Here is an 83,578-nt window from a genome sequence, read left to right on the forward strand (position 1 = left end):
GTAACAGATGAGCACCATTCACTCCCCCCTTCAACGTATGGTCGAGGCACACTTTAGGATGCTGGTTAGTTAAAGTAAACGGCTCTTTGACCTGCTTTGATTGGCTAGCAGCTGCCGATTGGCGGCGTCGAACAAATAGCGAAGCTGCTTCGCTGTAACAGATGAGCACCATTCACTCCCCCCTTCAACGTATGGTCGAGGCACACTTTAGGAGGCTGGTTATTAAAGTAAACGGCTCTTTGACCTGCTTCGATTGGCTAGCAGCTGCTGCTTGGCGGCGTCGAACAAATAGCGAAGCTGCTTCGCTGTAACAGATGAGCACCATTCACTCCCCCCTTCAACGTATGGTCGAGGTACACTTTAGGATGCTGGTTAGTTAAAGTAAACGGCTCTTTGACCTGCTTCGATTGGCTAGCAGCTGCTGCTTGGCGGCGTCGAACAAATAGCGAAGCTGCTTCGCTGTATTGCGAAGCCAAGTTCGCTGTTTGAGCTGGTTTGGAGCTGACTTCTGCGATTAACGAACCGAATTACGCTGTTCGTGAACCTCAGTTCGCTAATAGCGCAACTCGGTTCGTTGCTAGTTCGAATCACGAGTTTCGAGCCTCATTAGCGAAATTTCATTCGCTAATTTGCGAGGCTGCTTCGCTAAATCAAGTGAAAGGTATACGAAGAATCGAGATTCTTTTCTTTTCCCAAAGCATGTACAAAATCTAATTACTTCCATATGAATCTATGGTAATATAGGCGCAACACAATGCAAGGTACCGCTTAGGAGGCAACACAATGAAATTCATATTGCTTTTTGGACGGCAGGCAGTAGGTAAAATGACCGTAGGTCATGCGATAGAAGCACCGATTTAACTCCCGAAGAAGTGGCGCAAATGATTAAGGACAAGTTCGACCTGTAGACAAAATCAAAATAATGGAATGAGTTGAGCATCGTGCATGAGTTGTTCATCCGAGGCAAGAGAGGGAGTTTTTTTCGCGTTACATTTGATGAGATAATCGGATTTCCAAATGAGACAAGCATTTGGGGAGGCTATGATGTTAATGGAACCGTTGAAATTAAAAGCGGAAATTATTATGTTAAGGGTGAATTATGGTTTTCTACTGGCGAGATATACGAGTTCCATCAGCAGTTGATCCGATGCTGGTCTGAATTAAACGGTTCGGCATCATTTCGTCCATCAGCGGACCGCTGCTTGGAACTCATTGTTGTATTTAATAATCGCGGACAAGTTATCCTAGAGGGTACATACACAGAATTTGCAAGTGAACAAAATGAATTAAAATTTGAGTTCGAAAGCGATCAGGGTTTTTATGAAGAAACAAACGATATGTTGCTCACTATCACCAAACATTATGGCGGACTTAAAGGCGTACGCAAGGATTAACTCATAAACGGCAATATAAAAATGGCGTGCAAATTCTTCATCAATTTGCACGCCATTTTTATTGTTACTTCACAAATATAATTACCAGTGAAAACAACAATGAAAAGCCTAAACCAAATAGAAAAGCTATCCATTCTATTTTCAAGATTTTTTTCCATGCCGCCTTATGTCCCTCAGCCTTCGCTGTCTTTATATAGGTAATTAATTGCGGAATGCGAATAAGTAAAGTTATAAAAACAAATCCGCCCAGGCCTTCTGAAGAATCGCTATGTGTAGTGTTTGGAAGCAAACGGCCAACGATTAAAAAATAAATGCTTATGTAAAATGTTGAATATACCCATTCCCAGCGGCGGTGTTGACTCATAGTCAGCAATATGCATCCTTTCCATATAAAAACGAGAGCCAGATAACTGACTCTCGTTCGTCGTATTAGAACAGCTTTGTCTTGCTCAAAATCAGCCGCCAGTACGAGCGAGCTCTTTCATGCTTTCTTCGAAAGCGGCAAGCAATGCTTTATCGCCATTGAGGCCGGACTCTTCCGCTTTGCGGATGTGCTCCAGCATTTTCTTGTAATCCTTCGGAATGACTTTGACGAATTTGCCAATCGAACCTTCCCAATCGTTCAGGACACGGGAAGCAACGGCGCTCTCTGTATATTGCTGATGCTTCTCAAGCATGCCTTTCAACTCAGCGATGTCCGCTTCGTCTTCCATGCGCTCCAGCAATACCATTTCGATATTGCAGTTGTTGTAGAAGCTTCCGGATTCGTCGTAGATATAGGCGATACCGCCGGACATACCTGCCGCAAAGTTGCGGCCTGTAGCGCCCAGAACGACAACGCGTCCGCCTGTCATATACTCACAGCCATGGTCGCCTACGCCCTCAACAACAACCTTCACGCCGCTGTTACGGACAGCGAAACGTTCGCCGGCAATACCGCGGATGTAAGCTTCGCCGCTAGTACCGCCATACAGCGCCGTGTTGCCGATAATAACGTTCTCTTCGGCTACAAATGTCGCTTTCGGCGATGGAGCAACGATCAGCTTGCCGCCGGAAAGGCCTTTGCCGACATAGTCATTCGAGTCGCCTTCGAGCGAAAGCGTAATACCGTTCGGAACGAATGCGCCAAAGCTTTGGCCGGCAGTGCCGACAAAGTGGAACTGGATCGTATCCTCAGGAAGTCCTTTCGCTCCGTAACGAGTTGTAACCTCGCTGCCAAGCACAGTACCGACTACACGGTTTGTGTTCACGATCGGGAACGTGCCGCGAACGCGCTCGCCGCTTTCCAGCGCAGACTGTGCTGCCGGAACAAGCTGCTGTACGTCGAGCGAAAGCTCCAGGCCATGATTTTGCGATTGCACATTGTGGCGTGCAGCATCCTGCGGCACATCCGGCATATGAAGCAATGGCGCAAGATCAATACCTTTTGCCTTGTAATGGTTCAGAAGCTGTTTCGTTTCCAGAACGTCAACGCGTCCAACCATTTCTTCGATCGTACGGAAGCCAAGCTCAGCCATAATTTCACGAAGCTCTGTTGCAACGAACTTCAAGTAGTTTACAACATGGCTTGGATCGCCCATAAATTTCGCACGAAGCTCAGGGTTTTGCGTAGCTACGCCGACTGGACAAGTATCCAGCTGACAGACACGCATCATAACGCAACCGAGTACAACGAGCGGTGCTGTGGAGAAGCCGTATTCTTCAGCGCCGAGCAATACGGCGATTGCAACGTCGCGTCCGTTCATCATTTTGCCGTCTGTTTCAATAACGACGCGGTCGCGCAAGTTATTGATCATAAGCGTTTGATGCGTTTCCGCAAGGCCAAGCTCCCATGGCAGACCCGCGTGGCGAATCGAGTTCATTGGCGATGCGCCTGTACCGCCGTCATAACCGCTGACCATGATCACATCGGCGCGAGCTTTCGCAACGCCGGCTGCGATCGTGCCTACGCCAACCTCGGAAACGAGCTTAACGTTGATGCGAGCGCGCGGATTGGCGTTTTTCAAGTCATGGATCAGTTCCGCCAAATCCTCGATCGAATAAATATCGTGATGCGGAGGAGGCGAGATCAAGCCTACGCCAGGCGTAGAGCCGCGAACCTCGGCAACCCACGGATAAACTTTACGTCCAGGCAGCTGGCCGCCTTCGCCTGGTTTAGCGCCTTGCGCCATTTTAATTTGAATCTCGTCGGCATTAACCAAGTAGTTGCTCGTAACGCCGAAACGTCCCGAAGCGACCTGCTTGATCGCGCTGCGGCGGGAATCGCCGTTAGCGTCCGGAATAAAGCGCGCAGGATCTTCGCCGCCTTCGCCCGTATTCGACTTGCCGCCGATGCGGTTCATTGCGATCGCAAGGCTTTCATGCGCCTCTTTACTGATCGAACCGAACGACATTGCGCCCGTTTTGAACCGTTTCAGAATCGATTCAATCGACTCTACTTCTTCAACCGGCACGGATTGCAAACCGTCCTTGAATTTCAACAGCGAGCGAAGCATCGTATGCTTCTTGTCTTCGCCTTGAACGAGAGCGGAGAACTTTTTGTACAGCTTGTAATCGTTCGAACGGGAAGCCATTTGCAGCGTATGGATCGTCTGCGGGCTGAACAAATGCTCTTCGCCGTCTTTGCGCCATTGGTACTCGCCGCCGGAATCCAGCTCTTTCTCGCCGCCTTCTTGCTCAGCGTACGCTTTGTTGTGATATTTCAACGCTTCCTCGGCAACAACATCGAGACCGATGCCGCCGATCCGGGATGGCGTCCATGTGAAGTATTGATCGATCAGCTCTTCTTTCAAGCCGACAGCTTCAAAAATTTGTGCGCCGCGGTACGATTGGATCGTCGAAATGCCCATTTTGGACAATACTTTCGTTACGCCTTTCGTCGCTGCTTTAATATAGTTTTTGACCGCTTTCTCGTGCTTGATGTTGCGGAGCAAGCCTTGGCGGATCATATCGTCAAGCGTCTCGAACGCCAGGTACGGGTTAACCGCATTGACGCCGTAGCCAAGAAGCAGCGCGTAGTGATGCACTTCGCGCGGATCGCCGGATTCAAGCAGGATCGCGACTTTCGTACGCGTGCCTTGGCGAATCAAATGGTGATGAAGTCCCGATACGGCAAGCAGTGCCGGGATCGCCGCATTTTCTTTGTCGACGCCGCGGTCGGAAAGAATCAAGATGTTGTGGCCTTTTTCGATGACGCGGTCAGCCGCTTCGCACATCAGATCCATTGCGGAACGAAGTCCTTCTTCGCCTTCCGATGCATTGAAGAAGATCGGCAGCGTAATCGACTTGAAGCCAGGACGGCGCACATGGCGCAGCTTAGCGAATTGTTCATTCGAGAGAATGAATGTATCCAGCTTGATGTGGCGCGCGCTTTCCGGTTCCGGTTTGAGCAAGTTGCGCTCCGGACCGATCGTCGTCTCAACAGCCGTAATAATTTCCTCGCGAATCGCGTCGATCGGCGGGTTCGTTACTTGCGCAAACAATTGTTTAAAGTAGTTGTACAGACGCTGCGGACGCTCCGACAAAATCGCAAGCGGCGCATCGTAGCCCATCGACGAGATCGGCTCTTGACCGCTGCTCGCCATCGGCTCCAGCACTTTGCGCAAATCTTCGAACGTATAGCCGAATGCTTGCTGGCGCTGCTGCACGGTAGCATGATCCGGTTCCGGCAGCTCAGGCGCATCCGGCAAATCATCCAGACCGACAAGATGCTCGTTCAGCCACTCGCGGTAAGGATGCTCAGCCGCAACTTGCGCTTTGACTTCCTCATCCGGAATAATGCGGCCTTCTTCGGTATCGACAACGAGCATTTTGCCCGGTTTCAACCGGTCTTTATAAAGGATCTCTTCCGGCGGAAGCTCAACCGTGCCTGCTTCGGAACCGAGAATGATATGATCGTCTTTTGTCACATAGTAACGCGCAGGACGAAGACCGTTGCGGTCGAGGTACGCGCAAATTTTCGTTCCGTCCGTAATTGCCATCGCGGCCGGTCCGTCCCACGGCTCCATCAGCGTGCTGTGGTATTCGTAGAACGCTTTTTTCTCGTCATCCATGCTCTCGTCGTTTTGCCATGGCTCCGGCACCATCATCATCGCTACGTGCGGCAGCGAACGACCCGACAGGAACAAGAATTCAAGCGTGTTGTCCGTCATCGCCGTATCGGAACCGTCAGGGTTGATAACCGGCTTCACTTTTTCAATGTCTTCGCCGAACAATTCGGTTTCGAACAGTGTTTGACGGGCATGCATCCAGTTCACGTTGCCGCGCAGCGTATTGATTTCGCCGTTGTGGATCAAATAATGGAACGGATGCGCGCGCTCCCAGCTTGGGAACGTATTCGTACTGAAACGGGAGTGAACGAGTGCCATTGCAGAAACAACCGTCTCGTCATTGAGCTCAACATAGAACGATTTAACTTGCTCTGTCGTGAGCATCCCTTTATATACAATCTTTTTGCTCGACAAGCTTGGGAAGTAGAACATTTCTCCGCCTTCTTTGCCGGAGTAGCGAATCGCTATCTCCGCGCGTTTGCGGATCACGTAAAGCTTGCGCTCAAAAGAAAGAACATCTTTAAGCTCTGCATTTTTACCGATAAATACTTGGCGAACAAAAGGCTTAACGGAAAGCGCCGATTGACCGAGCTTGCTATCGTTCGTTTGAACGTCGCGCCAGCCGATTACGGATTGGCCTTCTTCTTTAATGATGCCTTCAAGCTCGCGTTCGAACGCCGCGCGAATTTGCGCGTTATGGGGCATAAACATCATGCCGACCGCATATTCTCCTTCTTGCGGAAGCTCGATTTCTTGTTTCTTCAATTCACGCGCAAAAAAGTCATGCGGAATTTGAAGCAAAATGCCCGCTCCGTCTCCCGTGTTTGGCTCGCTGCCTTGACCGCCGCGATGCTCCATATTCTCCAGAAGCGTCAGCGCTTGGCGAATGACGGTATGCGATTTTCTACCCTTGATGTTTGCAACAAAACCCATGCCGCATGCGTCTTTCTCAAATCGCGGATCATAAAGTCCTTGCTTCGGCGGTAATCCAAAAATTTTCTCTTTCATCCTGTGCTACCTCTCTTACAGAAGATTTTTGGGCAAGCATTGTAAAACCAAGCCATTTCAACAAGCGAACGGTGCGCTTATAAAGGACCACAGATCCTCATGTAATGGACTTCTTACAGTCATTGCATGTAACGCCGCAAGCGAGGCGCATCGGCCAGCCGCAGGCGTTACCAGTTGTCCTTGGCGATATCGCACAAATTTCACAATTCTGCCGCGAATCCAAACTTTCTGACTGGATACAAAGGAAATTGTTCGTATCGCGTTGAATTGATGTATTTATGCGGTTGTCGACGAAGGTTGACCTTTTCCCGAGCGGTATCATGCCATTTCGGCTTACGATTTATATTAACATCATGCCAAAACGGAAGCAATTTAATATTTTTTATGATCCCGATAAAGATTCGTTTCGCGTGGTATTGTTCGGTTATTGACCTTCTTCTTCAACTATTTTAACAAAAGGAAGTGTACGCAGTGTATAGAAATTACAGGAAAAACAAGACTCGGATCGCTGTTCTTCTGCTTACGGCAACAATTACCGTTACCTCGCTTTGGACAAGCGGCTCCGGATCCCGTCCTGCTCATGCAGCCGGCGAACAACAAACTGCAAAAACGGAAGAAAACTACCAAATTGTTGCTCTTGGCGATTCGCTGACCGCTGGTTACGAACTCGGATTTTCCGAACAATCCGTCCCATACGGTTATGTAGAACACGTTTTTGAACAAGCGCTTTTCCATGGAGAGCGCGCATCCTACGTCAACTACGGAATTATCGGCTTAAAGAGCGCCGGGTTGCACAAGCTCGTACAGGCTGCGGCCGACGGAAATACCGTACATGCAAGCGACGTGCAGGAGCAGCTGCCCGATCCGCGCGCCGAACGAATTGTCGCCCAAACGAAAGAGATCAAAGCCTCGATTGCAGATGCCGACCTCATTGTAATGACAATGGGCGGCAATGACCTGTTGTCGATGATGAACGTGCTGGCTAAAGATACTCCGCTCACAGAAGCTACCGAAATACTTAACGAATTGCTTGATAGTTACGAGCAAGAGCTGAAAGCTGCCCTGCAGACAATCGTCAAGCTTAACCCGAAGGCTCGCATTGCGATTGCCGATCAATATTTGCCCGTCCCGGCGCCAATCAAGGTAGGCTCGGCCACCATTGAATGGTACCCTGAGGACGACAGACAGTTTCTGCTAGGCGGAAGCGACCAGCTTCGCAATCGTTTAAACGGCATCGTTGCCGAGCTGAACAAAAACGGCGGCGACGCGCTTGCCGTTAACATCAGCACCGCTTTTCTCGGCAATGAAACTACGTATACAACGATTGCAAAAGGCGATATCCATCCCAACTATCTTGGATATGCCGCTATGGGCCGCGCATACGCGGAAGCGATCTGGGGCGATTACCGCACTGTTCGCCAGCGCGCAGCCGGAATACCAATCTCGGTCGTCGTAGAAGGCAATGAATTGCCTGCCTCGGCAGCGCCTCCTGTGCTTCGCAGCAACCGCACGTTCGTCGCTATGCGCGACATTACCGATGCGGTCGGCGCAAAGATCAGCTGGAGCACCGCTAAACAGACAGCAACGGTCGTCTACGGCGGACACCAAGTCGAAATTACAATTGGCTCCGAGTATTACGTTATTGACGGCCAGAAGAAGAAACTAAGCAGTCCTCCGGCATTTTTGCTCGGGAAGAAGACCAAAACCTATTTACCGCTTGCCGCTTTATCCGAAGCGTTGGGACTTCAGGTTACTTATCGCCAGCCACTGCAAACTGTCTTTATCAATAAGTAGTTCCCATTTACCATCGCCATTCGAATGTTTTAACCACCATTATGCAAAAATCGACAGCAAGAGTCCATGCACGATTTGGCGGTATATTTGCACCAATTTCATATTAAACAGAAAAAACGTCTGGAGTTAACATACACTCCAGACGTTTTTTATACTCATGCGGACGCTAATTGTCCCTCTTGCGCTTGCTTGCGATGCGCAATAACAAAGTAAGCGAGCGTCAATACGCTAAAGACGGCAAAGAATACGAGCAATATGCCGGCGTTTGACCAAAGAGCTGACGTGTCCCCGCTGGAAATCACGTCTTTAAAGCCAGAAACCGAGTAGCTCATCGGCAGCCAAGCGTTAAACGACTGCATCCAGTTCGGGATCAGCTCAAGCGGGAACGTGCCCGCCGATGTTGTCAACTGGAAGATCAGCACAACAATAGCGATAAATCGTCCCGGCTGATCAAACACCGTTACTAGAAATTGAATCAAGCTCATAAAAGTGATGCTTGTAATGAAGCTAAACAAGAAAAACTGTCCGACATTGGTCACTTCCATATTCAGACCGAGCAGCAGCACTGCATCAACGATAACGGTCTGAATAAGTCCTACCGCGATAAGAACGAGCAGCTTGCTTATAAACCAGCTCCAGCCGTTCGCGGGCTGCACGGCAGGTTCCCGTACGGAAAATACGATAGTGAGCAGGAGCGCGCCTACAAACAAGCCTAGCGAGACAAAATACGGCGCAAAGCCTGTGCCGTAGTTCGGCACGGAGTTGGCAACGACCGTTTCGACATCAATCGGGCTTGCGAACATATCGAAGAGCTCATCTCCCGCATTCAACGATGATGTCGCATCCGCAGCTTCGCTCAGCTTGCTGGACAGCTCGCCCGTACCGTCTGTCAGCTGCGCCAAACCGCTGCTCAACTGATCGGCTCCTGTTGCCAATTGGCTGGAACCATCCGCTACTGTTGCCGCGCCGGCAGACAGCTTGTTTAATCCTCCATGCAGATCAGTCGCTCCCTTCTCAAGCGAACCGGCGCCGACAACCAGCTTCTGACCGCCATCAGACGCTTCATTTAGTTTCGTTCCAAATGTAGTCAGTCCTGTGCTGAGCGAGTCCAAGCCGTTGTTTAAAGTTGCTGCACCAGCTTTTAGCTTTTGCTGGCCGTCAGCCGAAGCTTTGGCGCCAGCCGCAACTTGCTTGCTCGCTGCAATCAGCTTCTTAAAGTTTTCATCATCAGCCAAACCTGGCACCGCCGCCGCATATTGCTCAAGCGAATCCGACAGCTGCTCCGCGCCAGTCGCAACTTGCGAAGAGCCCGCAGCCGCTTGCTTCAAGCCTTCCTCCAGCTGTTTTGCGCCTTGGCCTGCTTGATCGGCGCCGTCTTGAAGCTGCCCTTCAGCAACGGTCAGCTGCTTTAAGCCGGCAGCCAGCGAGCCCATTCCGTCGTTCAGCTCCCCCGCTCCCTTCTCAAGCTTGGCGCTTCCCGCTGTCAATTGGCTTACGCCGTCCTTCATCGTCGCCGAGCCTTCGCTCAGCTTAGCCAGATTGCTTGCGATCGTTGCAGCGCCGTCATTGGCGGTTACGGTTCCGTCATTGATTTTCGAAGCTCCGTCGCTTGCATCCCCTAGACCGTCGGCCAGTTCGGTCACCTGATCAAAAATCGTTCTTGCGTATTCCTTCGTTACTTCCTTATTTAATTGTGCCTTCATCGTCTCCACGGCCGTATTCCCGATTTGCGCGGACAAAAAGTTCAAGCTTTCATTCGGCAAATAACGGATAACAGCTGGCGAGGGATGATCAGACGTGAGCGTTGTCGCCTGCTGAGAGAAATTTTCCGGAATTTCAATCGCCATGTAGTAACGATTCTCTTCTAGACCTTGCTCCGCCGTTTCCTTATCGACGAAATCCCATTTGAATTTCGGATTATCCTTCAGCTTCTGAATGAACTCTTCACCGATTGCCAACTGCTTGCCTTCCATTTCTGCACCGGCGTCGGAATTGACGACTGCTACGGGCAGCTCATCCATTTTGCCGTACGGGTCCCAGAACGCTCCCAGGAACAATCCGCTGTAAAGCACCGGCACCATTAAAATAGCGATAACCGGTATGAGCACCTTTCGGTTTTTTACGATAGCAGCAAGCTCGCTGCCGAATTGGCGTAATCCTTTCATCTATGAAGCACTCCCTTTTAACTTTATGACCATTATAGTCATTTGGTCAATTCATTCGAAAAATAAAACCGTCATCCGCTGTTGCAAGCGTAAACGGTCTCTTTCCTATGCAACACCCCATACGATCGGCTCCTCAATCATGCTCGCTCAATCCGAATCGGAACAAATTCGTCATATGCTCGCTGATCGTATCCTTGCTTAGCGGCTCGCGCGTTCTGCTCCATTCCACAGCCATCGCGATATACGTCCGGAACAGCAGATAAGCCGTCAGCTCAGGATTGTCGCTCCGCAGCTCGCCTTGCTCAATCCCGCTTCTCACTTCATGCTCGATAAAGCTGACTACCGCTCTCTCAATTTGGGCCAAGCCGTCCTGCACCGTCGGAGTGCGTACGTCCCATAGCTCCTGATTCAGCTTCACGAACAGCTCATGCTGCTCCCGGAACTGCAACACGCCGTGAAGGACGCTGTTCAAATTTTCGAAAAACGGCTTTTCCCGATCAATGCAAGAATTCGCTACCGCTTTTAGCTCGGCTACCATCTGCCGGACGATCTCATCAAACAAATCTTCCTTCGTGGCAAAAAAGGTGTAAATCGTACCTTTGCCAACGCCGGCCTGCTTAGCGACCAGCTCCATCGTCGTCGCCTTGTAACCAAACGTAGCGAAAGATTTCGAAGCCGCCTCGATAATTTGCCTGCGTCTGTCGATTGGTTTGCGTTCTGCCATTCCGCCCCTCCTGTGACCAAAAAACCAATTTGGTCATTTGTTCATATCGCCACTATATCACTTCTTATAATCGGTTTCAAGCTCTTTCAAAATTTCGATGCTTTTTTCAATCCAGCGGCGAAGCCGGTAAAGTTCTTCCAGTCCTTGAGCCGTTGCTGAAAGCAGCGTTTCCTTATAAGGAGGTATTTCGGCGCGACGATACGGAGACAAAGCGCGCAGCAGCACCGTCGTTTTCTCTGTAAAGCTTAACGCCCTCCGTTCATGGAACATCGCCACATCCGGATTGTACGGCTGATGCAAATCGCCCTGCTCGGGATGCTTGAGCACCGCTACGATTTTCACAAGCGCACGCGGCCCGTTAATCTCCATAATTTCCGCTATGTATCGACCCGAGCGCACTTCCGCCTCAACGATCATCCCTGCTTCAAATCGATCTTGTTCTTGATTCATCGCCCAATTCACCTGTTCCTTCCAAATGTGTTAGAATATAAAAGCCACGTCAAACGCTATCGGACATTTCGAGGATGTTCGACCGCTTTTAAGCGTAATTTATTATCGCCAATCTGTATAATCTCCTTTACATTTTATCGCTGTCAAGCGCTTAAGCATTTTGTAGTTATAAGTGAACTGATAAGGCTTTATTATTTAAAATAAACTGCCGCCGCGAGGCAAGCTAGTCTTAAAATGCTGTTTTTACTAATAAAATAAATACAAGCGCATGCAGAGTCTTATCTAATAACTTGTGTAAAGCTCACTTGCATCGTAATATGGAATTAGAAAAGTAGGTGACATTATGCGTAAGAAAAGAGTGCTCCTGCTCTCCGAAGGATTTGGATCAGGACACACGCAAGCCGCTTATGCGTTAGCGGTAGGCCTGCGCCAGTTGGACCACAATATACAGACGAAGGTCATAGAGCTGGGCAGTTTTCTTAATCCGATATTAGGCCCGCTGATCATCTCCGCTTATCGCAAGACGGTTAGCAAACAGCCCAAAGTAGTTGGAATGATGTATCGCAGCAATTATAAAAAATCGCTTAACCGCTTCGCACAGCTTGCGCTTCACCGCATGTTTTATACCCACACTGCGCAGGTCATTACGCAATTAAAACCCGATTTAATCGTATGTACCCACCCGGTTCCAAATGCCGTCGTCAGCCGGATCAAGCGGCTCGGCCTTGATATGAAAATATGTACCGTCATTACCGACTACGATGCGCACGGTTCCTGGGTTAATCAAGAAGTGAATAAATACCTCGTATCTACGTCCGTCGTAAAGAAGAAGTTGACCGATCGCGGCGTTGCGGCAAGCCGGGTTGAAGTAACAGGCATCCCTGTTCATCCGAATTTCTGGACAACCTACGACAAGGAAGAAATCCGCGAGCAGTTTCAATTGAAGCCGCTGCCGACCGTTCTTATTATGGGGGGCGGCTGGGGACTTATTGAAGATCATCTGCTTGAGTACATGACCAAGTGGCGCGAGACAGTTCAACTGCTGTTCTGCGTAGGCAACAACGAGAAAGCGCGGGACAAAATGCTTGCCCATCCCATGTTCCAGCACGAGAACATTCGAGTGCTTGGCTTCACGAAAGAAATCAGCAAGCTGATGGATGTTGCCGACGTTCTCGTCACCAAGCCAGGCGGGATGACATGCACGGAAGGAATGAGCAAAGGCATCCCGATGCTGTTCTACGAACCGATTCCAGGCCAAGAGGAAGAAAACTGCGAATATTTCATCCAGAACGGATTTGGCGAAATGCTCGATTCGACCAAGGTCGTCGAGAAATGGTTCACTCTTATCCAACAGCCGTTCGAATCGGGAAAATATCGCAACGAATTGCTTACAAAGCGTTATCAGCAATATGATCCGACCGATTGCCCAAACGCCGTACTGCGACTTATGCAGTAACGGCGTTTTTTCTATAATATAAACCCATGCGCGGACAGCCTTGGCCGATTAACCTTGGCGAATAGAGTTCACCTTTATAGGTTATATATAGTTAGAACGATATTCGCAGTGTTCTTTGCTTTGAAACTTGCGCAAGGGAGCGATTCGCAAATGTTGGAACGAAGCATGGATGGCAAAACGCTCATTCTTCGGCTGGAGATCGACACGAATCAGGCTCAATTCGGCAAAGCGGCCACGGCAATCGAGCTGACCGGAGGCGACATTATTGCCATTGACGTCATCCATACCGATAAAAACTACAGCGTTCGGGACTTGACGGTCAAAATAAAGGCCGGCGGCTCGGCGGATCAGCTTACTGTCGCGCTGCAAGCGGTGCCGGGAGTCAAGCTGATTCACACCTCCGACCGTACCTTCTTGCTCCATCTCGGGGGCAAAATTACGATTCAACCGAAAACGCCGATTCAAAACCGCGACGATCTGTCGCGTGTCTATACGCCGGAAGTTGCCCGCGTATGCGAAGCCATCCACTCCGATCCGTCCAAAGCCTACACGCTGACGATCAAGCGCAATACGGTAGCGGTCATATCTGACGGCAGCGCGGTGCTCGGGCTCGGCAACATCGGCCCTTATGCGGCTATGCCGGTAATGGAAGGAAAAGCGATGCTGTTCAAGCAATTCGCCGACGTGGATGCCTTCCCGATCTGCCTTGACACGCAGGACACCGAACAAATCATTACGGCGGTCAAACAGCTCGCCCCCGGCTTCGGCGGCATCAATCTCGAAGACATTTCCGCACCGCGTTGTTTCGAAATCGAAAGCCGTTTGCGCAACGAGCTCGACATACCGGTATTCCATGACGATCAGCATGGCACGGCCGTCGTGTTGTACGCAGGCTTGCTCAACGCATTAAAATTGACAGCCCGCAACATTGAGGACGCTCGCATCGTCATATGTGGCATAGGGGCTGCGGGAACCGCCTGCACCAAAATGCTGCTGGCCGGCGGCGCCAAGCATATCGTCGGCGTCGACCGCGACGGTATCTTGACGGCGGATCGCACATACAGCAACCCGGTGTGGCAATGGTATGCGGAGCATACGAATGCGGAGCGCAAAAGCGGCGGTCTGGCCGAGGCGCTTAAGGATGCCGACGTCTTTATCGGCGTATCGGCAGGCGGCATTTTGACGAGGGCGCATATCGAAACAATGGCGGCTGATCCGATTGTGTTTGCTATGGCTAATCCGGAGCCGGAAATTCGCCCCGAGCTTGCCGAAGATATTGTGGCGGTGTTCGCGACCGGAAGATCGGATTACCCGAATCAGATCAACAACGTGCTTTGCTTCCCCGGCATTTTTCGCGGCGCGCTGGACAGCAGGGCGACAACGATCAATGAAGAAATGAAGCTTGCCGCAGCCGAAGCAATCGCCTCGGTCATCGGCGAGGATGAGTTAAACCGCTTATATATTATTCCAAGCGTATTCAACAGCCGCGTTGTCGAAGAGGTTCGGCGCCGCGTCGTGCAAGCGGCTCGCGAGAGCGGCGTCGCGCGGCGCAAGCCCAGAGAATAGCGGAATTTATGCGCAAACAGCGGCCTCTCCGCATCCGAAGCGGATTCGAGGCCCTTTGCGCTTATTTGCCAGCTTAATACATATTGTGCCATAGAGGACGTTTATACTATAATGACTAAGTTGCTAGAGAAAAGCGGCTTTGCAGCATTAATCTGCTCTATATTTTTACAAATCGCAAAAAGAAGGTGTTAACGGCTAATGGCTACTGCCGCATTGCAAAAAAAGGAAAATATTCCTGAACTTCAGCTTGTCCGGGCAATGGCGATCATCGGTGTGCTTTCGGTCCATTCGACATCTTATGCCACGCTCGATATGGTCAATTCCAACTATTTTTTCCTGTATAACTTCTTTAATATTTTTATGAAGTTCGGCACGACAACGTTTATATTTCTCAGCAGCTTTGTTCTTTTCTACAACTATTATTCGCGCCCGCTTACGAAGGAGCTAGTAGGCGGTTTTTACAAAAAAAGATTGCTCTATATTATCGTTCCTTATGTCGTTTTTTCTATTTTCTACTTTGCTATCTTGCATGTGACGCATTACCAGGGACGCTCGCTGCCCGACACGCTGGCAAGCTTCTGGGACAAGCTATTGCACGGGAAAGCGTACACTCATCTTTACTTTGTTTATATCAGCATTCAATTCTATCTCATGTTCCCGCTGTTTCTGGCGCTGCTTAAGAAGTTTCCTAGCCTGGTTAAATGGACGATTCCTGCAGGCATCGCGATTCAATGGGCGTTTATTCTCATTAATAAGTACGGATTGGCTGAGCCGGTTCAAAACCGCGGCAGCTGGTCGCTATCTTATTTCTCGTACTATTTGCTTGGCGCCGCTCTAGGAATCTATTATCCGAAAATAAAAGAGTGGGTCATCATCGCCAAAGAAAATATTACAAAAGGACGGGCCGCCTCCTGGATTATTCTCTGGGCATGCTGGCTGGCTGCAGGTCTTGCCCACGTCAATTTGTATTATATGCAGCGCCAGAAGATCTATGTCGCCAACTCGACGATGTTTGACTTAATCTGGAACGTTCACGCGCTGTTAACGGCATTGGTGCTGCTGCAGCTCGCTCATTTGCTGTATCGCAAGCTCCCTTCTCTGCCCAATAAACTATTAGCTAGAATTGGAGCCTTATCATTCGGCATTTATTTGATTCATCCGTTCTTCCTTCTGTTCTATCGCGAATATCCGCCGCAAACCGGCACCGCATGGCTGCTCCACCTTTGGTATTTGGGAGGATTCCTGCTCGCGTTAGTCGCATCGTGGATTGTCGTTGCTTTAGTAGCACGCTTTATACCATTCTCTTGGGTCATTTTCGGCAATCTTCCAAAGCCGAAGAAAAAGCCGTCAACGCCGGTCGTGCCGGAAAGACAATTGGACGTTTAACCATTACACGATAGCGAGGGATCCCTTGTGAAATTGAAAGCTCTGGCCGCACTTCTCATTCTTGCGATCGCAGTCGTTTGGCCGGTATCGACCGCCGGCCATTTGACCGCTTCGTCCTATTACTACAAGAATAAAGTAATCGTCTTGATGTATCATCATATCGATTCGAAGGAAAGCGGCGCAACGATCTCGCCCGGTCGCTTCGGAACGCATATGAAGCTGTTGAAGGAACGCGGCTACAACGTAATCAGCGTCGAGCAATTCGCCGATTTCATGCTGAACAAAGGCACTGTTCCTGAGAATGCGGTCGTTATAACGTTCGATGACGGCTACGAGAGCTTCAATCAATATGCTGTCCCGATTATGAAAAAATATAATTTTGTCGGCACCCACTTCATCATCGGCGCCAGCAGCGACAAAAACAATGTTGCGACAAAGCACCTGACGTGGGAAACGATGCGAAAGCTGAAGCAAGAAGGTCATAGCTTTTATAGCCATACATATGACCTCCATAATTACGGTCCACTGAACAAAAGCGGCAGCAAAACTGGCCCTCTGCTTAGCAATCGCATTTATTTAAAGGATAAAAACCGGCTGGAAACGCAAGAAGAGTACGAGAAACGGGTAACTGACGATGCTATAAAAATGGAAGCCCGCTTGAAGGATGAGCTTGACAACGAGTATCAAATGATCGCCTTCCCGTTCGGCGCTTTCAATTCCACCGCCAAGCAGATCGAAAAGGATCAAGGCGTTTCGCTCTTCTTCACTACTCGCCCTGGCATTAATAAGGCTGGTTCCGACGAAGTATTCCGCCTCAATGCAGGCGCTCCGAAAGTGACGGCCAACAAGTTTGTTGAAATGCTGGAGAAATACCATTGATAGCATAAAGGGAAGCCTTCCGCCGAAGGCTTCCCTTTTGTTTGGCATTACAATGCGCTGCCGCCATACAGGAAACGATGCTCCCAATGCGTTCCCGCAATGCTTGTAATCTTCACCCCGCCGCTTTCTTTCGAGTAGGTATGCAATATTTTTCCGTCGCCCAAATAAATTCCGTCATGCGTAATCGTCGCTGTCGACTTATTGACGCCGGAATACGAGCTTGCGCTTGTCCCTTTGTAAGACATGAAAAACATCAGATCGCCGCGCTTCAATTGCCGCCAATCCGTCACCGCATTGCCTTTGTTCTTCACATATGTTCCTTGACCCCGCGAATCTGCCGGCAACGTTAAGCCGACCCCGTCGATAAACGATTGCCGAACGAAGTCCGAGCAATCGAATGTCGTCGTTGTGCTGCGGCTTGATCCATATTCATAAGGGGTTCCCAAATATTTCATGCCGGCCGCAATGACACTCTCTACCGAGCTGCTTGAAGGCTGCGTTGCAGCTCCGCTGCCGGAGGAACTTCCGGTCCCTGACGATGACGAGGAAGATGAGGATGAGGAGCCGCTAACTTTTACATATTCCGATTTCGAGCTAATATAGCCGACCGTTCCATTTGAATCCTTTACTTGATACCAATAGCTGTTCGGTTGGGATAGTATCGTAACCTGTTCGCCTTTTTTCAAATAACGTATTCGCGAAGCCGAGGTTGATGCAGCAGTACGGAAGGAAACCGACGATTGGATTGTACCGATAGTTGCTGTGCTTGCCGCTTCTGCCGTTTGAGCGTTCCAAAAAACAGGTGCAGGCACCGATGCCGCGCTAAACAGTATTGCAGTCGACAGCGCGGTCATCACAAGCTTGGTGCGAATCCTCTTGTTCATAGTTGACGCCTCCTATGTTTTTTAAAATAAAAGCTGCGGTCCATTCGAACCGCTGTCCTCATTGTAAAATCGCAGGAATCGACAGGCATCGACCGATACTCCTAATTGAACTGTTCATGAATATAGGCACATCGAATTAGCAGTCATTTCGCGGCAACGCAAAAAAGCGTTCCCTCGAGAGGAACGCTTTTTGCCGCAACCCTTGTCTCTGCTTTATTTTCACCCGTGTTTTGCCCATGCCGCACGCGCCTTCCCGCCGCGATTGGTTATATGCGCCTTTTGCACCAATTTATTGGCCAACAGGAAATCTTGCCAACATTTACATATGGATTATGTCATCCTTATTTAGAAATTTCATCTAGTTTTTCTAGACCGTGAGGCTCAACATGAACGTGCACGCTCATAATATTATGTTTGTGCTCCAGCTGTTTTTCGATATCATCACTGATCTGATGGCTTTCAATGAGCGTCAGCTCCGGGTCGACTCCGACAATAACATCGATCAGCACGTTGCTTCCATGAACGCGGGCTTTCATGTCTTTTATCGATTTTACTCCATTCGTCCGTTCCACGGTTGCCCGCAGCGTCGACAGCTCATTGGCGTCAAAGCCGTCCGTCAGCGCATGGGTGGAGCTGTAAAAAATGCTCCATGCCGTCTTGCATATAATGAGGCCAACGACAACCGCCGCAACCGGATCGAGCCACGGCATGCCGAACTGCGCGCCGATTATGCCGACTGCGGCGCCGATGCTGACGAGCGCGTCTGATAAATTGTCCTTAGCTGCCGCCATCAGCGCCTGGTTATTAATCCGGTTAGCGAGCCGGCGGTTATACATGTAGACGACTGCCATACAAGCAGCCGCAAACAAAGCCACCCATGCCGACGATAGCGATGGAGCATGTCTCTCGCTGGAGAACAGGCTGCCTCCTGCTGTAATCAATACTTGAATGCCTACCGTCGCCATAATAAAAGAAGCGATCAGGGCAGCGATCGTCTCCGCCCGAAAATGGCCATACGCGTGATCCTTATCCGGCGGCTTTTGCGAAATGCGCAAGCCGATCAATACGGCGGCCGAAGCAACGATGTCCGTCAAATTGTTGAAACCGTCAGCGACGAGCGCTCCTGAGGCAAACCAATACCCCGCGACAAGCTTTATGGCCGAAAGCGCCAAATAGGCGCCGATACTGACCCAGGCCCCTTTTTCGCCCTGCCTGATTTCTTCGTACTGATTCAGCGCGCGTCCCTCTCTCTCGTTTCATTTCCTATTAACGAAATTTATACTTTATTATATTTGACCAAATCCAAGTGAGTCTAGAGAAACAGTGTTTACCTCAGGCGCACTTTTATGCATACATGCAACAATTAATAATGGTATAATATGACTCACGGCCTAATTCGAGATTGATTTATAGATAATAAGGGGGATATTCGGCTTCATGTTCACGAACAGTTTGCTTGCAAGAATGTTTATCTTTTTCTCCAGCTTGCTGCTGGCGGGCGGCGCAGTACTTGGAATCACGATTTACAATTCGTCCTCAGCGCTCGTCGAAAGCTCAATGGGCATGCAAGCGAAAGCGGTTGCAGAGAACGCCCTCAGCCTTATCGACCTTGAAGACTACTCCAGTTTAAACGCAAACTCCGGCGAAACCGAATATTATAGCAAGCTGCGCGAGCAGCTCAATTCCATTCGCGAAGCAAACGGTTTGAAGTATTTGTATACGCTCAGCCATTCGGATGAGCTTGGCTACTACTATGTTGTAGACGGCGCTCCGCAGGACGTTGCAGAGGATGATTTCTCGCCGATCGGCACAGTCGAAGACAATGCCTACCCCGGCATGATTAAAGCGTTTGCCGAAGGCTCTTCGCAAGTAGGCGAGCTTTCTAAGGATGAATACGGCGCGACGATCACGGCCTATGTTCCCATTGTTGCGAAAGACGGCAAGCTGCTCGGCGTCATCGGAGCAGATTTGGACGCAACAGCCGTCTACGAGCTGATGAGCTCGAACCGCATTACGATGATTTGGACGGCGCTGGCTATTTTCCTGATCAGCTTGCTGCTCATTTATTTGCTCGCCCGCTATTTGACCCATCCGTTGAAAAAGCTGAAAACGCAGGTCGCCAAAGTCGGCGAAGGCGATATGACCGTTGCAGTGGAACTCAAACGCGGCGACGAAGTAGGACAGCTAGCAGACGCGTTCCGCAAGCTGGTAGCTGATACGCGCGAGGTCATCCAAGGCATCCGCGACAGCTCCGACAAGCTGTTGACAGCAGCCGAGGGCGTGTCCTTAAATGCGCGCAGCACGGCTGCCGAAAGCACCTCGATCTCCGGAGGCATCCAGGAGGCAGCGCAAGGCGCAAGCGCGCAAGTGATGCGCTCCTCGGAAGTTGCCGCGGCAATGGAGGAAGTAACGATTAGCATGCAGCATATCGCGCAATCGACTTCGATCGTTGCCAACGTATCCCAGCAAACGGCAGATAATGCCGTTCAAGGATCGGCAGCCATTGATGCAGCCGTAGCGCGGATGGAAGCGATTCAGACGTCCTCTTCACGCGTTGCAGCAGCTGCATATTCGCTTGAAAACTATTCGGAGCAGATCGGCGGAATCGTCTCCATGATGGCTGATATCGCGACGCAAACGAATCTGCTTGCATTAAACGCAGGCATAGAGGCTGCCAGAGCCGGCGAGAACGGGCGAGGCTTCGCTGTCGTCGCGAGCGAAGTTCGGAAGCTCGCTACACAGTCGCAGCAGTCGTCGCAGCAAGTGAGCGAGCTTATTGAAGCGATCGTCCGTCAGACAGCCGAGCTAACAGAAACGATGTCGGCGAGTACCCGTGATATTGAATCCGGCATGGTTACGGTTAAAGAAGCCGGCCAAGCCTTCGCTATTATCCGCCAAGGCTTGGAGAAAATTAACGAGCGGCTGCATGACGTATCCGCCGCTTCCGAGCAGCTGTCAGCCGGTTCGGAGGAAGTATCGGCCTCCGTCGAAGATATGGATTCCATCTCGCGCAAATTCGCCGAACGGTTCGAGCAGATCGCTCACTCCTCCAACACGCAGCTTGCTGCGATGAATGAGGTGAGCGCATCCTCCGAATCCATACGGCTCATGTCCGGCCACTTGAATACGCTGATCGGCCGCTTTAAAGTGTAATGTTAAGCTATTGGGAACGGGAACAGGTAATCGTTCATTTCCCGAAATAGCGAAGCAGGTTCGCTGAATAACGAACACAATTTCGCTATATAGCGAGTTTAACTGCAGTTAGAGTAGAATAAGGAACCGATCTGCGCTATTTGCGAACGAACGTTCACGAATAGCGTAGATCGGTTCTCTATCTGTTTCAGGCAACTCCAACCTTGCTCCAATAGCGAACTTGGCTTCGCAATATAGCGAGTCAGATTCGCTGTATTTTCACAAATCAGTGCGAACCGGCAAAAACCATCCCTCAAAATAACGAAAGAGGCTGTCTCATCAAACGTTGAGACAGCCTCTTTCGTTATTTATTAAACCGCGTACATACGCTCGCGGAGCGCTTTAATTTCGTCGCTCTCCAGGTACTCGTCGTACGTCATCATCCGGTCGATCAGACCGTTTGGCGTAATTTCCATAATGCGGTTCGCGATCGTTTGTACGAACTGATGGTCATGCGACGTGAACAGAACCGTACAATCGGTATCCGTCAAACCGTTGTTGAGCGCTGTAATCGACTCGAGATCCAAGTGGTTGGTAGGCTCGTCGAGAATAAACGTATTCGCGCCGCTGAGCATAATTTTGGACAGCATGCAGCGAACTTTCTCGCCCCCGGACAATACGCTTGCTTTCTTCATCGCGTCGTCGCCGGAGAACAGCATGCGGCCGAGGAAACCGCGGATGAACGTTTCGTCCGGGTCCTTCGAATACTGACGCAGCCATTCAACAAGGTTCAGCTCAACGCCGTCGAAGTAAGGCGCGTTGTCTTTCGGGAAGTAGCCTTGAGTCGTCGTTACGCCCCATTGGTACGAGCCCGCATCCGGCTCCAGCTCGCCCATCAGCAGCTGGAACAGAACCGTTTTCGGCAGTCCGTTCGGTCCAACGAAAGCGATTTTGTCGCCTTTGTTGATCGTCAGCGTCAAGTTGTCGATCACTTTCTCGCCGTCGATCGATTTCGTCAGTCCTTCTACGAGCAGCAGCGATTTGCCGGCTTCACGCTCGCCTTTGAACAGAATAAACGGATATTTACGGTTCGACGGACGAATGTCGTCAAGCGTAATTTTGTCGAGGAGCTTCTTACGGGAAGTTGCTTGCTTCGACTTTGATTTGTTGGCGCTGAAACGTTGAATAAACGCTTGCAGCTCCTTGATTTTGTCTTCCTTCTTCTTGTTCTCGCCGCGCTGCAACGCGAGCGCCAGCTGGCTCGACTCGTACCAGAAGTCGTAGTTGCCGACGTACATCTGGATTTTGCCGAAGTCGATATCCGCGATATGCGTACATACCGTATTCAAGAAGTGCCGGTCATGGCTGACAACGACGACAGTGCCTTCGTAACGGGACAAGAAATCTTCCAGCCAGCGGATCGATTCGATGTCCAAATGGTTGGTAGGCTCATCGAGGAGCAGAATGTTCGGATCGCCGAACAACGCTTGCGCCAGCAGGACGCGGACTTTCTCGTTGCCGCCCAGCTCCGACATTTTCTTATCGTGCAAATCTGGCGTAATGCCAAGGCCGTTCAGCATCTCAGCCGCTTGCGACTCCGCTTCCCAGCCGTTCATTTCAGCGAATTCCGCTTCCAGCTCGCCTGCGCGCATGCCGTCCTCGTCGGTAAAGTCCGCTTTAGCGTAAAGCGTATCTTTCTCCTTCATGACGTCATACAGCTTCTTATGTCCCATGATGACCGTTTCCAATACAACGAAATCATCGTATTCGTAATGGTTCTGTTTCAGCACGGCAAGACGCTCGCCCGGAGTAATATGAACTTCGCCGTTCGTTTGCTCGACTTCGCCGGACAATATTTTTAGAAACGTCGATTTGCCGGCGCCGTTCGCGCCGATCAAGCCGTAGCAGTTGCCTGGCGTAAACTTAATATTTACATCTTCAAAAAGCGCGCGCTTCCCAAAGCGAAGCGTTATGCCACTTGTACTAATCATTGTTCGCAACCCGTCCTTCTCTTCCATACTCAAATATTCTCGCACTATTATATCACAGTCTTCACCGGAAACGAACGCCGTAATCCGCTTTTTAGGCGAAAAAGATCGCTTACGCTATTCCGGCGTGGCCGCCGATCCTGCCGAACGATCCGCTGAAGCATGCAGCCGGCTGCTTCGGCTCGCACGAAAAACAAGAACAGCGCTCACTCCATACAATAACGCGCTCGCATAAAACAAAGCGTTGATCGTCAGCCAGTCGATCAAATAGCCGCCGGCGATAACGGCAAAACCGGACGCAATCGTCGTCCAGAAATGATAAGAGCCGATTGCCGCGCCTCTTGATCCGGGCTCCGTATTGTCGGCTAACAGCAGCCGCTCGCTCATTTTTTGCATGGCGCCGCATGCGCCCATCAGCAGCTGCAAAGCTAATACAGCCACATAGGACAGCACCCACGGAAATACCAGCATCGATGCCATCATGCCAAACGAGCTTAGCAGCAAAATACGCGGGCTGTGCTTATCAAGCTTCGGCCCGAGCCATTGCGACGCGACAGCCGAACTAATCGTAAATACAGCAAAGGCCAGACCGTACTTCGAAAAGCTGTTGCCTAAGTTTTTAAGAAAAAGCAAGTAATAAGGATAGATCATGCCGACGGCTAACGTCACGATGCTCTGGGATCGAATCAGCCATTTCATATTCATCGGGCGAATTACCACCCTTGCCTTTTTTTAAGCGAAGTGATTTGCGCGATGTGATGGCGTCCGTGCCAAGCAAACCGCTGAAGCGCTTCATATAAAGTCATTGTTCCATATGAAGGACTAACGACCGTCTTGTCGAGCTCCGACAGGCTCAAGCTGCGAAATAACGCCGTTAACCTTCCGCGCAGCCCTTCCAGCATATGCAGCGAATGCTCGACCGGCATATTATAATCAGCCAGCTCCGCCCACAGATTTTCCCGATAACTGCTTGCCGTCGGCGCATCCTCAGTAAGGCCCCGCTTGAAACGAAGCGTCGCGTTCATATCGTTGTCGGCTAGATGATGCACAACCTGCCGGACGGTCCAGCCGCCCGGACGATACGGCGTATTCAATTGCTCCTCCGTAAGCCCCTTTATCGTGCTGCGCAGCACTTCCGGCATTTGCGCGATTTCCTCAATCCATTGCTTCCGATGCTCCGATGTAGGGTTAGCAACTGCTTCGAATTTTCCAAGCGGATAACGCAAATCTTCCATCTCTCATTCCTCCGTCTTTAGCAAATAGTTTTCATAAAAGTAGTTCATAAACAGTCCGTCCGGATCGTACAGCTCCTTCTTTTGCCGGAACAGCTCGTAGTTTGGATACGCCTGCTGAAACTGTTCTACGCTCGGATAGGCGAAACTTCCACGCCGCGCGCATCGCATTGTTTCGGGTAATTAGCTCCCCGGATTGTTCTGTAAAAAACCGCGTCTGCAAATCCCACATCATCGTTTTTCCCCAATCCGTCGAACGATTCAACTGGAACAACAGCTTGCCGGGCGCTACCCATGGTTCTCGCATAGACAATTTGTTATACGCTTGCAGTGATCCCTCTCCTTCTGCAAGGCCGTAGTTTTTCGCGAACATTTCAGTCAGGTAGCTGTCAGGGGCTACGGACAAACGAGCGATATGCATGCGGATCCCCGGATCGGCGGCCACTTTTTGCTGAAAATAGGCTTTATAGTCCTCCGTTGCCATCGTTTCTGTCGTCACGCTGTATAGCTCGTCATCCGTCAAAGACAGCGTCACGTCCAAAATAATGCCAAACAGCCCATAACCGCCAAGCGCCAACGGGAACAGCTCGGCGTTCTCCTCGCGGCTGACTGTTTTCACTTGTCCATCTGCCATAAGCAGTCTAAAGGATTCCACGCTTTTAATCATGGAGCCGTTACGAATATCCCGGCCGTGTGCGTTAATGCTGATCGAACCGCCTACCGTGAACGTATTTTGCGATTGCATCGTCTTCACCGCCAAGCCGTAGCGGTTGGCTTTATCTTGAATTTGCTCCCAGGTCACGCCGGACTGTACCGTAATCGTCTTCCGTTCCGTATCCAAATTGAGAATGCGGTTATAGGCGGTCATATCGACCACAATGCCGTCTTTGTAGTAAGTGTGTCCGCCCTGGCTGTGGCGCTGGCCGGCAATGGACACCGTCAGCCCCTTGTCCTTCGCTTCCTTCAGCAGCTTGACGAGCTGCGCTTCTTCTTTCCCCGCGACGACCCGCTCCACCTTGACCGGATGCAGCCGGCTATAATCGGTCACCAGATACGGGTCCTGGTCGACGGCTGATGTGCGGACGAAGCTGTAAATGCTTAGCGCCACCAACAGAAGCAGCGCCGCCGTTTTTTTCATCCCCGGCTTCAACGCCTTCTCAACTCCCACTGTTTCCGTACATACGCATCGTGTACCGCAAAATAACGGAACAAAGTTTAACAAAGTTCCGTTATTTCGCCAAATCCCTACCTTCGACACGGAATAGCGGAACAAAGTTAACAAAGTTCCGTTATTCCGCCCACCCCCGCAGCAGCAACGCCTGCTGTGGCCGTCCTTCGGCGGCAAAAAAGCTCCCAACAGGCATCGTCGATATCTTATACCTGATTGAGAGCTTCATCTCTTAACGCAATTCTATCTTTAGCTCGAAAAAGCCAACAGCTAGTCCCAGTTCAGCTTCACTTCATTGCCAGTACGGGACGATTCGTAAATGGCATCAAGAATGCGCATGTTCGTATAACCGGAAATAGCCGGCGCAATTGGCTGCTTGCCTTCCAGCACGCATTCGACGAAATGCTTGCTCAGCAGCACGCGATCCTCATCGCCTTCAAGCGGTTCTACATCCGATTGCACGACTTCATTGTCCGCATGCGTAACGAACGAACCTTTGTCGCCAACGAGCGACACGCCGCCGTCCGTACCCATCAGATGGATAAAAGGATCCTCGCTAACCGATGCGGAATGGGCCGCCCAGCTGACGTCAAGCGACAGCGTCGCGCCGTTGTCAAGCTTGATGAGCGCCGAGGCCAAATCCTCGACATCGTAGTAGCCTTCCCAGTTCGGCGTTCCCCAGTTGCCGATGCCTTCTTTTTTCGGGCCAAATTCGGCATAAGTCGAGCCGTAGACGGAAATCGGCTTCGGATTGCCCAGCAAGTAGAGCGAAAGGTCCAGCATATGGACGCCGATGTCGATGAGCGGACCGCCGCCGGATTGGTCGCTGCGCGTAAACCAGGAGCCCCAACCCGGAATGCCCTTTTTGCGCATCCAGCCCGTCTTCACATTATAGATGCGCCCCAGATCGCCATTGTCGATACGCGCTTTAATGGCGCGGCTTAGTCCGCTCCAGCGCATTTGATGAGCCATCATCAGCACTTTGCCGGATTGTTCCACAGCTTCAACGATAGTACGAGACGCTTCGGCGTCAATCGCCATCGGTTTTTCCAGCAGCACATGCTTCCCTTGCTTCAATGCTTCGATCGCTAGCGGCGCATGGAATTGGTTCGGCACGGCGATGATGACGGCGTCAAGCGACGCGTCCTCCAGCAGCGCTTGCGGATTTTCATGAACAACGGCGATGCCGTGCTCCTCCGCCCGCTGCTGCGCAAGCGGCAAGTATGCGTCGGTAACCGCCGCAATTTCAGCGTTATCCAATTTTGCAAACGTATTTAGGTGAACATTGGCAATGGCGCCTGCGCCGATAATGCCAAGACGAATCGATTTGCTCATTAGTACGGAATGCCTCCTTACAAGTAGGTGTACAAGTCAGGCTAAGTATATCGCTCATTAGAGCAGCTGTCATTTCTCGCATTTGGCGTCCCGTTGTACTCTTTTGTCATTTTAGGATCGGCCGAAAAGCTTCCATGTCTCGCCATGCGGCAGCACGACGATACGTTCCGACTCGATGCCGCGCTCAACGCGTCCTGCTTCGAGACGGCACAACGCCTCCCGCGGCGTATCGTCCGCCAGCTTGAATGCGCCGTAATGCATCGGCACAAACCACTTCGCCCCGGTATCTTCGAACGCTTGAAGCGCCTGCTCCGGCGTGACGTGCTGAGGACCCATGAACCATTCCGGCTCATAAGCGCCGATCGGCATCAGGGCGACATCAATGTCGAACCGGCTGCCGATTTCGCTAAATCCTTTGAAATAGCCGCTGTCGCCGGCGAAATATAGCGTCGGAGCCGGCGAGACGACAGGTCTGTACGTATTTCCCGAAGTCGCTTCGCCACACTCTGCTTGCCATGCAGCCGCGTCGGTATGCTTCTTAGGCTCGATAACCCAGCCTCCCCAATGGGAGCTGTTCATATCCCAAGGCGTGCGGCGGGTCCAATGCTGGGAAGGAACGAACGTAAACCGGGCACCGCCGATTTCAACCGATTCCCACCAATGAAGCTCGCGGACGTTGGCAAAGCCTTTCATCCGGAGCTTCGAGCTAAGACCTGCAGGAACAAGCAACTGCCGTTTACCCTTTAATTGGCGAAGCGTTTGGATGCTTAGATGGTCATAGTGCGAATGCGAGATTAGCACGATGTCGACAGGCGGCACTTCGGCTATCGGAATGCCCGGCGGCGCAAGTCTTTTTTGAAAAGCCATTTGCGAAGCCCACACCGGGTCTGTCATGATGCTTAATCCGTCCAATTGAATAAAAAAAGTAGAATGCCCTACCCATGTAATCGAAGGCTGCTTATGGCTCTGTCCGTTATGCAAATAATCGAGATCCGGCTGTACATTCGGCACCTTATAGGAAAAATCCTTATTTTTAAGCCTGCTCATCCGTTCCTGACGCCATCTGGTAAACTGCTTAAATGATTGTTGCTGTTTAACCGGCTCCGCGTTTTCGAATTTCTTAAGCCTCAATGCAGCATCCCTCGCTTTTCGAGTAAGTTGTGCGACGACTCTTGTTTTAAGATATCAAACTATGCGGGGAGGAAGCAACAAATGGAAGTTTGGAGTGAAAAATGGCATAAACTCGCGTCGAACTGTTATTTCATGTACACTAATTAGTGTATATTACCGCTTATTGAATGGAACGGAGGTATTCAGCGAATATGAAGCTGATTTCGATTGAACCGACACCAAGTCCAAATTCGATGAAGTTAAATGTTGACGAGCCGCTTGCCAAAGGCTTGCAGCAATCCTATACAACAAAGGAAGCGGAGTCCGCTCCTGAGCCTTTGCGCAGCCTCCTCGCCATTGAAGGGGTGCGCAGCGTTTTCCGCACCGCCGATTTTATCGCTCTTGACCGCATTGCGAATGCGGATTGGGCGCGTATTCTCGCCGACGTTCGCGCGCTGCTGTCCGGCGGCTCTTCCGTCGAGGCGAACGCGGAAGCGGTCCCTTCTGCGGAAGGATACGGCGAAGCGCACGCACTCGTGCAAATGTTCCGCGGCATCCCGATGCAGGTGCGCGTCAAAACCGGCGAGCGCGAAGTTCGATCCGCGCTGCCGCCGAAGTTTTTCGCCGCCGTATCCGATGCGGCCGGAGCGACTATGATCCGCGAGCGGAAGCTGGAGGATCTCGGCGTCCGTTACGGCGAGCTGGAGGAAATCGCCGCCGATATCGTAAAGGAGCTCGACGCGGCCTATACGGATGAGCGGCTTGGCGCTTTGATCGAAGCAGCGCGGGCGCTTGGCCCTGGCGACGAGCTTGCGCTGCCAGCCAGACTGGCGCCGCTGTCGCCGGAGGAGCTTGCGGAGCAGCTGGACTCGCCGGATTGGCAAGCCCGATATGCCGCGCTTGAACGGATCGGCTCCGCCGAGCCCGAGCTGCTGCCTTCGCTTGCGAAAGCGCTGGGCGACGACAATATGTCCGTCCGCAGGCTTGCCGTCGTCTATCTCGGCGATTTGCGCGATACGCCTGAGGCGATGCCTTATATGATTCAGGCGCTGCGCGATAAGTCTGCAGCTGTCCGGCGCACAGCCGGAGATACGCTCTCCGATTGGGGCAATCCGGCTGCGATCGGCCCAATGATCGAGGCGCTGCGCGATTCGAACAAGCTCGTTCGCTGGCGCGCAGCCCGCTTCTTGTATGAGATCGGCGACGAAAGCGCGATCGAAGCGCTGCGCGTCGCTGCGCAGGATGCCGAGTTCGAGATCAAGCTGCAAGCGCAAATGGCGCTCGAGCGAATCGAGCGCGGCGAAGAAGCCGCCGGCTCGGTCTGGCAGCAGATGACCGCAGCCCGCGCCCGCGAGCAGCAATAGCGCTGACGAAACAAGGCCGATTACAGCCTTGTTTGCCCCCGTCTCGCTCGCATACAAAAAGCACCGTCCTATCTCCATCTGGATAATAGGACGGTGCTTTTATCAAATTTAGCGGCTATAGCTCAGTTCGACCTTTACGAGTATCGAGCCGTCGGTGCCGTACGGCTCATAGGTGGCCGAATAGCCAACAGCTACGCCGGCTGCAGTGAATGCTTCCTTCAGATCCTCCGCCAAGCTGTCACCGCCTTCATATCGGAAGCCAAACTCCCCGCTTTTCTGCGACAGCTGTTTGCGCACAAATTGCGCAAGCTCTCTTTTATCAGCAACAGTACGATCCGCTTCGAGCCAACCAAGGCCAAGCTCTTCCTTCAACTGAGCAAACGCTTCTCGCGACTGTTCTCCGCCGCTGCTCCCGAGCATCTTCAACTCTTCCGCATAGCTCCGATCTGCCGCAGGATACGTTTTCACCCAGGTATGATCGGCTCTCAATTCATCGTCCGTCTTTAAATAGTAGCTGTACCGAATCGGCTGAAGCGCGGAAAATGATGCATTGCCGCCCTCGCTTTGGCTTGCGGTTTCAATAATCGGATCATCCCAAGTGAGATCCAGATGGTACCAGTTGCCGTCGAGCTGCACCATGTTCCACGCATGATCGCCTGATTTGACCGACCCTTCCGCGATCCGCACTGGAATGCCGGCTTGCTTCAGCATCGAATAACCTAACAATGAATAACCTTGGCAAACGGCTCGGCCTGTCGTCAAAGCTTCGTAAGCGGTGTAACGGGTAAGCGACTGGTCATATTCAAGGCGGCCCACAATCCAATCGTGAATCGCTTTTACTTTTTGATGATCGTTCATTGCCGGGGTAATAATGTCCGCCAGTGCTTGCCTGACAGTTTCCTCCACTTTAGCCGTCTGCTCTTGCGTCTCCCGGTACCTTGCTTCGATTTTGATCGACGACCTTCCGCCCCAGCTGCGAATCGTATACAAGTAAGAATCCAATACATAAGCAATATAATCGTCTTTGGCCAATGATCGGCGAATCGACGTCTGCAAATTGTCCGCAAGCTCCTGCTTATTGCCATCATACTGAATCGTGAAATGTTCAGCTCGCTCTAAAAAATGCTTCGACATTTCCTGCTCCAGCTGTTCCATTGTCGAGCTTTGGCCCGACTCCGCAAGAACAGGGAACAGGTCGAGCTTTATCTCCAAACTAAACGCGGCGATGACTACGACTGTCAAAGCCAGCAGCTTGCCAGCATGTTTGCGCATAAGGCCCTCCCTCTCCGTACCTTGCTCCCTATTGGAAAAGCTTTCTATTCATTTCTATTCTAACCGAATATTCGAGATGCTAACTAGAAGCCCAATAATAAAAAACAATTACCATTAATATTGCCGGCTAAGAGCATTAAAGAATGAAGACAATAGCCAAGTACTAAAATTCGCAACTTCGGAGGATGAACGGATGTACCAGCCTAACTTTTCAAGTCAGATTCATCAATGCGAGCAAATCGCTCAGCAAATGATGCAGCAAACTCAGCAAGCAACGCAAATGTATCAGCAGCTGCTGCAGCAGGAACAGCAAAACGCAAGAACGTTGGAGGATATTGCTCAAAAAGAGCAAAAAGCAGCTCATATTATACAAACTGCTTTGCACGGTCATCAAATGGCCATGCAGCAATTGCAACAAGTGACCAATATTTGCAGGCAATTGGAGCAATCCGCCCAAACGTTTACAATGACTGCTTTTAACCAGCAGCAGTTGCATCAGCCGCAAAATCATTTTAGCACACAAAACCATTTCCAATAAAAGAAGGGGTAAAAACCAAATGATCAAGAAAAAAGCTGGCTTGCTGCTAACTGCCGTTTGCCTGTCGCTTTCATTATCGTCTGCCGCCTATGCCAACCAAGGCGTTGCAAACCGAACGGAGCCGACACCTTTCGCAGATTCGCAATATCGTGGTACAGGAACGTATAACAACGGCACTTATTATAACGGAAACACGTATAATGGCACCTTTAGAGGCGCAGGAGCTCCCAATAATAATATGGGCATTCTCCCCACCGGCACTGATCGCACAACAAGAGACGGTTACGGAGCGCAAAGCTACAATAATCGCTCTGTCGGCTTGACAGATAAGGCAAATCGTTACCGGACGACCGCCGCAGACGATAATGATATGGATTGGGGCTGGCTCGGCCTTTTAGGATTAATCGGTTTAGCCGGACTCCGCAATCGCGGACGAGAGAGAACTTAACTTTATTTGCCGTTCGTCAGGCCGTTCGATAGAGCGGCCTGATTTTAAACGGTGTCATTGACGGAACTACATGATCTTTCCGAAATCTTTAAACTTTGAATTTCAGGTTGCAGCGGATCTTACTACCTTTGAAAAACCGAGCTGCGAACAACAAGCGTAGGCGGAATATACAAACGCAGCATCTCCCGATTACGATTCCCCTTCAAGGAAAGCAGCAGTTCAGCCGCAGCTTCGGACATTCGCTCTTTCTCCACGCGCATCGTCGTCATGCCGAGGCCGCTTTCTTCCTCATATTGAAGATCGTCAAAGCCAATGATCGAGATATCCTCCGGCACCTTCAGCTGCCGCCTACGCAGCTGTTTGGCAAGCAGAAAGGCGATTCGATCGTTCCCGCAAAAAAACGCGCTTGGCCATTCTTCCAACCGGTTCAAAAACTCATCAATTTCCCGCTCTGTATCGTGAAAGCCTCCGGAATACGTCAATACGCATTTCATATCTAATTGAAGCCTGTGCTCCTGTAATGCGCTCCAATAGCCAAGCCAGCGCTCTTCATGGCTGGTCGTCAAGTTGGCAGGGCCGATAAATCCGATGCTGCGATGTCCAGATTGAATAAGAGTTTTAACTGCCTCGCAGGCCCCTTCCGTGTTCGCTGAAGCGACAACCGGACAAGGCAGCTCGCGATGGTACGAGTCCAGCATAACGAGCGGCGCATCCAGCTCCCAGACAAGCCTTGCATAATTTTTCACCACAATCCCGAACAAAATAATGCCTTCATAGGAAAGCTCGGCACAATGTCTCGGCAGCTGAAGCGAGGCTTCCATTTCCTGATCTATCGGCGCAATAACGGCGTTTAGCCCTCTTTTTCGAACGCTCCTCTCCAGTCCCCAGATCATATCATGGTAGAAGCGGAAATGATCGTTATCCTGATAGCTCATAATTCGCTCAGGCACCAGCACGAGCACATTCCCGCTTGACGCCGTCTTATCCGCATATTGGCCATAACCGAGCTCCTTGGCTGTCTGCAAAATCCGGTATCGCATTTCATCGCTGACGCCTTTCTTATCTTGCAAGGCAAGCGATACGGCATTTTTCGAAATATGTAAATGGTCTGCAATATTCTGCATCGACACTTTCTTTTTGCTGCCCATTGTTCTTTTCAATCCCTTCGAAACATGATAAACTAAACCCAACTTTACTTTACTTATTATTATTTTGTCAAGTTTGTCAAGTGAAGCGGTATGAAGGAACAGGAGGGAACGGCTAGTGAAATATGCAGTCGGAATCGATATCGGCGGCACAAAAACAGCTCTTGGCCTCGTCACATCAGACGGGCAAGTGTTGTCCAAAGCATCACTTACTACAGATCTGTCGCTTGCGCCGTCTGATATGGTTGACAAAATAGCGGAAGCAGCCCATCGCCTGCTTTCTGAGAGCAGTCTGCAGCAGACTGACCTTCAAGGAATCGGCCTGGGCGCACCCGGCCCTCTGAACACGAAGCTTGGGCAAATCGCCGAGCCTCCCAATCTTCGCAGTTGGTGGAACTTCCCTGTCGTAGAATCGTTTAAGCGCCATTTTCAGGTGCCGATTGTACTGGAGAACGACGCGACTGCCGCAGCCTTGGCGGAAAAATGGATGGGAGCGGCCAAGTCGGCGGACCACTTCGTATACATCACGATCAGTACCGGCATCGGAGCGGGAATTTACAGCCACGGAAGACTCATTACCGGCGCGACCGGAAATGCTGGTGATATCGGGCATATGGTCGTTGATCCATCCGGCGGCGACTGTCCGTGCGGACAACGCGGGTGCTTCGAACATATCGCCTCAGGTACGGCGATTGCTAGAGAAGCCAGCTCGCTGTTACAGCGTCCGGTTACATCCAAAGAGGTTTTCGAGCTTGCCCTATCCGGTCAGAATACCGAAATGAAACAGCTCGTCGATCGCGTGTTCGGCAACATTGGCGTCGGTTGTGCAACGCTAATTAACACTTTCGATCCTGAGCTGCTTGTTATCGGGGGCGGCGTCTCCCAGGTAGGAGAGCCTTTATTCGAAGCCGTTGGCGCATATATCAAGCGCAATGCGCTGAATCCTTCCGGGCGGAATACGCCTGTTGTTCCTGCTGCGCTTCAACAAGAAGCCGGCTTAATCGGCGCAGCCGCACTTATTCATACGAAGTATTAGAAGAGGAGTGTTACATGATGAATCAACCAATTTATTTGCAACCGGTTTTTCAAGAACGAATTTGGGGCGGAACCAAGCTCAAGGAGCTTTTCGGATATTCCATTCCAAATGAGCGTACTGGCGAGTGCTGGGCTGTATCGGCACATCCAAACGGCCAAAGCATCGTCAAAGACGGGCCTTATCAAGGCATGCCGCTTGGCACGCTTTGGACGGCGCATCCTGAGCTGTTCCGTTCCAACTCGCCGGTGTTCCCTTTGCTCATCAAACTGCTTGATGCCTCCGACGATTTATCGGTGCAAGTGCATCCGGATGATGCGTATGCCGGCAAGCACGAGAACGGCGAGCTCGGCAAGACGGAGTGTTGGTATATTGTTGACGCGGAGCCCGGTGCCGCAATTATTTACGGTCATGAGGCTTCTTCTAAGGAAGAGCTGGAGCAGCGGATTCAGAACGGCCAATGGGATGAGCTGCTTACGAAGGTACCTGTAAAACCGGGCGACTTCTTCTATGTGCCAAGCGGCACGATCCACGCTCTCGGCAAAGGCATCGTTGTGCTGGAGACGCAGCAAAGCTCCGACACGACTTACCGGGTATACGATTATGACCGCCGGGACAAAAACGGTCATTTGCGCGAGCTTCATCTGGAGAAAGCGATCGATGTGACAACCATCCCGCAGGCATACACGCCTGCAGCTTACCAGACGAAGACACATGAAGGAACTGCTGTTACGACATTCGTATCCAACTCCTTCTTTAGCGTTGAAAAATGGGACGTATCCGGTAAAACCGGCATGCCTGCACATGACCAATACACGCTCGCAAGCGTCATTAACGGCAGCGGCAAGCTCCGCACCCCAGACAGCGAATATTCGCTGAACAAAGGCGATCATCTCATTCTTCCGGTTGGCTTCGGGCCATACGAGCTGGATGGCGAGCTTATGCTCATTACTTCGCGCGAGTAGCCTCGCAAACAAAACAAACGCCCGAATCTTCCCTGCGGGGACGATCCGGGCGTTTTAATTTTCAACTTTTCAACTTTTCAACTTTCAAACGAGATTTAATGATTGAAAACGCTCCACTTTTTGTAATACAACTGTAATATTCCACTCAGCTTCGCTTCATCTTGGCCTTCTATAATAAACCTATGACCCCCCTTTATTATATAAACTCTCTTGCGCCTGCGGCATTTGCCGCAGGCAACTTTGTTTTCATAGGGTCATTTCATATGTTTATTGATAAAAGGAAGCACATGCTGCCAGAACTGCGGATCTTTCTCGGAAGCGCTGTGGCCGCTAGAATCGACAAACAGCGTCTCCATCGTTCCGGACGGAAGCTGTTTCTTCAGTTCTTGCAAATCCGATACTGGGATAAAATCGTCTCCGAGCGAGTGCACCATATAGACCGGCGTTTTGCCAGCGCCAGCTCCTCCCTCATCGTCCGGCCTTTTCGCGTATTGCTTTAATAACTTCGGAATGCTGGCCGCCCGATATTCGGCGCGTGAGATGCCGGCCCTCAGAAGCCAAATAAAAGGAATGAGGTAGCCAAGCGGAAAATAAGGCAGCTTCTTTATTTTTAATTGCGAACGCATCATCGTATCGAATTTCACAGGCATCGAATCCGTTACAACGGCACGGACCTTTAGTCCTTTGGCAAGCGCCAGCAACGTGCCGAAGCCGCCAAACGAATGTCCGAGCACAACAATACGCTCCTTATCCGTTTGCGGCATGCTCTTCACCTTCGCAACGGCGGCAAGCACATCATCGCGAAACATAAATGCGGACGGCGCATTTATACCTTCGCTTTCCCCATGACTCCGCGCATCATAAAGGAATACGGCATAACCGGCTTCATATAATGGCTTGGCATAACGAAGCACTCGATACCGATTTGAACTCCATCCGTGAGCAATGACGACAGTCGGCAAGCTGCCGGTTTCAACCGAGCGGGCCTCCGGTTTATACATAAACCAGCCAAACAGCTCCGAGCCCCCGCTCGTAAATTGGACATTCTCGACGTGCACAGTTGCGTCGTCTACTGCCTTAACTTCTTTTCTGCTCGGGCGTTGGCTGAGCGCTCCAATTTTCCATACGCCTGCCGCCGCAGCGCCGATTATTACGAATGCAGACACTGCTCCAATTGCAGCTGCTCCAACCATCATAACGCCTCCTTTGGCTTACAATGCTCTTACCGCCTCGACAAATTGCTTCGCTCGCTCCGTTACTTGCTCATGACGGCCCTCCCGAATCCATTCCAGGTTGACCAGCTTGCCGCCCATGCCTACTGCATTCGCCCCGGACTTAAAGTATTCGGCAATATTGTGCAAATCGACGCCGCCCGTCGCAATCATCGGAATCTGATCAAGCGGCCCGCGTATTTCCGCCAAGTATTTCGTGCCTAAAGTGCCCATCGGGAAAATTTTCACCGCGTCCGCGCCTGCTTTCCACGCCTTTACAATTTCCGTCGGCGTCATAACGCCCGGCCATACGGATAATCCCCGTTCCCGGCCGTAAGCAATAACCGCTTCATCCAGGTTTGGCGAAATAAGAAACTGCGCGCCTGCATCCGCTGCCGTCTTCGCCATATCCAAGTCAAGCACCGTTCCGGCGCCTACCCAAGCTTTTCCGTCAAAATTGGAACGCCATCTCTCGATCATAACGGCCGCTCCAGGCGTATTCATCGTAATTTCCATCAGGCGGATACCGCCGTCGATTAATGCTTGTCCTGCCGCATCTGCATGACGATCCTCGATTCCTCGCAGTATCGCTACAATTTTATGCTCAAGCAGCTGCTCCAGCATTGTGCTCATCGCTATTCCTCGCCCTCTTCTATTGAATCCCAATACTCACGCAATATGCGCAAAAATAAATTCGGAAACGCCAGCGTCTCCATATCCTCCGGCCCAATCCATCGATAAGGCGAACGAACCGCACTCGCTCCTGGCGGCAGCGTTTCATACGCGGCGGCCGATTCAGCCGCAATGTCCGACTTTACACCAGCTTTCGCTTCTTCCCCCGCAGCGCCAAGATCGGCCAAATAAAACCGCATCGTCCAATGGATATGGCTGAACACATGCTCAGCGTCCATGAACCAGCGACGCGGACGAATGAGCAGTCCGGCGTCCGCCTCGACCGCTTTCGTCAGCAGTTCGCCCATTGCTTCCTGTTCTTTTGCACCGCTTTCGCCAGCCGCTAGCATAGGCTCCTGTTCCTTCGTCAGCAGCACATGCGGCAGCTCCCACATTTGCGCGAGCAAACCCTTCTCCGGGCGCTGGCGGACGAGCACTTTGCCTGTGTTCGCGCCTGTACCGGCAACAATCGCGGCAACTCGCAATTCAGGACGAGGCGGCTTCGCCTTCGTCTTGATCGGCAGCTCCTGTTCTCTGCCGGCCATTCGTCCCGCGCAGTGCTCCATTACCGGGCAAGGCAGACAGCTTGGCGACTTCGGCGTACAGACAAGCGCACCAAGCTCCATCAGCCCTTGATTGAAATCGCCTGCCGCGCCTTCAGGAATGAGCGATGCCGCCAGCTTCTCAATGCGTACCCGCGTTGCCGGCTTCGCGATATCATCCTCCAAACAGAAGTAGCGCGATAGAACGCGCATCACATTGCCGTCAACCGCAGGCTCGGGACGATTAAAGGCGATGCTCATAATCGCGCCGCTCGTGTACGGCCCTACGCCTTTCAACCCGGCGACCGCCGTTTTATCATCCGGCACCGTGCCGCCGTAAAGTTCCATAACCATGCGGGCTCCGGCCTGCAAATTACGGGCTCGCGAATAGTAGCCAAGCCCTTCCCAGCATTTCAGTACGTCTTCCTCCGGCGCCCCGGCGAGCGCCTTGATCGTTGGAAAACGATCCATAAACCGCTCGTAATACGGAATAACCGTATCTACTCTCGTCTGCTGCAGCATAATTTCCGACACCCATACTCGGTAAGGGTCGCGGTTAGCCCGCCAAGGCAGCGTCCTTTTATTCGCTCGATACCAATTCAGCAGCTCTCGGCTAAAATGCCGCTCCGCTTCAGTTTTCAACATTTACTCGCACTCCTTCTCGGCATCCGTCACTTGCTTGAGAGCGGATGCCCTCTCCTGCATAAGACGGCGATACTGCATTGGCGTAATTCCTGTCTTCCGTTTGAACAGCCTCGACAGATAATGGCTCAGCATGCCGACGCTTGCGGCAACCTCCGCAATCGGAAGCGTCGTTTCCGCCAGCCACTTTTTCGCCGCTTCCAGCCTTTGCTCGGTAACATATTGGATCGGCGCGCAGCCCATGAGCACTTTAAAAGCCGTTATAAAATAGTTCGGGTGAAGATAAGCAACCTTAGCCAATTCCTCAATCTGAATGTTTCGATGCAAATTTAGATCGATATAAAGAAGCACGTCATGCCATTTATCCATCTCAGGCGAATCTGGAATGAGAGTCTTGCTAGAAGCGCTTTCATCAAAAAAATGAGCCAGCAGCTCCAGCAGTGCCGCTTGCATGCGCAATCCTTTAGTCAAGCCGGGAGTTGACTGGGCTTCGATCATTTTTTGAAACAAGCCGATTACCGGACGCTCCTTAAGCACCTCGACATAAAGCGGCAGCTGAATTTTATAGGCAGGCGGCCGCTCCTGGCTCATCAGGCGAAAATGGCTCCAATAAGCAACAAGCATCTCATCGCCGACAACGGCGATCGTTTGTTCCGAGCCTGGAGTAAGCAGATACAGCTTGCCCGGCTCCAGCAATACCGGCTGACCGTCAATCGTAAACAACGCCTTGCCTGCTGCAATGTACACTAATCGATAAAAATCATGATCCGTCCGGCTCTCCGACCAAGGCGACGCCAGTACGGATCGAGCCGCCATAATGACTTCAGCTTGATATTGAATGAATTGATGTTGTACAATACGTTCGTTTATTAGTTTCATTACTTCTCCTGTCAAATGCGTGCGGGTCATACGCTCGTAATATAAACTATTATTAATTATATCGGATCAAGCTTGAAAATTCATATGGAAAAGGTGATAGGCTATGACAATCTCTCGTTCGCTTACAAGCTTTGCCGCATTTGTCGCACTAGTCGCGCTTGCAGTCATGCTGACAGGCTGCGGAGCGACAAGCGATAACGGCGGCGCCTCGAAAGAGAACCATATGGACGCGCCGGAAAGCACGGCTGCCGTTTATAAATCGAATTGCGTCAGCTGCCACGGCTCCGAGCTTCAAGGCAGAATCGGTCCCGGCACCAATTTGCAGCAAGTCGGCTCCAGAATGTCGGAGCAAGATATCGTTGCGCAAATTGAACAAGGCGACGGGGGGACGATGCCAGGATTCAAGGATCAGCTAACAGACGAACAAATTGCCGGACTTGCCGCATGGCTCGCCGGGAAAAAGTAAACCTCCCCAGCAATACGCCATCCCCAATTCCAAGTCCAATTTCCTCCATTCACTGTCCGATGCCTTCCTCCAATACGGCCTGTAACTGTAATGGTTTCGGATAACGAATCCGTTTCGCAAATTAACGAAGTGAATTTCGCTATTGGCGAGAAGAATGATGAGCTGGAGCAAGAGAACGAATACCATTTCGCTATCCGCGAACTTCTATTCGCAATTAGCGAAGCAAGCTTCGCTCTAGCTCTCAATAATTCATTTTCGCCCTGAAATAAGGAAAATAGCTTCGTTAAACTGCGAATCCGGTTCGCTAGCCAAGCAACAACATTCGATTCTACCTCTGAATTCGCTCTGCGATCGCGACTGCCGACGCCATAGAGCGGTCATGCGTAATCGTCACATGAATCCGCAGCTCCGTTGGACTTCGCTCGAGCCGCCGCCATGCCGCATCTGTCAACTCGCATACCGGCTTGCCGCTTTCATCGCGCAAAATATCGATATCCGCAAATCCAACTTTCCCGCCGATCCCGCAGCCAAGCGCCTTGACGACCGCTTCTTTGGCAGCGAACCGCCCTGCCGCAAACTGTATCAATCGCTGCCCTTCATAGTCGCGAGCAAGCTCTCGTTCTCGACTCGTCAATATTCGCTGCAAAAACCTTTCACAGTGCCGTCCATCAATCATGACGGCAATTCGGTCCATGTCCGAAATATCATGTCCGATGCCAGCTATCATCGCCGCACCCCTTTCTTCCGCTCGCTGTCTGCTTGCTTTCAGCTTTATTACTGCTAAACTTTGAAGTTTTGGATAATCAGAACAAACGAACCCCGCTTTCGCAAGCATGCAAAAAAGGGACTCTCGTTCCAATCGACGAGAGTCCCTTTTCCGTTTAAATCCCTGGGATCGGGGAACGTTTATGCTCTGTTTTCAAATATTGCTTTTCGAGCTTTTCCTTCGCTTCAGCGCCGATTTCTTTGCCTTCCAAATAAGCGCTGTTCTCATCGTACAAAATGCCAAGCTCGCCTTCGTCCGTTTGGCCTTCCCACAAACCGGCGGTAGGCGCCTTGTCCAGAACGCTTCTCGGCACGCCAAGCTCGGCGGCCAGTTGACGAACCTGACGCTTGTTGAGCGAGCTAAGCGGCGTAATGTCGACCGCGCCGTCGCCCCACTTCGTATAGAAGCCGGTGATCGCTTCGGAAGCGTGGTCGGTGCCAACAACGAGCAGATTCAAATCGAATGCAAGCGCGTATTGCATAACCATACGCGTTCTTGCTTTCACATTGCCCTTGCCGCCGCGGCTAATATGCCTTGGCATTCCAAGCGATTTGAAGCTGTGCTCAACTTCAATCGCGATTTCATCAACGGCTTCGCCTATATTCGTCTCTGCGCGATGCTTCAGTTGGAACGCTTCCGCAACCGCATAGCTGTCGGCAATATCGGATTGCTCGTTGTAAGGCTGAAATACGCCAAGCGTCATATATTCCTTGCCGGACTCGGCCGACAATTCATCTGTCGCCAATTTGCAAAGGCCAGTCGCAACGGCACTGTCAATGCCGCCGCTAATGGCAATGAGTAAGCCGGTTGTGCCCGATTTTTTCACATAATCCTTCAAAAAATCGACGCGTCGACGAATTTCGGCTTTCGGATCAATTTCAGGCTTTACGCCAAGGCGTTCGATGATTTCACTTTGTAAACTCATAGATCCCCCTATTATCGCATGCAATTACTTGCAGAATCGGTCAAATGCATCGGTAAGATCGTCGGCAATCGCCTCTGCGGAACGGTTCTCGATTTGGTGGCGCTCGATGAAATGGACGAGCTCTCCGTCTTTCAACAAAGCGATGGATGGCGAAGACGGCGGATATGGAGCGAAATACTCGCGAGCTTTAGCTGTAGCTTCTTTGTCTTGACCGGCAAAAACCGTATACAGGTTATCCGGCGTCACTTCATGCTGCAAAGCTTCCGCCACTCCTGGACGGCATTGACCTGCCGCACAGCCGCAAACTGAGTTAATAACAACGAGCGTAGTGCCTTTTGCGTTAGGAAGCGCTGCTTCAACCTCTTCCGGTGTGCGAAGCTCTGTAATTCCGATACGAGTAAGATCATCACGCATTGGTTGCACCATATCTAACATATATCTTTCAAATGACATCGACATATGAACACTCTCCTTTAAATTACTTTATTTTAGTTACTATTATACCCCCCGATTTTATAAGTGTAAACGGCTAGAGCAATCATTCGGGCGTCCAATCGGTCTATCAAACAAAGCAACCGGAGCGAAATCACTCCGGTTGCTCGATAGAACGGATTTCCGCAGCATCGTCCGAGACAGGCTGATGCTCAACCGCCCGATATGCCGCATTTTTATCGGGATGCATAAAAAGGCCGCCTTGCGGCGAAATTCCCCGCTCAAACAGATCGCAGTTTGCAGCTGTTTGGAAGCCTACGTCCTTAAAAGGATGCACCCACTGATCGCCCGCCATGACAGCGGGATCAGTCTCGACGCTCCACTCGCTGAGCGGGGAATGGGATGATTCGTACTCATGGTCGCCAATTACGACGCCATACTCGTTGACGAATGGCTCACGGCTTCCTCTTCCTTGGCGAAACTGGGGAAGAAAATTAATTTCAAACGGATCGAGCTCCGGATCATCCTTGAAAGCCATCCTCCGGCTCCTCTAGGTTGCCGGGCGATTAGGCCCGTCCAATTTCTTGTCAAAGCCGGGCGCTTCAGGGGCAGCGTTCGCCCTTTCTTTGCCGCGCGAAGCCGATGGCGCCGTTTTATTGCCTGTTTGCCGCTCTGTCATCGTAATCCCTCCTGGTCATCTAAGTTTTATCAACGATAGTATGCTCAGATCGGAATCACGATATGACTGGTCAAGCCGTTTTACGGTTAAAAGAGACAATAAACGTCGTACCTTCACCTTCTGTCGATTCCACTTCAATTTTGCCGTTATGCCTTTCAGCGATGCTTAGGCAGAGCGGCAGGCCAAGACCGGTTCCCCGCGTTTTGGTCGTAAAAAACGGTTCAAACAGCCGCTTCATCTGTTCCTGAGGGATGCCGACGCCGCGGTCCTGTATACGGAGCTCGATTCGCTCCTTCTCCTCGGAATAATTCGTCTGCAGCTTGAGCACGCCTTTATCGCCCATCGCTTCCATGCCGTTTCTAGCCAAGTTGAGCAGCAGTTGCTTAATTTCTTTATTGTTAAGCAAGAGGAGCGGTATGTAATCGCAAAGCTCCAGCTCGATCGTCTGTCCCCTCATGTTGGCATCCGCGTCCAGCAACGGGCTCAACTCGAGAATGATATCGTGCAAGGAGCCCATCTCCATCGTGAGAGCCCTGTTCTGCGCCAGTGACAAAAAGTCGCTAATAATCGAGTTCGCCCGGTCGAGTTCTTCTATTATAATATGGTAATATTGCTGCTGATTATCCGGGCTTCTTTCCTTCAAAAGCTGAACAAAGCCGCGTATAACGGCCATCGGATTGCGAATCTCGTGCGTAATGCTGGCCGCCATTTGTCCGACGAGGCTCAGGCGCTCCATTCGATCGACTTCGCTTCGCAGCAAGAATAGCTCCGATACGTCTTGCGCAATGATTGCCGCGCCCGTAATAATTAAACCGTCCGGCATTTGACGGATCGGGAAAGCATTTTTAACAAGGGTCCGGCCGTCTTCAACAACCGTTTCAAGCTGCGTATTGTTGCCTTTCAACGCTTCGCGCAGAAGCTTTATGTCCGTTTCCTGATGTGTGCTGTGAAAAAAGGCGGTGAAATATTTGCCGACAATTTCATCCCGTTCATGGATATTCGACTGTGCATGGAATAAGCGATAGCCCATTTCATTAAGATGCGTAATCCGGCCATGATGATTAACGAGCATGACGGCGAAAGCGGTCTCATCAATAAATTGCTGAAGCTTTTCCACTTCACGGCGATGATTGACGGAAATGCGCTTCAAATCGAAGTGAAGCTGACGATTCTCTTTCAAGCTTTCGATAATAAAAACGGATACCCACACGGCCGCAATCGATCCAACCATTTGCAGCAAGCTGGTGAATATCAAGTTATCAAGAAGCGGCAAATCATAAATAATCAAATAAGCCAGGCTCGTTATATAATAAAGAATAACGAACGCGCCTAAGGATAAAATGGCTATTCGTTGTTTGGATTCCCGCCGCGCGCGTTGAAACGACTTCATAATAAGAAGCATAGCAGGAATGTACGATAATATAAAAATGACCAAAATAGACAATTCAAAAAAATTGTCGATATTTGGAATTCGGAAGCATATGTAAATAGAAATGAGACCGAACATGGCATATGGACCGCCATACAATGTACCGATCACTAAGGGCACCATCCGAAAATTCAGATCATAGCCGTTTAAACGAACGGAAACAAGCATGCAAAATACCATTGATATGCAGCTGACAATGGTTAGAAAGGCCGGAATACCGCTCCAGCTTCGTTCTCGATTATGCCAAAGTTGAAATGCAAAAACCGGCATTAAGGAAATGATGAATTGAATCAGCGTTTCTTTCAGCACGGACGATCAGTCTCCCTCTAACCGTGTTCTGGTGGGCTGCCTGCATTCCCAGCTGTTGTATTATTAATAGACTTACTGTTAGTCCGATTAAAACATAAACGACCTTTTTTTACAATTGTTGATTCATCCAATCGATAATGATCGCAATGACCCGTTCCGATTCCAAATCATTATGAAGCTCGTGATATCCGCCTTCGACGCTCACGAATTGGCAGCGGTCGCCGAGCACTGCCGCAATCTGAGCGCTTGCGTCATAAGATGTAACGAGGTCTGCATTTCCATGCAGCAACAGCAGCGGCGCTTCAAGTTGTTCGATATGTCTAATCGCCCAATCCCCCGCAGCGTCAATGTTTAGAAAAGTGCGCAGCGTTATCCGCTTATGGGATAAGCGGTCCCCTTCGATCGGCGATACGCCGGCGCTGCCGGGACGATAAAGCTGCGATTCCTTCAGTCCTGTCGATTGGGACAAGCCAGGAGAGAGCCGCACAAGCATTTTGCCCAGCCATAATTGAATGGCGGAAGGCGATAAAGCAAGCTTTAGCCACGGGCTTGCAGCGATGACGCCTTGAACGTCCGGTTTCAGCCGCAATGCGGCGTTTAGCGCGACATTGCCTCCCATGCTGTGCCCGTATAGAAAACGAGGAATACCGGCATGCCGCTCAGCCGCTGCAGCCAGTAAAATTCCGACGTTTGCGGCTGTCGCCTCTATGGAGGACATATGCCCTCTTTTTCCTTCCGTTTTCCCATGGCCTTCCTGATCCATAGCGAGCACCGCATACCCGGCAGCTGTCAATCTCTCGGCTACATGAGCATATCTTTCTCCATGCTCGCCCATTCCGTGCAATAAGCAGACGACAGCGCGAATGGCAGGCGCCCCGCTGGAAACATCCGAATCGGCTACCCATTCCCGGACATACAGCCTGGAGCCTTCCATACCATTCAAGTGCCATTCCGAACGTTTCATCCCCATCTCCACCCTTCGTCTCCGTTCAATATAGTTATTATAACGTAAGCGCTCTCATTGCAATGCTTGTCTTTGTAAAATTTATGATGAAATCATGTTACAATAGAGGGCAGTGATCAAGCGAATGAAAGGCAGAGTGAACAATGTTTGATGTTATTATTATCGGCGGCGGCCCCTCCGGGCTAATGGCAGCCGTTGCCGCAAGCGAGCACGGAGCAAGAACACTGCTGATCGACAAAGGGGACAAGCTTGGCCGCAAGCTCGGCATCTCAGGCGGCGGGCGCTGCAACGTTACGAATGCGAAAGAACTCGACGAGCTCATCAAGCATATTCCTGGAAACGGAAGGTTTTTATACAGCGCCCTTGCTCAATTCGGCAACCGGGACATTATTTACTTTTTCGAGGAAATGGGCATTGCGCTGAAAGAGGAAGACAACGGCCGCATGTTCCCTGTTTCGGATAAAGCAAAGACGGTTGTGGATGCGCTCGTAGGCAAAGTCCGCGATCAAGGCGTCGAAATCCGTATCAATATGCCTGTCAAGGAAGTGCTTTATGAAGAAGGAGCCGTGAAAGGCGTACGGCTAGCCTCCGGCGATATCATTGCCTCCAAAGCTGTCATTATCGCAACGGGCGGAAAATCCGTCCCGCAAACCGGTTCTACCGGCGACGGCTATCCTTGGGCGAAAAAAGCCGGTCACACCATTACGGAACTGTTCCCGACCGAAGTGCCTCTCACCTCCAAGGAAGCATGGATTCAGAACCGGCAGCTTCAAGGCCTGTCGCTTCGCGATGTAACGCTGACCGTGTGGAATGCCAAGGGCAAAAAGCTCGTATCGCATAATGGCGATATGATATTTACCCATTTTGGCCTGTCGGGTCCAACCGCGCTTCGATGCAGCCAGTTTGTCGTGAAAGAAATTAAGAAAGCATTCGAAGCTGGCGAGGAAAAGCCTACCGCGCTCGTCACCATTGACTTGTTTCCGGATCGTACCGAAAGCGAGGTTTACGAAGAGACGCTTCATCTTGCCCGACAAGACCCGAAAAAAGCAGTGAAAAACGTATTGCGAACCTATTTGCAAGAACGCATCCTCGAGCTAATGTTGCAGCAGTGCGGCATTAGCGGCGACGTGACCTACGACAACATCCCGAAAGGCCCTTGGCTAGAGCTGGCTAAACGTATCAAGCGCTTTCCGGTTGCGATTGACGGCACGCTTTCGATCGAAGAAGCTTTCGTTACCGGCGGCGGCATCCATCTCAAAGAGATCGATCCCGGCAGCATGGAATCGAAGCTGATGCAGCGATTATATTTCTGCGGCGAAGTGCTGGATATACACGGATATACCGGCGGCTATAACATTACAGCCGCATTCAGCACCGGCTATAACGCCGGCAAAAGCGCGGCCGAGGCCGCATTGAACGATTTATTTCGGAGCTAATCATAAAAGTATGCAAAAAGCCTGCGCAGGAACGAGTCCTGCGCAGGCTTTTTCAAATTGATTACACGATAAAATGATCGTAGCTGCCGTCATCGGGCTCGAAATCCTCATGATTATCGTCATTCCAATTGCGCAAACCTTCCGCTTCTTCATCCGCAGCATTCCAGTCTTCATTGACGACATGAGCCGGTATTGTAATCGCATTAAGCGAATAGGCCGTATCGGTAACTGCTTCCGAGCCGATAGCGGCCTGCTCCACCAATCGCCCGCCATGCGCCTGCGCAATTTCAAGCGCAGACGTCAAGTCCGCCCCCTCTACATGAATATGTACCCGATTCGCTTCATGCATCATCGGCTCATAGCCAAGCTCCTGCAGCGTATCGCATGCAATCGCCGCGCTCGATGCGTCGGCAAAGTCGAATAAAATAGCTGAACTCATCTGCACTCATCTCCTACATAAACTGATTTGCTTCGTTCACTCAACTAGTTTGTCCTAAAATCAGCCACATCTATATGCGAAAACATATTGTCATTTCATTATTTTCCACTATAATTTAATGTAACCGATTGACGTTAACTTATCTAACATAACTAGTGATTAATATTACCATAACTTGATTTTATATTCCCTCAAAGGTGGTGTCATCCAGATGTACAACATTTTCTACATGCTAAATGAGCCGATGATGATCGTAGAATTTGAGCATAACCGCTGGTACGTTCGCGACGTGAATCATTCATTCACTCTGCTAACCGGCTATAAGAAAAGCGAGCTGATTGACATTGATCCGAACGGCCTTCTCAAAGAAGGCCTGTCCTTTCACCAATTAACCGCAGCGCTTGCCGAGGATAACGCTGACAATTCCGCCGAATGGGAGCTCGTTACGCGCCTGACTCGCCCCGTTCCCGTCAAGCTGACGTGCAGAAGGCTGCCGCAAGACAATATGTCCGGCTTTGGCTATATCGTCAACTGCATCGATTTGTCCGAATCGAATTGGATCGACGATTTCGCGCAAGACAATCAAATCGTCATGACGTTGAATGTATCCGAGCAATTCCGAATTGTTGACGCCAAACGCTACTACTCTCCTCTCAAGCAGCGTACTTCCAGTCTCGTCAATCAGTGCATACTTGATTTCATTGCGGAAGACAGCGTATTGCCGCTCCGCCGCGTGATGGATAATGTCCGCAAAACCGGCATAGCCGAGCAAATGGAGCTGCGTATGTCGATTAACGACAAAGCTTATTTGGCTTCGGCTATCATCAAGCCGTTCTACAACGGCAATAAAAGCTTCCGCTGCTTCTCCATCATTATTACCGAACTTAACTTGCACGCGCAGGACGAAGACTCCTCTTACAAGCTGCGCATGCTTATGCTGAATAAAAACATTTCAGCCACTTCACTCGCCCAATCGACGCTTATTTCCCTTACGACCATCTCCAAAATACGCAACGGAAAAATAAAAAAGCCTCAACGCCTCACGGCGGAATTGATTGCCGGAGAGCTGGGCGTTAAGCCGGAGTCGATCTGGAGCAGCTTTAAACGATAACGTTCCGCTGCCGCAGCAAGCCCATACGAAAAAAAGCCGTTCCTCCAAATAAGAGGAACGGCATCAACTCGCGATTATTCCATTGTATTGCCGATGTTCTAGTTCCGGTAAGGAACCAGTGCTTCATTCAATCCGCGCGTTTGCGCGTAAACCTGCTGATACACACGGAACAAGCCTTTGTAAGCTTCAACCGCTTCAGCTTGCGGCTCGTAAGAAACCGCGTGTTTCACATATTGTTGTGCGCATGCCTCCAGGCTTGGATACCAGCCGCAGCCGTAAGCTGCCAGCATGGCCGCGCCAAGGCCAGGGCCTTGCTCATTCTCAAGCGCAACGACGTTGGCGCCAAAAATATCGGCCTGCATTTGCAGCCAAACCGGATTTTGCGCGCCGCCTCCGATCGAAACGATCGTATCGACTGTCTTGCCCGCTTTGCGAAACATATCAACCGATTCGTTGAGCGAGAACGTAATGCCCTCCATAACCGCACGTGCGAAATGGATTCGCTCATGCGAGCCGTCTACGCCGATAAAGCTTGCGCGAATGGCAGGATCGGCATGAGGCGTCCGCTCGCCGACAAGATACGGCGTGAAGAGCAGACCGTTCGCGCCAGGCTTTACTTCGTTGACGCCTTGAAGCAATTGATCGAACGATTCGTTCGGCGCGAACGTCTTTTTGAACCAGCTCAGGCTGTAGCCTGCAGCCAGCGTAACGCCCATTGCATAGAACGAATCTTCTTTGCCGTGATTGAAGAAGTGGACTTTGCCGCCGAAATCTTTATCCTTGTCATTCTCATAGGAGAGAATAACGCCGGACGTTCCGATGCTGCAAAGCGTCAGCCCTTCGCTCAGGATGCCTGCGCCGATTGCGCCGCAAGCGTTGTCCGCTCCGCCGGCAAACACCTTCGTCGAAGGAAGCAGGCCGGAAGCAGCCGCCGCTTCAGGAAGCAGCGTGCCGACGAGACCATGCGATTCAACTAACGGCGGGCAGAAGCTTGCCGGAAGTCCGAAAGCAGCAAGCACGTCGCTGCTCCACTTCTTGCCGGCTACATCGAGAATGAGTGTGCCCGCCGCATCGGAGTAATCCATGTGAAGCTCGCCGGTCAACCGGTAGCGCACATAGTCCTTCGGCAGAAGGAACAGCTTCGCTTCAGCGAAAGCTTGAGGCTCGTATTGGCGAACCCACAAAATTTTAGGAAGCGTGAAGCCTTCCAGCGCCGGATTGCGCGTTACGCTAAGCAGCTTGTCGCCAAGCGTCGCTTCAATCTCACGGCATTGCGCCGTCGTGCGCGTATCGTTCCACAAAATAGCGTTGCGGATCGGGTCGCCCGCTTCGTTCAACAGCACGAGTCCGTGCATTTGACCGGAGAAGCTGATGCCTTCGATCTGTTCGGCGGATACGCCGGCTGCCGAGGACAATTCCTTCAGCGCTTCCAGCGTCGCATCCACCCAATCATCCGGCTTCTGCTCGCTCCAGCCGCTATGCTCATGGAAGAGCGGGTAGCTGCGCGATGCTTCCGCAGCTACCGTGCCTTCCCGGTCAACGAGCAGCACTTTAACGGCGCTCGTACCAAGATCTACACCAATAACATAACTCATAGGAATGGGATCCTCCCGGATTAAACGCTGAAAATAACTTCGCTCAGCATCAGTTTGATCCGCTCTTGACGGCCGGACTCGACTTTAATCGGATTGTTTTGCAGCGTGTATTGCTCAAGCGATGCAAGCGTAGCTTTGCCGGAAACGATGTCCGCGCCAATGCCTTCTTTGAAGCTGCGGTAGCGGTTTTCTACGATGCCGTCGAGAATTTTCTCCTCGATCAGTTTTGCAGCTGCTTTCAAGCCCCAAGCGAAGCTGTCCATGCCTGCGATGTGAGCAAGGAACAAGTCTTCAACTTCGAACGAACCACGGCGTACTTTAGCGTCGAAGTTTACGCCGCCACGGCCGATGCCGCCAGCTTTCAGCACTTCATACATCGTCAAAGTTGTCGAGTACAGGTCAGTAGGGAATTCGTCTGTATCCCAGCCGAGAAGCAGATCGCCTTGGTTCGCATCAAGCGATCCAAGCATGCCGTTGATTGCAGCAGTGCGGATTTCGTGCTCGAACGTGTGGCCAGCCAGCGTTGCATGGTTCGCTTCAAGGTTCAATTTGAAATGATCTTTCAAGCCGTATTTTTGCAAGAATGCAATTGTTGTAGCGGAGTCGAAGTCGTATTGGTGTTTCGTTGGCTCTTTCGGTTTAGGCTCGATCAGGAATTGCGCGTCGAAGCCGATTTCTTTCGCGTATGCGATCGCCATATGGTACAAGCGTGCAAGGTTGTCGAGCTCAAAGCCCATATCTGTGTTCAGAAGCGTTTCGTAGCCTTCACGGCCGCCCCAGAATACATAGTTTTCTGCGCCCAGCTCTTTGCCGACTTCCAGACCTTTTTTCAATTGCGCGCCAGCATATGCGTAAACTTCAGCATTTACTGCTGTACCTGCGCCGTGTACAAAACGCGGGTTGGAGAACATGTTAACTGTATTCCACAGCAATTTTTTGCCGGATTGTTTCATATGATCTTTCATCATCGCTACGATGACGTCAAGGTTTTTGTTCGATTCTGCAAGCGTGCTGCCTTCTGGAGCGATATCCACGTCATGGAACGCGAAGAAAGGAACGTTCAATTTATCAAGGAATTCGAAGTTCGCTTCTACGCGAGCTTTCGCGCGGTCCAGACCGTCGAATTTATCCCAGCCGCGAACCATTGTTGCGTTGCCGAATGGATCAGCGCCGTTAGCGTTGAATGTATGCCAGTAAGCAACTGCGAAGCGCAAATGCTCTTCCATCGTTTTGCCCAGAACAACTTGGTTTGGATCGTAGTGTTTGAATGCAAGCGGATTGTTGGAGCCTTTGCCCTCGAATTGAATTTTGCCGATATTCGCGAAGTAAGTCATGAATAAATGGCCTCCCTTAGAATAGTAAAATGGTTGATTTGGTTTTCTTGAAAACGTTCACCTAGAGCATAACATGACTAGACTTAGTTTGTCTATTAAACAAACAAAGTTTTGTGGTATCCTTATTTTAGAACAGCTTGTGTTACAATGACATAGAACGGATTAACGGACGGAGGCTATTTTCATTGAAGGTAACAACCACTGGCGACTTGACGCTCATTAAAAAAATAAACACTTCCATCGTGCTGGACGCGGTTCGTAAAAACGCCAACCTCTCTCGCGCTCAAATATCCGAGTTGACGGGTCTCAACAAAGCAACGGTCTCCAGCCTCGTGCAAGATTTGATCGACAACGATCTTGTGCTTGAGATTGGACCGGGACAATCGAGCGGCGGCCGAAAGCCAGTTATGCTGCTTTTTAACGGACAAGCCGGCTATGCGGTTGGCATCGATCTAGGCGTTAATTATATTCGCGGTATTCTGACCGACTTGGACGGCAATGTTGTAGCTGAAATTCAGCGCCGTCTCAAAAAACACCCTTTTGAGTATACCCTCGAACAACTTGTTCAATGCATTTCCGAGCTAATTCAGCAAGCCCCGGACAGCCGTTACGGCATTGTCGGCCTCGGCGTCGGCGCGCCCGGCATCGTCGACGACAAGGGCGCTATGCTGTTCGCGCCCAATCTGGATTGGAAGCAGGTCGAGCTGCAGCGTTTGCTCGAAGAACAGTTTCAAGTTCCTGTCACCATCGACAATGAAGCAAATGCAGGCGCGCAAGGCGAACAGAAATACGGAGCAGGACGCGGCATTGCGCATCAAATCTACGTCAGCGTTGGCATTGGCATCGGTACCGGCATCATTCTAAATAAAGAATTGTATAAGGGCGCGTCCGGCTTCTCCGGCGAGCTTGGCCATTTATCTATCGCCTATGACGGCAAGCCTTGCCGCTGCGGCAATGAAGGATGCTGGGAATTGTATGCTTCGGAGAACGCGCTGCTCGAGAGAGCCGAGCCGCTCGGCTTCGACAATCTTGAGGATTTGCTTCAAGCGGCGGAAGACGGCAATATCGAGGTTCGCCAGCTGTTCCATTCGATCGGCGATTATTTGGGCGCGGGCATATCGAATATCGTCAACGTCTTCAATCCCGACGTTGTCATTATCGGCAATCGAATGAGCCGGGCTAAAACATGGCTTGAAGCAGCGGTGCAAGCATCCGTCGCGCGCCGCACGCTGCCTTATCATCGCGAGAGGCTGCAGCTTCTTTTCGCCGAGCTTCAGGATCAATCAGCTGTTAGAGGTGCGGCTTACTACGCGATCAGCAGCTTCATCGCCACCATGAGAACCAGCTAGATGAGGGATTAGGTTAAAAGCAACCTGCGCATTTGAATGTTCTTCCGATCGCCATAACCTATAAAATAAAAAGCCATTCCTTGATAAGATGTTGGTACCACCAAACACCAAAACAAGGGATAGGCTTTTTTTACAAACAATAATGAATCACTATATTTATGCCTCTATTACTTCACGCGATGAATTTGATAATAATCGTAAATCGTTCCGGCGATTTCAACGACGGCCGTATCCGTCTTTATCGTGCCGTTGCTGTAATAAACCGTAAACGTAAAGGTTAACGGCCCGTCCTCCAGCTTCTCAAATGAATCGTCCCACATCTCTCCTGTCCACGAAGTACCCGCTTCATTAACAGGAACAAGGCTGCTTTGGAAGCCGTTCATCTCCGCCTCTACCCGCTCCGCGACCGTATCTGTTGCCGTTAACGTCGTATCCGCCTCCAGCACAAACTTCTCGCCGGCCCAAAACACATTCTCTGCTCTTGGCAACGACGCGCTCCCGCTTTGCCCCATGTTATAAGCGATACGATTCGCCTCCCACTTCGGCGTATGCTTGACGAAGCCGTCGATGCGAAGCGGCAGCACCGCAATCGTTTTCGCAATAGTGACCGCCGAAGCCATTCCGTCGCTGACGGTCATTACAACCTTCCAAGCGCCAGTTGACTTCAATTGAAGCGTCGGAGGATCTAAGGAATACGGCTCGCTCACTTTATACGAATAGGTTCGAACATTGTCCCCATTCGCTTCAGGGGGCGGAATCATTTTAAAGGTTACGTCCAGCGGATCGCCGTCGGGATCGGCAACCGAAGCGCTCAATCGCACTGTATCCCCTTCATATACCGGCTTTGGTGTCCAATCGAAATCGCCAATCGGCGCGCGATTGAAAATCATATATTTCGCAACCGACCAGTTCGACCAGTCTGTCTCATCTTTTACCCGCACCCGGACAGCGAGCGGTTCTCCGCTGCTTAATAGGACAGGTATTCTCCAATCTCCGTTGGCGGCTGCGGTATGCTGACTCTGAATGCCGGAATCATAAAGCAGGCTAGTCATCGTCTGATCCAGCACTTGCACCTGATAGGCGGAAAATTCCGTTCCCGCATCCTCATCGGACTGTACCCATTCAATCGTCGGCTTCTGCGCTGTAAGTGTCGGATTGTTCAGCGTCCCCGTCGGAAATGTTACTGCAGCTGTTGGCGGACTGTTTACAATCTGCAGCGTCCGTGAGTAAACATTAGACCATAGCGGCATGCCGACCTTCGGCTCGTCTTTCACTTCTAGTGTAATGGTGTATATCCCTAATTCAGATAAATCGGCCGATGCAGCGGCACCCTTAATCTCGGAGAAGGTTGGCGGAGTCTGTTTGTTCTTCATGAATATGACATTACCGTTCCGCTTCACTTTCCATACCCATTCGGCTATCGGATCGTCATTCGGGTCACTGGAATAATCGACAATGGCTATGCCGCCATTCTTGCTTGTTACGGACGGTTCAATTGTAAAGAGCGCAACTGGCGGCTGATTGTCAGCGCTGGTAAAGATGCTCTGAACGACTTCATCGGACCAGGCGTTATCCGTATCGCGAACGATCAAAGAGATGTAATACACTTGATCCGCCGGCAGCGTACTCGGAATCGGCCCCGGCGTCCATTCCGTATCATTGGCGCCCTTCCACTTCCACCGTTCCTCTGCGATGCCGCTGTTCTCGGTCGATAAACGATCCAAGTCATAAGATGTTTCATTCACTTTGATATCGAAATTGCCGCTATTGCTTTCAGACGGCGTTGTTTTAACCGTGAATCGGGCAATTGGCCGGCGATGTGCATAGATGATCAATTTGGACGCCAGCTCATTACTCCACTTGCGATATTCCTCGAACGTGTCTATATCCTTCGGATTATCCTTACCCTGCCAGACGATCGTGTACTTGCCCGGCTTCGTAAAGTATTCGAGCGGTTCGGCAAGCTCCATCCCGCTTTGCTCAAAGGTGCCAAGCGAATTCTCGTAATAATCGGAATCGTGATCGAACCGCCAACGGTCTGCGATTTTCACATCGCTTTCTTTGTCCTCATACGTTGTTTCGTATATCATTTTGTCTGAAGAATAGGACGATGTTTCCGGATCGTATTCAAGAACCACTTTGCCGACGCCTAACGTTCGCTTCACGCCTGCTTGCTCAATTAAATATTGGGCGAGTTTGGCGAGTGCCAAATCAATGTCGGTGCCATCGATGTACGTTCCATACTTTACTGTTTCAACCATTGATTCTGTTTCTTCTTTGATTGCTCCGGTTCCCATTCCGATATAGGAGGCTTCGTACGAGAATAGCTCATCCTCGACTTGATAGCGCTTGACCTCATCCGCTAGATCGTCGCTCGTCGTATTGGTCAGATTCACGTAGAAATGGTCAGCCCCTGTGCGCCAGGAATGCTCCTTTAAATCCTGCAGCAAATCCATCTCATCCGCCTGATAGATCGGAAGGCCTTGCGGGTAATTCACCACACCGTCGATAACGGCGCTTCGCTTAATCGGCAAGTTGCCAATGGAGACGACAGAATCGGTCTCTGGATCATAATATTTGTACGTACCCGCAGCGTCTTTATAATACATTTTACCGTCTGGGGTTTCTGCAAAAAGGACTTCGGTATTTGAGGTTGCTGTCCAAGTCTCAATATACTTGGAAATATTCCGGACCGGATCCTGAATATAAATGCCTTTATTCGCCATATAGACTCTACTGTCAAAACGAGACGTATAAGCGTAAGCAAAGGAGTTGTTTTGGACTCCGGTTGGATTATCACTGAATGAGCCTAGAATAAGCGGCATGTAAGCTGGGCCTAAACGTTCATATCCGCCGGTAGACCCGCGTATAAATTGACCGGATTCGTTATTCCATGATGCAGCTGAAATTTCCAACACTTGTCTTAGCAGCTGCTCAACCTGCCCTGTTTTTTCGTTAAAGGTCATCAGCAAATCGAATCGCCAATCATCCTCTTCCGTCTCGCAGCGGAACATCGGCTGGCCTTTATAATTCGTCGAGAACACCATTGTGCTTATGCAGGCCATATTTAATGCCGTTTCGAGACCTGTGTTATTGTCGATCTTGTAGATTTGATTATAGGCGGCGTAGTAGACGTTGCCCTTAAAATCAAGGATAAATTTCGAAGGCCTGACACTGCTGATTTTCGTGTTCGTCATCTTGTATTCATCGTACTGGTACAGCCCGGTCGAATCGCTGTAAATGATGCTGCCGTCTTGCGCGATGGCAAAATTTGTGATCGGCTTGTCCAGATACAGGCTGCTCTTGGCTGCTGCCGGATCATAAACATAAAGCTTATTGTCTGCCGTCGAAACATAAAACAATCGGCTTTCCGGATTCGCGACCCCTCTGTTGATCGTCATATTTGCATCGATCCCGTAGGTTAGCAATGCCGGCCTTACGATCTGCTCGAACTTTTCTTCCAGACCGATATATGTGTCTCGTTGTACAACCTGCATGTTGAAGTGGACATCGATCGGCGTGTTTTTTACGATATAGGTCCCCATTCGTTTGAAGCTTGCCGTCAGATCTGCGGTGTCGAAATACAGGCCTTGATTATTGTTCGCGTCGATCATCTTGCGAAGAATCGATTCGGAAGCGTTCGATCCGACGCCAATCAAACGAATGTTTTTGTCCAGGAAGACACTCATCGTCTGCGCAAACAGCCGATCGTCCATCATTGTATATGGCGCCTGCTCGTCGAGGGCGATGTAATATTTATCCGAACCGTCTCGCCATGCGTGGCTGCCGATAACGTCTTTATATTCTTTAACCGTGCTTCTCCAATTCGTAAAAGAATCCGTCGCTTTGCTGTACACTTGGCCAAGAGTAGCATTAGTCGAAACGACATAAGTCGTTTCATTCACTTTCACCGTTCCGGTCGATACATCTGCAATGCCATCTTCTTTTCTTATCCCATAAGCAAACAAAACGTTGTGCGGTCCTATTATGGCAACACTGTTTCTTACCGAAACGGCTTTCGCGACTGTTTCCAGCAATGATTTTTGCGGCACGTTTGATGAAACTTCTCTTTCATGAAGAGGATTGCCCCACGCCCACATCTGATGATTGGCATCAATCGCAACCGCCTGACCGTTGCTAATAGAAATGCTTTTAATGTTTTGCAGCCCAGGAATGATGATTGGGTTCTTAGAGGTAGCTACGGACTGACCAAACAGCATATAAGAGCTGTACCCCCAAGCATATACTTCTCCATTTTTGAGTACGGCCATAGCAAAATTTGCAAACGAGGTATTTCTTACATAATCAAAATCCGCTACATCGGCTATTCCGCTGAGCAGCACTGGCGTTAATTGCCTTACATTTGCCGCAACGCCGAGCAAAGTAATATACGATTTGTCTTCATTCAATCCCCAGCCGTATAGTTCACCTGCTTTCGTGACGGCAAACACTTTATCGTCACTGGGCACGATTTTTACAATTCCGCTTAGCGTCTTGATTTTTGCGGGTCGAGTAAAGTCTTTATACCAAACTTGTTTCCCCTCATATTGCCCGAGCAATCCGTTTACATCCACATCACCGCTCTCGCGTACGCCAACAAAATCACTGCAACTCGAACAAATCGACCACGCATAGACGTCTCCATTTTCCAGAACGGCGTACACGCGATTATCGAAGCCGGTAATTTGTTTCACGTCTTTCAGCCCGATTTTTATTGGCGAGCTTGTTCGTTCACCGTCAAAAACAGTACCCCAGCCGTACACATCGCCATTGCGATCTATTGCAAAATCCGTATAAGGCGTCGAAAATACTTTTTCGATATTGATTATTTTATTATTCGTGCGCAAATCATAAGCCTCTTTAAATTCATCGCCTCTCGTTCGAACGATTAGCGATCCGTCCAGCGCAACAAACGATTGCCGCTTTCCGTCCGGGGAGATTGCAACGTCTTTGACGCGAATCGGCTGCCCGGCTTCCGGCGTTGTTACTCCGTTCGTATAACGGAGAAATTGCCCTTCCATAGACGAAGCCAATACGTCCGCTACGTTCAAAAAGGATGGTTTTGTGCTCGCTAGCGTCGTGCTGTCGGTACTTACATAAACCTCATTATTCGTGCTCAAAAGAACCGTTCTCAGGTAGGTGGAAAACACCTTTTTGTACGTCAACGATGTATTAACTTTTTTGATTTTTCCATCGGATTTGTCTTGCGCCATCCAAAGACCGCCGTCCGTGTCAATGAAATAACTCGCAAAGCGATAAGGCGGAGTGTTTTGATTGAGCCCCACGCTCAGCGTTTCGATTTTAGGCAAACCCTCTATTTTAACTGGCACCTTCTGATCAACCAATGTTCCGATTCCTAATGTGCCGTTCGTGTTCGTTCCCCACGCATAAACTTCACCTGTATCTGTAAGTGCCATAAATGAAGTTTTGCCAGTGGTGGCTCCATTCGCAAACAATTTAACGACCTTTTGAGGTATAGATGAAATTTGCGTGAATTCCGCAGCTGATGTAACCGTATTGAGTCCGAGTTCAGCTGCCGTTCCCGTTCCTTTCACCCATAGTTCACCTAAGTCATTCACGACAAAAATCGCTCTTCCGCTTGATGATATTTCCATCGACTTCACGTTGCTGATGCCATTCAATCGCACAAAGTCCGAATCATACAAAAACCCGTCTTGATCAATGTAGTACCTGTACGTGCCTATGCCATAGGCTTGTACTACATTGACAGGCGGGTTTAGATGAGTCAATTTCACATCGCTATTGTCACTGCCGACCGCTTCATAAATGCGGCCTAGTCCATCGATCATAATGAACAAATCATGACGGCCGTATATCCAGCGGTAATCTTGTTTGACAGCTTCATCTTGAGCGACATAGCTGATCTTGTAATCCAAATCTTTGTTTTTCAGCTTCGGAACGACTTGCTCATTAATTAACTGCTCAACCTCTGCCTTCTGCAACTCCGTATTCCGCAGATCAACGAGCAAGTCTGTCTTCCGCTGCTTTTTCTCCGTCTTATAATTGATTCGCGTATCTGGCGCCAGATTATTCACATTGACGTCGGAGACCTCCTTCGATATTAACGCGAATACCGAAGGATTTCCGATCAAAAAGCAAATTAATAAAGCTGCCGCCATTTTACTCCTGTGTAATTTCAAGTACCCCTTCACTCCCAACTGTTCGACCGTCTATAATCGGCGCTTGTTATAAATTCCGGTATGGTAGGCTCCCCGAATCCCTCAACCACTTCAAGATAAATCCGATACTTGCCGACAGCAGCAACATCTTCCTTCATCTCGGTTAAATTCGTATCGTCAATTAACACTTTCGTCTCGTCATCAAAGCTGCCGTCATTATCGGAATCGTATTTATAGCTCCATATTCGCTGCGCGATATAGTCGCCGTCCGGACTGTACGATAAGTCCGTCACTTGAAGCGTCGCTTTCAGATCATTGTCCGGATCGCGCAGCACTTCTTTTACCGCGCTGAAATTGACGATCGGCTTTTCGTCCGGCTTTACAGTAAAGCAAGTTTGATCTTCTGCCGTTGCGCCGTACTCATTCTCGACAGTTAGAATCGCGCAATAGCTGCCTGCTTTTTTGAAAAGGACATTTTTCGTCCTCCCCGACAGTTTACCAGCAAATCGGATTGAGCTTGCGTCGGCGCTGCCGCCGCCGTTCTCGATCACTTCCCACGTATAAGATTTAATTTTTACGTTAGCATCCTCGTCCTCGCTGCCGCGACTTTCGGAACCGTCAAAAATGATAAGGCGATTTTCTTTCAAGCTGCCTTCGACGAGCGCTTTTGCATAAGGCAGCGGCTTGCCTACGGAAATAGCCTTTTCAGTCGTTCCTTTACAGCCTTCACTATCCGTGACGGTCAGCGTTACTTTCTTCTTGCCAACGCTGTCCAGCATAATGTCTCCGCCTTTGCCGGTAAGAGTCGTAAATCCGCTCCAGTTTCCATCCCACTCGTAATTCGCAATGGATTTCCCGCCCGTTGCATTAGATCTTGCTCCGCTAATGCTGATCGTTTCTCCAGCCATTGCAGAGCTAGGAGCGTCAATAATCGGAACCGGAGCATCGACACAGGTTACTATTGGAACTGCTTTCTGATAAACATCGGAGTGCAGCGGTACCGTAGCTTCGGCTGTTGTTCCATCTGTAAAATGCACCCTGGCGGTTAGCACGTAATTTTGAACATATGGATCTTCAACAACATCGCCGGACGAAATCGTGAAATTGAATTTCGTGCTGGCTGTTTTGTTATTCCCGGTAACGGTATTGCTTTTGGCTGAGGCGGTTTGCTCCGGACGAGAGTAGAACATCCACTTGGAAATGATCCGATCTCCTACGTTCTCTACCATTGCTGTGCCGTTAATTTCAACCGGAATATCGACGCCGCTGAATTCGGTTGATGTAGGAGAGATCGTGCCGGTCAGTTTGACGTTAGGATCGGGACCTATGTCCAATTCGTATGTTATCGTTCCTTCTATCTCGAAGCGGCTCATCGGAAGGGTTTCTGCTTCTAAATAGTAGTCAACTGTAACGTAATACAAGCGGCCTTCAACGATATTGGCGACATTGGCAATTGGTTCTTGTTCTGTCCATCCAGTACCTCTCGAATTAGGAAGAGTAAACTCAATTCCATACCAATTAGCTTTTCTCAAACTCTCTTTTGTCGGTTGAGTAATATCAATAATCTTATTGGGAGAGTCTTCAGAATCTCTGACATTCCCCATCTTTGCACTACTCAGATCAACTAAGCTTTTGTCGATATAAACCAATGTTTTTGTATTTTGTTCAAATACATTTCCTTCTTCTTTCATAAACCATGCTGCTTGATCTATTCTTTTTTGTACATCCGGCTGCCAAGTAGTAATGAGTGTCTCTCCATTCGGTAGCTTTGGCGCCCATTGGTACTGATCTTCACTAATTTTAATTTTTTGCCCCCCAACTATTTTTGCAGGTCTTATCTCTTGAAAAGTAGTTGAAGAATAATCGTTTGCTTGCCAGTGTACTCCATCCGCATATAACCAAATGGAATTACCTGGATTCCCTTTAAAAAAATCTCCTCTTGTCCTTTTTCCTATTACTTTAATTGAAGGTTTCTGATCTTCTCTTCCTATTATGGTGACAGTAAGTTTTCCATCCGCAACCGAAAGTGAGCTACTTTTTAATATTCCATTACCTGAATATTTAATGGATTTCGGATCAATTTTATCAGCATTCTGAACGGAATACGTCTTTGTGAAAATCTTAGAAGAAGCAGTTACGTCACGAGACGCAACATAACTGCTTTTTTCATTTGCTACCTTTATTGTTTTTTCTTCGACGCCAGCCGCAGAAACATTTGAAACTAGGAATAAGCCTATTAAGACTGCAATAATTAGAATCGATGATAGATAGTTTTTATACATATTCCATCATTCCTATTCAGCAACATTCAGGGTAGATGTGTAATTATCTCCTAAAAATGCTGCTACATTTACGTAATCAACGCTATCACCCCGAGCGCCAAATACAATATTTGAAGTTACTGATTCTCCTTTATCTAATGCCCATTGATATAAGTACTTTTTACTGTTAAATTCCTTAATCATGGAAGTATTTGAAGGAGTAATACTATAAGCTGTGTTTCTTCCTCCCAACGTAACACGATATTTCATAGAAACATCACTCGCTGAGAACGAAATTTTATTTGTTCCGGTATTCTTAATGGTGATTTTAGACTTTACATAGTATTTATAAGCACCATCACTATTGTTGAGATAAAACTCCTTTTCCATTGCCTTTCCTTCAACAGATTTCACCGGATAAATATACATATCGTGATAAGTCAGCTCAAAACTACCCGCCTTCAACGTCACCGGAAACTCCTCCGTCTGCACTAACCCGTACCGAGCAAAGTTATTATCCTTCGCCGACAGCACATAGATCGTTTTTTTCCCCGAATCAAATTCGGCTCGGTAGCCAAGCGCTTCGGCGATGTAACGGACAGGCAAATACGTAATTCCTTTTCTCGTAATCGGCAGCGTGTCAATCTCGACCTTTTTCCCATTGACCAGTATGTATTTATGTTTGAAATACAGCTCAATCAGCTTCGTCTTCGCCTTAACCACAACTTTGCTGTTTGCTTTATCGTATTCGAGAGACTCGATCTGCGGCAGCGCGAGCTTCAAATGTCGAAGCGACACAAGCGTCCGTCCGTTGGCGTTAATATACGGCGCTTCCGCATCGTTAGCGGCGGCAACAGTTTCGGTATCGACCTGCAATTTTAACGTCTCCTGCGCAGAAGCCGCAAACACGGTCGTCACCTGCCCAAGCAGCAAAAGCAAAGCTAGCGATAATAGCAATCTCTTTTTCATCTACAAAACTTCCTCCCCAACATCGAATAAGATACAAAAAAAGCACGCGAAAAAACCGATTAGGCTTTTAAGCGTGCTTCGCTTGCTAAATTATTTACATTTTACCTTATTTTATCATTTTATGTCAATTATTATCGCGCAGCTTCATTGACCTCGGCAGCAGCCGCATTAGCTTCTTCTCCCGGCGGTCTCAGCTTGAATATAGGAACCAGCAGCGGAACGCAAAGAATCATAACGAATCCCGCAAAAATATAAATGCCAACCAACGGGAATGCCGACTTCAGAACACCGGACAAGCTCATCATAATGACCATCATCCCCATGAACATTGGGCTTAGCGCCCCGTTTACCCGGCCGATATATTCAGGCTCCGTCCATTTCAGAATCATCGTGCTAATCCCGATTTGAATGCCCGGCATCATCAGGCCCGATAAAAATTGCAGGACAAGCGTGAGGGTAACATTCGTCGAAATGCCCATTCCGGCGATCGTAACGGCACTAACAACAGTGCCGGCTGCGAGAATGACTTGCGGCTGCACTTTTTTGGCAACAGCCATAATCAATCCGCCGCCGATAAGCATCGCAAACCCGTTCACCATCAGCAAATATTGCAAGAAGTCTTTCGATTGATCGAGCCTTTCAATAACTAGAAATATGCCGAGAGACTGAATGGTGCCAATCGCCGTACCGGCCAGCGCGAACGTACCGCCAAGCGGCCTCAGCACTTTGCTTTTCCAAACATAACGCAGTCCGTCGGTAAGCTCCTTCCAGAATTGCTTATCGCCTGCTGCTGCCGCAGCCTCTTCTTTGTCATCTTTCGGAATACGGAATAAGACGACCGCTGACAGGAGAAACGCAATACCCATAATCGCAATCGAGATTTCAATGCCGTAAGTTTGATAGACGAAAACGCCTAGCGACGGTCCAAGCACCATAAAGATGCCGATTAACGACTGGAACAACGCCATCGCCGACTGCAGCTGGTTTTCCGGAACATGCTTTTTGAACAGCTTCATGGATGACGGCTGTGAAAACTGCGATAAAATCGCCGATACGGCCGTCGCAAGATAGATTAGCTGCCAAGAGCCAATCATTAACGATCCAAGTACGACGAATACCGACGCTGCGGACAGAAAATCGCACCAGATCATCGTCCGCCTTGGACGCCACCGGTCCGCGAACGTTCCTCCGATAAACGCAAAAATAAAAATAGGCGCAAATTCCACAACCGAGATTAACGATACCGATATCGGATCGTTATTCGTTTTGTCGGTAACAAACAACAAAATCGCAAAATTGCGCACCCAAATGCCGATTTGCAGCAACACATTAGACAACAATACCGTTTGAAAAAAACGATTTTTAAAAATAGACTCCGGCGGCGCCGCCGCCGTATTGGTAGACATGATTAAACGACTCTCCTCTTTCTTATTAAGCGTTTCCTTACAGCATATCAGGACGCTTTTACAGGGGGATCAACTGATTCTATAACAGACGTCGCCTCTCGTAAACAAGTTGCTACTTGTTATAAACATTTTTACCTTGCTCGCGAAGCAGCTCCAGCCACTTCTCCTCCAGCTTTATCGCATCTTTGCGCAAATCGCGCATCTTCCTCGCCGCCTCACCTTCGCCCGTCAAGTCCAGCACATCCTTGTAATCGTGGCGAAGCTTATCCTTCAGCTTCAACTGGTCGGCCACTTGAAATTCAAAAGCGTCAGCACCGTACGTTTTCCAATCGCTTTGCAGCTCCTTGTTCGGATGTACGCCGAAACCCAGCTCGAAACGCGCTCGGCTCCACGCGCCGTTCATATTCGACGATGAACCGACGAACACGCGGCCGTTCTTTGTATTCGTTACCTCATAAACGCCGATGACACGCTCCTGCTCCATATATGCGGCAGTCAGTTGTTTTCTCTGTTCTTTGTTTTTGCTCATATCAAGCACCTCCACTTTTCACCTTCAGCTATTGCTTCAGCCAATATTCGCTGCAATCATCCTTGCGATCCAAATAACCGTATTCGATCAAATAGCGGCGAAGCGTCACGTAATCATCCTCGAAAAATGCCTTCAGCTGCTCGTTCACTTCTTTTTCCTTGTACTTGCGGCCAGGTTTAAAATACGAAGCGATATGCCGCAAAATAACGATTTTTTTCTTTTCCTTGCGCGGGAATTGCGTCAGCGGGCCGTTCGGACCCTTCGGAAAATATTGCTTCATTACCGCATCATGCTCTTTCTCGGTAATCGCATAACGCTCATCGACCTGCGTCGCCGTACGATGAACCGGGATAAACCGCGGAGTGTCCGCCGACACGCCGGCCTCCATCAGCTCCACGATCGCAAGCAGCAGCTTCGCTTGCTTTGCTTTTTCCTTCAGCACAAAGCGATGGTTGCGAATCGTCGACGCACTGCCTCCGCCCGCTTTTTTAACAATATCGGCATCGGACAACCCGGCCGAGAAGTCACGGATTAGCTCCTTTTGCAAGTCGGTCAAGCCATTTGTCTTCTTATCCAGTCCGAGCAAATAAGCGAGGATCGAACCGTGCTCGCGCTCAACGTGAAACTCGGCATACTTGTTCGCATCGTACCATTTATTTTCTTTAGGCAATTGGAATACTTGCCCCCCCTCGAACGTCTCCCCGCATACGAGACAACGATAGCGTTTATTCGCGGCCTCGTATATATAACCTTTCTTCATTTCGGAAAGCTCCGCCGACCAAAACAGCTCATTCAGCTCCATATATCAAACACCTCTTTATATTGTTTGTTTATTTTATAGACATATTATCATTACGTTTATTAAATTTCAATAGACACACAAAAAAACTCCATCCCGTTCAGGATGGAGCAGCCGTTGCAGCTTCTCTTGCAGTCGTCGTTTCGTATCGACTGACTCGATCGTCATGACCAAACAAAATAATAAGTTGTTTGAAATATACATAGCTTTCCGTTTCTTTTTCAACTCCCATCCGATAGACGAACCGGTCGCCCTGCTCGTAATCGTACGGCTCATTAGGAGCGCCGAGCAAACTTACAACCCGTTCCCGGTTAACGCCGACAAGCGGCTGCTTCCGCAGCAAGCCCTTCAGCATTTCTTCGCGGTATTCATATTCGCTGACCCAACGGTTATACGTATACGTGACGTCTTTGTTATTCTCGTACATCGCGCCGAATGAAGGAATCGGAAGGACGACAAGCCAGAACAACAATAGGATGAGATCCCTTTTTCGCAGTTTAATGAAGGTACGTTTCTTATAAATAAAGAAGATGGCGATGACATAGATCAGAAACGGCAAGGCTGCAGCGGCGATGAAATACCATTCCAGCGTTGCATGCTTCGCCGTGAGCCACTTATAAATAACGTTGCGATACAATATCCAATAACCGATCAGCGCGATTAGCAAAATGACAAAACGAGCGCTCCATGACCCGCCAGACGGTGTTTCCTTCTCCATAGCCGCCATTCTCTTCCTCGCCTCCTGTCCTTATCTGCGATCCTTCGGCAAAAAGACCGAAAGCATGCCAAGCACCGGCAACGCGCTGCATACGATCATCACATTTGACAAGCCGTAATGATCAGCCGCCGTACCGACGACAAGCGCTCCAATTCCCCCCATGCCAAACGCAAGCCCCGTAATGAGTCCTGACGCCATGCCGACGTTGCCAGGCATAAGCTCTTGCGCATAGACGACGCTGACGGAAAAGCCGGACAGAAGGATAAAGCCCAGTATAACGATAACCGGATATACCCAAAATAACGGCAATTGCGGCAGCATCAGCGCAAACGGCGCCGCACCGAAGATCGAAAACAGCATCATGCGCTTGCGGCCAAAGCGATCGGCCATAATACCGCCGACAAAGGTGCCCGCTACTCCGGCTGCCATGAACAAAAATAACGGCAATTGCGCCTGGCGGATCGACAGCCCATATTCATCCTGCAAGAAAAAGTTATAAAAGCTTCCGATTACCGCCGCATAGCACGATCTTGCAAATACAAGAATAAGAAGCAGCAGCAGCGCAAACGTGATAACTCGGTTGCTATACGCGGGAAGCTTCTGAACGGTTGCGCCTTCAGCCGCCGGCTTGCCCTTTGGCGCAGGCCTTCCTTTCTCTGCAAGCTGATTTCTGTACCATGGAACGACTCTATACAAAATAATAAGCGCCGTAATGGCCAGCAGCGTGCCGTATACTGCGCCGCTTTGGCCGAGCGGCACGAAAATATACATCGTCATTAACGGGGCAAGAGCCTGCCCGAAGTTGCCTCCGACCTGATAGATCGACTGCGCAAGTCCTCGCCGCGCTCCCGCCGCAAAATAAACGACGCGCGAGCCTTCGGGATGGAATACGGCGGACCCGAGTCCGACAAAAACGACGGCAAGCAGCAGTACCCAAATATTCGGCGCGTACGCAAGTCCGGCCATTCCAAGCAAACTGCAGGCCATGCCTGCCGGAAGCAGCCATGGGGAAGGTTTTTTATCGGACAAAATACCGACGACCGGCTGGAGCACAGATGAAGTCATGTTCAGCGTAAATGCAATCCAGCCGATCTGTCCGAGCGTTAAGCCGAGCGAATCCTCGACAATCGGAAACATCGCCGATACGACAGATTGCATCGAGTCGTTCAGCAAATGAACGAAGCTGATCGCGATCAGAATCGAGAATAATGTGTTTTGCTTAATCGTTTTGTTTACCCTTGATGCCGCAGAGGTTGGTTGCAGGGACATCAGACGTTACCCCCTGCCGAATGCAATGCAAACCGGAGCATTCGCTTCCAGTATCGTTGTGCGATAGGCAATGCGCCCGCTCTCCTTATCAACGGAGAACAGCGCGATTGTGCCCGTCTTTTGATGAGCGACAAACATGTGTCCGCCGTCTGGCGCAATCGCAAAGTTGCGCGGCGTTTGACCGCCGCAAGGCTCGGTCTGAACAAGCGTCAGCTTGCCGCTCGTTTGATCGACCGCAAATACGGCGATGCTGTCATGCCCTCGGTTCGAGCTGTACAAATAACGGCCGGAAGGCGCAAGATGAATGTCGGCTGCGTCACTATAATCGGCATATCCTGACGGCAATGCCGATACGGTTTGAACCGGCTCCAGCGCTCCGTCCGTTCCCCCCGTCTTGAATACGGTAACAGTCGAGTCGAGTTCGTTGACCGCATACGCGTACGGCAGCGTTTCGTGAAAAACGAGATGGCGGGGACCGGCGCCCGCATGCAGCTTGACCGCTCCGCGATACGACTGCGATTCGCCCTCCTCTTGCTCATAAATATGAATTGAATCCGTTCCAAGATCGGTCACATAAACATATTTGCCGTTCGGCACAATTGCATGCGCGTGAGGCGCCTCCTGCCGTGCTGCGTTAGGTCCGAGCGGCGCTGAACATGCCGTGATTTGGAGTTCCTTCCCGATCGAACCGTCTTCGTTCAACTGCAGCGTCGCCGAATTGCCGCCCGTATAATTGGCGATATAGAGCCGTCGCCCCTTCGCGTCCGTACTTACATAGCAAGGATGCGCGCCGCGCGTCAGCCCGCGATTGATCTCGGTCAGCTTGCCGCTTATCGGATCGATCCGATAGGCAATTGCCGAGCCTCCGATACTGCCTTCCGTATATTCCGTTTCGCTTACTGCGTACAGCAGCTCGCCATTCGGATGGAGCGCGAGGTAAGACGCGTTCTCCGCTTCGTTAATTTCTTGTATCACAGCAAGCTTCTGCAGCTCTGAATCATAGCGGCAAACGCGAATCGTCGTCTCGTCTGCGCTTCCGTAGGAACCGATATATACAATTGCTTCGGATGACTTTGCGGACATCGTGAATCAACCTCTCTGCTTTGGTTTAATGCAACACAATGACCTTAGCATACGCCCGCCTGGCGCTTAAAACAAGAAATTCGAATGAGATCAAAGAAAAAATCTTTTCAACCGCAAATGGCTATGTTATAATGTAAGCGCTACCAAGTCACCCAGTTCACATTTCAAAAGGGGGAATCGGAATGATGAATGCGACGCTGAGCGAAAAGAATGTGTATGAGGATTTTGAATTGGAGTCGGACGTGCTTTATTTCAGAATCGGCTCGTTCGGGCTCGTCAGCTTTCACGGCAGAAACTATAATATAAAGAAAAGAATGACTGCCGATGAAATTAAACAGCTCACACAGGAGAAAAGCTTTTATCAAGTAAATTCCCATTGCTACATTAATATCGGCAAAATCAAGTCAATTGCAGGCGGCGTCATTTATTTCGGAGCGGAGTATTCCGAATCCAAGCAAGTGCCGGTGCCGCGCAGAAAACAATACGTCATCCAACAGCTGTTCATGCAGCGCACGATTGACAGCGAGCTTCGGATTACGCCTTAATCGTTTGGGCGGACCTGCCGCCGCGTTCCTATTGGAGCGCGGCGGTTGTTTGTTTGAGTCGATCCTGTTATTCTAGGCTTTGGATCGTAAATATATGAACTAGTGAACATATCCATTTAGGAGGATTACAGTGAGCAATAATGGACAAGCATATGAGCAGTCGTACAACGGCGAGAAAGCGGTTTGGCTAACATGGGGCAGCTATGAAGCAGCCGTATTGCCGGAAATCGGCGCCAACCTGATCGCCTTCCGCGACACGGAGAAAGGCTACCGCATTTTGCACGAGCCGGCTGCAAATGAAATGGAAGAGTTTAAAGCAAACCCTGGCATCCACGGCATTCCGGTGCTTTTCCCGCCGAACCGTTACGAGGACGGACGATTTGATTGGAACGGACGCTCGTACGAATTTCCGGTGAATGAACCGGCTACCGGCAACCATCTTCACGGCTTCGCCCATACTGCGGTATGGAATGTCGAAGATTACGGCGTAACCAAAACGGAAAGCTACGTCGTGCTTCAATTGTCGGTTGATGAAAACCATGACATTTACCGTTTCCTGCCTCATCGCTTCTCGATTAAGCTGCGCTACTCGCTGAACGGCGACGGTTTGCTGCAGCATGTATCGGTGCACAACGAAGGCAACGACGCGCTGCCTTGCATGATCGCGTTCCATACGGCGATCAACGCGCCTTTTACGCCGAACAGCACGAAAGAAGACTATACGATGAAGCTTACGATCGGCAACCGTTGGGAGCTTAACGAGCGCATGCTGCCGACAGGCAAATTCCAGCCGCTGTCCGCAGGCGAAGAAGCAATCAAGTCGATCGGCGTGAACCCGTTCTGGGAACCGATGGACAACCACTATACAACAGAGCCGCGCAACGGCCGCAACCAAATGGAACTGACCGACAGCCGCGAGAACGTTACGCTCGTTTACGACGTCGGAACCAGCTACAAGCAATGGATGGTATGGAACCAGCATCCGTCAGGCAAGTTCTTCTGCCCGGAGCCGCAGCTTAACCTCGTCAACGCGCCAAACGTTGATTTGCCGGCCGACGAAATCGGCCTTGTTACGCTCGAACCGCAAGGCATCTGGGAGCAATCGAGCCGCATTTATTTGAAGCAAGGAAACTAAATCTCGGAGATTAACGATGTTTAAGAAAAAAGAAGCGCCTGCGCTGAAATCAAAAATAAAAGGAAATGTGCTGCTCGTTGAGCGCGTCTTCGACGCTCCCCGCGAGCTCGTTTTCCAGGCTTATTCGGAAGCGGAGCATCTTGTCAAATGGTGGGGTCCCGCCGGTTGGAGCCTCAAAGCATGCAACGTCGACTTCCGCGCCGGAGGCGCCTGGCATTATTGCCTTGAAGCTTCCGATGAGCAGACAAGATCATGGGGCAAATCGGTCTATCGCGATATATCCGTCCCGGATAAAATCGTATACGGGGACTACGTTTCCGATGAAGACGGCAGCGTGAACGAGGACAGAGTCATTATCGTGACGCTTGCCTTTGCCGAAGAAAAAGGCAAGACTAAATTGATTAACCGGGCCGAATTCGTTTCATCCGGCGCGCTCAAGCGAACAGTCGAGCTGGGGCTCGTCGGCGGAATCAGCCAGACATGGGATCGACTTGCCCAATATTTGCGCGGCATTCAAACAAGCTAATCTGCCAAAGAAAGAGGAGTCATCCCTAATTGGGACAACTCCTCTTTCTTTGCATTTCTAATCGTTAAACAAGGAGATGCGTTCTTTCAGCAAGCCTTCAAATTGCTTCTCCAGCTCGTGAATGCCCGCTTTATCGAGCTCGCCTTGAAAGCTTGTCCATATGCCGTCGAACTGCTCCGGTTTAGCCATAATCATTTCTGGATTTATCCAGTAACTTTCGCTCGGACGCGCCATTTCGGGGCTCTATGTTGGATCAATCCATTAACTTTCGCTCGGACGCGCCAATCCGGGGCTCTATGTTGGATTTATCCAGTAACTTTCGCTCGGACGCACCATTTCGGGGCTCTATGTTGGATTTATCCACTAACTTTCGCTCGGGCGCACCATTTCGGGGCTCTATGTTGGATTTATCCACTAACTTTCGCTCGGACGCACCATTTCGGGGCTCTATGTTGGATTTATCCACTAACTTTCGCTCGGGCGCGCCATTTCGGGGCTCTATGTTGGATTTATCCAGTAACTTTCGCTCGGGCGCGCCATTTCGGGGCTCTATGTTGGATTTATCCAACAACTTTCGCTCGGACGCGCCAATCCGGGGCTCTATGTTGGATTTATCCAGTAACTTTCGCTCGGACGCACCATTTCGGGGCTCTATGTTGGATTTATCCACTAACATTCGCTCGGACGCACCAATCCGGGGCTCTATGTTGGATTTATCCAGTAACTTTCGCTCGGACGCACCAATCCGGGGCTCTATGTTGGATTTATCCAGTAACTTTCGCTCGGACGCACCATTTCGGGGCTCTATGTTGGATTTATCCAGTAACTTTCGCTCGGACGCGCCAATCCGGGGCTCTATGTTGGATTTATCCAGTAACTTTCGCTCGGACGCACCATTTCGGGGCTCTATGTTGGATTTATCCACTAACTTTCGCTCGGACGCACCAATCCGGGGCTCTATGTTGGATTTATCCAGTAACTTTCGCTCGGGCGCGCCTGTGTGCAAAACGGAAAATAAAAAGCCGGGCAATGGAATGCAATATGCATTTCATTGCCCGGCTTCTCCATTTAAACCCCGCGGAAAGCGAAACGGTACGCGTAAGAGCGGTTCGCATACAGCATGTATTGCCGATCCGGCAGCGCTCCCCAGCTGTCGTCTCCGCCTACGCCCATCTGCTTATGATTAATGCGCACGACAGTTTTGCCGCTCGGCGGCAGCAGATGCACATGATCATGCGCCTCCAGCTCGGCTGGCGTATATGCGAGCGCATTCAGCTCAACCTGCGGCAAGCCGCGCAGCGCCAGCCCTTTGCCTTCGCTGTTTGTAATCGCAGCGGATCGGACATCGGTCTTGTTGCCGCATTCCTGCGGACGAATATATGGCACGAATTGCTCGCTGACTTTTCCGAAAAATTTGCCCAGTCTCGCTCCCGTCTGGCGGTCCCAATAGCTTTCATGCGGACCTTTGCCGTACCAGCTGATTCCGTCATACTCGCCCTTCAGCTGCACCATGACGCCAACCTCCGGAATTTCCGGCAAACCTTCGCCCGGCACAAGCTCTTGGAACACTCGAACTTCACCGCTGCCGTCGATTTCATATTCCATCGTCAAAGCCGATGCGGCCGGAACTGTCGGCAACTTCAATTCCGTCCGCACAACGACCGAATTGCCGCCTCTCTGTTCCCAACGAAGCTCGCAAAGCTCGCGGTTCGCGCCCGCTTCGCGCCAAGTCGCGCAACGTTCATGATGCTTGTTGCCTCGGTCGTTGTCGGTATATGCCCGCCAGAAATTAGGGACAAATCCCGTGCCGTACACAATATCGCCGCCGCCAGCTTCCAGCTCACTTTCTTGCAGCAGCAGCTCCGCTCCATCTACCGTGTAGGAAAATAGTGTACCCGTCGTTTTCCGGAACGAAACCGAGAATCGCTCTCCATTCACCGTCAATACATCAGCTGTGTCCTCTAATTGCAGCTCACCGCTTGCTGTTGCAGCGGCAGCCATCGCCCCTCCGACAACCGGTTTAGCGTTCACCGGAACAATAAATTGCTCAAACGCAATCTCATGACCGGCAGCAGCCCACTCCTCGTTCTCCTTGGTCAATAGCTGCAAGGTAACAACTGCCTCATCAACGGCCTGGCATGAGGCCGGCAATTTGTATGGAACGGCTATCTCAACCGTCGACTCCGGAGCAGCCTGCACCTTTAGCTCTCCTTGTTCCGCCAGCTCGCCGTTAACGGCAACCGTCCAGACAAGACGGTATGCGCTAAGGTCAGTAAACAAGAAGCGATTGGTAAGCGCAAAACGCCCCTTCGCCGCATCAACCGCTTCGAACTTCGCATTCTGGTAACATTTTTTCACTTCATACAGCTTCGGAGAAACGGTACGATCGGCAAAAATAAGGCCGTTGCCGCAGAAATTGCCGTCATGCGGAGATTCCCCGAAATCGCCGCCATACGCCATCATCTCAACGCCTTCAGACGTTGTAATCCGAATCGCCTGATCGATCCAATCCCAAATGAAGCCGCCCTGCAGCACCGGATATTTCTCGAATAACTCCCAATACAGATGCAAACCGCCGCAAGAATTGCCCATTGCATGGCTGTACTCGCATAAAATGAACGGTTTAGACGGATTGCTCCTCGCATAACGCTCTACATCGGCCGGTCGCGTATACATTTGGCTTTCTATATCGGAAGCGGCATCCGACTCCCGCCAATGGAAAATGCCTTCGTAATGGACGATTCGGGTCGGATCCAGCTCACGCAAAAAGTCATGCATTTTCAAAAAGTTATCGCCGCCGAACGATTCGTTGCCCAGCGACCAGATGACGATGGACGGATGGTTTTTGTCTCGCTGGAACATCGAATTGCAGCGATCCAGCACCGCATCCGTCCATTCCGGCTTGCTGCCGGGAACGGCGTCGCCAAGCGACTGCTGGTCGTAGCTCCAAGAGCCGTGCGTCTCAAGGTTAGTCTCGTCGATTACGTACAGGCCATACTCGTCGCACAGGTCGTACCAGATCGGATGGTTCGGATAGTGCGAAGTGCGGACCGCATTAATGTTGTGGGACTTCATCAGCATAATATCTTCGCGCATATCGGCTTCGTTAACCACCCGGCCGTTGTCGCAAGAAAACTCATGCCGGTTAACGCCTTTAAATACGATCCGCTTGCCGTTAATTTGCATGAACCCGTCCTTCAGCTCGAAACGCCTGAAACCAACCTTATAGTCCGCTTCATCAATGACAGCGCCGTCCGCCGATTTCAATACGACCGTTAATCCGTATAAATTCGGATGCTCTGCACTCCATTGCAGCGGCGAAGCTACCGAAGCGCCAAGCTGGAGGCTGACCGAGCCTTCTGACGTCTCTCCGACTGCGATCGACAGCGGCTCCGCAAACACCATTTTCCTTTCACGGTCCGTCAGCACGGCTTCAACGCGGAGACCTGCTAAATCCTCGTATCCGTAATTAAGCAACTCGACGTCAACCGTCAGCTTGCCGTTCTCATACCGTTCATCAAGCTCGGCGCGCGCAAATACGTCATATAGCGATACGTTAGGGACCGTATACAAATACACATCGCGAAAAATGCCGCTCATCCGCCAAAAATCTTGATCCTCAAGCCAGCTTGCATCGCACCAGCGGTACACTTCTACCGCAAGCTTGTTGTCGCCAGCCTTCAAATATGGCGTTAGATCAAAGTCGGCTGGCGTGAACGTATCCTCGCTGTAACCGACAAATTCCCCGTTCAGCCATACGTAGAAGGCGGACTCCACGCCCTGGAAGCTAATAAATACCGGCTGTCCCTCCCACGCCTGCGGCACCTCGAAATTTCGCACGTAAGAACCTACAGGATTGTACGCGGTCGGCGCAAACGGCGCTTTAATGTCCTCATTGCCGTCCCACGGATATTTGACGTTTGTATACTGCGGGTAATCATAGCCTTGCAGCTGCCAATGTGCAGGTACCGCTATTTCTGCCCACGTTGAGCAGTCATACTGCTCGCTAAAAAAATTAACGATGCGTTCCTCTGCATTTTTTGCAAACGAAAACTTCCATTGCCCGTTCAATAAGAGCTCGCTCCCGCGATCCGCTCGACGATTCGTTGAATGTACTTTCATCCGATTGAGTTCAAAGAGCTCCGGATTGTTGTTCCACTCCGGATAGCCGTTAGCTGGCGGTGTGTACTGAAACTTGCTGCGCATCGGTCATGTCACCTCGTATGAAAAAATATGAATTCTTCGTTCATTATAAAACAGCTGTTAATTAGGGGGATATCATACGATTTTCACATCATCTATCAAAATATGAACAAAACAAAAAAATATTGCATCACATAAAAAAGCCGCCCCGGGCAAAGGACAGCTTCTGTTGCCTCATCTGTTAAATCGTCGGCATTACATTGCCGCCGTTGACCGGAATGAACGCTCCTGTGATGAAGCTGGACAAATCCGACGCGAGAAACGCAACCGTATTGGCAATTTCCTGATCGGTTCCGCGCCGCTTCAATGGCACCGTGCTTTCATATTGCGCGTTTCGCTCGGTCTGTGTTGCGCGGTCCCGGTCGCTGATCGTCCATCCCGGCGCCACTTGGTTAACCGTGATTTGATGCTCCCCGACTTCTTTGGCAAGCACGCGGTAAACGCCGTCCATCCCGCGTTTGCCGGCAACGTAAGCCGACTGGGTCGAGAAGTTTTGCATCGCGCATTCCGTGTTGATGCCGATGAACCGTCCGCCTTGACCGCGCGCAATCATTCCCGGCACAAACGTCTTAGCCAAATAAACGCTTTGCATAACGCAAGATTCAAACTGGCTCGTGTAATCGTCAGCCGATTGCTCCAGCACGCTCGTCCATTGATATTGAATAACCGCATTCGCGACGACGATATCTACGGTTCCAAGCTGCGCTTCCGCTTCCGCCTTGATTCGCTCAATATCGGCTTGCTCCGTTACATTGCCTTTAACCGCAATCGCCCGCCGGCCCAACTCCTCGACCTCGCGCTTCAATTCCTCTGCTTTGCCGGCATTATTCAAATAATGAATAACAATATCTGCTCCGCATCCGGCCAGCGTCCGGACCATGACTCTGCCTAAATCGCCGGTGGCTCCCGTAACAAGCGCAATACGCCCCGATAAATCAATATTCAACACGTTAATGCCTCCCCCTACCTGTCTTTTCCATTTACCTAACCATTTTGCTCCAATCGCGTTCGTTTGTCCATCCTGCAATTAATTTTACAGACGATGGATGATTTTTGAGAAATAGGAAAAACTTTAGTTAACCAAATGACAAAATTATGCCTGATGTAAGGAGACGAATATGGCCGACCGCAATAACGGTAACAGAATCAGCAAGGACCAGCCGCAGGACGCTTCGCGCCGCAATTTCATGAAATATACCGGCACCGCCCTCGGCGGAGCCGTCGTCGGCGGTTTAATCGGCGGCGTTATCGGCAATTCGATGAAAGGCAAAGGAACGGCGGAGACGCCGGCGCCAACCGAAACGGAAAAGCCGACTAAAAACTTCAACGAAGCGCTTATGTTTTTGACGCAAGATCAGTTTCAAGTTACAGAGGCCGCGGCGGAGCGCATTTTTCCGACCGACGATCTCGGACCCGGAGCGAAAGCGCTTGGCGTCGCCTTTTTCATCGATCACCAATTGGCGGGTGCGTGGGGCATTAACGCCCGCGATTATATGATGGCGCCTTTCTATGAAGCTGACGCGGAGCAAGGCTATCAGCTCGGCTTTAAACGCAATGAGCTGTTCGCGCTCGGGCTAACCAAAATAAACGAGTACAGCCAAACGAAGTTTAGCAAGCGTTTTATCGAGCTGATTGCCGAGGAACAGGATACGGTGCTGACCGCCTTTGAGAAAAGCGACAAGTCGCTGAAAGGCGTTCCCGCCGGCACCTTCTTCAACCTGCTTCGCCAGCTTACGATCGAAGGCGTATACGCCGACCCGCTGTACAGCGGCAACCGCAATATGGACGGTTGGCGGATGCGCAGCTATCCGGGCAACCAGATGAGCTACTACGAAACGATCGATAAGGATGAATTTCAAAAAATCGAGCCGCTCAGCCTGCATGACCATCTCAATCTTGGCTAGCGCAAGAAGCGAGTTTTGCTTCGCAAAACTTAAGCTCATGCTTTCGAAGCGAGTTTTGCTTCGCAAAACTTTAAGGAGGATCAGATATGGCAACGAAATTGCCTAAAGTGCCAATCGTAATCGTCGGTCTAGGCTGGATGGGCGGCATCATTGCCGCTGAGTTGACGAAAGCAGGCCATAAGGTCGTCGCCCTTGAACGCGGGAAGACACGCAAAACCGAGGACTATTTTCACGTTCATGACGAACTCCGCTATGCCCAGCGCTATGAACTGATGCAGGATTTGTCCAAAGAGACTGTTACCTTCCGCCATAACGAGAAGGTCCGCTCGCTGCCGATGCGGACTTACGGCTCCTTCCTCATGGGCGACGGCGTAGGCGGAGCAGGCGTTCATTGGAACGGCCAGTACCACCGTTTTTTGCCGTATGATTTCGAAATCTATTCCAAAACGGTCGAGCGCTATGGCAAGAAGAAAATTCCCGAGGGCATGATTTTGCAGGATTGGGGCATTACGTACGACGAGCTTGATCCGTATTTCACTCAATTCGAGCAAATGGCAGGCATTTCCGGCGAGCAGGAAACCGTCGAGTTTATCGGCAAAATGTCCAAGCCGTTTCCGACGGCGCCGATGAAAAAAACGCCGGCAATAAAACTGTTCGAGGAAGCATCCAAGTCGCTCGGCTATAAGCCGTACATGATCGCCTCCGCCAACCTGTCGGAAAACTATACGAACCCGGACGGCATCTCTCGCGGCGCATGCCAATATTGCGCGTTCTGCGAAAGATTCGGCTGCGAATACGGCTCCAAAGCCGATCCTGTCGTTACCGTCATTCCCGTTGCGGAGAAAACCGGCAAGCTGGAGGTGCGCACGCACGCCAATGTGACCCGAGTGCTTCATACGGGCGGCAAAGCGACCGGCGTCGTATATGTCAACACGCCGACCGGCGAAGAGTTCGAGCAGCCAGCAGACTTGGTCATCTTAGCTGGCTATGTATTCACAAACGTCCGTTTGCTGCTGATGTCCAAGCTCGGCAAACCGTATGATCCGGCAGCCGGAACCGGAGTGATCGGGCGCAATTACGCGTACCAAATTGTCGGCGGTTCCTCGACCGCATTTTTCGACGAGAAGGAATTCAATACATTCATGGGAGCCGGCGCGCTTGGAAGCTCGATTGATGAATTCAACGGCGACAATTTCGATCATAGCTCCGTTGACTTTCTGCATGGAGCGAACATTCGGCTAACGCAGGCGGGCAACCGTCCGATCGCCACCAACCCGACGCCGAAAGGCACGCCTTCCTGGGGCGCCGATTTCAAGCAAAAGTCGATCCAATACGCGAACCGTACGCTGAACGTCGGCATACAGGGCGCGAATCTTCCGTATCGGCATCACTATCTCGATCTCGATCCCGTCTACAAAGATATTTACGGCGATCCGCTTATTCGCCTGACTTACGATTTCGAGGATCAGGACAAGAAGCTCGTCACTTACATCGCGGAAAAAACGAAAGCGATCGCCGAAGCGATGAAGCCGAGCTTTGTCGAGACAGGCAACCAAATTTCCAAGTACAGCATCGTGCCGTACCAATCTACCCACAATACCGGCGGCGTCGTCATGGGCAAGGACCCTTCGACTTCGGCAGTGAACAATTATTTGCAAATGTGGGATGCGGAAAATGTGTTCGTCGTCGGCGCCTCCGCCTTCGCGCATAACAGCGGCTACAATCCGACGGCAACGGTCGGCGCGCTCGCTTACCGCGCTTCGGAAGGCATCCTCAAATATTTGGACAAAGGAGGATCGCTGGCCTAGATGGATATGCAGCAGGATGTCATTCTTCACCTGACCGAGCTTCGCAAGCGGCTCATTTATGTCGCCGCCTGGTTTCTGGGAGCGCTGTGCCTCGGCATTTACTTTTCGCCGTACCTGCTGCGCTTTATCCAATCGAACCTCGGATCCTTGAACGTGCAATGGAGCGTCTTCGCCCTGTCCGACGGGCTGCTCGTCTATATGAAAATAGCGATGCTGTTCGGCTTTGCCGTGACGCTCCCGTTTCTGCTTTATCATCTATGGGCATTCGCGAAGCCGGGCCTTACAGAACGAGAGGCAAAGGGCGCGCTCTGGTTCGTTCCCGCCTCCGCCTGTCTGTTTCTGACCGGCGTGCTGTTCGGCTACACGGTCGCGCTGCCGATGATGGTTCGCTTCATGATCAAGCTCAACCATGCGATCGGAGCCAACGAAGTGTACGGGCTGCAGCATTTTATCTCGTTCCTGTTCAGCTTCCTGTTCCCGATGGGTATCGCGTTCGAAATGCCGCTCGTCATGCTGTTTCTGACGCTGATCGGCATTTTGACGCCGGGACGCGTGAAGTTTGTGCGCAAATACGCTTATGTTGCGCTCGCCGTTGTCGGCACGTGCATCTCTCCGCCCGACTTCGTCTCGCATCTGTCCGTCACCGTGCCGCTCATTCTGTTGTTCGAGATTAGCGTGTTCGTCTCATGGCGGTATACCGTTAGAAAACGGAAGAAGCTTGCGGACGGAACAAGCGGAGGAGCCGGTCCGCTGCCAAATCCGAACCCGTCATAGAACGGGACGACGGACAGCAGTACGTGCATCCGATAAGAAAGGAGACCTTAAGATGTTCAACAATATTGGCATATCCGGGCTGATTATTATTTTCGCGATCGCGCTCATCGTTTTCGGTCCGGCGAAGCTGCCGCAGCTTGGCCGGGCTTTCGGCGATACGCTGCGCGAGTTTCGCAACTCGACGAAAGGGATCGCCGACGATCCGCAGCCGTTGCCTGTTCAAGTGCAGCAGGACGATCAGCTGTTGAAATAAGCGCAACTGAAACAAGGCGGCGCAGGAACCTTTCCTGCCCGCCTTGTTTGTTGTTCACCTCGCGGCCTCGTTTCGCTAGTCCAGCAGCTTGCCTATGCCCATGCGTTCGGCTTCGGCGGCATAGTAAGCCGCAATGGCGACGTCGAATACCGCCAGCCCCATCGGCGCGAACAGCACGAAGCCGTCGCCGGACATACCGGCAAGCGCTGAATCGGGCCTTTTTAAAGCATCCGCAAGCGCAACCGTCTGCTTCTCCTCCAAATGACGCGCTTGATGAAGCCGCTCGATATCAGTGTCCGCGCGGCAAACTTCCTCCCAGCTGTCGACGATGACGGCTCCCGCTCCTTCAAGCGCAGCCGGTGTATAGTCGCGCAGCGATACATGCATAAGAATGCTGCCGGGCTTCGGCGGCTCATTAATATAACGCTCCGGCGCAGCCGTGCAAGTGAATACGATATCGGCGCTCCGGTATGCCTCCTCCCAGGCAGCGACGCGTTCGATCGGGATGGCGCCGTCGCCTCTCGCCTCATCTTCGGAAAGCCAGTCGCTGCAGCCGATATCCCTATTATCGTAAACGCGTATGCGGGAAATGCGCTCGCTGCCGAACAAAGCGTTCAGCATTCGCGCATGTGTTCGACCGATCGGGCCCATGCCGATGATCGCCGCTTCAAGCGGAACGCGTTCTCGATGCAGCTTCGCTTCTAGCAGGCTGCCGAGCAGCGCTCCGCTGACCGCAGCTGTGCGAATCGCGCTAATATAGCTGCCTTTTATAAACGCCGTCGGAACTCCGCTGTCCGGATCGTTCAGCACAGTGACGCTGTGCGCGCGCGGAAGCCCCGCCGCAATGTTGCCGGGATAGCTCGCAATCCATTTAAGGCCTGCGGTGCGCAGCGGCTGGCTGACATAGGCAGGCATAGCGATGATCCGGTTGCGCGCATCGCCAAACTTCAAATAAGGCTTGATCGGCTGCGCGCATTCGCCTCCAGCGTATGCCCCAGCCGCAGACCGAATGACTTGAACGAGCGCTTCCCAATCGACGCCAATAAGCTCCAAGTCCGCTTCGTTTAAATATCGCATCTGCCTCATCGCTCCTTCCGGCGCAGCGTCTCCGCAAAATCGCAACCGTACGTTTTGGCTGCCCATTCGTCATCGTAAACGGTATCCAAATATCGCTCGCCCCTGTCCGGCAAAATAACAGCGCATTTCGCCCCGGCTTCGATCTGCTCCCGAAACTGCTCCACTGCCGCGAGCACGCCGCCGGATGAGCCGCCGGCAAGTATCGCTTCCTCTCGCACGAGGCGGCGGCAGGCCATAATGCTATTCCGTTCATTTACCGTAACGACGCTGTGCACGCCCTGCTCCGGGCAAAGCTCGGGCCGGCGGCCGGCGCCTAGCCCCGGCAAATGCCGAATGGCGCCGGCATTGCCAAAAATCAAGCTGCCTTCCGCGTCGACCGCCACCACCTTCGTCTTCATCCCGTTCATCTGAACGAAATCCAGACAGCCGCGCAGCGTTCCGCAGGTGCTGACACCGCAGAACAAATAGTCGAGCTGAGGCAAATCGGCAGCCAGCTCCGCCATCGTCGACAACCGATGAGCAAGCGAATTGCGCGGATTGGCGTATTGATTCGGCCAAAAAGCGCCCGGAATTTTGCGCAGCCAGCGGCGTACCCGATTCAGTCTGGCGGGAACAAACTCGCCCGTCTCCGGTTCCGGCTTGCTGACCATATCGATGCGCGCGCCGTAAGCGCGCAAAATGCGCAGATTGCTTTCTGTCGTTCGCGGATCGACAACACAAATAAAACGGCAGCCAAGCAAATTGCAGAGCTGAGCCAAGCCAATCGCCAAATTGCCCGAGCTCGATTCAACGACCGTGGAGCCGGGGCCGATGACGCCATCACGCACAGCGGACAGAAGCATCTCCTTAGCCGGCCGGTCTTTAATGCTTCCGCCAGGGTTGAGCATTTCCAGCTTCGCATACACTTGAAACGATTCTCCTTTAAACATCCGCTGCAATTGTACGAGAGGCGTTCGTCCGACTGTCGCCAGCATATCGGGATAGACGGTCATTGCTGACCGCTTCCTTCACGATTGCCGCTCTCTTCTTTTTTCTGCAAATAGAGCTTTTTCCGCTTGATTGGAACTGCCCCCTGCAAACTCTGATCCTTAGCTGCCGCGTCCGTCTCTGATGTCGAATGGATAAATGCGATCTTCATCTCCTCCAGCAGCCCGCCGCGAATCATGGCGCCGATCTCGGGAATCGCGCTGTGCACCTCTGCCCGCACTTCAGCCGCTTTTGCTCCGTCCACTGACTCGGACGTAAAAACAAGCACCTCCAGCCGATTTCCAGTGACCGCAACGCGCACCTCAGCTTCGCCAATATGTTTGAATACGGCGTTCTCGATATCGTAAATGCTTATTTTTTCGCCGTGCTTGAGCTCGGAGCCGACCCGCTTTACAATCGCCTCAAAGGTCGTAATCGTTCTGCCGTCCGCGTCCGTCTCCGATCGAAGATCCCGCACGACATCATAAGTAACGAAACGAAGCGCGGGAAACCGCCGCCGATGATAGGACGTCAATGCTAATATGGCTTCATCCTCCGGCAGCGCCAAATCCGCCAGTCCCGCTTGACCCGGACTTACGCCTTCCGCCGCAAGCCCATCGAGCAGCACATAGCGCTCCAGCAAATGATCATAGTACGCAATTGTCCCGATCTCAATGCTTCCATAGGTGTCCATGATGAAACGTTCCGAAATGCCCAGCCGTTCTGCAGCGCGCTTGCGCCACGCGGGCGGAGCAGGCTCGCCAACGAGTATGACCTTCTCCAGATTCCAAGCGAAATCGGCAGGGGCCGCTCGAAAAAGCCCGTCAAGCAGCGACGGCATCGTATACAGCACTTGTGGCTTAAACTGCTGGAAACGGAGCAAATGCACTGCGGCAGGCAAACCGAACGGCACAGACTCGCATTGATAGCCTAGCCGATCGAAAACCGACTTCGCGGTAGCTTCCGCATGCCCTGTCCCCATGTCGCTTAACACTCGTTTACCATTGCCGGCTGCCCGCCCGCCATCAGCAAGCAGACGGCCAAAAAGCGCGGCCTTCTGTGCAACGTACGCCTCCTCGTCTATCCAATCGTAATAGATCGATTTGCGCCTCCCGCCGCTTGTTCCCGATGTTCGGTATACATTCCACTCCGGATGATTGGCGCCGTCTCCGCGCATGTAGTACTCGTTCATTCGGTCTTGCGTCAGGAGAGGAACTTCATCCCCATCCCCGGCCGCCTCCAACCCATCAATCAGCTGGTCGTAAAACGGATACATCCGCCGCATCTCTTCCATTTTTGCACGCACCATTTCATCCTTTGCCGATATACGCATGCTCTCTCCCCCGTCCACCCATCATTGTTCCATCGTATGCCGGCGGTTTACGATGCGTCGCTCTCCGCGCTACACTTCCGCATCTATCCTGTTCGCCTGGCCGAAGGCAAGCATATGGTAATGAAAACATGGTTACTAACTGCCATCTCTAGGAGGGAGCCTCTACCGAAATGACCGGCATACTGACCAAAAAGCAGTATCGAAAGGCATCCAGCAAATGGAGTAAAACGAAAATACTTTCGCGAAAAAAAACGATTCGGCGCTACATTCCGTCTGCAAAGCGCTATGGCAAGTCAGCGCTGAATACGATGCTTACACGCTATTCTATCGTCTACGTAAAGCCCGTTCGCGGCTCTCATGGCAACGGCGTTATGCGCGTCATGCGAATCGGCGCCCATTACTCAGCTCAGATCGGCGCTGCGATAGTTAAGAGCTCAACGCTTGCTGGGCTGCATGCCTTGCTTTCCAAACGGATCGGCAAAAGGCCTTACATGATTCAGCGCGGCATCTCGCTGCGCCGATTCCGCGGCGCAATATTTGATTTGCGCATCGTCACTCAGCTGCGCCGCAGCCGCAGATGGCAAGTCACCGGCATGCTTGCGCGCGTCGCCAAACCGGGAATGGCGGTGACGAACGGAGCGCAGGGCGCGTCAATCCACACCGTCGAAACGGTGTTGAAAGCTTACTCAGGCATTCGGTCCATAGCCGGAACCAAGGAGCGGCTTCGCCAGCTTTGCTTATCGTCCGCTTATCATTTGCAGCAGTCCTATCCGTTTTTGAAGGAGCTCGGCTTCGACATCGCCTTGGACGCCAAGCTTAAGCCATGGATCTTGGAAGTGAATGTTCGCCCGGAAGCGATCCCCTTCTCGAGGCTTGCAGACAAAACGATGTACAAACGCATCTTAAGCTACCGCCGCGCCAACAAGTACTGATACAGCCTTAGGTATACAAACAGAACGGCCAGCAAAGAAGTCGTAATTGACGACTACCTTTGCTGGCCGTTCTCCGTGCAATTTCGGCTTACCCGCTTCAAACCTGCATATGTGCAGTTATTTAACTATACATAGGATAGAAAACACGAAAAACCTGCAAAAGTGCAGGCTTTTCGTACTCTTCGGCCAAAAGTGGCGCGTATGAGGTAAAAAAAATGTATTTTTGCAGGTTCCCCCACCTGCGGTGATTTCGGCTCTTTAAAAAATGTACTTTTGCAGGTTTCCAGATTCAATCTCATTTGATGCGATCAAAAGGTAGTGATCGTCCGGTCAGCTTATCCGAGTGATCAGCGATATTGCGGAGGGACGTCAACGTCGAATCAAATTATCCACTGCCGCATCAATCCTACTCGCGCTGCATAGCAACAATCGTCCGACCGCGGACTTGGCCTTCGAGAATTTGCTCTAAGGCGCCAGGCAGCTGCTCCAATCGGATCTCGTTGGCGAGTCCGCCGTCCAAATGGCGCGGCTTCAGATCGGAAGCGAGCCGTTCCCAGACGCGCAGCCGCGTCTCCATCAGACACTCGACCGAGTCGATGCCTAGCCCAGCCCGTTATCCTCCAGCCGCTGCACAGACAGTGCTGCTGTAAAACCCGCTGTTCCGATCAGCATCGCTTCCCGCAGCGTCAGCCCTTTCGGCAGCGGCATGACCCATGCGGCCGGTACGCGGGCCAGCTAGCTAAAGCCGCCGTGTCTGGAGACGCCAAGACCGTAGCTCGTGACGATTACCGGATCGCCTGCGCGAAACCGCGAGTCGGACGACCGCTCAACCGTTCCCGCAAGGTCGATGCCCGGAATATGCGGATATTTATCGCTTATTTGATTGGCAGCGCTCTGCTGCTTGGCATGATTGCATGGATCGGCAACGCTACGAGAACAGAGGTGCTGCTTGCTGCCGTCAAATGGTGGTCGATCATTACCGTTATCGATTTCGCGTACAGCTTCAGCTTCACGCTCTGGCCCCGCAAAGCGAAACGAGACAGCTCGCCTGACTAATTTAGCCTGCAGGCATAGAAAAAAGGGGGTGTCCCATAAGTCATTTAAATGACGATGGGATACCCCCACCTGTTTTATTTGGGTAAAACAGCAAACTGCACATTTAAATGTTCCGTTTGCCATTAACCTGTCAATTAATTGCTTAAAATACAAACAAAAAGAAGCCATCTCCTTGTTAGAATAGAAGTACCACCAACCATTCTAGAAAGAGAGGCCTCTTTATGTAC

68 protein-coding genes and 1 pseudogene are annotated in these 83,578 nt (G+C 50.9%); 24 read left to right on the forward strand and 45 right to left on the reverse strand.

Annotation, left to right across the window (positions count from 1 at the left end):
- Positions 1-941: 941 nt before the first annotated feature.
- On the forward strand, positions 942-1,394 hold the full coding sequence (locus GOM71_RS17600; RefSeq protein WP_156283408.1) for a WapI family immunity protein: 453 nt from the start codon (positions 942-944) through the stop codon (positions 1,392-1,394).
- 64 nt (positions 1,395-1,458) lie between these two features.
- On the opposite strand, the gene GOM71_RS17605 is transcribed toward GOM71_RS17600, so the two are convergent.
- Positions 1,459-1,758 (reverse strand): hypothetical protein, encoded by a 300-nt coding sequence (locus GOM71_RS17605; protein WP_156283410.1) that lies wholly within the window; start codon positions 1,756-1,758, stop codon positions 1,459-1,461.
- 91 nt (positions 1,759-1,849) lie between these two features.
- The gene (gene gltB / locus GOM71_RS17610) at positions 1,850-6,451 is read right to left on the reverse strand and encodes a glutamate synthase large subunit (protein WP_156283412.1); all 4,602 of its coding nucleotides are present in this window, start codon (positions 6,449-6,451) and stop codon (positions 1,850-1,852) included.
- 471 nt (positions 6,452-6,922) lie between these two features.
- On the opposite strand from gltB, the gene GOM71_RS17615 reads away from it, so the two are divergent.
- Positions 6,923-8,245, forward strand: coding sequence for a stalk domain-containing protein (locus GOM71_RS17615; RefSeq protein ID WP_156283414.1), 1,323 nt, complete (start codon positions 6,923-6,925; stop codon positions 8,243-8,245).
- A gap of 155 nt (positions 8,246-8,400) precedes the next feature.
- Here GOM71_RS17615 and GOM71_RS17620 read toward each other — a convergent pair whose 3' ends face one another.
- From GOM71_RS17620 to kapB, 3 genes are all read right to left on the reverse strand, one after another.
- On the reverse strand, positions 8,401-10,410 hold the full coding sequence (locus GOM71_RS17620; protein ID WP_156283416.1) for a YhgE/Pip domain-containing protein: 2,010 nt from the start codon (positions 10,408-10,410) through the stop codon (positions 8,401-8,403).
- Positions 10,411-10,543: 133 nt separating this feature from the next.
- The gene (locus GOM71_RS17625) at positions 10,544-11,134 is read right to left on the reverse strand and encodes a TetR/AcrR family transcriptional regulator (protein WP_156283418.1); all 591 of its coding nucleotides are present in this window, start codon (positions 11,132-11,134) and stop codon (positions 10,544-10,546) included.
- A 57-nt stretch (positions 11,135-11,191) separates the two neighbouring features.
- A complete protein-coding gene (gene kapB, locus GOM71_RS17630) occupies positions 11,192-11,584 on the reverse strand; it encodes a sporulation phosphorelay system protein KapB (RefSeq protein WP_156283420.1) in 393 nt (130 codons plus the stop codon).
- 343 nt (positions 11,585-11,927) lie between these two features.
- Here kapB and GOM71_RS17635 point away from each other — a divergent pair, with 343 nt between their 5' ends.
- The 4 genes from GOM71_RS17635 to GOM71_RS17650 all read left to right on the forward strand — a co-directional run bounded on the left by GOM71_RS17635 (position 11,928) and on the right by GOM71_RS17650 (position 16,871).
- A complete protein-coding gene (locus tag GOM71_RS17635; RefSeq protein WP_156283421.1) occupies positions 11,928-13,040 on the forward strand; it encodes an MGDG synthase family glycosyltransferase in 1,113 nt (370 codons plus the stop codon).
- Between the two features lie 150 nt (positions 13,041-13,190).
- Entirely contained in the window at positions 13,191-14,606 is a 1,416-nt protein-coding gene (locus GOM71_RS17640; RefSeq protein WP_156283423.1) for an NAD-dependent malic enzyme, read from the forward strand.
- 198 nt (positions 14,607-14,804) lie between these two features.
- Complete coding sequence (locus GOM71_RS17645; protein ID WP_156283425.1) at positions 14,805-15,992, forward strand: acyltransferase; 1,188 nt, start codon at positions 14,805-14,807, stop codon at positions 15,990-15,992.
- A 27-nt stretch (positions 15,993-16,019) separates the two neighbouring features.
- Positions 16,020-16,871: a polysaccharide deacetylase family protein gene (locus GOM71_RS17650; protein ID WP_367649679.1), complete on the forward strand. Its 852-nt coding sequence runs from the start codon at positions 16,020-16,022 to the stop codon at positions 16,869-16,871.
- Positions 16,872-16,918: 47 nt separating this feature from the next.
- Here GOM71_RS17650 and GOM71_RS17655 read toward each other — a convergent pair whose 3' ends face one another.
- Both GOM71_RS17655 and GOM71_RS17660 read right to left on the reverse strand, forming a co-directional pair.
- A complete protein-coding gene (locus GOM71_RS17655; RefSeq protein WP_156283427.1) occupies positions 16,919-17,755 on the reverse strand; it encodes a C40 family peptidase in 837 nt (278 codons plus the stop codon).
- A 341-nt stretch (positions 17,756-18,096) separates the two neighbouring features.
- Positions 18,097-18,990, reverse strand: coding sequence for a cation diffusion facilitator family transporter (locus tag GOM71_RS17660; RefSeq protein WP_156283429.1), 894 nt, complete (start codon positions 18,988-18,990; stop codon positions 18,097-18,099).
- A 202-nt stretch (positions 18,991-19,192) separates the two neighbouring features.
- On the opposite strand from GOM71_RS17660, the gene GOM71_RS17665 reads away from it, so the two are divergent.
- Positions 19,193-20,908, forward strand: coding sequence for a methyl-accepting chemotaxis protein (locus GOM71_RS17665; RefSeq protein ID WP_156283431.1), 1,716 nt, complete (start codon positions 19,193-19,195; stop codon positions 20,906-20,908).
- Between the two features lie 350 nt (positions 20,909-21,258).
- Here GOM71_RS17665 and GOM71_RS17670 read toward each other — a convergent pair whose 3' ends face one another.
- The 6 genes from GOM71_RS17670 to GOM71_RS17695 all read right to left on the reverse strand — a co-directional run bounded on the left by GOM71_RS17670 (position 21,259) and on the right by GOM71_RS17695 (position 27,657).
- Entirely contained in the window at positions 21,259-22,878 is a 1,620-nt protein-coding gene (locus GOM71_RS17670; RefSeq protein ID WP_156283433.1) for an ABC-F family ATP-binding cassette domain-containing protein, read from the reverse strand.
- Between the two features lie 114 nt (positions 22,879-22,992).
- Entirely contained in the window at positions 22,993-23,580 is a 588-nt protein-coding gene (locus tag GOM71_RS17675; protein ID WP_156283435.1) for an MFS transporter, read from the reverse strand.
- An 8-nt stretch (positions 23,581-23,588) separates the two neighbouring features.
- Positions 23,589-24,110 (reverse strand): YfiT family bacillithiol transferase, encoded by a 522-nt coding sequence (locus GOM71_RS17680; protein ID WP_156283437.1) that lies wholly within the window; start codon positions 24,108-24,110, stop codon positions 23,589-23,591.
- Positions 24,111-24,141: 31 nt separating this feature from the next.
- A complete protein-coding gene (locus GOM71_RS17685) occupies positions 24,142-25,275 on the reverse strand; it encodes an FAD-binding oxidoreductase (RefSeq protein ID WP_367649680.1) in 1,134 nt (377 codons plus the stop codon).
- A gap of 270 nt (positions 25,276-25,545) precedes the next feature.
- The gene (locus GOM71_RS17690; RefSeq protein ID WP_156283439.1) at positions 25,546-26,610 is read right to left on the reverse strand and encodes a Gfo/Idh/MocA family protein; all 1,065 of its coding nucleotides are present in this window, start codon (positions 26,608-26,610) and stop codon (positions 25,546-25,548) included.
- 111 nt (positions 26,611-26,721) lie between these two features.
- Positions 26,722-27,657: an MBL fold metallo-hydrolase gene (locus tag GOM71_RS17695; protein WP_156283528.1), complete on the reverse strand. Its 936-nt coding sequence runs from the start codon at positions 27,655-27,657 to the stop codon at positions 26,722-26,724.
- Between the two features lie 275 nt (positions 27,658-27,932).
- On the opposite strand from GOM71_RS17695, the gene GOM71_RS17700 reads away from it, so the two are divergent.
- A complete protein-coding gene (locus GOM71_RS17700; RefSeq protein ID WP_156283441.1) occupies positions 27,933-29,084 on the forward strand; it encodes a virulence factor in 1,152 nt (383 codons plus the stop codon).
- Positions 29,085-29,192: 108 nt separating this feature from the next.
- Here GOM71_RS17700 and GOM71_RS17705 read toward each other — a convergent pair whose 3' ends face one another.
- Positions 29,193-30,356 (reverse strand): transglutaminase domain-containing protein, encoded by a 1,164-nt coding sequence (locus GOM71_RS17705; RefSeq protein ID WP_156283443.1) that lies wholly within the window; start codon positions 30,354-30,356, stop codon positions 29,193-29,195.
- A gap of 280 nt (positions 30,357-30,636) precedes the next feature.
- On the opposite strand from GOM71_RS17705, the gene GOM71_RS17710 reads away from it, so the two are divergent.
- Together GOM71_RS17710 and GOM71_RS24485 are read left to right on the forward strand one after the other, a co-directional pair.
- Positions 30,637-30,894 (forward strand): hypothetical protein, encoded by a 258-nt coding sequence (locus tag GOM71_RS17710; protein WP_367649681.1) that lies wholly within the window; start codon positions 30,637-30,639, stop codon positions 30,892-30,894.
- Positions 30,895-30,913: 19 nt separating this feature from the next.
- Entirely contained in the window at positions 30,914-31,342 is a 429-nt protein-coding gene (locus GOM71_RS24485; RefSeq protein ID WP_156283447.1) for a WGxxGxxG family protein, read from the forward strand.
- 122 nt (positions 31,343-31,464) lie between these two features.
- Here the strand turns inward: GOM71_RS24485 and GOM71_RS17720 are convergent, their stop codons facing one another.
- Positions 31,465-32,502: a LacI family DNA-binding transcriptional regulator gene (locus GOM71_RS17720; RefSeq protein WP_253944901.1), complete on the reverse strand. Its 1,038-nt coding sequence runs from the start codon at positions 32,500-32,502 to the stop codon at positions 31,465-31,467.
- Positions 32,503-32,605: 103 nt separating this feature from the next.
- Between GOM71_RS17720 and GOM71_RS17725 the strand changes: the two genes are divergently transcribed.
- Complete coding sequence (locus GOM71_RS17725) at positions 32,606-33,523, forward strand: ROK family protein (RefSeq protein ID WP_367649682.1); 918 nt, start codon at positions 32,606-32,608, stop codon at positions 33,521-33,523.
- A 17-nt stretch (positions 33,524-33,540) separates the two neighbouring features.
- Positions 33,541-34,485, forward strand: a complete 945-nt coding sequence (gene manA, locus GOM71_RS17730) for a mannose-6-phosphate isomerase, class I (protein ID WP_156283530.1) — start codon at positions 33,541-33,543, stop codon at positions 34,483-34,485.
- Between the two features lie 254 nt (positions 34,486-34,739).
- On the opposite strand, the gene GOM71_RS17735 is transcribed toward manA, so the two are convergent.
- The 4 genes from GOM71_RS17735 to GOM71_RS17750 are packed head-to-tail and all read right to left on the reverse strand — an operon-like array spanning position 34,740 to position 38,431.
- Positions 34,740-35,678, reverse strand: a complete 939-nt coding sequence (locus tag GOM71_RS17735; RefSeq protein WP_173275763.1) for an alpha/beta hydrolase — start codon at positions 35,676-35,678, stop codon at positions 34,740-34,742.
- Between the two features lie 18 nt (positions 35,679-35,696).
- Positions 35,697-36,329 carry a bifunctional 4-hydroxy-2-oxoglutarate aldolase/2-dehydro-3-deoxy-phosphogluconate aldolase gene (locus tag GOM71_RS17740; RefSeq protein WP_156283453.1) on the reverse strand — a complete coding sequence of 211 codons (633 nt, stop codon included), beginning with the start codon at positions 36,327-36,329 and terminating at the stop codon, positions 35,697-35,699.
- A gap of 2 nt (positions 36,330-36,331) precedes the next feature.
- The gene (gene mutY / locus GOM71_RS17745; protein WP_156283455.1) at positions 36,332-37,555 is read right to left on the reverse strand and encodes an A/G-specific adenine glycosylase; all 1,224 of its coding nucleotides are present in this window, start codon (positions 37,553-37,555) and stop codon (positions 36,332-36,334) included.
- Positions 37,556-38,431 (reverse strand): helix-turn-helix transcriptional regulator, encoded by an 876-nt coding sequence (locus GOM71_RS17750; protein ID WP_173275766.1) that lies wholly within the window; start codon positions 38,429-38,431, stop codon positions 37,556-37,558.
- Between the two features lie 103 nt (positions 38,432-38,534).
- On the opposite strand from GOM71_RS17750, the gene GOM71_RS17755 reads away from it, so the two are divergent.
- Complete coding sequence (locus GOM71_RS17755) at positions 38,535-38,897, forward strand: c-type cytochrome (protein WP_156283459.1); 363 nt, start codon at positions 38,535-38,537, stop codon at positions 38,895-38,897.
- 328 nt (positions 38,898-39,225) lie between these two features.
- Here GOM71_RS17755 and acpS read toward each other — a convergent pair whose 3' ends face one another.
- The 7 genes from acpS to GOM71_RS17785 all read right to left on the reverse strand — a co-directional run bounded on the left by acpS (position 39,226) and on the right by GOM71_RS17785 (position 44,401).
- A complete protein-coding gene (gene acpS / locus GOM71_RS17760) occupies positions 39,226-39,624 on the reverse strand; it encodes a holo-ACP synthase (protein WP_156283461.1) in 399 nt (132 codons plus the stop codon).
- Between the two features lie 154 nt (positions 39,625-39,778).
- Entirely contained in the window at positions 39,779-40,588 is an 810-nt protein-coding gene (gene nadE / locus GOM71_RS17765; RefSeq protein ID WP_156283463.1) for an ammonia-dependent NAD(+) synthetase, read from the reverse strand.
- 24 nt (positions 40,589-40,612) lie between these two features.
- Positions 40,613-41,047: a BrxA/BrxB family bacilliredoxin gene (locus tag GOM71_RS17770; RefSeq protein WP_156283465.1), complete on the reverse strand. Its 435-nt coding sequence runs from the start codon at positions 41,045-41,047 to the stop codon at positions 40,613-40,615.
- A gap of 127 nt (positions 41,048-41,174) precedes the next feature.
- Positions 41,175-41,558, reverse strand: coding sequence for a DUF3905 domain-containing protein (locus GOM71_RS17775; RefSeq protein WP_156283467.1), 384 nt, complete (start codon positions 41,556-41,558; stop codon positions 41,175-41,177).
- 12 nt (positions 41,559-41,570) lie between these two features.
- Positions 41,571-41,699 carry a spore protein gene (locus tag GOM71_RS24135; protein WP_216651769.1) on the reverse strand — a complete coding sequence of 43 codons (129 nt, stop codon included), beginning with the start codon at positions 41,697-41,699 and terminating at the stop codon, positions 41,571-41,573.
- A gap of 70 nt (positions 41,700-41,769) precedes the next feature.
- Positions 41,770-43,437: an ATP-binding protein gene (locus GOM71_RS17780; RefSeq protein WP_156283469.1), complete on the reverse strand. Its 1,668-nt coding sequence runs from the start codon at positions 43,435-43,437 to the stop codon at positions 41,770-41,772.
- 109 nt (positions 43,438-43,546) lie between these two features.
- Positions 43,547-44,401, reverse strand: a complete 855-nt coding sequence (locus tag GOM71_RS17785; RefSeq protein ID WP_173275769.1) for an alpha/beta hydrolase — start codon at positions 44,399-44,401, stop codon at positions 43,547-43,549.
- Between the two features lie 143 nt (positions 44,402-44,544).
- Between GOM71_RS17785 and GOM71_RS17790 the strand changes: the two genes are divergently transcribed.
- Complete coding sequence (locus GOM71_RS17790) at positions 44,545-45,837, forward strand: BaiN/RdsA family NAD(P)/FAD-dependent oxidoreductase (RefSeq protein ID WP_156283473.1); 1,293 nt, start codon at positions 44,545-44,547, stop codon at positions 45,835-45,837.
- A gap of 61 nt (positions 45,838-45,898) precedes the next feature.
- Here GOM71_RS17790 and GOM71_RS17795 read toward each other — a convergent pair whose 3' ends face one another.
- Positions 45,899-46,276, reverse strand: coding sequence for a hypothetical protein (locus GOM71_RS17795; protein ID WP_156283475.1), 378 nt, complete (start codon positions 46,274-46,276; stop codon positions 45,899-45,901).
- A gap of 211 nt (positions 46,277-46,487) precedes the next feature.
- Between GOM71_RS17795 and GOM71_RS17800 the strand changes: the two genes are divergently transcribed.
- Positions 46,488-47,387, forward strand: a complete 900-nt coding sequence (locus GOM71_RS17800) for a helix-turn-helix domain-containing protein (protein ID WP_156283477.1) — start codon at positions 46,488-46,490, stop codon at positions 47,385-47,387.
- A 98-nt stretch (positions 47,388-47,485) separates the two neighbouring features.
- Here the strand turns inward: GOM71_RS17800 and xylB are convergent, their stop codons facing one another.
- Positions 47,486-48,982, reverse strand: coding sequence for a xylulokinase (xylB, locus tag GOM71_RS17805; protein ID WP_156283479.1), 1,497 nt, complete (start codon positions 48,980-48,982; stop codon positions 47,486-47,488).
- A gap of 20 nt (positions 48,983-49,002) precedes the next feature.
- A complete protein-coding gene (gene xylA / locus GOM71_RS17810; protein ID WP_156283481.1) occupies positions 49,003-50,316 on the reverse strand; it encodes a xylose isomerase in 1,314 nt (437 codons plus the stop codon).
- Between the two features lie 185 nt (positions 50,317-50,501).
- Here xylA and GOM71_RS17815 point away from each other — a divergent pair, with 185 nt between their 5' ends.
- Positions 50,502-51,665: an ROK family transcriptional regulator gene (locus GOM71_RS17815; RefSeq protein WP_156283483.1), complete on the forward strand. Its 1,164-nt coding sequence runs from the start codon at positions 50,502-50,504 to the stop codon at positions 51,663-51,665.
- 167 nt (positions 51,666-51,832) lie between these two features.
- Here the strand turns inward: GOM71_RS17815 and GOM71_RS17820 are convergent, their stop codons facing one another.
- The 9 genes from GOM71_RS17820 to GOM71_RS17860 form a co-directional block, all read right to left on the reverse strand.
- Complete coding sequence (locus GOM71_RS17820; protein WP_216651770.1) at positions 51,833-57,778, reverse strand: RCC1 domain-containing protein; 5,946 nt, start codon at positions 57,776-57,778, stop codon at positions 51,833-51,835.
- 56 nt (positions 57,779-57,834) lie between these two features.
- Positions 57,835-60,087, reverse strand: coding sequence for a hypothetical protein (locus GOM71_RS17825; RefSeq protein WP_156283487.1), 2,253 nt, complete (start codon positions 60,085-60,087; stop codon positions 57,835-57,837).
- Positions 60,088-60,099: 12 nt separating this feature from the next.
- Positions 60,100-61,035 (reverse strand): copper amine oxidase N-terminal domain-containing protein, encoded by a 936-nt coding sequence (locus GOM71_RS17830; protein ID WP_156283489.1) that lies wholly within the window; start codon positions 61,033-61,035, stop codon positions 60,100-60,102.
- Between the two features lie 131 nt (positions 61,036-61,166).
- On the reverse strand, positions 61,167-62,441 hold the full coding sequence (locus GOM71_RS17835; RefSeq protein WP_156283491.1) for an MFS transporter: 1,275 nt from the start codon (positions 62,439-62,441) through the stop codon (positions 61,167-61,169).
- 112 nt (positions 62,442-62,553) lie between these two features.
- Positions 62,554-62,970, reverse strand: coding sequence for a GIY-YIG nuclease family protein (locus tag GOM71_RS17840; RefSeq protein WP_253944902.1), 417 nt, complete (start codon positions 62,968-62,970; stop codon positions 62,554-62,556).
- Positions 62,971-62,998: 28 nt separating this feature from the next.
- Positions 62,999-63,772, reverse strand: coding sequence for a DUF2087 domain-containing protein (locus GOM71_RS17845; protein WP_156283493.1), 774 nt, complete (start codon positions 63,770-63,772; stop codon positions 62,999-63,001).
- Positions 63,773-63,869: 97 nt separating this feature from the next.
- Positions 63,870-64,496, reverse strand: coding sequence for a hypothetical protein (locus GOM71_RS17850; protein ID WP_156283495.1), 627 nt, complete (start codon positions 64,494-64,496; stop codon positions 63,870-63,872).
- Between the two features lie 21 nt (positions 64,497-64,517).
- Positions 64,518-65,756, reverse strand: a complete 1,239-nt coding sequence (locus GOM71_RS17855; protein ID WP_156283497.1) for an MFS transporter — start codon at positions 65,754-65,756, stop codon at positions 64,518-64,520.
- A 6-nt stretch (positions 65,757-65,762) separates the two neighbouring features.
- Positions 65,763-66,839, reverse strand: a complete 1,077-nt coding sequence (locus tag GOM71_RS17860; RefSeq protein ID WP_156283499.1) for a lactonase family protein — start codon at positions 66,837-66,839, stop codon at positions 65,763-65,765.
- 182 nt (positions 66,840-67,021) lie between these two features.
- Between GOM71_RS17860 and GOM71_RS17865 the strand changes: the two genes are divergently transcribed.
- The 3 genes from GOM71_RS17865 to GOM71_RS17875 all read left to right on the forward strand — a co-directional run bounded on the left by GOM71_RS17865 (position 67,022) and on the right by GOM71_RS17875 (position 69,045).
- Positions 67,022-67,384, forward strand: a complete 363-nt coding sequence (locus GOM71_RS17865; RefSeq protein WP_156283501.1) for a LytTR family transcriptional regulator DNA-binding domain-containing protein — start codon at positions 67,022-67,024, stop codon at positions 67,382-67,384.
- Positions 67,385-67,514: 130 nt separating this feature from the next.
- Positions 67,515-68,519 carry an aldose 1-epimerase gene (locus tag GOM71_RS17870; protein WP_367649683.1) on the forward strand — a complete coding sequence of 335 codons (1,005 nt, stop codon included), beginning with the start codon at positions 67,515-67,517 and terminating at the stop codon, positions 68,517-68,519.
- Between the two features lie 16 nt (positions 68,520-68,535).
- Positions 68,536-69,045, forward strand: coding sequence for an SRPBCC domain-containing protein (locus tag GOM71_RS17875; protein WP_156283503.1), 510 nt, complete (start codon positions 68,536-68,538; stop codon positions 69,043-69,045).
- A 57-nt stretch (positions 69,046-69,102) separates the two neighbouring features.
- On the opposite strand, the gene GOM71_RS17880 is transcribed toward GOM71_RS17875, so the two are convergent.
- From GOM71_RS17880 to GOM71_RS17890, 3 genes are all read right to left on the reverse strand, one after another.
- On the reverse strand, positions 69,103-69,240 hold the full coding sequence (locus GOM71_RS17880) for a hypothetical protein (RefSeq protein ID WP_156283505.1): 138 nt from the start codon (positions 69,238-69,240) through the stop codon (positions 69,103-69,105).
- Between the two features lie 873 nt (positions 69,241-70,113).
- Positions 70,114-73,251 carry a beta-galactosidase, LacZ type gene (gene lacZ, locus GOM71_RS17885; RefSeq protein WP_156283507.1) on the reverse strand — a complete coding sequence of 1,046 codons (3,138 nt, stop codon included), beginning with the start codon at positions 73,249-73,251 and terminating at the stop codon, positions 70,114-70,116.
- 178 nt (positions 73,252-73,429) lie between these two features.
- Positions 73,430-74,194, reverse strand: a complete 765-nt coding sequence (locus GOM71_RS17890; protein ID WP_156283536.1) for an SDR family NAD(P)-dependent oxidoreductase — start codon at positions 74,192-74,194, stop codon at positions 73,430-73,432.
- 172 nt (positions 74,195-74,366) lie between these two features.
- On the opposite strand from GOM71_RS17890, the gene GOM71_RS17895 reads away from it, so the two are divergent.
- The 4 genes from GOM71_RS17895 to GOM71_RS17910 all read left to right on the forward strand — a co-directional run bounded on the left by GOM71_RS17895 (position 74,367) and on the right by GOM71_RS17910 (position 77,987).
- Positions 74,367-75,152 carry a gluconate 2-dehydrogenase subunit 3 family protein gene (locus tag GOM71_RS17895; RefSeq protein ID WP_156283509.1) on the forward strand — a complete coding sequence of 262 codons (786 nt, stop codon included), beginning with the start codon at positions 74,367-74,369 and terminating at the stop codon, positions 75,150-75,152.
- Positions 75,153-75,238: 86 nt separating this feature from the next.
- Positions 75,239-76,960 (forward strand): GMC family oxidoreductase, encoded by a 1,722-nt coding sequence (locus GOM71_RS17900; RefSeq protein WP_156283511.1) that lies wholly within the window; start codon positions 75,239-75,241, stop codon positions 76,958-76,960.
- Entirely contained in the window at positions 76,961-77,734 is a 774-nt protein-coding gene (gene tatC, locus GOM71_RS17905) for a twin-arginine translocase subunit TatC (RefSeq protein ID WP_156283513.1), read from the forward strand. It begins immediately after the preceding gene.
- 52 nt (positions 77,735-77,786) lie between these two features.
- Positions 77,787-77,987: a twin-arginine translocase TatA/TatE family subunit gene (locus GOM71_RS17910; protein WP_156283515.1), complete on the forward strand. Its 201-nt coding sequence runs from the start codon at positions 77,787-77,789 to the stop codon at positions 77,985-77,987.
- 75 nt (positions 77,988-78,062) lie between these two features.
- On the opposite strand, the gene GOM71_RS17915 is transcribed toward GOM71_RS17910, so the two are convergent.
- Genes GOM71_RS17915 through GOM71_RS17925 form a run of 3 tightly spaced genes read right to left on the reverse strand, consistent with a single transcriptional unit; the run spans position 78,063 to position 81,363 of the window.
- Positions 78,063-79,064: a 2,3-diaminopropionate biosynthesis protein SbnB gene (locus GOM71_RS17915; protein WP_156283517.1), complete on the reverse strand. Its 1,002-nt coding sequence runs from the start codon at positions 79,062-79,064 to the stop codon at positions 78,063-78,065.
- A gap of 5 nt (positions 79,065-79,069) precedes the next feature.
- Positions 79,070-80,056 (reverse strand): 2,3-diaminopropionate biosynthesis protein SbnA, encoded by a 987-nt coding sequence (gene sbnA, locus GOM71_RS17920; protein ID WP_156283519.1) that lies wholly within the window; start codon positions 80,054-80,056, stop codon positions 79,070-79,072.
- Positions 80,053-81,363 (reverse strand): phenylacetate--CoA ligase family protein, encoded by a 1,311-nt coding sequence (locus GOM71_RS17925; RefSeq protein WP_156283521.1) that lies wholly within the window; start codon positions 81,361-81,363, stop codon positions 80,053-80,055. The genes sbnA and GOM71_RS17925 overlap by 4 nt, the downstream gene beginning before the upstream one ends.
- 170 nt (positions 81,364-81,533) lie before the next feature.
- Here GOM71_RS17925 and GOM71_RS17930 point away from each other — a divergent pair, with 170 nt between their 5' ends.
- A complete protein-coding gene (locus tag GOM71_RS17930) occupies positions 81,534-82,295 on the forward strand; it encodes a YheC/YheD family protein (RefSeq protein WP_156283523.1) in 762 nt (253 codons plus the stop codon).
- A 406-nt stretch (positions 82,296-82,701) separates the two neighbouring features.
- Here GOM71_RS17930 and GOM71_RS24490 read toward each other — a convergent pair.
- Positions 82,702-83,177: pseudogene (locus GOM71_RS24490) on the reverse strand (alcohol dehydrogenase catalytic domain-containing protein); the annotation flags it as partial.
- Between the last annotated feature and the right edge of the window lie 401 nt (positions 83,178-83,578).

Source organism: Paenibacillus sp. NEAU-GSW1, from assembly GCF_009737085.1.
Taxonomy (GTDB): domain Bacteria; phylum Bacillota; class Bacilli; order Paenibacillales; family Paenibacillaceae; genus Pristimantibacillus.

Bases quoted from the DNA above. Each gene is read 5' to 3' on its own strand.
- GOM71_RS17605 (WP_156283410.1), bottom strand. From the start codon at position 1,758: ATGAGTCAACACCGCCGCTGGGAATGGGTATATTCAACATTTTACATA.
- gltB (WP_156283412.1), bottom strand. From the start codon at position 6,451: ATGAAAGAGAAAATTTTTGGATTACCGCCGAAGCAAGGACTTTATGAT.
- GOM71_RS17620 (WP_156283416.1), bottom strand. From the start codon at position 10,410: ATGAAAGGATTACGCCAATTCGGCAGCGAGCTTGCTGCTATCGTAAAA.
- GOM71_RS17625 (WP_156283418.1), bottom strand. From the start codon at position 11,134: ATGGCAGAACGCAAACCAATCGACAGACGCAGGCAAATTATCGAGGCG.
- kapB (WP_156283420.1), bottom strand. From the start codon at position 11,584: ATGAATCAAGAACAAGATCGATTTGAAGCAGGGATGATCGTTGAGGCG.
- GOM71_RS17635 (WP_156283421.1), top strand. From the start codon at position 11,928: ATGCGTAAGAAAAGAGTGCTCCTGCTCTCCGAAGGATTTGGATCAGGA.
- GOM71_RS17640 (WP_156283423.1), top strand. From the start codon at position 13,191: ATGTTGGAACGAAGCATGGATGGCAAAACGCTCATTCTTCGGCTGGAG.
- GOM71_RS17645 (WP_156283425.1), top strand. From the start codon at position 14,805: ATGGCTACTGCCGCATTGCAAAAAAAGGAAAATATTCCTGAACTTCAG.
- GOM71_RS17655 (WP_156283427.1), bottom strand. From the start codon at position 17,755: ATGAACAAGAGGATTCGCACCAAGCTTGTGATGACCGCGCTGTCGACT.
- GOM71_RS17665 (WP_156283431.1), top strand. From the start codon at position 19,193: ATGTTCACGAACAGTTTGCTTGCAAGAATGTTTATCTTTTTCTCCAGC.
- GOM71_RS17670 (WP_156283433.1), bottom strand. From the start codon at position 22,878: ATGATTAGTACAAGTGGCATAACGCTTCGCTTTGGGAAGCGCGCGCTT.
- GOM71_RS17675 (WP_156283435.1), bottom strand. From the start codon at position 23,580: ATGAATATGAAATGGCTGATTCGATCCCAGAGCATCGTGACGTTAGCC.
- GOM71_RS17680 (WP_156283437.1), bottom strand. From the start codon at position 24,110: ATGGAAGATTTGCGTTATCCGCTTGGAAAATTCGAAGCAGTTGCTAAC.
- GOM71_RS17690 (WP_156283439.1), bottom strand. From the start codon at position 26,610: ATGAGCAAATCGATTCGTCTTGGCATTATCGGCGCAGGCGCCATTGCC.
- GOM71_RS17695 (WP_156283528.1), bottom strand. From the start codon at position 27,657: ATGAGCAGGCTTAAAAATAAGGATTTTTCCTATAAGGTGCCGAATGTA.
- GOM71_RS17700 (WP_156283441.1), top strand. From the start codon at position 27,933: ATGAAGCTGATTTCGATTGAACCGACACCAAGTCCAAATTCGATGAAG.
- GOM71_RS17705 (WP_156283443.1), bottom strand. From the start codon at position 30,356: ATGCGCAAACATGCTGGCAAGCTGCTGGCTTTGACAGTCGTAGTCATC.
- GOM71_RS17710 (WP_367649681.1), top strand. From the start codon at position 30,637: ATGTATCAGCAGCTGCTGCAGCAGGAACAGCAAAACGCAAGAACGTTG.
- GOM71_RS24485 (WP_156283447.1), top strand. From the start codon at position 30,914: ATGATCAAGAAAAAAGCTGGCTTGCTGCTAACTGCCGTTTGCCTGTCG.
- manA (WP_156283530.1), top strand. From the start codon at position 33,541: ATGAATCAACCAATTTATTTGCAACCGGTTTTTCAAGAACGAATTTGG.
- GOM71_RS17735 (WP_173275763.1), bottom strand. From the start codon at position 35,678: ATGGTTGGAGCAGCTGCAATTGGAGCAGTGTCTGCATTCGTAATAATC.
- GOM71_RS17740 (WP_156283453.1), bottom strand. From the start codon at position 36,329: ATGAGCACAATGCTGGAGCAGCTGCTTGAGCATAAAATTGTAGCGATA.
- mutY (WP_156283455.1), bottom strand. From the start codon at position 37,555: ATGTTGAAAACTGAAGCGGAGCGGCATTTTAGCCGAGAGCTGCTGAAT.
- GOM71_RS17750 (WP_173275766.1), bottom strand. From the start codon at position 38,431: ATGAAACTAATAAACGAACGTATTGTACAACATCAATTCATTCAATAT.
- GOM71_RS17755 (WP_156283459.1), top strand. From the start codon at position 38,535: ATGACAATCTCTCGTTCGCTTACAAGCTTTGCCGCATTTGTCGCACTA.
- acpS (WP_156283461.1), bottom strand. From the start codon at position 39,624: ATGATAGCTGGCATCGGACATGATATTTCGGACATGGACCGAATTGCC.
- nadE (WP_156283463.1), bottom strand. From the start codon at position 40,588: ATGAGTTTACAAAGTGAAATCATCGAACGCCTTGGCGTAAAGCCTGAA.
- GOM71_RS17770 (WP_156283465.1), bottom strand. From the start codon at position 41,047: ATGTCGATGTCATTTGAAAGATATATGTTAGATATGGTGCAACCAATG.
- GOM71_RS17775 (WP_156283467.1), bottom strand. From the start codon at position 41,558: ATGGCTTTCAAGGATGATCCGGAGCTCGATCCGTTTGAAATTAATTTT.
- GOM71_RS24135 (WP_216651769.1), bottom strand. From the start codon at position 41,699: ATGACAGAGCGGCAAACAGGCAATAAAACGGCGCCATCGGCTTCGCGC.
- GOM71_RS17785 (WP_173275769.1), bottom strand. From the start codon at position 44,401: ATGAAACGTTCGGAATGGCACTTGAATGGTATGGAAGGCTCCAGGCTG.
- GOM71_RS17790 (WP_156283473.1), top strand. From the start codon at position 44,545: ATGTTTGATGTTATTATTATCGGCGGCGGCCCCTCCGGGCTAATGGCA.
- GOM71_RS17795 (WP_156283475.1), bottom strand. From the start codon at position 46,276: ATGAGTTCAGCTATTTTATTCGACTTTGCCGACGCATCGAGCGCGGCG.
- GOM71_RS17800 (WP_156283477.1), top strand. From the start codon at position 46,488: ATGTACAACATTTTCTACATGCTAAATGAGCCGATGATGATCGTAGAA.
- xylB (WP_156283479.1), bottom strand. From the start codon at position 48,982: ATGAGTTATGTTATTGGTGTAGATCTTGGTACGAGCGCCGTTAAAGTG.
- xylA (WP_156283481.1), bottom strand. From the start codon at position 50,316: ATGACTTACTTCGCGAATATCGGCAAAATTCAATTCGAGGGCAAAGGC.
- GOM71_RS17825 (WP_156283487.1), bottom strand. From the start codon at position 60,087: ATGTATAAAAACTATCTATCATCGATTCTAATTATTGCAGTCTTAATA.
- GOM71_RS17830 (WP_156283489.1), bottom strand. From the start codon at position 61,035: ATGAAAAAGAGATTGCTATTATCGCTAGCTTTGCTTTTGCTGCTTGGG.
- GOM71_RS17835 (WP_156283491.1), bottom strand. From the start codon at position 62,441: ATGTCTACCAATACGGCGGCGGCGCCGCCGGAGTCTATTTTTAAAAAT.
- GOM71_RS17840 (WP_253944902.1), bottom strand. From the start codon at position 62,970: ATGAGCAAAAACAAAGAACAGAGAAAACAACTGACTGCCGCATATATG.
- GOM71_RS17845 (WP_156283493.1), bottom strand. From the start codon at position 63,772: ATGGAGCTGAATGAGCTGTTTTGGTCGGCGGAGCTTTCCGAAATGAAG.
- GOM71_RS17850 (WP_156283495.1), bottom strand. From the start codon at position 64,496: ATGGCGGCTATGGAGAAGGAAACACCGTCTGGCGGGTCATGGAGCGCT.
- GOM71_RS17855 (WP_156283497.1), bottom strand. From the start codon at position 65,756: ATGTCCCTGCAACCAACCTCTGCGGCATCAAGGGTAAACAAAACGATT.
- GOM71_RS17860 (WP_156283499.1), bottom strand. From the start codon at position 66,839: ATGTCCGCAAAGTCATCCGAAGCAATTGTATATATCGGTTCCTACGGA.
- GOM71_RS17865 (WP_156283501.1), top strand. From the start codon at position 67,022: ATGATGAATGCGACGCTGAGCGAAAAGAATGTGTATGAGGATTTTGAA.
- GOM71_RS17875 (WP_156283503.1), top strand. From the start codon at position 68,536: ATGTTTAAGAAAAAAGAAGCGCCTGCGCTGAAATCAAAAATAAAAGGA.
- GOM71_RS17880 (WP_156283505.1), bottom strand. From the start codon at position 69,240: ATGATTATGGCTAAACCGGAGCAGTTCGACGGCATATGGACAAGCTTT.
- lacZ (WP_156283507.1), bottom strand. From the start codon at position 73,251: ATGCGCAGCAAGTTTCAGTACACACCGCCAGCTAACGGCTATCCGGAG.
- GOM71_RS17895 (WP_156283509.1), top strand. From the start codon at position 74,367: ATGGCCGACCGCAATAACGGTAACAGAATCAGCAAGGACCAGCCGCAG.
- GOM71_RS17900 (WP_156283511.1), top strand. From the start codon at position 75,239: ATGGCAACGAAATTGCCTAAAGTGCCAATCGTAATCGTCGGTCTAGGC.
- tatC (WP_156283513.1), top strand. From the start codon at position 76,961: ATGGATATGCAGCAGGATGTCATTCTTCACCTGACCGAGCTTCGCAAG.
- GOM71_RS17910 (WP_156283515.1), top strand. From the start codon at position 77,787: ATGTTCAACAATATTGGCATATCCGGGCTGATTATTATTTTCGCGATC.
- GOM71_RS17915 (WP_156283517.1), bottom strand. From the start codon at position 79,064: ATGCGATATTTAAACGAAGCGGACTTGGAGCTTATTGGCGTCGATTGG.
- sbnA (WP_156283519.1), bottom strand. From the start codon at position 80,056: ATGACCGTCTATCCCGATATGCTGGCGACAGTCGGACGAACGCCTCTC.
- GOM71_RS17925 (WP_156283521.1), bottom strand. From the start codon at position 81,363: ATGCGTATATCGGCAAAGGATGAAATGGTGCGTGCAAAAATGGAAGAG.
- GOM71_RS17930 (WP_156283523.1), top strand. From the start codon at position 81,534: ATGACCGGCATACTGACCAAAAAGCAGTATCGAAAGGCATCCAGCAAA.